Origin of the sequence: Ruegeria lacuscaerulensis (assembly GCF_013031245.1) — a bacterium.
Taxonomy (GTDB): Bacteria; Pseudomonadota; Alphaproteobacteria; order Rhodobacterales; family Rhodobacteraceae; genus Ruegeria; species Ruegeria lacuscaerulensis_C.
In genome coordinates this window covers 1-92,851 of sequence record NZ_WPZL01000017.1, presented here as the reverse complement: position 1 = coordinate 92,851, position 92,851 = coordinate 1, and the positions used below count along the sequence as shown (strand labels likewise).

Below are 92,851 nucleotides of genomic sequence, written 5' to 3'. Positions count from 1 at the left end.
CAATCGTGCCGATGTTGACGTGCGGCTTATTACGCTCAAACTTTTCCTTTGCCATTCCTCAGGCGCCCTTTTGCGTTTTGGGGGACCCTTGGTCCCGTGGTTACATCTGCGCGCGCGAGATATTTGGTTCAAAGGGGAAAATCAAGCACATCCTGCGTGAAAAGCCGGTTAAGACGCCGGATTTTGCGTAACCGTCCCGGAGCCGAGCGGTTGAATCAGATCAGGCCGCCGATCAAACCAACCATTGTCCTTGTGTTCTTCGGCTAACCACTCCTCGACCCGGTCGGCAACTTTCAGGGCTAGCCCACTCATCTGCTCTTCTTTTGTCCGCTCGTGGCCGGATCCCTTGAGAGCGCTGCCGCCGGTCGTATCCTCAAGAACCTGAAACTGCTTGCCTTTGACCAGGAACTCTTCGTTGCGTACATCGTAGACGTTGACCAAAACAATCGCGGTGCTCTTGGGGTTATAGATCACTGGAATACCCGGAGGTGCCAGCATGTACCCTTCCAGGCTGATGCCGATGTCATATTCCTGAGCACCCTCGTAACGGCCAAGTCGGATATCCACTGCGTTCTGGATGGCCTTGGTCCATTCGTCAGGCGTGGCATCCCGCGAAACTGGTCCCTGCACGGCCTTGTCAGCGAATGCATAGTTGACCCGCAACTTGAATTCGCCCAGGGATTCAGGTTCTTCATATACCTGTGTCTGAGTGCAGGCGGCCATCAGGGCCAGTCCGGTGATCAGGGTCAGAATGCGCAACATATGTCTCGTCTCGATAGGCCTGTTTTTCTTTGATCTAACGCACCAATACGGCCTGTGCCAAGCCGTATCAGCAGAAATCTACCCGCGGGCCCTGCAAGATCACGAGAATTTATAGTCACGCGGAAAGCCATAGGGCGGCTTTTTCCCGACACTGGCGCGTTTGGCGAGCCATTGCGACAAGTCAGACTCGTGCCGGGTTTTGTCGCCACCCATAGACCATTTCAAGCCCTCGTCCCACTTGAAGGTGGTCACATCTGACAGCCCACCATCCAATTCCAGCGTGCCCTGACGACCACGCGCCATATTGTATTTCTGCAGACGGACGCCCTTGCCGCGAGTCATCTCGGGCAGTTCGGACATGGGGAATACCAGGAACTTGCCGTTCTGAGACACCACCGCCACGTGATCGCCCTCAACAGGTTTACAGATCACCGCCGTCTCATCGCCTTTGACGTTCAGCACCTGTTTACCGTTGCGGGTCTGAGCCAGCACGTCATCCTCGGGCACCATGAATCCGTTGCCTGCATCCGAGGCCACCAGCAGCTTACGCCCCGGTTTGTGGATCAGGATATCGACGATCTGCGCCTCGTTCGGCAGATCGACCATCAGGCGCAGCGGCTCGCCCATTCCCCGCCCACCGGGCAGGTTGGCGGCGCTGATCGTGTAGAAACGTCCATTCGACGCAAACACCAACAGGCGATCGGTTGTCTCGGCATGGAAGATGAAACGTGGCCCGTCACCGTCCTTGAACTTCAACTCGCGCTTCAGGTCGATATGACCGGTCATGGCGCGAATCCAACCCATCTGAGAGCAGACGACCGTGATCGGTTCCTTGTCGATCATCGCCTCAAGCGGGACTTCTTCAACCTGCCCCGCCTCGGCGAACTGAGTGCGGCGCGCGCCACCTTCGTAGTCTTTGCCAAAGGTCTTCTTGGTCTCTTTCAACTGTTCGGCGATCTTGGCCCATTGCAGGCCATCATCCGCCAGGAGGTCCTCGAGGTTGGCGCGCTCTTCCATCAGCGCGTCGCGCTCGCGGACCAGTTCCATCTCTTCCAGACGACGCAAGCTGCGCAGGCGCATGTTGAGAATGGCGTCGACCTGAACCTCGGACAGCTCGCCCTCGCCCGGTTTGGGCGATACATAATCAGCCTCGCTGGTGGCGCGGACGTGGTCGATGCCCCAATCTTCGCGCATCAGCGCGGCCTTGGGATCGTCGTCATAGCGGATGATGTCGATCACACGGTCGAGGTTCAGGAAGGCGACGATAAAGCCCTCCAACACCTCCAACCGGTGGTCGATCTTCGCCATGCGGTGGCGCGAGCGACGCAGCAGAACCTCTTGCCGATGATCGAGGAAGGCGCGCAGCACCTCCTTCATCGAACAGACCTTGGGCGTCACCCCGTCGATCAGCACGTTCATGTTCAGACTGAACCGCACCTCAAGGTCCGAGTTGCGGTAGAGCATGCCCATCAGCACCTCGGGGTCCACGTTCTTGGAGCGCGGCTCAAGGATCAGGCGGATGTCGTCGGCGGATTCGTCGCGCACATCGGCGAGGATCGGAATCTTTTTGGTCTGGATCAGTTCCGCGATCTTTTCGATCAGTTTGGATTTCTGAACCTGGTAGGGGATCTCGGTGACGACGATCTGCCATTGGCCACGGCCCAGATCCTCGACCTCGAACTTGCAGCGCAGGCGGAACGAGCCGCGTCCGGTGCGATAGGCCTGCGCGATATTCTCGGGCGGCTCGACAATCACGCCGCCAGTGGGGAAGTCCGGGCCGGGCACATAGTTCAGCAGCGTGTCGTCGCGTGCATCGGGCGTCTTGATCAGATGCAGGCAGGCGTCGCACAGCTCGGCAATGTTATGCGGCGGGATATTTGTCGCCATTCCGACCGCGATACCGCTGGAGCCGTTGGCCAGTAGATTCGGGAACTGCGCGGGCAGCACGACAGGCTCAGTCAGCGTGCCGTCGTAGTTGTCACGAAAATCAACGGCGTCTTCGTTCAGACCCTCAAGCAGAGCCTCGGCGACGATGGTCATCCGCGCCTCGGTGTAGCGCGAGGCCGCCGGGTTGTCGCCGTCGATATTGCCGAAGTTCCCCTGCCCGTCGACCAGCGGGTAACGGACGTTGAAATCCTGCGCCAGACGCGCCATCGCATCATAGATCGCGGCATCGCCATGCGGGTGATAGTTGCCCATCACGTCGCCGGAAATCTTGGCCGACTTGCGGAACCCCCCCGTCGCGCTCAGCCGCAGTTCCCTCATCGCATAGAGGATTCGCCGGTGCACCGGCTTCAGCCCGTCCCGCGCATCGGGCAATGCGCGGTGCATGATGGTGGACAGCGCATAGGTCAGATAGCGTTCGCCAATCGCACGGCGCAGAGGTTCGGCTATCTCGCCCCCGTTTTCAGGGGCCTCCATGTTGGGGTCGTCGATCGTATCGTTCATATATGATGTGATACGCCGCAAGCGCGCCTTGGTAAAGCAAGCAACGCGTATTTTGCTGGGGACAAGTCGCGCTTTTTGCAACAGGGGGAGACAAGTCCCGGATTTCCCCCGGTTTTCGACTCGAACGGCAAATTATGGTAGGCTGTCTGCATTAATCTGCTGCCTATTTCTTGTTTCTTGCGATTACCGGGGGATGCGCCATGACGCGCCTTATTGTTATAACTTTCGCAGCACTCGGCTGGTGCTTTTACATAATGAGCGGCGGGCCGGATTTTGAACCGCGCGGCCTGCGTTCCGATCAACCTGCACGCGTTGCCGCAGTTCAAATACCGTCATCCATCGTACCCGCCCGGGCCGAAGAACTTGTGACCAACGTCGCGGTGCGAACGCCGCCTGCACGTATTCAGCCGGAATCCGCAGTCGAAGAAGTCGTTGAAATCGTCGCCGATACTGCCAGCCTTGCGACATTCTCAAGCCTTTCGGTTTTCGAAGATCAGGGGGCCAACATCACGCTCGCTTCGCTGGAGGACGGTGTGGCCGGGCTGCGGCAGATCACCGAAGATGTTCAGGATGAGGCGGTGGAAGCCCCGGCAATACCCGAACCGGAAAAAGACATCCGTGAAATCTCGGGGACCCGTGTCAACATGCGCGATGGTCCGGGCACGATCTATCCTATCATCGGCAAGGCGACCATAGGTCAGAAGGTCGAAGTGCTGAGCGAATCCGGTACCGGTTGGTTGCGCCTGCGCATGTTGCCGCAGCAACAGGTCGGCTGGATTTCGGCGTCACTGGTTCGAAAAATTCCGAACTGACGTCGAAGTGTCATTGTCCTGACCCGAACCTCGCCATAGCTTTAGCGCAGGTTCAGCTTCAGGAAGATCATGCAGAAAACCATTCTTATCACCGGCTGCTCATCCGGCATTGGCCTGGACGCCGCCCATGGCATGCGCGGGCGTGGCTGGCGGGTCTTTGCGTCCTGTCGCCAGCAGCGTGATTGCGACCGGCTACGGGCGCAGGGCTTTGAAAGTCCGCTCATTGACTATACCGACGACGACAGCATCACCGCTGGTTTGGCCGAGGTTCTTGCGGCCACGGGCGGCACACTGGACGCGTTGTTCAATAACGGCGCGCACGGCCTGCCCGGTGCAGTTGAAGATTTGCCGACCGTTGGCCTGCGCCAGATTTTCGAATCCAATTTTTTTGGCTGGCATGAACTGACCCGGCAGGTGATTCCGGTCATGCGGGCGCAGGGCCACGGGCGAATCGTCCAGAACTCATCCGTGCTGGGGCTGGTCGCTTTTCCGTGGCGCGGAGCCTATGTGGCCACAAAATACGCGGTCGAAGGATTGACGGACACGTTGCGCCTTGAACTCAGCGACACCGATATCCGGGTCATTCTGATCGAGCCTGGACCTATCACATCAAAAATCCGCGAAAATTCGATCCCCTTTTTCGAACGTTTCATCAACTGGCAGAACTCGGCCTTGCGCGCGAAGTATGAAGAAACCTTGTTGAAAAGACTGTACGAATCCTCTGGCCCGGATCGGTTCGAACTTCCAGCATCTGCCGTGACGGAAAAGCTGGCCCTTGCGGTCGAATCAAAGCGACCACGCGCCCGGTACTACGTCACAACACCTACCTATATTGCCGGATACCTGCGCCGCATACTGCCAACCCGCACCATCGACCGCATCCTGTCGGACGTCTGAGGCGAAATTACCCGTTCGCTTTTCAGACCCGTGAGGCTAGATGGTAGGCTAGGACAACAAGAAAAGCGGACGGTGTACTCATGGACCTTTTGATGGTCGTTTTGCTGTTGGCCATGGCGGCGGTTGTCGTCGTGCTGGCGATAGGCATCTCCAATTTCGGCAAGAGCGGCAGGAATGCCGCCCTGAAAAGCAACAAGATGATGCAGCTGCGCATCCTGTTCCAATTCATTGCTGTGGTGCTGATCGTGCTTTACGTCTGGCTGCGCGGACAAGGAGCTCAATAGATGGTCGTTCTGAACAAGATCTACACGCGCACCGGTGATGACGGCAAAACCGCACTGGGTAACGGCGAACGCGTTGCCAAATATTCCGGCCGTGTGGCAGCATATGGCACAGTTGACGAACTGAACTCATTTGTAGGTGTCGCCCGCACCGAAGCCGAAGGTGACGTCGAGGCCGCCCTGGCCCGCATTCAGAACGACCTTTTCGATCTGGGCGCGGACTTCTGCCGCCCTGACATGGAAAAAGACGCCGAGGCCGATTACACTCCGCTGCGCATCGTTCCCGCCCAGATCGACCGGCTTGAAGCCGAGATCGATGCCATGAACGAAACACTGGAACCGTTACGCAGCTTCATCCTGCCTGGCGGCACGCGACTGGCCGCTCATCTGCATGTCTGCCGGACCGTTTCGCGCCGGGCCGAACGACTTGCTGTCGAACTCACCAATATGGAACCCGTGAACGAAGTAGCGGTGAAATATCTCAACCGGCTGAGCGACTGGTTCTTTGTGGCCGCCCGTCGCGCCAACGAAAACGGCACCGCTGACGTGTTGTGGGTTCCGGGCGCGAACCGCTGAAGGCGTTGCTGCGCCCCGGTAAAGCTGCGGTGATTTAAATGGTTTTCCTGTTGAAACCGTAATCTGGCTGGCAGGGTCACGCCAGACGCGGCCCGGTTTCGCCAGGAAATTTCAGAACCAAAAACACCGTTTGCAGCCCATTGGCCGTGTAACTTTGTTGCGCCCCTTCGCCGCAAAAAACACAAAACGCGACGTCTCAAGCCCAAGACGTGACGATTTTGCTCTGTTGTCGCGCGAATTGAGACGCTATTCAGACCCTCGAGAGCATTGGTGGAGTCGCTACGCGGCTTACCGTTATTGTAAGGAGCAAGCGCATAATGAAGGTCCTGGTGCCTGTCAAACGCGTGATTGACTATAACGTGAAGGTTCGCGTCAAAGCGGACGGGAGCGGAGTTGATCTCGCCAATGTCAAAATGTCGATGAACCCGTTCGACGAGATTGCGGTGGAAGAGGCGATCCGACTGAAAGAGGCCGGTAAAGCGACAGAGGTTGTTGCCGTATCGATCGGTGTCAAGCAGTCGCAGGAAACGTTGCGCACTGCGCTGGCCATGGGTGCCGACCGGGCAATTCTGGTGGTCGCCGCTGATGACGTGCACACCGATATTGAACCGCTGGCGGTTGCCAAGATCCTGGCCAAGGTGGTCGAGGAAGAGCAGCCGGGCATCGTACTGGCGGGCAAGCAGGCGATCGACAACGACATGAACGCCACCGGTCAGATGCTGTCGGCCCTGCTGGGTTGGTCGCAAGGCACCTTCGCGTCCGAACTGGACATCGAAGGCGACAGCGCCAAGATCACCCGCGAGGTGGATGGCGGCCTGCAAACCATCAGCGTCAAGATGCCCACCATCGTCACCGTCGACCTGCGCCTGAACGAGCCGCGTTATGCATCGCTGCCCAACATCATGAAGGCGAAGAAAAAGCCGCTGGATGAGAAGACCGCCGCCGATTACGGCGTCGACGTCACCCCGCGTCTGGAAGTCGTCAAAACCGAAGAGCCGCCGGCACGCGCCGCAGGCATCATCGTGGGCTCGGTCGACGAACTGGTTTCGAAACTCAAAGAAGCGGGGGCTGTGTAATGGCTGTTCTTCTTCTCGCCGAAGTCAACAATGGTGAGCTGTCGCTGGACGCCACCGCCAAAGCCGTCAACGCCGCCAAGGCACTGGGTGACATCACCATTCTGGCCGCGGGTGGTTCTGCCGCTGCTGCCGGTGAAGCCGCCGCCAAGATCGACGGCGTGTCCAAGGTTCTGGTCGCCGAGGACGCCTCGCTGGGTCACCGCCTGGCGGAATCGACCGCGGCGCTGATCGTGGGGCTGGCTGAGGGCTACGAGCACATCGTTGCCCCTGCGACCACCGACGCCAAGAACGTGATGCCGCGCGTTGCGGCGCTGCTGGACGTGATGGTGATCTCGGATGCCTCCGGCGTGGTCGACGGCTCGACCTTCGAGCGTCCGATCTACGCGGGCAACGCTATTCAAACCGTGAAATCGAACGACGCCAAGAAGGTTGTCACCCTGCGGACCGCCAGCTTTGACGCGGCGGGCGAAGGCGGCTCGGCCCCGGTCGAGACCATCTCGGTCGGCGACAACCCGAGTCTGTCGTCGTGGGTCGAGGACAAGGTGGCCGAGAGTGACCGTCCGGAACTGACCTCGGCGGGCGTGGTTGTCTCGGGCGGCCGCGGTGTCGGCTCGGAAGAAGACTTCAAACTGATCGAGGGTCTGGCCGACAAGCTGGGCGCGGCTGTTGGTGCCTCGCGCGCCGCCGTTGACTCGGGCTATGCGCCGAACGACTGGCAGGTGGGCCAGACCGGTAAAGTCGTCGCCCCAGACCTGTACGTCGCCGTCGGCATCTCGGGTGCGATCCAGCACCTGGCGGGTATGAAGGACTCGAAAGTCATCGTGGCGATCAACAAGGACGAAGAAGCACCGATCTTCCAGGTTGCGGATTTCGGTCTGGTTGCGGACTTGTTCAACGCAGTGCCGGAACTGACCGAGAAACTGGGCTGATCGTAAGATCATGATTTTTTGACGTAAATTGAAAAGGCCCGCCATTCGGCGGGCCTTTTTCAGGTCAGATCACGAATGGCAGGTAAAAGCGCATCCGCAATCGCCCTGTGCGCCGCAGGACCAATCATGTGCTCCGCCATCGGTTGTTGAAGTGTTCCGAATAACATGTCTTCCAGCTCATCGGACTGCCCGGAAACATGGGCTGAAACCTCAACACTACCTGCACTGAGGGGACGTATGGCTTCGAACATTTTATCCGTGACCGTGAATGCGGCTGCTTCACTCTGTTTCCCACCGTCTGTCTGCCGCAGGATTTGGAGGCATAATAGAATGACCGGTGTTTCAACCTTGCGCAACAAACCACTGATCTGCCTAACCCAGTTTCTACGCAGTTCTTCGACCACTACTTCGACACGTGCGTCCGAGTGCTCCTGAAGGCGCGCCATCAAGTGGCACACGAAATGGACATCCGTGAAGTCGACCTCAGGGTAGAGGTCAATCAGAGCCTCAGTCGGAGCCAAAACCCTGTCGTTGCGCCGAGAATGAACGCGATAAAAGTGATTCGACTGACCCAGAAGGCTTGGTGCCTGCAGGATGCACAGTTCGGACCCGTTCAGCAGATCGAACAGCCCCTTGTCGCTGCATAACGCATCAACACCGCAAAACAAGCTGCCCAGGTTCAGGCAGCGCCGATCCAGCTTCTCTTCGAGAATCGCCGCGAAAGGTCTGTCCACAAATCGTCCAAAAGTTTCATCCCCGCCGGTACAAACCATATATGACGTGTCCAGCGACCGCTCTGGCCCTCGAAACCAGAGACGCGATCCACCGTATTGGCAAACGGCATGCTCGGCCTGCCCCGAGCCTGTTTGATGATAGCTCATAACACTCACCCATTTTTCACCCGATTGCCATCTTGCAGCCGCAGGCCTTGAGAAAATCCTAATGTGCGCATTTGAAGCAAATTCTAACGGTCGGATCCCCTTGCCGCCTGCATCAATCTGTCGATACTGTCGCCGTATCCTGTGGCACAGAGGCATCAGAACATGGACGTAAAATCAATCGGAGTGATTGGCGCAGGCCAGATGGGCAATGGTATCGCCCACGTCTTGGCCTTGGCGGAGTATGACGTTTTGCTAAACGATGTGAACCAGGACGCATTGAACAGCGCCATGGCGACGATCGAAGGCAATATGACTCGTCAGGCGTCGCGCGGGAAAATTACCGATGAGGAGATGCAGGTCGCGTTGAAGCGGATCACAACGACGCTTGAGTTGCCGGAACTGGGGCAAACGGATTTGGTGATCGAGGCCGCCACAGAACGCGAAGCGATCAAACAGGCGATTTTCGAAGACCTGCAGCCGCATTTGCAACCCCATACGATCCTGACCTCTAATACCTCATCCATCTCGATCACACGGTTGGCCAGCCGCACGGACCGGCCAGAGCGCTTTATGGGCTTTCACTTCATGAACCCTGTTCCGGTGATGCAGCTGGTAGAACTGATCCGAGGCATCGCCACGGACGAAGAAACCTTCAAAACCTGTAAAGCCGTGGTCGATCGCCTGGGCAAAACCGCCGCCAGCGCAGAGGATTTCCCCGCCTTTATCGTAAACCGCATCCTGATGCCGATGATCAACGAGGCGGTCTACACCCTGTACGAAGGCGTGGGCAGTGTGCAGTCCATCGATCAGTCAATGAAGCTGGGTGCGAACCATCCGATGGGGCCATTGGAGCTGGCAGATTTCATCGGATTGGACACGTGTCTGGCGATCATGAACGTGTTGCACGAAGGATTGGCGGACACGAAATACCGCCCCTGCCCCCTGCTGACCAAATATGTCGAAGCCGGGTGGCTGGGCCGCAAGACCGAGCGCGGGTTTTATGATTATCGCGGCGAAGTTCCAGTTCCTACGCGGTAGCTTAGGAAAAAGAGCCTGGATGAAGACGCCGATCAGGGTTTAAGCGAATGGCCCAATGCCATCGTGTGCTTTCTGAGCCAGGCCATGAACCCCCGAGGGTCGCGTTCAAGCAATTGCATGTCCTCGTCCGAAATAGGCTCACCGATCACAGGTGACTGCGGTTTGTTGCACGAACGGACGATCTCGTGCAGCAGCAGACCCTGCCGCAGGATCGCAGACAATTTGTTGGCAATCTGATACGCGCGCGAGTTTCTGCCCGGAAAGAAAATCGGCACAACGCGGGCACCCGAGCGTCGGATCATCTTCGCTGTGAACACATTCCATTCGCGTTCCAGTGCCGGGCCGAACCAATCGTCCGAGGACATGACGACGCCCGATGGGAACAAGGCTACGACACCGCCGGCCTTGAGATGGTCCATTGCTTTGCCGCGCATCTCCAGCATTTTGGTCTGGGCTTCTGGATCATGCGGGAACGGAACCGGAATCATGAAAGAAGTCGCGGCCTCGTCCAACCCTGTCAGAACCGAGCGGGTCAGGATCCGGTAATCGCTGCGCACTTGCCCGATCAGCTCAGCCAGAATCATGCCATCGACCATACCATGCGGATGGTTCGCCACGACAACCACGGGACCCTCTTTCGGGATGCGTGCGATCTGCTCCTGCGGCGTGGTCAGATCTATGCCCATCACTTCGAGAGCACCGCCCCAAAACCGTTGGCCGCGATAGTATTCGTTCTTTTTCTCGAACTTGTTGACCATGCGTAGAATAGTCAGCTTACCCGTACACCATTCGATGGCGCGAATAGCCGTAGATGTCCACACATCGTCGAACGAATTGGCGTATGTCAGGGTTCTACGATCGTAGATTTCGCCCTGATCCGCTGTCCCATCAACCACCGGGCCTGTCTTGGTCTCGTGCGTCGTTTCCGCCAATTCCTGGTCTTCCCGTTCTTCGTATCGCGACCGATTGAATCAGTACCCTTCCCCGAACTTGTCGTTCACCAGGGTTTCCAAAGCATCAGCCAACGCCTCAGCATCCGGTCCGGACGTCTCGACGTCAATAGTCGTTCCGCGAGAGGCTGCCAACATCAAAAGACCCATGATACTGTCCCCCGACGCAGAAAGTCCGTCTTTGGACACCTCTGCCTGTGCGTCAAAACCCTCGACCACCTCGACCAGCTTCGCCGAGGCACGGGCATGAAGACCTTTTTCGTTAACGATTTTCAAGCTCCGGATGGTCATTCTTAGTCAGTCCGATCTTCTTCCAACGTCACATTTCGCGCATTGATATACTTGCGTCCAGCCTCCATCGCCTGCCGAACCGCATCTCCAATCGGCAGGTGGCGAGATTTGGCCAGTTTTATAAGCATGGGTAGATTTGCGCCGTAAAGGATACGGCGGTCCTGCGGCGCGCAGGCACGCAGGCTCAGATTCGACGGGCTGCCGCCGAAAAGATCCGTTACAACGACGACACCGTCCCCGACATCTACATTGTCTGCAGCCGCGCAGATTTCAGCCTGTTTCGCGTCGCGATCATGGTCGGCCTCGATCGAGATCGCAGCCAGGCCAGGCTGCTTTCCGACCACATGCTGCATCGCGGCCAGATACTCCTGAGCCAGTCCCCCATGTGCAACGAGTACAATCCCGATCAATCCGGCCTCACATTCAACGATCGACGTTCTATTTCGCGGTGCCTAATTGCCACTTGCTGCCCCCCTTCTGCAAGGGCCTTTGCAACCGCCTCGGCCATGGCCACTGATCTGTGTTGCCCTCCTGTGCAGCCAAAGGCCACGGACAGGTGCGCTTTGCCTTCTGCCCGGAAGGCCGGCAGCAACAGGTTCAGCAGATCAACCACCCGGTCGAAAAACGGCGTGTAATTTCTATCCGACTGAACATAGGTCGCCACATCCGGGTTTCGACCATCTTCTGCCCGCAATTCCGGACGCCAGTAGGGGTTGACCAGAAACCGGCAGTCAAACACCATATCCAACCCGCGTGGAAGGCCACGCTTATACGAAAACGATTGGATAGACACGGCCAGATGCCTCTCTCCCTTGGGCGCAAACCAGCGCTCGACCTCCTCTCGCAACTGATGGACGTTCAGCGGGCTGGTGTCGATCAGCGTGTCGGCGATCTCACGTATCGGGGCCAACAGTTCCTTTTCCTGCCGCACGCCGGTTTCGGGACTGGCATCAGCCGCAACCGGGTGCCGCCTGCGGGTTTCCGAGAACCGTCTCAGCAGCATTTCGTCACTGCAATCGAGATAAAGCATTGTCAGATCGACCTGCTCCATGCGTCGCAACCTGACTGCCAGTTCAATAAAACCGTTTGTCGAGAAGTCGCGGTTGCGCGCGTCGATACCCAACGCCATTGGGCGATCGCTTTGCGGGCCTTCAAGCAAACGCATCAAAAGACCCATCGGCAGGTTGTCTATGGCTTCAAACCCCAGATCTTCGAGAACCCGGATCGCTGTGGAACGCCCTGCCCCCGAGGGGCCGGTCACCAGAACGATGCGTCGTTGCGTTGTCATGTGCTGGGCCATTCCGGGTCCACGCGTCCCATTTTCAGAAGTTGCATAAGGGCTGCCGCCAAATTGGGGACACCTGACGCCCGAAGCAAGGGAACAGTTTGCCTCAGCACCAGAGTCGTGATCGGATCCGGCAGACGCGCCTGTTCGGTCTGATCGAGGTCAACCACATAGTTGACCGGCACAGGCCCCGCAGGCTCTGCGCGCAAAAGTCCAATGCCGCGCGCCTCGATCAACCCACTGATATTCGGAGCGGCATCGGCAAGCGCCAATTTTTCAACCATGCGCAACGCCACTCTGTCGTCTGCAATCAAAACTGCCCCCAGCGCCATCATCTGCAAGGCCAGCGTTGACTTTCCTGTCCCTGATCGACCAACAATCAATGCCGAACGCCCGTCAACGCCCACACATGTGGCGTGGATAATGGCAGCGTCCTGATGTTGAATGTCTGAGAGCGTCTGACCACCCATGAGCTTAAACGGGCAGCCCCACTACAAAGCGCGCGCCCTGCGGGTCCGAAGTGATATCTGCCTCGGTCGGGCGGATATTCTCGGCCCAGATCACGCCGCCATGGGCCTCAACAATTTGTTTGGAAATCGCCAATCCAAGGCCGGAATTGTTTCCGAAATGCTCGGGCGGGCGTTCCGAATAGAACCGCGAGAACACCTTGGTCAAGGCCTGTTCCGGGATACCTGGGCCCGTATCCTCGACCACGACAAGAACACGGTTTTCCCGTCGCCGCACCCAAACACGAATTGCGTCACTTTCCTCGCAAAATGAAATTGCGTTGGTGATCAAGTTGACGAAGACCTGCGCCAGACGGGCCTCCAGCCCGTTTATGACAATCGGCTGGGGGGGCAGATCGGTGATGTAATCGATACCCTTGGCGCGGGCTTCTTCGCCAAGATACTGGCCCAAATTACCCAGCAGTTTCAACAGATCGAAGGGCTGCTCTTCTTCCTTGACCAATTCGGCGTCCAGGCGGGACGCGTTAGAGATATCGCTTACCAGACGATCCAGTCGGCGCACGTCATGCTCTATCACACCCAACAGTTTGTCGCGCTGATCCTCACGCTTGACCATCCGCAGAGTACCCACGGCAGATTGCAGGCTGGCCAAAGGGTTCTTGATCTCATGTGCAACGTCAGCGGCAAACTGTTCATTCGCGTCGATGCGGTTGTAAAGCGCGGTCACCATCCCTCGCAAAGCGCGGCTCAGACGTCCGATTTCATCCGGACGGGCACTGAGGTCGGGGATACGGATACGGCCCGGATTGACACCGGCGCCCCGATCCTTACCCATCTCAGCAGCGGCGGCCAGATCGGCCAGAGGGTTGGCTATGGTCGAAGCCAGCACAAGGCTCAGACCAATGGACACCAGCAAGGCGACCACAAACATTTGCAGGATACGCTCCTGCTCTTGCCGGGCCAGTGCGTCGATTTCACCGGCCGGGCCAGCCATTGCAACCGCGCCGACCGGTACTCCATCCTGCAGGATCGAAGCTGCCGCGACGATTACAGTCTGCCCCGCATCGTCTTTGACAGCCTGAACCTGCATCTGCCCCTGCAACGCATGCGGTATGATTTCCTGAACGCGCTGCGCGAGCGTCGGGGCTTCATCAGGGTCCGCACGCGTGAACACAGTAGACAGCCCGGTCCAAACAGCGTTCAGCGCATCACTGATCAAAGTGCTTCCGGTCTGAACCTCGGCTTCCGACCTAAACAGCGCGTGTATCTGCGAAGAGGTCGATGCCCCGCGCGTCCAGCCGATCAGCGTTCCACTTGAATCATAGACAAAAACCTCACCCCCGTCGGGAAGGCTGAGGCCCGCAAGCGTATCCCCGACGTCTGGCAGCCCATCATCCTGAGCCGACCCGGACGTGTCCTGGCGCAACTGGGTTTCAAACACGTTGCTGACCAGCTGCACGTTCCCAACCAAATTGCGCGCCGTCTGCTGGACCCGTTCCTTGCGGGAGTCGTCGAGATACAGCAACCCTGTGACCAGGATCACAAGAGCTATCAGGTTGAAAGTGATGATTTTTCGAGCAAGGGGTGAGCCGCGCAGCGAGAAAAGATTGCGGCGTCGGCGCGACGCCCGGAGCTCGGCCGACTCGGGATCCTGCGGGATGACCCAATCATCCCCCAGAACGACATCACCGTCCCGCAATTCGCTGGCTTGTTCTGTATCACGCACGAGACGCGGTCACCCCTTCAATGCGGTCACGCTTATTCTTCGTTATACCTGTATCCGATGCCGTACAGTGTTTCGATGGCAGAAAACTCAGGGTCTGCCGCGCGCATCTTCTTGCGCAGACGCTTGATGTGGCTGTCGATGGTGCGGTCGTCTACATAAACCTGATCATCATAAGCGACATCCATCAACTGATCCCGGCTTTTGACAAAGCCCGGACGCTGCGCCAGCGCCTGCAGCAACAGAAACTCGGTCACTGTCAGAGACACGTCCGTGCCCCTCCAACTGACCGCATGGCGCAGAGGGTCCATCCGCAGGTCGCCACGCTCCATCACTTTGGTGTCGCCGGTATTGGGGCTTGTTACATCGCCGGAAGTCGCCTCCTGACGGCGCAGCAACGCTCGGATACGCTCCACCAGCAAACGTTGAGAGAAAGGCTTTTTGACATAGTCGTCCGCGCCCATGCGCAGCCCCAGAACCTCGTCAATCTCATCGTCTTTCGACGTCAGAAAGATCACCGGCATCTGGGTTTTCTGCCGCAGCCTTTGCAACAGGTCCATTCCGTCCATGCGTGGCATCTTGATATCCAGCACGGCCATATCCGGCAATTTTTTGTTGAATGCATCCAGGGCAGCCTGCCCATCGTTGTAAGTTTCGACCTCGAATCCTTCGGCTTCGAGCGTCATGGACACAGACGTCAGAATGTTTCTGTCGTCATCCACCAGTGCAATCTTTGACATCGGGTTAACCCCTATTCCTGCTCACTCACGCAATATTTCGCTTTTTAGTAGGGCATTTTTGGCGTTTTTATGGCGGCGAATCAATCCGTATCTGCGAATCGTGCGATTGTTGTCACACAGCTGCGGCAAAAAAGCCGTTAATGGGCACGGAAAAGTGCCCTGTAATTCGGCAGAAAATCCTTGGTGGCGCTAAACTTGGACTTGGTTGCGCTAACTGCGCCAAACCGTCCTGTTCATGCCCTGAACGACCATGATAAGACCCGCCCAACCGCCGGTTATCCCCGGTATACTGCCCCAAGAGCGCACGTGGCTCCGACCGCCGCAGCGCCGTCACAGGAGAAGACACACATGACATCTGGACGGGTTAACCCGCAATTCCGCCTCGAAGATCAGGGCATCGAGGGTCTGGGAAATGTCTATTACAACTTCATGGAACCGGCGCTGATCGAAGAGGCACTCAAGCGGAACGAAGGCACGCTTGGCAATGGCGGCGCGTTTCTGGTGACAACCGGCAAGTTCACCGGTCGTTCGCCCAAGGACAAGCATGTTGTCAAAACAAAAAGTGTCGCAGACACGATCTGGTGGGAAAACAACGCCGAGATGAGCCCCGAAGGGTTCGACGCGCTCTATAACGATATGCTGGAGCATATGAAGGGCCGCGACTATTTCGTTCAGGATCTCGTCGGCGGGGCCGATCCGGCCTATGCCATCAATGTGCGCATGGTCACTGAACTGGCCTGGCACAACCTGTTCATCCGTCACCTGCTGCGCCGCCCGGATCGTGAGGACCTGGACGAGTTCACCGCAGACTTCACCATCATCAACTGCCCCAGCTTCCAGGCCGACCCGGCCAAGCATGGGTGCCGCAGCGAGACGGTGATCGCACTGAACTTTGACCGCAAGCTGATCCTGATCGGCGGCACCGAATATGCGGGTGAGAACAAGAAGTCCGTGTTCACCCTGCTGAACTACATGTTGCCCGAAAAAGGCGTGATGCCGATGCACTGCTCGGCCAACCACGCCGTTGGAAACCCGGTCGACACCGCGGTGTTCTTCGGTCTGTCCGGCACTGGCAAGACCACCCTGTCGGCTGACCCGTCGCGCACCCTGATCGGTGACGACGAACATGGCTGGTCGGATCGCGGCACCTTCAACTTCGAGGGCGGCTGCTATGCCAAGACCATCAATTTGAATGCCGAGGCCGAGCCCGAAATCTACGCGACCACCAGCAAGTTCGGCACCGTGATCGAGAACATGGTCTTCGATCCCGAGACCAAGGAACTGGATTTCGACGACGACTCGCTGACCGCGAACATGCGTTGCGCCTACCCGCTGGAATACATCTCGAACGCCTCCAGCAGCGCGCTGGGCGGGCATCCGAAAAACATCATCATGCTGACCTGCGATGCATTCGGCGTGCTGCCTCCGATCGCGCGACTGACCCCGGCGCAGGCGATGTATCACTTCCTGTCAGGCTTTACGTCCAAAGTTGCAGGGACCGAGCGCGGCGTTACCGAACCTCAGCCCACCTTCTCGACCTGCTTCGGCGCGCCGTTCATGCCGCGCCGCCCGGAAGAGTACGGCAACCTGCTACGCGACAAGATCGCCCAGCATGGCGCAACCTGCTGGTTGGTCAACACCGGCTGGACCGGTGGTGCCTATGGCGTTGGCAGCCGGATGCCGATCCGCGCCACCCGCGGGCTGCTGACCGCTGCGCTGGAAGGTTCTCTGCGCGATGCTGAATTCCGCAAGGACGCAAATTTCGGCTTTGACGTTCCAGTATCGGTGCCCGGCGTAGCCGAAGTTCTGCTGGACCCGCGCCGCACCTGGGACGATCAGGCTGCCTTCGACAAGCAGGCCGAGAAACTGGTGCAGATGTTTGCCGAAAACTTCGAGCAATACCTGCCCTTTATCGACGAAGACATCAAAGCCGTCGCAATCGGGTAATCAAATATGGAGGCGCTTTCGCCTCCATTTTCATTGGGATACCACTCCGCAACGTGATTGCCAAAAAGCTGCTAAATTCGCAGTTTTATTACAAATGCGTTGCTCGAAAAAGCGGTTTGGGGTATCTCAGCTTGACATTAACGTAAAAATGGCCCGGCGCCGAAACACCGGACCGTTAATAAAAAGGCTTTTGGGTGGCTCACGCAGACTCACACATCGACGATTTGAGCAACCTAATCAGATAACTAGTGTATTCCAAAGGGGATGGGTGTCAATATGAGACGTACTGAAAATCACTCAGATCGGTATGTCACGTTTCATCTCTGAACAGGGGTAACTGACACCAAAACGATGGGTAGAACATGACTGAAATTTCAAAACTGACCGAACTGCGCAAGCTGATGCAAAGCATGGAACGGACATTGGGTCTGGAACAGCTTTCTCCGGTTGAGCGCGACATTTATTACGCCGCCGAAGAATTGTCGAAGGCAGATCAGGAAGTCCGCACATTTGGTTTGATCGAACACACGCTTGTGCAAAGCGTCTCGCGCCCAACATTTTTTCGGGCGCTGAAGTCGTTGGTGCAAAAAGGGTATCTTTCGCAGAGCGGCAGTGCCAACCGGGGCCGGTATATCGTTCATGCCCCCAAGTGATGCCCCAGGCCTGCGCAGCGGTGGCTGATCATCGTGCGCAGATGGGCCTCTGACACGTTCTTTGCCTCATTGGCTTATGTGGTCGCATCGTTCCTCACGTTTGAGGTTCTGATGCCGCTGCAGAACGTTTTCTTTCCTGAATATCCAAGCCGGGCCAGCCTGTTGTTTCTGCCGCATGGCGTGCGCGTGCTATCAGCATGGCTACTTGGGTGGCGGGCTATCTTTGCGCTGCTACCAGGCGTCTTTCTTGTGTTCGCGTATCTGGGCGGCAGCGACGTCTTCCTGCCAAACCGTCTGCTGGCCATGACCATTGCAGTCACAACAGTTCCGGCGGTGTTTTACCTGAGTAAATGGGCGGGCTGGGACCTGTTTCCGCGACCAGATCGAAAACCCTGCTGGCTATGCGTCATGGGCGTAGGAATTGTCACCTCTTTTCTTGTTTCAGGGCTGACCAACATGGCCTTCGGCAGTGCGGGCGTGGAATATATCGCCTTTCTGATCGGCGATATCTCGGGCCTGTTTTTTCTGATGCTTGGGCTGTATTTCACACTTCGGATCGTGGACAATCGCAATTAACCCATCAGCCCTCGCCGCAGCAGGTTCAGCCCGGCAACCAGCAGAACCCACAGCGTCACCTTACGAAAAAGCGCCTGATCGATTCGGGGCTGCAGACGCAGCCCGCCCCACATCCCGGCCAGCGCGGGTGCGATCAGAACAGCAGAAAACGAAGCGGTTTCAGCCCGGAATATTCCCGACCCCAGATGGGCCAGCATCAGGGCCACCGCTCCCAGACCGTAGATCACGCCCTGCACGCGCATCTGAACGGCTTTCGGCGTGTTCAGCGCGGTCAGATAGGCGACGGTCGGCGGACCCCAGATACCAGACATCCCGCCGACAAAACCCGCAATCGCGCCCATGACCGCCTCGACGCGTACGGACGGAGAATTAAGGGTCAACTTTGCACCCAGTACCTGAATCAGCGCAAACACCGTAACCGGGAGACCGATCATCAATAGAAAGGTCGACTTGGGCACAAGGCTGACCACCTGAGCCCCCGCAAGCAAAAACATAAACCCGACGAGCAGAAATATGCGGAACTGCCTGACCGAAGACACAGCCGCTGGAACGCCTTCACGCAAGGCCTGAACACCGTTTGTTACCAGCGTGGGCAGAATCAGCCCTGCTAAAGCTAGGTTGGGCGGCAGGAAAATACTCAGACCTGACACCAGAACCATGGGCATGGCAAAACCGACCATACCCTTAACCCAGCCCGCCACAAAGGCGACGCCCAATGCCACCATCAACTCTTGCGGCGTCAGTATGGAAAACAATGCCATAGGCCCCTGATATCACCTCTTGCACGCGCTGCACCGCAAAATTGTCAAAGCAATTTTTGAACTTTTTCGCCGCATAATACGTATTTTTGTTGCGCTGCACGTGCAGCATGGTATGACCAGACGACCTTAGGAGAGACCGGAATTATGGCCCACGACGGACAGGATATGACCCAGATGACAACATCCGCGATTTTGCCCGACCTTCTGACACTGACCCGTGCGGCCGTACCCGCTGTCGAAGCAGTGTTTGAGCGTGCCCGCGAGTCGGTCCGTGGCATGGTCACCGCAGAGGGCCGGGTGTCCGGCGCATTGATCGAGGCGAACCAGACAGCGGCCCATGGCCTGTCCTGGCTGGCCACCTATCACCAGTCGCTGACGCAAATGCAACGCTGGGCCGAGGCGCTGGATGCGGACGGCAAGTTCGGTGAGGTTGAGCAGCTACTGCACCAGATCGCCTTTGGCGAATACCTGCATCAGGTCGCAGGCGGCATCCCCATGAATCAGGGTGAGGTCGTGCGCCTGCAGGATATGGGCCTGGGCTGGGACGCGCTCTCAGGCTTTCAAATCCCGGAGATACAGACCCTGATGGCGCAAGCCAACTCACAGGCCGCGCGCAGCCGTCTGGTCGAGCTGATGGAGGATCAGGCTGGTGCCACCATGTTTGGCGCCTCAGGTCTGGACGAAGAGCTTGAAATGATCCGCGACCAATTCCGCCGCTACGCGCAGGAAAAGGTCGAGCCTAACGCCCATGAGTGGCACCTGAAAGATGAGCTGATCCCGATGGAAATCATCGAGGAACTGGCCGAAATGGGTGTCTTCGGCCTTACCATCCCCGAGGAATTTGGCGGGTTCGGCCTCTCCAAAGCTTCGATGTGTGTGGTGTCCGAGGAATTGTCGCGCGGCTACATCGGTGTGGGCTCACTGGGCACCCGATCCGAAATCGCGGCCGAGCTGATCATCGCAGGTGGTACTGACGAGCAAAAAGCCAACTGGCTGCCGAAACTGGCCAGCGCCGAAATTCTGCCGACCGCCGTATTCACCGAGCCCAATACCGGGTCGGACCTTGGCAGCCTGCGCGCTCGCGCAGTGAAAGATGAGAACGGCGACTACCAGATCACCGGCAACAAGACATGGATCACCCACGCGGCCCGCACTCATGTGATGACATTGCTGGCACGAACCAATCCGGACACCACCGACCACCGTGGCCTGTCGATGTTCCTGGCGGAAAAAACGCCGGGTACGGACGAGAACCCCTTCCCCACCCACGGCATGACCGGTGGCGAGATCGAGGTTCTGGGCTATCGCGGCATGAAGGAATACGAGCTGGGCTTTGACGGGTTCAAGGTCAAGGGCGAGAACCTTCTTGGAGGAGAAGAAGGCAAAGGCTTCAAACAGCTCATGGAAACCTTTGAATCCGCCCGCATCCAGACTGCGGCCCGCGCCATCGGTGTGGCCCAAAGCGCCCTGGATATCGCCATGCAATATGCGCAGGAGCGGAAGCAATTCGGCAAGTCCCTGATCAGCTTCCCCCGGGTATCCGGAAAACTGGCGATGATGGCGGTCGAGATCATGATCGCGCGTCAGCTGACTTATTTCTCAGCCTGGGAAAAAGACCACGGCCAGCGCTGCGACCTTGAGGCCGGGATGGCCAAACTACTGGGCGCCCGTGTGGCCTGGGCCGCTGCCGACAACGGCTTGCAGATCCATGGCGGCAACGGCTTTGCTCTGGAGTACAAAATCAGCCGCGTCCTGTGCGACGCGCGCATTCTGAACATATTCGAAGGGGCTGCCGAAATTCAGGCACAGGTCATCGCGCGACGACTGCTTGGGTGACCAATTTCGGCAATCCTGTTTCCCCAACTGACCCGGCCTCTGTGCCGGGTCTTTTTCTTGGCCGGTCGATTTCGTACGCGCGGTAATCACCAGTTCGCGTGCGTTCCGGTCAGTCCTGATCCGCCGACACAGAAACTTCCCCCTTTGATTTCGCCTGTATCCCCGTTAGAGCATTTAACGATAACCAAAGCCCACACGAGCAGCCGGCACACACCAAATGACCCGATTGATATTTGCACTTTGGGCAACAATTGCAGCCTTCGTCCTCAGTGCCTGCGCGACTATGCAGCCAACCGGCAGCCAGAACGACATCGACGATCTGGCACAGGCTATCCAGAGCCTGAGCCCCCAAGTCGATCCGGCTGAGGCCCGGCAGGCCGCCACAATTTCCTATACCTATTCGCAGCAGCTGGCGCGGGAATGGGACGTCACCGGCCCGGCCATCGTCCACAACGCCAAGGTCGCCAACGGGTTTCGTGAACGGGGTCTTTGCAATGACTGGGCCCAGGCGATGACCACGCGCCTGCGGCAGGAAAACTTCCGAACGCTGGACCTGCATTGGGCCACCTCGCCTCCGACGGCATTCAGGATCATCCACCATTCGGCATTGATCAGTGCCAAGGGGGATTCGATGTATGACGGCATCATCCTTGATCCGTGGCGGAACAGCGGCGCGCTCTTCTGGGCGCCGGTGCGTGAGGACACCAAATACAACTGGCGGCCCCGTCTGGAAGTGCGCGAGGAATTACTGAGCGGCGAGAATCCCTACTGACCAGCAAGCCGCCCGTTTCATCGGCAACTGCAAAGGGTTAAGACACTGGTATGACGCGCCTGATCCTGACACTGCCCTTGGTGGCTCTGTTCCAATGCGACAAGGACGAATCCGTCGCCGCCTATGGCGCAGCGGATCAGACTTGGGCCTTGCAGGAGATTGATGGTCAACCCTATGTGGCCACCGCCCTGCTGCGCTTTCCCGAAGAGGGCAAGATCGAAGGCAACGCCCCCTGCAACAGCTACAGCGGCACCCTGAACGCACCCTATCCCTGGTTCGAAATACAGGACCTGACCGCCACCCGCGCGGCTTGTGCGGGGCTGGAGGCTGAAGGGTTTTATTTTGCCGCCCTCATGACCATGACCCAGTCCGAAGTGTCCGGCGGCGTGCTGATCCTGCGCAATGAGGACGGGCACGAAATGGTGTTCAAAGCCGTCGAGTAAACTGGTCCACAAACCGCGCCCGTGCCTCGGGCAAGGGATGATTGCCCAGCGAAGGGGCCAGATGATGTTCAAGGAAATAACCGGTGGTGTGCAAGCCCTTTGCGATCTCAGTATCCGGCGCAACCCCTTCACCGCGCAGACAGGGCGGCAGAGGCAAAAGCTTGTCCGCCCACTCCCCGGCCCCCTCGGCACTGACCGCACGACCGGTTTTGGGCGAGACAAAGACCAACCCCTCAGTCGCACCCGTCACCGCACAAGCGGACAGATCGAGGCCAAAGCCCAATTCCTCGAGAAGTGCCAGTTCCCAGCGCAGATAGGCCAGAGGCCAGATGTCATCCTGCCCAAGCAAGTCCATCAGTTGTTCAGTCTGTTTGTAAATGCTTGGATGTGGCTCCCGTTCCGGCAGGCAGAACGAGAGCAGAGCCACCACCGCATTCAGCCCGGCCAACGCCAACCGTCCTGAAAACGCCGCAGCTGCACGCGACCGCAACGGTTCAACCTGAAACGTCCCGATATGCTCTTCAAGCCGGGCACGCCAGAGCACATCCAACTGCGCACCGGGCTGCAGGATGGGCGCAACCTTGCGGCTGGCACCCCCTCGCACGACACCGGCATGGCGCCCGTGGCCTTCGGTGAAGACCTCGATGATAGCTGCCGTTTCACCGTGACGGCGAGAGGTCAGGAGTATGCCGTAATCGCGCCAGTCCATGGGTGCGCTTTCCACACAATTCAAACGATCTTAGCGGTTTCGGCACGTGTGGGTTGCATCGCAAATACCCGTGTGAATAACCTGCTGACGATCAAACTAGAGAACGAATACAGCCGTGGAAAGATTTAAGAAAATTTTTAGCTGGGTGTTGAAAGCCCTTGGATCGATTGTGCTTATATTTTTCCTCTTTATCGCGGGCATCCATTTTTTCAGCCGTCAGGAAAAGGCCCTGGCGAAAGAGTTTCTGCTGCTCGCAGGTGACAAAAATTACGAGGCTGCTTTCGAACTAACGTCTAACGATTTGAGGAAGATTTATCCCCTGCAAATGTTGAAATCACAATTCGAAACACTGCAGGCGTACACGGAGGTTTCCTTCAACACTGTCCATATCGGAAGTGGCAAAACGACCTTATTTGGCACGGCCACAACGGCGGGCAATTGCATCAGTTCAATCGCCTTCGTCGTAATAGATAACCATATCTCGACATTTCAGATAGACAATCCTTGTCTCGATGATCAGGTCGCTGCTTGATGAGAAACCGTATCCAGTCACAAACTAGCACGACGTGCTTAGGGTATAGGGGGCTTCAACCTCCTTCACTCCGGCAGATACCGCAAGATCGACAACTTGACAAAACGCCGTCAAAGCCCACTACTTAACATTATAGTTAAACAGGAGGCTTTGATGCGCGGAATCACCATCACCTACAGCTTTGACGGCGACGAGGCCGACTGGCAGACAACCACCGATGCCTTCATCGCGGCCATCGACGCCGATCCGAAGGCCGCCGGAAAATTCACCTATCAAGTCGCGGTCGCCGATGACGGGAAATCCCGGTTTCACTGGGGCCGGTGGGACAGCGCCGAAACACTGGCGCATGTACAGTCACAACCGTATTTTAAGGCCTTTGCGGCCAAAGTTCGGGAATTCGCGGACGGTGCGCCCAATGCCGTCGGGCATGACGTCAAAGCCAAAACGGGGGGATGGTAGGGCTAGTCCAACCCTTCTTCACCCAGCAGATGCCGCCCTTGCTGGTCCTCCACCTCAATCACCCAGAGGTCGGGGTCAAAGCTGCGCTGGCGTTGAATGGCGTCGTCTACGTCCCCCTCGGGACCGGAGGACAGCTCGACCCATTTGCGCTCACCGCTCATCAGGTCAAAGCTGCGTTGAAACGCCACCGCGTGTCCGTCAAGCGTGTTCAGTTTGACCAGCACTGCGCCTGCGGTGTCATCGCCATGGGTCACAACAAAGGCCGGAATGTCCTGAAACCGCAGCCGCGCCAGATAGGCGTGGACCCAAAAGTCAGCCGTCAGGCGGGTCATGCGTTGCCGTCTTTGAAATCCAGACCCATTTCCGAGTAACGCTCGGACTCCTCCAGCCAGTTGGGCCGGACTTTCACCTGCAGGAACAGGTGGATCTTGCGGTCGAGGAACTCTTCCAGCTCGGCCCGTGCCGCCTGGCTGACGGCTTTGATGGTCTCGCCGCGCTTGCCCAGCACGATGCCCTTGTGGCCGTCGCGCATGACATAGATGACCTGATCTATCTTGGCCGAGCCGTCCTTGCGCTCTTCCCAGTTCTCGGTCTCGACCGTCAGCTGGTAGGGCAGTTCCTGATGCAGGCGCAGGGTCAGTTTCTCGCGCGTCATCTCGGCTGCGATCATGCGCATCGGCAGATCGGCGATCTGATCTTCGGGGTACAGCCACGGTCCCTCGGGCAATTCCGAAGCCAGCCATTTGCGCAGGTCGTCGACGCCATAGCCGCGCTCGGCTGAGATCATGAAGGTTTCGGCAAACGGATAACGCGCGTTCAGGTCGCTGGTCAGCGCTAACAGCGCTTCAGAGGGCACCTTGTCGATCTTGTTGATAGCCAGCGCGATCTTGCGGCCCTGCCCGATCTCTTCCAAGCCTTCGAGGATGCGTTCGACCCCTTCGGTGATGCCGCGATGGGCCTCGACCATCAACACAACCACATCCGCATCTGCGGCCCCGCCCCACGCGGCGGCAACCATGGCGCGGTCCAGACGGCGGCGGGGTTTGAACAGGCCCGGCGTGTCGACAAACACCAGTTGCGCGTCGCCCTCCATCGCCACGCCGCGAATACGCGCGCGGGTGGTCTGCACCTTATGCGTCACGATCGAGACCTTGGCCCCAACCATGCGGTTCAGAAGGGTGGATTTGCCCGCATTGGGCTCTCCGATCAGAGCGATAAATCCGGCGCGTGTGGTCATGTGTCCTGCGATCCTGTTTGCAAGTGCGCACCCCTATAGCAGAAAGCCGTGGCGGGCCAGAGGGTTTTGTCGCATTGCAGCCATGCGTCCGAATTGGCAGAACCAAGGTACGCCACGCCGAACCCAGCCAGGCGATCAATCCTTCAATGAGGCAGACATGAAACGCCGTGAGTTTCTTTTGGGCAGCGGGGCCGCTGCAGGAGCGTTGGGATTGGGCAAATTCGGGCTGGCAGCAGGTTCTCAGGAACTGGTCATCCAGCCAGCCAGCTTTGCCCTGCGTGAACAGGTGACGACCGGCATGGTCAGTCTGACACCGGACGCACCTCCCCCGGTTCTATATGGCAAGCAGGGCGAAGTGATGCGCCTGCCGGTTCGCAATACCCTACCTGATTACACCGCAATGCACTGGCACGGACTTCGTATTCCGAACGACATGGATGGGGTGCCCTACCTGACCCAGATGCCGATGAGCGAGGGCGAGGTGTTCGACTATGAATTCACTCCGCCAGATGCGGGTACCTATTGGTATCACCCCCACTGCATGACGATGGAACAGATGGCCCACGGCCTGACCGGCGTGATGGTTATAGCCGAACCCGAAGGCCCCGGCTTCGACAGCGAACAGGTGGTCAACCTGCGTGACTTCCGGCTGGATGAGGACAGCGTTTTCCTGCCCTCCTACACCGCGCGTGGGGCGGCGCGGGCCGGGACGTTTGGCAATGTGCAGACGGCCAACTGGCTGGACGCACCGACCTATGACCATACCGCAGGCGGGCTGGTGCGGCTGCGGGTCGTCAATACCGACACCACCCGCATCTACAAACTGCATCTGGACGGTGCCGAGGCGCGGATCATCGCGTGGGACGGCCACCCAGTCGAGTTCGATATCCCGATGCCCAACGCAGAGGAGCCATTACTGGTTGGTCCCGGCCAACGCGTGGATTTTGCGGTGACGATGCCCGCAGGTGAAGGGCAAACGGTCGATTTGATGGCCAAATTTCCCGGCCAACCGCATCGGGCCATGGCGCAATTGCGGGCAACTGGTTCGTCAGCGGGGCGTGATCTGCGGGAGCTACACCCATTGTCGGTGAACCCGGTGGCCAGGCCCGATTTGACCAGCGCCGAGCTGCACGAGTTTGCCTTTGGCTGGACTCCCGAAGGCAATGAGCCGAACAACGGGTTCTGCGGCTCACTGGGATATAATTTCTGGTCGATCAACCGGACGCCATGGCCCGGTGATGCGGCACAAGGCGTTGGACCTCTGGCAACGCTGGAAATGGGCAAAAGCTATGTCCTGCGGCTGCGCAATAAATCCCCCAATCTGCATCCGATCCACCTGCATGGCCTGGCCTTCGTACCGCTGAAATCAAACCTGCGTGCCTTGCCGCCGTTGATGACGGACACGATGCTGTTGCTCAAGGACGAAGTGGTCGAGATAGCTCTGGTCGCGGACAATCCCGGCGACTGGGCGTTTCATTGCCATGTAATTGAGCATCAGAAAACCGGACTGACGGGTTTTATTCGGGTGGTTTGAAGCTCGAATCGGCTGAGTCGTTCAAACGAAGTAAAGAGGCGCGGCGCTGAGTTCGCCTGGCTATTTAGGCAGACGATCCAACAAAGCCTTTGCCGCCGCCTGCTCGGCCTGACGTTTTGATCCGGCGGTGGCCTGTGCTTCGGTTCCGTCCTGAAGGCGGGCCGCGATGGTGAAAACAGGGGCGTGGTCCGGGCCGCTGCGCTTGATTTCAACGTAGCTGGGCGGCTTTTGCCCCCGCGCCTGCGCCCATTCCTGCAGCGAGGTCTTGGCGTCGCGCGCGTCAGCCTCGACGGTATGGATGCGGTCGCCCCAGAGGGCGAGGATCACGTCGCGCGCTGCCTCGAACCCGGCGTCGCGGTAGATGGCGGCGATCACTGCTTCCATCGCGTCGCCCAGCAGGGCCTGTTTGCGGCGGCCCCCGGACAGCATCTCGGACCGCCCCAGTTTCAGAACTGCGCCCAAATCGATCTGGCGAGCGACATCGGCGCAGGCTTCCTTGCGAACAAGTGCATTGAAGCGCGGAGCAAGCTGACCTTCGGAAGCCTTACGGTCAGCCTCAAGCAGCGCGGTCGCCATGACGAGGCCCAGAACGCGGTCGCCCAGAAACTCCAGCCGCTGGTTGTCGGGCCGGGTTGGGGACGACACGGACCCGTGGGTCAATGCGCGCACCAGCAGCTCGGGGTTAGAGAACTCATACCCCAATCGCTGCTGAAACGCCTTTATGTCGGCCGAAAGCTTCAATTGACCGCCTTGAAGAAACGGTCGCTACGCCACGTCCAGAAGAACAGCATCGACCGTCCCGCGGAGGAGAACATGATGCGGTCCGCGCGGCCGATCAGGTTTTCGTAAGGCACGTAACCAACCCCACCGGCCGATTGCGGCAGGCGGCTGTCGCTGGAATTGTCGCGGTTGTCGCCCATGAAGAAATAGTGGCCTTCAGGCACGGTATAGATGCCGGTATTGTCCGACGCCTGATTGCCAATGTTCAGCACGTCATAGGAAACACCGTTCGGCAGGGTCTCGATCAGGCGAGACTTTTCGCAGACACCTCCGATCCCAACGGGCCCGTTTTCACAGCGCGGGCGCAGACGTTGTGGACCCTGCGGCGCAGCGACTTCGGTAAAGACGCCATCAGGCTGTTGCGGAACCGGAGTACCGTTCAGAACAATTTGCCCCTCACGGATCTGAATGCGGTCGCCCGGTAGGCCAATCAGGCGTTTGATATAATCGCGCCCTGTGACCGGGTGGCGAAACACGATGACGTCTCCGCGTTCCGGCTCACCACCCAGCAAACGCGAGTTATCGTCCCCCTGCATCCAGCCACATACATCCTCAGCATCAATGTTCAGGCCGACGCTGGGGATGATCAGGCTGGGGCATGAGGCGTAGGAATAGCCATAGGCCATCTTGTTGACGAACAGGAAGTCCCCGATCAGCAGGGTCTGCTTCATCGAACCGGACGGAATCCAGAATGGCTGAAAGAACAGGGTGCGGAATACGCCCGCTATCAGCAGGGCGTAAACGATGGTTTTGACCGTCTCCCAAAAGGCGTTACCTGTCTTGGCTTCCTCGGCCATACTGCTCTCCAGTCCTTGCGTTGTTGGGGTGCTACATGCGGGTCAGGTAGGGGCAAGTCAAGGCTGCGCGGTGCCTTCGTGAAGCGGGCGCGCTTCGATCACAACAAAGGCCTGCGCCCAGGGGTGATCATCGGTCAAAGTGACGTGGATGATCGCCTCATGACCTTCGGGCGTCATTTCATTCAGACGCTCGGCGGCCCAGCCGGTGACATGCATCACGGGCTGACCGGTGCGCAGATTGGTGACGGCCATGTCTTTCCAGGCAATACCCATACGCAACCCGGTGCCCAGTGCCTTGGAGCACGCCTCTTTCGCGGCCCAGCGCTTGGCATAGGTGCCGGCGGTGTCGTGGCGGCGTTCGGCCTTGCGTTGTTCGGTTTCGGTGAAGACACGGTTGCGGAACCGGTCGCCGAACCTGTCGAGGGTGCCCTGAATACGCTCGATATTCGCAAGGTCTGTGCCGATGCCGAGGATCATACTAGTTGCTCTCTAAGATGCACTTCGCGCCTGAAATACAGTGGTTTCCATCCACAGCCAGTAACGACAGATTCCGATGGATACTATCGCCCAAATCAGAAGGATTCCGTTCCCCTTCAAAATAGCTGAAATATCCAACTGTCCTCCGTGGGTCATCACGTAAATTAGAACCGAAATCTGAACAACCCACCACACAGCGACCGCTAAGCACACCATGTACGCAGCGTTGTACCACAATGCAAAGTCAGAAACGGGTTCAGGGTATCGCTTAAAAATCCGAGACGTCTCGAGAATGGTCGCCAAAGCAATCGGTAGAACAAATACCTTAACTGGAAAGAAGAAGGCTGCATCGAAACCAAATATTGTTGTGCCTTCTTTGGAAACCCAAAGAAACTGGAACATCACGAAGAAAGCCAAGAAGCGGAAGCGGTTGAACAACAAAGCCCGGTCGTATTTTTTAGACGTGTCAATCACTACAACCGCACCGTCAAAATCTTATAACTCGCCACCCCGAAGAACCCCGCAAAGGCCAGATCGAACCAGCGGCGGGCACATCTGTAGGCGCGGACCATGCGCTCTGACGAGAAAAGGAACGCGTAGCCGATGAAGATCAGCAGTGAGCCTGCATAGAGCATTGAAAAATAGCCGAGCAGCATCGCGAGGCTGGAATCATTTGGCGCGACGATCGCATAGATCGACCCCCAACTGAGGATTGCTTTGGGATTGGTCAGGTGAATGGCTGCACCCTTGGCGAAGATCGTGCCAAGCGAGCCTTTGACCGGTTTCCCTAACGCCACTACATCTGAGGTCATGGCCCGGCGCAGGGCTTTCAAGGCCAGCCAACCCAGATAAGCCACGCCGACATAGCGGATGACCTCGAACACCCAGACATTGGCAAGCATAATTGCGGACAATCCAAGCGCTGCGGCGATGCCCCAGGCAGCAGACCCCGCGCAGATACCCAGTGCAAAGGCAAGACCGGCAGTGCGGCCTTCGTTCATCGCGGTGCCGGCAATACCCATTGTCGCTGGTCCCGGAGAGCCCCCGGCCATCAACCAGGCGAACCAGATGGCGACAAAGCCGGGCGTGATCATGCTCGCGCCTCATCCATCAGGCGGCGCATCTCGGCAATTGCCGGGGTGAGCCCAAGGAAAATCGACTCGCCGATCAGGAAATGGCCAATGTTCAGCTCGCGCACTTCAGGGAAGGCGGCAACGGGTTTCACCGTGTCGTAGGTCAGGCCGTGGCCCGCGTGGACTTCCAGCCCCAGCGAATGGGCGAAGGCAGACATCTCGCGCAGAGATTCCAACTCGCTCGAGGCCTCGTCCATGCGACCTTCGGCATGGGCGTCGCAATAGGCACCGGTGTGCAATTCAATGACCTCAGCGCCGATGCGATGGGCGGCCTCGATCTGACGCTGGTCGGCGGCGATGAAGATGGACACGCGGCACCCTGCCTCACGCAGAGGGGCGATGTAATGGGCCAGCTTGTTTTCCTCGCGCGCCACTTCAAGACCGCCTTCCGTGGTGCGTTCCTCGCGCTTTTCCGGGACAATGCAAACGGCATGTGGCTTGTGGCGCAGTGCGATTTTCTGCATCTCGGGAGTTGCCGCCATTTCAAAGTTCAGCGGCACCGACAAGACCTCCATCAGCCCGTCGATATCAGCGTCCGAGATGTGGCGGCGGTCTTCGCGCAGGTGTGCGGTGATACCATCGGCACCGGCATCCTCGGCCAGTTTGGCGGCACGCAGCGGGTCGGGATAAGCTCCGCCACGAGCGTTGCGGACGGTGGCCACGTGATCGATATTCACGCCCAGACGCAGGAGTTTGTCAGACATCGCTAGATTCCTTTCCCGAATTTTGGCCCGAGCCTAGCGGGTTTGTCACAGGAACGGCAGTCTTGGTTTCGGCCAAACGCTTGATTTCCTCGAACTTCGCTTTGATCTTATCGCGGCGGCGTTGCTGATAGGTGCGGATCAGCGGCAGACTAAGGTAAAAGCAGACTATTCCGGCCAGAATACCGGGAAAGATGCCGCCGATCAGATAAGGGTAGAACACCTCGCGGTAGAAGATACCCAAACCGTGCCAATCAGCCACCCGGTCGGTAAACACAGCGATCAGGTTGTCCTTAAGATCCCCGATCGCATTTGCGAATTTGCCCATCAGACCATGCGTGTCGCCTTCCTGAAACTCGGTCCCCAGCAAATAATGCCCGGTCTGCAGGCAGACGACACCTATGGGTACATAGGTAAGAGGATTGCCGAAGAACGTCCCGCTAAGCGCGGCCAGAATATTGCCGTTGATCAGGCGGGCCAGCACTGCGGCGACCACGAAATGCAGCCCGTAGAACGGCGTGAACGCAGCAAAGACCCCCGCCCCGATCCCGCGCGCGATGCGTTCAGGGGAATCCGGCAGGCGACGGACGCGGTGTTTGACATAGTGAAAGGCCCGGGTCCATCCGCCACGGGGATAGACGAATTCCGAAGCGATCTGGACAGGCGAGCGTCGATCTCGGCGCTTGAATACCACTCCTGATCACCCCTTCTCAGCCAGCCGCAACGGCGGGTTTGGTCCTGTCTCTGAATCGTTCGACCGCGGCAACGTCGCTTTCGGCCTCAAGCATCAGCATCAGCGAATGCAGCTGCTCCAGATCGCGCAACTCGACACTGACCAGAAGACGGTAAAAATCCGGTTTGCGATCGACGAATTCCAGGTTCGAGATATTGGCCTTTTTCTCACCGATCAACGTGCAGATACGTCCCAGCACACCGGCATCGTTGCCAATGGTCACGTCCAGCGTCGCACCATAGACCGCAGGGTGCGTCCCCGAGTGCCAGTGCAGATCGACCCATCGGTCGGGTTCGCCTTCGTAATCGGACAGACGGTCACAATCGATGGCGTGCACGACCACGCCCTTGCCCCTATAGGTGATGCCTACGATGCGCTCACCCGGCAGCGGCTGACAGCAGGGCGCGCGTTCGAATTTCTGCCCCGGCTCAAGACCGATCACCGCGCGGCGCAGCGGTATCGCGTCGCCTTCGTCCTGTGTAAGTTCGGGGTAGACCGCGCTGACGACGTCGTGGGCGGTCAGTTCGGCGCTGCCGAGGCGCGCCAGCAGCTCGTGCCGGTCCTTCAGACGCAAATGCTTGGCGGCCGTGTCGAGGGCCTTATCGGTGGCCTTACGACCCACGTTTTCGAACCCGGACCGGGCCAGCTCTTTGCCCAGTTTGATAAAGCGTTCGCGGTCCACCTCGCGCAGGGCGCGGCGGATGGCGGTGCGGGCTTTGCCGGTAACGGCAATCTCAAGCCATGTGACCTGCGGTGTCTGACCATCGGCTGTTATGATATCCACCGATTGTCCGTTCTTGATCCGGGTCCATAGGGGCACGCGGATGCCATCCACCTTGGCGCCCACACAGGCATGGCCGATCCGGGTGTGGATCGCATAGGCAAAATCAATCGGCGTCGCTCCACGTGGCAGTTTTACCACGTCACCCTTGGGCGTGAAGCAGAACACCTGGTCGGAGTACATTTCCAGTTTGACGGCTTCGAGGAAGTCTTCGTGATCCTCCTCGCTGTCGAACTGCTCGGTCAGATTGGCAATCCACTTTGCCGGGTCAACGGCAAAGGGGTTTTCCGAGCGCACACCGTCGCGATAGGACCAGTGCGCCGCAACGCCGGTTTCGGCCACGTCATGCATCTGGCGGGTGCGAATCTGCACCTCGACCCGTTTGCCATCGCGACCCGAGACCGTGGTGTGGATTGAACGATATCCATTCGATTTCGGCTGACTTATATAGTCCTTGAACCGACCCGGCACAGCGCGCCAGCGCTGGTGGATCGCGCCAAGAGTGCGGTAACAGTCTTCTTCGGACTGGGTGATGATACGGAAGCCATAGATGTCGGACAGACGCGAGAAACCCTGATCCTTTTCCTGCATCTTGCGCCAGATCGAATAAGGTTTTTTGGCGCGGCCAAACACTTCGGCGTCAATTCCCGCTTTTTCGAGCTCATGCCGCATGTCACCGGTGATCCGGTGGATCACGTCGCCGGTTTCGCGTTGCAGAGTGATAAAGCGGCGAATGATCGACTGGCGGCCTTCGGGGTTGAGGACACGGAAAGCAAGATCCTCCAGTTCCTCACGCATCCATTGCATACCCATGCGACCTGCAAGCGGAGCGTAGATATCCATCGTCTCGCGCGCCTTAACGACCTGTTTCTCGGGCCGCATCGCCTTGATCGTGCGCATGTTGTGCAGGCGGTCCGCAAGTTTGACCAGAATGACCCGCAAGTCCTTGGACATGGCCATGAACAGCTTGCGGAAATTCTCGGCCTGCTTCGTTTCGCGGCTGGAAAGCTGCAGGTTGGTCAGCTTGGTGACGCCGTCGACCAGCTTGGCGACCTCTTCCCCGAACAACTCGGACACTTTGCTGTAATTGGCTTTGGTGTCCTCAATCGTGTCGTGCAGCAGCGCCGTGATAATGGTCGCATCATCCAAACGCTGTTCGGTCAGGATGGCGGCAACGGCAACGGGATGGGAAAAATAGGGTTCGCCGGAATGGCGGAACTGGCCTTCGTGCATCTGCTTGCCGAACTCGTAGGCACGGGCGATGCGCTCGGCATTTGTCTTGGGGTTGTAGTTGCGGACCAGCGCAATCAGGTCGTCAGCAGAAATCATCCGGTCCGCACCTTCATTTTCGGGGGTTACCCCTGGCCTTGAGCCTCCATCAGAGCGCGCAGCAGCTTCTCTTCGGACATATCGTCATCGGCTGGTTTGTCCGATTCAGCACCCATCAGCAGAGCCATCTGATCTTCTTCCGGCTCGTCCACCTCAATCTGAGTCTGGTTGGCCTCAATCAGGCGTTCGCGCAGCTCGTCAGCGCTTTGGGTTTCGTCGGCGATCTCGCGCAGCGACACGACGGGGTTTTTGTCGTTGTCACGGTCCACGGTGATCGGACCGCCGGCGGAAATCTCGCGCGCACGATGGGCGGCAAGCATCACCAGTTCGAACCGGTTCGGAACCTTGTCTACGCAATCTTCAACCGTCACGCGGGCCATGGGGCGCTCTCCGTTTCTGAATCCATGTCAGGAAGACGTTTATCTAAGGGCGAATCTCTGCCTTGACAAGCGAGAAATGCCGCAATCCGACCGATTACAACGGGGTGACTGCCGCGACGTCTTCGGCGGGCAGGTCCGAAAGCATTTCGGTAACTGTCCGACCCAGCACCGGATGGCGCCAGCCGGGGGTTACATCTGCCATCGGAACCAGAACAAAGGCCCGATCCTGAAGGCGCGGGTGCGGCAAGATCAACGTGTCCGGGGCCTGCTCTTTCTGTGCTTCAGGCGCCAATGTCAGCCACCTGTCAAATTCGGCGTGATCCGGCAGGACAAGATCACCATACAATACCAGATCAAGATCCAGGGTACGCATGCCCCATCTTTGCACCCGCTCACGACCAAATTCGCGCTCGACCTCATGCAGCAGGTTCAGCAGCTCGGCAGGGGACATTTCTGTCTCAATCAGGGCTGCCGCGTTCACATAGTCCGGACCGGCACCGGCGGGAAAACAAGGAGTCTCGTAGAAGCGACTGACTGCGCGAATCACCACTCCCTGACGCAAAATGGCGTCAATCGCCCTTTGAAGTGTCACCTTGGGCCCAGAGTCTCTCAAATTGAGATTTGCGCCCAGTGCAATGAGGGCTTCTGACGTCGATTTGCTCATTTTACTCCCAATATTCGGCGAATTGCATACTTGCGGTACATATTAAAAGCCCTAATTATAGGCATATCAGAGCGCCGTTTATTTCCTAACTCACTCACGTAACACCCGGCGCACTGGTTTGTACCGGAAGGATCTATTTATGTTTTATAAAGACGAACGGCTAGCGCTGTTCATCGATGGCTCGAATCTTTATGCGGCCGCAAAAGCACTGGGGTTTGATATCGACTACAAATTGCTGCGCCAAGAGTTCATGCGACGCGGCAAAATGCTCAGAGCTTTTTACTATACAGCGCTACTGGAAAACGACGAGTATTCGCCGATCCGCCCGCTGGTTGACTGGCTGCATTACAACGGCTTCACCATGGTGACAAAACCGGCCAAGGAATACACCGACAGCATGGGGCGCCGGAAGGTCAAAGGAAACATGGATATCGAGCTTACTGTCGATGCCATGGAACTTGCGCCGCGTGTTGATCATATTGTGCTATTCTCGGGCGATGGGGATTTCCGCCCGCTGATAGCCAGCCTGCAGCGACAGGGCGTGCGCGTTTCGGTGGTTTCGACCATCCGGAGCCAGCCGCCGATGATTTCGGACGAACTGCGTCGTCAGGCCGATAATTTCATCGAACTGGAAGACCTGCGCGACGTGATCGGGCGGCCTCCGCGCGAGATGCCTATGGAACCGCGCAGCGTCGCGGCGGCTGGCGGACAATAGGTCCCGGCCACTCACTACCGGGAAAAGAATGCGGCGCGGTCGGGATATCACATCCTGACCGCGCCTTTTTAACTAGGAACAGGTGCTCAAACACCTATTGGTTAGCACCGATTCTTGTCAGTGAAATGACAAGGACCTGTCTGGACCATGGCCACGAAAAGACTTACCTGTGGCCTATGGAGATCACGACATGACCAACCCGCCCCTGACCCTTTACCTAGCCGCCCCGCGCGGGTTTTGCGCCGGTGTCGACCGGGCGATCAAGATCGTCGAAATGGCGCTGCAGAAATGGGGGGCGCCGGTTTATGTGCGCCACGAAATCGTGCACAACAAATTTGTCGTCGACGGGCTGCGCGCCAAGGGTGCGGTTTTTGTCGAAGAATTGGACGAATGCCCCGATGACCGCCCGGTCATTTTTTCCGCCCATGGCGTACCGAAATCCGTCCCCGCAACGGCGGCGCAGCGCGAGATGATTTATGTGGACGCAACCTGTCCTCTCGTGTCCAAGGTGCATGTCGAAGCACAGCGTCATGCGGATGCCGGCTTGCAGATGATCATGATCGGCCACAAAGGCCACCCCGAGACCGTCGGCACCATGGGTCAACTGCCTGAAGGCGAGGTACTGCTGGTCGAGACCGTCGAAGATGTAGCCACTGTGCCGGTGCGCGATCCCGGCAAACTGGCCTTTGTCACCCAGACAACCCTGTCGGTGGACGACACCAAGGACATCGTAGCTGCACTCGAAGCGCGGTTCCCGGCTATTGTCGGCCCGCACAAGGAAGACATCTGCTACGCAACCACCAACCGGCAAGAGGCCGTCAAAGCGGTGGCCCCAATGTCAGACGCTCTGTTGGTCGTGGGCGCGCCAAACTCGTCCAACTCGCGCCGCCTCGTCGAAGTCGCCTCGCGCGCCGGATGCAATTATGCGCAGCTGGTGCAACGGGCTGTCGATATCGACTGGCGGGCGCTGGAGGGGATTTCATCCGTTGCCATCACGGCAGGCGCATCAGCGCCGGAGGTGCTGGTCAATGAGGTGATTGATGCCTTTCGTAATCATTTCGATGTCACGGTCGAGATGGTTGAGACTGCCGTCGAAAATGTTGAATTCAAAGTGCCGCGTGTGCTTAGAGAACCTGCATGAGCGGCGTACCAAGGGCGCCGTTCTTTCTGGGTCTGGCAGGTTTGATCCCTTTTGCCTGGGGCGCTTTGACCTACCTGAATGGTGATTTGAATGACTGGGGCAGACAGGCATTGGGACCGCGGTTCGTGGGACCATATGTGCAACTGTTCTACGGCTCGGTTATCCTAAGCTTCATGTCCGGCGTTCTGTGGGGGTTCGCCACCAAGACCTCGGGCAGCAAGGCGGCGACGTGCTATGCTATGTCCGTCCTGCCCGCATTGTGGGCGTTTTTGAAAACAGGTGGTGGACCGGTTAGTGCCGGAATCAACCTGATGTACGGCTTTGCCGGATTGCTGGTGCTGGATGCCATCTTTTCGTATTGGCGACTGACACCCACCTGGTGGCTGAAACTGCGACTACTGCTGACCGTCGTCGCCCTGCTATGCCTCGCTGTCGGAGTGTATCTGTGACCGATAAAAAAACGATCAACGCCTATACGACCCGTGTGGCCGAGTACCTGAGCATTCCCTTGCCCCCGGAACAGATCGAGGCCCGCATGGCATTTGCCGAGGCCATTGTTGAAGGCGGTTATGTTCTGGATCTGGGGGCGGGTCCCGGATCAGACAGCGCGTTCTTCCTGCGTGAAGGGCTGAAGGTACGCGCGCTGGATGCAACGCCGGCCTTTGTCGAATACGCACGTGAACACGGCGTGGATGCCCATCTGGCCACATTTGACGATGTGACCGAAGAGGCGGAATACGACGGCATCTATGCCAGCTTTTCGCTGCTGCACGCCCCGCGCAAGGATTTCCCGCGGTACCTTGCGGCCATTCACAAAGCACTGAAGCCCGGGGGCATATTCTTCCTTGGCCTGAAGCTGGGAACAGGTGAGCATCGCGACGATCTTGACCGGCACTATACCTATTTCTCCCAAACCGAAATCGAAGCTGCACTGGCCGAAGCGGGTTTCACAATAGACCGGATCTCCACCGGCATGGGTACGGGGTTGGCCGGGTCTTATGACAGTTTCATTCTGGTGCTCGCCCATGCCTGAGTTGTTTGCCTATACCGATGGTGCCTGTTCCGGCAATCCCGGCCCCGGTGGCTGGGGCGTGCTGCTGCGCGCGATGGACGGTGACAAAGTCCTGAAAGAACGTGAGCTGAACGGAGGTGAACCCGAGACCACTAACAACCGTATGGAACTGCTGGCGGCGATCAGCGCACTGGAAACGCTCGAGCGCGCATCGAAAATCACGGTTGTCACCGACAGTGCCTATGTGAAAAACGGCGTGACCGGGTGGATGTTCGGGTGGAAGCGGAACGGCTGGAAGACCTCACACAAGAAGCCTGTCAAGAATGTCGATCTGTGGCAGCGACTGGATGAGGCGCAGGCCCGCCATGATGTGACATGGGAATGGGTCAAGGGGCACGCGGGTCATCCCGAAAACGAAAAAGCTGACCAGCTTGCCCGAGAGGGCATGGCCCCGTTCAAACCAAAAAAGGCGCAGGCGTGAACGGACTTGCCCTGCTGGATTATGCCTCGGTTCTGATCTTTGCGCTGACGGGCGCACTGGTGGCCAGCCGGGCGCAACTGGATCTGGTGGGGTTCGGCTTTGTCGCCTGTTTGACTGCGGTGGGCGGTGGTACGATCCGCGACCTGTTGCTGAACCGCCATCCAGTGTTCTGGGTCGGGCAGCCCGATTACGTCCTGATTGCCGCGGGCGCGGCTGTTCTTGTGTTCTTTACAGCCCATCTGGTGGAAAGCCGTTACAATTGGCTGGTCTGGCTGGTTAGCTTTGCCCTGGCGACAGCAGTGGCAGCGGGCACGGGCGTGGCCTTGTCACTCGGACAATCCGGTACAATTGTTGTTTTGATGGGAATCACAACCGGCTGTCTGGGCGGGCTGATGCGCGACGTCGTCTGCAACGAAGTTCCGCTGGTCCTGAAACAGGGGGAGCTTTATGTGTCCTGCGCCTTTGCTGGCGCAATGGCCGCCGTGCTGGCTGCACGGTCTGGTTTTGATGAACTGGTCACGCTGGCGGCTTGCGCGCTTATCTGCTGGGCTCTGCGGGCCGGATCGCTGCTGTTTGGCTGGAAACTGCCCGTCTACAAAAGCCGCCCTCCTCGCCGGTAACCTGGCCCCGTGCTTTTGGAAATGCCGCGCCGTGTGGCAGGATGCCAATAACGGATTCGACGACCGCAGGGAGGCACCCATGAATATGGAAAAAATACTCAACGAGTTCGACGAAGCCTATAACAAGGCGTTCAACGCGGGGGATGCCAAAGCCTGTGCCGCGTTCTTCACGGAAGATGTCATGCTCCTACCCCCCGGAGAACCAATGACGCGCGGAAGAAAAGCATTCGAAGATACCTATCGGTCTCGAATAGACGAGAATACCGGCGGTACGCATACAAATGAACTGATCGACTACGGTGTCGAAGGTGACATGGCATACCAGGTCGGATCGTATGCCATCGAAGACACAGATCCGCCGGAAAAGGGCAAGTTTGTCAATATTCTAAAGCGTCAAAACGACGGCTCGTGGAAGGTCAAGGTATCCATCTTCAACAGCGACTTGCCCTGACCCGCCGCCGTGAATAACGTCAGCTCCGCAGGTAGGTCTGCCAGGTCCAGATCACGAGCAACGCCCCCAGAACCGCGCCGACAAAGCCTGATAGCCAGCCCATCACGGTCACCAGAGCACGCAACAAGAAACCGCCCATCAGGGCACCGACGATGCCGATCAGCATGGTCGTCGGAATATCAGCTTCGATCCGCATCAGACGGGTGGCCAGAAATCCGGCTGCGGCACCGATCACGATCAGGGCGATCACGGGCACGTCACTTCCTCCAATGGGTCGGCACAATAACCAGTGCGCCGATGGATGACACAATGGCATTCACGCCCGGGGACCCAAAGGCAAGGCTAAAGCCGAACATTCTGCCAAACATGATTTGCGCAAAGAAAAACAGAAACGCGCCGCCGATACAAATGATGATGGATTGTAGGTATCCGTTGCGGGTAAAGCCGGATTTTTCAGCGAGGCTCCCAACGGCGGCCGCGATGAGCACCGTTCCCATCAATGTCATATACAAATCAGTCGTTCCCTCTCAAATCCGGCTTCCCTTGGCCACCGGCCAGCCGAGCAAAAACACACTTGTATCCTGCGCACCTTTACCTGCCCGTTGCAGACGCAACAGGTCAATCGCCCCGTCCCCACAGGCCACGCGGAGTGTGTCATTCAAAACCTCTCCGGGCGCGCCCTGCCCCTCGGCAAGCCGCGAGGCCAGCAGCTTGACGCGGTCGCCTTCGATCTCGGTCCATGCCCCGGGAAAGGGTGAAAGGCCCCGAATCTGGCGGTCAATTTCTGTCGCTGGTCGGGCCCAGTCCACCCGTGCTTCGGCCTTGTCGATTTTCGAGGCGTAGGTCACACCGTTCTCGGGCTGCGGCTCGGGCGTCAGGTCGGGCAATCGGCTCAACGCCTCGACGATCAGCTCCGCGCCCATGGCAGACAGGCGGTCGTGAAGCCGTTCCGTGGTTTCCTCGGCCCCAATGTCGGTGGCCTTGCGCAGCAGAACAGGACCGGTATCCAGGCCGGCCTCCATTTGCATGATACAGATGCCGGTCTGCGCGTCGCCAGCCATGATCGCCCGATGGATCGGCGCCGCGCCGCGCCATCGGGGCAGCAGACTGGCGTGAATATTCAGACACCCATGTATGGGAGCGTCCAGAATAGGCTGCGGCAGCAGCAGCCCATATGCAACCACCACGGCCACGTCGGCGTTCAACGCGGCAAAAGCATCCTGTTCTTCGGCGGATTTCAGGGAAACCGGGTGACGGACAGTCAGACCAACGGCCTCGGCACGCGCATGAACCGGTGTCGGCCTGTCCTTTTTACCTCGTCCGGCTGGGCGCGGGGGCTGGCAATATACAGCTGCGATCTCATGCCCGGCCTCGACCAGCGCATCCAGCACTGGGACCGAGAATTCGGGCGTGCCCATAAAAATGACGCGCATCTCTACCCCTGTTTCCTGGCTTTGCGCAGCAGCATGTCGCGTTTGACCTTGCTGAGACGGTCGAAATACATCTTGCCGTTCAGATGGTCGATCTGGTGCTGAACGCTGGTGGCCTCAATCCCAACAAAGTCGCGACGGTCAACTATACCCTGTTCATTAAGGAACCTTACCGTCACGGCGCGAGGGCGTTTCACCTTGGCCGACACACCGGGCAAGTTCGGGCTGGCCTCATCATGTTCGCGCAGTTCAACCGAGCTGTGAAGGATTTCCGGGTTGGCCAGTTTTACCGCCCTGCCCCGCTCGGTCGAGCCATCCACCACGGCCAGCCGCAGCATGACCCCGATCTGAGGCCCGGCCAGGCCAACGCCGGGCATCGCCTCCATCGTGTCGATCATGTCGTCCCAGATCGCACGAACTTCGTCGGTGATCTCGGAAACATCTTCAGCCCTGGTCCGCAGGCGTTTGTCGGGCCAGGGAAGGCAAGTGCGGACGGTCATGCGCGAGCCCGTTCTCGTTTCAGCTTCTGCATCTTGCGGGTAATCATCTGGCGTTTCAGCGGCTTGAGGTAATCAATGAACAGCTTGCCGTTCAGGTGATCGATTTCATGCTGAACGCAGGTTGCCCAAAGGCCGTCAAACGTTTCCTGCCGCAAGTTGCCATCCCGGTCCATCCACGTGACGTCCACCACTTTGGGGCGGGTCACCTCGGCGAATTGCTCGGGGATCGACAGGCAGCCTTCCTCATATACATTTGTCTCATCAGAGGACGCGATGACCTCGGGGTTGAACATAACCAGTGGGCGCGGCGTCTCGCCCTCTTCCTTGACACAATCCAGCACGATCAGCCGTTCAAGGACACCAATCTGTGGTGCCGCAAGACCGATGCCGGGCGCGTCGTACATCGTCTCCAGCATGTCATCAGCCAGCTGGCGCAGCTCGTCCGACAGGTCAGCCACCGGCGCGCAGACCTTTTTCAGGCGGGGATCGGGATGGATCAGGATATTGCGTTTCATGAGGCTGATTTAGGCCATCATGCGTCCCGCCGCAACGCCCCCCTTGCACCTGCGGGATTTGTAGCTAGCTTTCGGCAGGACAGATGGAGAAGACATGACTTTCAACGACCTGATCGACCGCCGGGGAACCAACAGTTCCAAATGGGACAAGATGGAAAAGCTGTATGGTGTTTCGCCCGAGGACGGGCTGGCCATGTGGACAGCGGATTCCGATTACCCCACAGCGCCTCGTGTGATTGACGCAGTTCGTCAGGCGGCGGATCACGGGGCCTTTGGCTATTCCTGGACGCACCCGGACTATCTGGCTTCGGTCCAGTGGTGGATGAAAAACCGCCACAACTGGGAGATCGACACCGATTGGGTACTGACCTCGCAGGGGTTGGGCAATGCGATCGCTTTGTGCCTGGATGTCTGGACCGAACCGGGTGACGGCGTGGTCATCTTCACCCCCGTCTATCATGAGTTTGCCCACAAGGTGAACAAGTCAGGACGCCGGGTGGTCGAATGTCCGTTGGTGCGTCAGGGCGACACCTACGGTCTGGATCTGGAAGATGCACAGTCGCGGCTGGACGGGTCAGAAAAGCTGCTCTTGTGGTGCTCGCCGCAAAACCCTTCGGGTCGCGTCTGGACACCGGACGAACTGCGCGCAGCGGCCGCGTTCGCCGAGCGCAACGGGCTCATTCTGGTCTCGGATGAAATTCATCACGATCTGGTTTACCCCGGATACACCTTTGTGCCGATGGATGTCGCCGCACCCGATGCGCGGCCATGGACAGTTACACTGACAGCGGCGTCCAAAACGTTCAACATCGCCGGGCAGCGAACGGGCAACATGATCATCCCCGATCCTAAACTGCGCGCGGCCATGCGGCACCGGATACAAACGCTGGACTACGATCCCAGCGCGCTGGGCGTAGCGATGATCACTGCCGCCTATTCTCCGGAAGGGGCTGCATGGGTCGATGAGCAGATCGCGCACCTGTTGGGCAACCGCGAAGTTTTTGACGCCACCATCGCTGAAATCCCCGGTTTGTGGTCCATGCCTCTGCAGGCGACTTTTCTGGCCTGGGTCGATTTCTCGGGCACCGGAATGAACCACGACGAATTCGTCCGACGCCTGCGCGAGGATGCAAAAATCGCCACATCTTCCGGCCCCGGCTTTGGCACGGGCGGAGAGACTTTCGAGCGGTTTAACCTGGCCACGCAGCGCGCGCGGGTCGAGGACGCGTGCGAACGATTGAAACGCGCATTCGCCGATCTGCAGTAGAGCGTGCGGCGGCTCGCGCTCATATCTCTGGCAGTCGTTCTGGCTGGCACCGCGTGGAACGGTTGGCACCGTTTCGGTCCTCGACCGCCCGCCCCGCCCATGGCACCACAGGCTACGCAGATCGACCACATTCTGATCGAAAAATCCGCGCGCAGATTAACCGCTTCTCTGGACGGTGCCGTCGTCATGCAAGCGGACGTGGCGCTGGGGTTCGCACCTGAGGGCGACAAACAACAGGAAGAGGACGGAAAGACTCCGGTCGGGATTTTCAGGATCGATCGGCGTAATCCGCGGAGCGCCTTCCATCTTTCGCTAGGGATCGATTATCCCCTGCCGGAGGATATCGAACGCGGGCAAAGTCAGGGAATTGACCCCGGCGGGGACATCTTCATTCACGGCCAGCCGAATGGGGTCACAGGCATCACGCTGCCCGGTGACTGGACTGCTGGCTGCATCGCGCTTTCGAACTCCGAAATCGCGCAACTTTGGAGTCTGACCCCAAACGGTACCGTAGTGGAAATCCGCCCCTAGTCCTCGTGCCCAAGCAACGCAATTGGTGCGTCTGGATCGCGGTAGAAGTCCAACGGCGCCTTGTCCGCCGCAGCGGTGCTGCGCTTGAACTCATAGCGCATCTCACCGGCTTGATCTTCATCCGCGATGATCAGGCATTGATATAAATGGCGCGCACCATCGTAGATATCGACAAGACCGCGTAGTTGAGGCGTGGTTGCTGCCTCAACCGTGAATCCATCCTTCCACAATCTCAGTATCTTGAAGGTATTGTCGCCAAACTCAACACGAAGGCGGCTGGTCTTCTTCAGACCCGCGATTCGCGCCGCATCCAATTCAGCGCTAATTTCCTTTGAAACATAGGTCGTCATAATCAATTTCCTTCGGCAATGGACTCTATTGTGCCGGAACAACTGTAAAAATCCAGTGAAGCGGGTCCTGAGATGCGGGCCGAATTCAATCTGTTGCGCGGAAATCCTAACTGATCCTGTGCACAAACGCAGGCCCGGTGCGCGTTGTCTCGCATAGGAAGCCGCGTCGCGACTCCCTATGTTTGTTGAAATCGCTATGCGGAGGATTTGAGATGGGCCTGTTGGTCGACGGCAAATGGCGCGACACCTGGTATGACACGAAATCGACCGGCGGAGCGTTCAAACGCAGCGCCGCGCAATTTAGAAACTGGGTAACCGCAGATGGCAGCGCTGGCCCCTCTGGCAAGGGTGGGTTCAAAGCCGAGCCCGACCGCTATCATCTCTATGTCAGCTATGCGTGCCCGTGGGCGCATCGCACGCTGATCTTCCGCGAGTTAAAGGGGCTGAGCGAACTGGTTTCGGTGTCGGTTGTACACCCAGACATGCTGGACAAGGGCTGGACTTTTGAAACCGACGCACACGGCGCGACCGGAGACGACCTGAACGGGCTGGGTTACGCTCATCAGATTTACACCAAAGCCGACCCCAACTATTCGGGGCGCGTGACCGTGCCGATCCTTTGGGACAAGAAACAACAAACGATCGCCTCAAACGAAAGCTCCGAAATCATCCGCATGTTCAATTCGGCTTTCGACGGGATCACCGGAAACACCGACGATTACTGGCCCGAGGCGATGCGTGACGCGATCGAAGAGGTGAACGCGCGTATCTATTCCGACGTAAACAACGGCGTTTACAAAGCCGGCTTTGCCACCACACAAGAGGCCTATGACGCCGCAGTGCATCCCCTGTTCGAAACGCTGGATTGGCTCGAGGAACGTCTAAGCTCAAACCGTTATCTGATGGGTGACCGCGTGACCGAGGCCGACTGGCGGCTGTTCACCACTTTGATCCGGTTCGATCCGGTCTATCATCTGCATTTCAAATGCAACCGGCGGCGCCTGATCGATTACCCGAACCTCTGGGCTTACACTCGCGAGCTGTACCAATGGCCAGGTGTTGCGTCGACGGTGAACATGAACCACATAGTGCGCCATTATCACTTTAGCCACGACACCATTAACCCGAACCGGATCATACCGACGAACCCAATTCTGGATTACCTCGAGCCGCACGGGCGCGGTCAGCGGCCTGCCGCGTAATGCTCCACCATCGCCGCCAGATCCTCTGGCGGCGTCGCGCTCTGCACATAGGCGCAGGCATTCGGGCTATGGGCAAAGATCGAACCATCCGAGAAGAAGGTGGTATTGGTGACGAAGATCACCCGGGCCTCAGGCCGGCGGTAGCTTGCGAAATCGGCAACAGCCAGCGCGCTGCCTGTCTCCAGCACCAGATCCAGCACAATGATATCAAAATCCTGGCCATACAGCGCCAGGATCGCGGCCTCTTGCCCGGCGACAAGCGTAACCTCGGCGCCGTGCCTTTCCAGATGTCTTTTCCAGACCCGACCAAGATCGGGATTACTCTCAACAATCAAAACATTCATTTGCAACAACCTCGGCACTTAGTAGAGCATGTGGTGCCGACCCCCGTGGAATGTGATCACGCTTATTCCTTAACAAAATGTTAATGACCCCTGTCAGAGGCTCCGATCACGCGGAATTGCTTGTGCAAACGGCAAAAATCCGCTTGAAGCAGGCCGATACAGGCGATTCCGGCGAGAAATCCGATGGCAGGCCACGACGAAAAATTGAACCCCCGCGCCGCGCGCGACCATGGCGGAGGGCTGGACGGTGCCATCGCCACTTATGGCGGCGCGCGTGCTGACTGGCTGGACCTTTCCACCGGAATCAACCCGCATCCGTATGAGGTGTCGGGGCTGATCCCGTCGGACTGGGCTGAATTGCCCGACCACGGGGCGTTTGAACGCCTGGCGGATGCTGCGCGCAGGTTCTGGTCGGTGCCCGAGGGGGCGGCGATCCTGCCCGCGCCCGGCGCCTCGGCCGTTATTGCCCGCATACCGGGCCTGGCCGCGCAGGGCCGGGTCCAAATCACAACGCCGACCTATAACGAACACGCGGCCGCGTTTACCGCTCAAGGCTGGGCAGTTCAATCGGACGGCCCCGCCGAGGCCCGCGTAATCGTGCACCCGAACAACCCGGATGGACGGGTATGGAGCGAAGCAGATGCCAACGCCCCTTTGACCGTGATCGACGAAAGTTTTTGCGATGTCAGCCCCGAGGCCTCGCTGATCCATATGGCAGAGCGGCCCGGCGTGATTGTGCTTAAGAGCTTTGGCAAGTTCTGGGGGCTGGCCGGGCTGCGGCTGGGGTTTGCCATTGGCCAGCCGAATCTTATCGCCCAACTGAATGACCTGACCGGACCCTGGGCTGTTTCCGGACCGGCATTGCGAATTGGCGAGGTGGCGCTGAATGATACCTCTTGGGCCGATGCTACGCGCGCGCGCCTGATCGAAGACACAAAACGACTGGACCAGCTTGTCACCGCCAAGGGGGCGACCCTCGCCGGTGGCACCACTCTGTTCCGCCTGTATAACGTCGAGAACGCCGTTGACTGGCAGGCCCGTCTGGCCGCCGCCCAAATCTGGAGCCGCGTTTTCCCATATTCCCGAACCTACCTGCGACTTGGCCTGCCGCCCACTGATGGCTGGGACAGGCTGGAGGCCGCGCTGTGAGCACCTCTTTCCTGCTGATCTGCGCCATGTGTCTGGACGCGGCACTGGGGGAGCCGGACTGGCTGTGGTCGCGGATGCGTCATCCAGCAGTCATGATCGGCACGGTGATCGGCTGGTTGGATAAACGCCTGAACCAGGGCGCGCAGCGGCGATTGAAAGGCGTCGCCGTCGTGGTGTTGTTAGTCTTTGGAGCGTTGCTCCTTGGCCGAACACTCGCGCTGTTAGGGCCAGTGGTTGAGGTCATCCTCTGCGCCATCCTGCTGGCGCAGAAATCGCTGGTACACCACGTGCACGATGTAGGCGACGGGCTGCGCGCCTCGCTGCCTGAAGGTCGCGCCAAGGTCGCCATGATTGTCTCACGCGACACGCGCGACATGACAGAGGCTCAGGTGGCTCGTTCCGCAATCGAAAGCGCCGCAGAAAACCTGAGCGATGGGGTTATCGCACCCGCCTTCTGGTTTCTGATCGCCGGGCTGCCCGGCTTGCTGATCTATAAGACCGTCAACACAGCCGACAGCATGATCGGTTACCGCACCGAAAAATACCGCGAGTTTGGTTGGGCATCGGCCCGGCTTGACGACGCATTGAACCTGATCCCCGCCCGCCTGACCTGCGTGATGATCGTGGCCCTGTCCGGCCAATGGGCTCAATGGTCCGAGATGGTAGCGGATGCCCGCCGCCATATCTCACCCAATGCGGGCTGGCCCGAGGCCGCCATGGCGCGCGCCCTGAATGTGGCTCTTGCAGGCCCGCGCAGCTATGACGGAAAAGTCCGCGACCTGGCTTGGGTCAACGGCGACGCTCCACGCGAGATTGGAGCGCCGGAGGTTTTCCGCGCATGCGACATGCTGTGGAAGGTTTGGGGGCTTGCGCTTGGCCTCGTGTCAGTGTGGTTTGGGTTCAGCCATTTTTTCTGACGGACCTGCTCATGCGCTTTCTCTCCGGCTTTGTTGCCGCCGCCCTGCTTGCCTCGCCCGCGCTTGCCCAATGTGGCGGCGGGTTCAACTCTTTCGTGAAGGGGCTGAAGACTGAGGCCGTTCAACAAGGGTTTGATAAATCGACGGTAAACTCTTTCTTCGAGGGCGTGCAGCAGGACGGTGCCGTGCTGAAAGCCGACCGTGCGCAAGGCGTGTTCCAGAAACCATTCATTGATTTCTCCCGCCACCTGATCTCACAAAACCGGATCGAGCGTGGCCAGGCCATGTCGCGAAAACACGACGCGGTGTTTGACAGGATCGAGCGTGAATATGGCGTCTCGCGCGGGGTATTGCTGGCCTTCTGGGCGTTCGAGACCGATTACGGCGCGTTTCAGGGAGATTTCAATACCCGCAATGCACTGGTCACGCTGGCTCATGACTGCCGTCGGCCCGAACTGTTCCGCCCTCAGATCTTTGCGGCCATCGAGCTGCACCAACAAGGCAACTTCGACCCGGCCCGAACCACCGGTGCCTGGGCCGGAGAGATCGGCATGGTGCAGATGCTGCCACGCGACATTCTGGAAAACGGTGTCGATGGGGACGGTAATGGCAAGGTGTCTTTGAAAACTTCGGCGCCGGATGCGCTGATGTCAGGGGCCAAGATGTTGTCCCATCTTGGCTGGCAGCCAGGCCAGCCGTGGCTGCAGGAAGTGACAGTGCCCGCCCAGATGGACTGGTCACTGTCCGGCCCCGGCAAAGCCCGACCAGTGTCCGAATGGCAGGCATTGGGGGTGCAGCCGCGCAACGGGTCTTTAGCCAACCTGCCCGCCTCGCTGATCCTGCCGCAGGGGCACAAGGGGCCAGCCTTTCTGGCCTATCCGAATTTCGACGTCTATTTCGAATGGAACCAGAGCTTTGTCTACGTCCTGACCGCCGCCTATTTCGGCACCCGACTGGAAGGCGCGCGGATCTACGACGCGGGGAACCCGGCGCAAGGTCTGTCAGGAGCGCAGATGAAACAACTGCAGACCAAACTGCAGGCACGCGGATACAACGTGGGCAAAATCGACGGAATTCTCGGGGCCGGAACACGGGCGGCCGTTCAGGCCGAACAAGCGAGGCTGGGCCTGCCTGCGGATGCCTGGCCTACGGCGGATTTGCTGAGCCGCCTTTGAATCAACATCGGCTCTGAGCCCTTTGGCGCCATTGCAGAAGAACAAACATGTAAACATCGAAGATGCTAAGTGGGCGGGTTCAGCGGCGCGATAACATTTTCTATTCTCTACAAACTGTTAAGCACTCACCAAAGCAGCTTCGACCCCTAGCGCAATGCCAAGCAGATCAAGGTCAGCCTCCGGGCGCCCGTCAAGTTCCAACCCCACAGGTAGATGATCCCCTTCCAAAGCCTTCAGAGGAACCGAAATTCCCGGAGCGCCATACACGCCAGTTGCGGCAACATTTCGCATAAATACCTGCAATATTGGCACATATTCCCCGTTCAGGAAAAGGGCCTCATCAGATCCCTCAATTGGTGGTGCTTCGAGTGGTGCAGTCGGAAAGATCAGGGCATCGAGATTATGATCCTCAAACAGCCTTAGATAATTCCGTCTGATCTCATCGATCCTGGCGATTGCCTCACGATAAGTGGTCTCTGATGGCGCGCCGTCACCCAAAACCGAATTGACATAGGAGTCCTTAACGTCCTTGCTGGCGATTTTGGCGACCATGTCCTGCAATGTTGTGTTCGGCTGCGCTTGAGACAGGTATGCAGTCATCGCACTTTTCATCTCATAGAACCCAACGGAGAAACCCACTTCAAAGGATGCAGAGCTTATCGGTGATATGTCGACTTCGACAAAGGTAACGCCAGCCTGCTCGATCCTTGCGAAAGCGTCGCTGACAGCGCGAGACACATGGGGCGAAAGGTTCAACATGTAGTCTTTTACCAAACCCAGACGCACGCCACGCAGATCGCGAGGAGCGGGCATTGGTTGATGCGTCATAATTGAATTCAGATACGCAACATCCCCAACGTTTGTCGCCATGGGACCGGCAACGTCAAACGTGGGGACAGAAGGAACAATGCCTCTCATATTTATCAGCGCGGTCGAGGGGCGAAACCCTGCCACGCCTGTCAGTGCGGCGGGAACCCTTACTGAACCCGCGGTATCGGTTCCGAGCCCGCCTAAGACGATCCCGGACGCAATTGCTGCAGCGGTTCCACCTGACGACCCGCCCGGGATACGGGTAAGATCGGCCGGGTTTCGAACGGCGCCGAATGCTGCGTTATTGGACGTCACTCCAAACGCAAGTTCGTGCATGTTGGTCTTGCCAATTACAATTGCACCCTCGGATGTCAGGCGGGATACAATCGGGGCCGACTTCGATGCCATATAGTCGATGCCCGGGGTGCCGGCAGTGGTCCAAAACCCTTCGACATCGATATTGTCCTTGATTGCAAGCGGTACACCGGCCAATCGCCCTGCGTTGCCTCCAGAGGCAACCAGTCGATCAATCCTTCGCGCGTCTGCCAAGGCCTTGTCCCGGTCATATGAAATGAAGGCATTGATTTCACTGCTGGAAGCCATGTTTTCGAACGCTTGCTCAACCAGCAAGCGCGCCGAGAGGGTTCCGCTGCGAACCTGCCTTGCTTTTTCAACGACAGAGCCAGACATCTGCTGATTACCTACCAAAGTAATAAATGCGTCTGACGTTCATTTTGGTCGATATTCCGCTCAGCACCAAACTGTTTGGCGGAAATTCACCCGAGCGCGCCAATGCTTCATCGAATGCGCCAGATTTTTTGCTATAACTGCATAAAGCAGTTTTGCTCAAATCGTAGTTATTGACAAAAAACTTATTCCGGTCGAACCGGATAGCGATCACCATTCTTATCGATCAGGATCAACCTTTCGCCACTGCGGACATACAAGTCACAGCGACCGAAGCCGTTGCGATAGGCGATACAGACACTGCCATCCTCGGCAATGCTATAGGTGCCAAAGGCGGATTCTCCGCTTGCATAGGTATAGGAATAGGCCCCACCCGCCGAATATCTGGACTGGCCATCGTCATAGAAAGTCAGCGTACGCCCGGCCAGTGCGTCCAGTTCCTCGGGGCTGAGGGGGACGTCTCCGGGCTTGGTCGGCCATTCCGCAGCCGTTAACGGGCTTGCGACTAACACAGCGAGGATCAGAAAACGGATCATGCGCCCAGTTTACCCCAAGAAGGGATGAAACAGGCATGACATTGCGGTGATAGGTCACGCGACCATCTGTTCGGCCTTTTTCAGATCAACCGAAACCAGCTGGCTGACGCCCTGTTCCTGCATGGTCACACCAAACAGCCGATCCATCCGCGCCATGGTCACCGCGTGGTGCGTAATGATCAGGAAACGCGTGTCAGTCTGGCGGCACATCTCATCCAGAAGATCGCAAAAGCGCGTGACGTTGGCGTCATCCAGAGGCGCATCGACCTCATCCAGCACACAAATCGGTGCCGGATTGGCAAGGAACACGCCAAAGATCAGCGCCGTGGCGGTCAGCGTCTGTTCCCCACCCGACAGCAGGCTGAGGGTCGACAGTTTCTTGCCCGGTGGCTGGCACATGATTTCCAGCCCGGCATCCAGCGGGTCGTCGCTTTCCACCATGACCAGATTGGCCTCTCCACCGCCGAAAAGATGCTTGAACAACATGGCAAAATTCGAGTTCACCTGCTCAAACGCGGTCAACAGACGCTCGCGCCCCTCGCGGTTGAGGCTTGCGATGCCGCTTCGCAGGGCCTTGATCGCCTCTTCCAGATCGGCCTTTTCACTGTTCAGCGTGTCAAACTCTTCCTGAACATCCTTGGCATCCTCTTCGGCGCGCAGGTTTACCGCACCCATCGCATCACGCTGGCGTTTGTGACGGTTCACTTCGGCCTCCAGCGCGTCTGCAGCGGGCATTTGATCCGGGTTCACATCCAACTGGTTCAGCAACTGGTTCGGCGTCACTTGCTGATCCTCGGCAATGCGCTCCGCAGCAGCGACCACGCTTTCCTTGGCGGCATCACAGCGCGCCTCAGCCGCCGCGCGGGACTCGCGCGCCTCGGACGCCAGGCGCTCCGCCTCACGTTCCGCCAGCACAATTTCCCGCTGCTGGGTCTCGGCCCCGGCCAGCTTGTCGGCAGCCTCGGCGCGACGGGCCTCGGCGGCCTCGATCAAATCGTTGAGCTCTTCCCGCGCCTCGGCGATTTCACCTGGGGCGGCCATGGCCTCGGTCAACTCTTCTTCCGAACTTTCCTTGCGCTCTGCCAGTTCCGAAATCCGCTTCTCGGCACTGTCCAAACGATGCCGCCAGCCACTGAGGTCTTTCGTCACCTCTTGCGTCCGCCGGGTTCGTGCCTCGCCTTCACGGCGCAACTCGTCATGGGTGGAACGGTGAGTCAGCATGGTGATCCGCGCAGCCTCTACCGTCTGTTTAATATCCTCGACCTGCGCCCGGGCACTGTCCAGATCACCTAGACCGGTCAGCGCGCCCTCGGCCTCGCGCAATTGCGCACGAGCGGCCATGGCATCCTCTTTGTGGCGGTCCACGGCAAGCGCCAGCGTTTCCAACTTGCCCTGCGCCAGATTGCGGTCGGCTTCAGCCCGGCTCAGCTGACGCGCGGATTCAGCCATGCGTTGATCGGCGGCCCGGCGCGCCTCGCGGGCGCGGCGGTCAGCCTCGGTCACGTCAGCCAGCTGCTGCGACAGGGCCTCATGCGCGGCACGAGCGCCCTCGGCCTGCGCCTCGGTGCGGGTAAGTTCCTGTTTCAGCGCCTCCAGCTTGTTTAGCTGCTCCAGGCGCAGGGCCGCCGCGCTTGGAGCGTCTTCGGCCCAGGCACGGAATCCATCCCATCGCCACAGATCGCCGGATCGTGACACCAGCCGCTGCCCCGGCTTCAACGACGCTTGCACGCGCGCGCCCTGATCTGCATCCACCAACCCGATCTGCGCAATCCTGCGGCTCAGGCGATCCGGTCCCGAAACGTGTAAAGCCAGTGGTTCGACCCCATCGGGCAGTGGTTGATCAGCGTCGTAACCCGCAACCTGCACCCAGCCGGATGGCCCATCCCCTTCGACAAGCGGCGCGCGCAGATCGTCGGCCAAGGCGGCACCCAATGCCTTTTCATAACCCGGATCAACGCGCAGCAGATCCAGCACCTGACCGCCTTCGGCCGTGTCACGCTCGACCAGCTTGGCCAGCGCCGTGGTCTCGGCACGGATGGCACCCAGTTCGCCCTCGGCCTCGGAACGCTGGGCGCGGGCTTCAGCCTCGCGGGCCTGTGTTTCATTGCGCAACTCATCCGCGGCGGCCAGAGCCTCTTCCGCGGCCTCGGCGGCCTCACGAGCTTCCTCCTCACCTTCCTGCGCCGATTCAAAGGCTTCACTGGCACTGGTCAGCGCGCCCTTGGCCTCAGCCACAGCGGACCGGGCTTTTTCCTCTTCCGCCTCAGATCGGGTGAGCGTTTTGCGGCTGTCCTCAACCAACCGCTGCGCCGACTGGTGGCGGGCGACAAGGCGAGCCATGTCTTCGGTCTGCTGAGACAGATGTTCCTCGCGATCCTGCAGCACGGCGGCGGCGTCATGGGCGATCTCGGCTGCCTCGGCCAGCTTGTCTTCATGGCCTTCGGCGGCCTTGGCCAATTCACGTGCTTCCCATTCCAGACGCTCGATCATCTGACCCGCGTCGCGGTTCAGACCCGCTTCTCGCTCGATGTCGTTGCCCAGCTGTTGAATGCGATTGGTCAGGGTCTCGATGGTCTGGCGCGCGCGGGTTTCCTGATCGGCCAACGCATCGCGCTGCACTTGCTGGCGCTGCAGGACGGCAGCGGCAATGGCCTCTTCTTCGCGCAGCGGCGGCAGGGTTTCTTCGAGCTCGGCACGTTTGGCAGCAGCGGCACGGGCTTCGGCCTCGGCGCGGGAAGCCTCGGTAAGGCGGTCGCGCAGTTTCTCTTCTGCCTGCTGGCGGGCCATGTCAGCCTCTTTCCAGCGGCGATAGAGCAACATGCCCTCGGCCTGACGCAGCTGTTCACCGATCTCACGATACCGCGCGGCCTGACGGGCCTGGCGGGCCAGTTGCGCCAAATGTGTGCCCAGTTGTTCGAGCACGTCATCGACGCGGGTCAGGTTGGCCTCGGTACCTTTGAGCTTCAGCTCGGCCTCATGCCGACGCTGATAGAGGCCCGAGATACCCGCAGCTTCTTCCAGAATACGGCGACGGGCGCGGGGTTTGGCGTTGATCAGCTCGGCAATACGGTTCTGCCCGACCAACGCGGGTGAATGCGCCCCGGTCGAGGCGTCGGCGAACAGCATCTGCACGTCGCGGGCGCGCACGTCCTTGCCATTGGTTTTATAGGCGCTGCCCACATCGCGGGTGATACGGCGGACAATCTCAAGCTGATCACTGTCGTTGAACCCCGAAGGCGCCAACCGCTCGGAATTGTCCATGGTCAGGACAACTTCGGCAAAGTTCCGGGCCGGGCGAGTGGCGGCCCCTGCAAAAATCACGTCCTCCATCGCACCGCCGCGCATGGATTTGGGGCGGTTTTCGCCCATGACCCAGCGAAGTGCTTCGAGAAGATTGGACTTGCCGCAGCCGTTTGGACCCACCACACCGGTCAACCCGTCCGCGATGATCAGATCGGTCGGATCAACGAAGCTTTTGAAGCCGGTCAGTTTGAGTTTGCTGAAGCGCAAAGGCAATGGGTCCCATGATTCCTATGTCTGGAAGTCTGCGCAACTGATTGGGGATGAGTCAACGCAGTTACGCAGGATATGGGATTTCTATCCGACTTATCCACAATATCTTGCCGAAATGCGCAGGATTACGCGTATGTCAGTAGGGCGTGCACTCGAAGACCTGATAGCCGTAGTCCTTACCAATATCTTCGTAGAGGCCATAGTCTATGCATTCGTAATTCGGGGTTGAGACGGCGGTCAGCAGCAAGCGCTCCCCGGCCTCGCGGTCACAACCCAGAACGCCGACCGTTACGGCCGCGTCTCCCAGCACATCCAGAATTGGACAGCCCGAAACCTGCGCCATGGCCAATCCTGCCCGGTCGCGGATCGGACCCAGACGCGGCGCGTATTGTGTATTGATCCGCACAGCCTCGGCCAGGTCCCCGCGCACGCGCACGTCAAAGACGCTGCCGTTCACCGCCACGCGGGTGGCCGGCGCATCGCGAAAATAGGGTGTGCCGGCCGAACACGCGGCCAGCAGCAGGAGGGAAAGATACCGGATCATGCCCCAGTTTAGCGGCAAATTGGTTAACAGGACCTTTCCGGCGTTCAGGCCCGCAGAACTTCACCCAACCGACGGACGCCTTCGCGGATCGTTGCCTCATCCGAATTCGAAAAGCTCAGCCGGATCGTGTTGGCCCCCGTTTCGTCCGGAAAAAAAGCCCGACCGGGGACAAAAGCAACTTTGACGGTTTCCAGAGAACGCGCCAGCAGATCGGCTCCGTCCGTGCCTTTAGGCAACGTTACCCATACAAACATGCCGCCTTCGGGTTTGGTCCATTCTACACCCTCAGGCATATGCTCCTGCAATGCATCCAGCATGGCATCCCTACGGGCACCATAGACGCGCCGCAGCATCGGTATGTGCGTGTCGAAGCTGTTCCGCGCCACCTGATCAATTGCCATCTGGTTGATCGTCGCCGAATGCAGGTCCGCCGCCTGTTTCATCAACACCAATTGCGAGATCACCGGCTTTGCCGCAACGACCCAGCCAACCCGAAGGCCCGGCGACAAGGTTTTCGAGAAGCTGCCGCAATATATCGTCCGGCATTTTTCGATCGAGCCCTTGCGGGCCAGTTCCAGCGCCAGAACCGGTGGAATGGCGTCCCCGTCGTAACGCAACGCCTGATAGGCGCCGTCCTCGATCACCGCGCAGTTCAGGTCGTCCGCCAGATCCAGCAATGCCTCTCTGCCCCGCAGGTCCACTGTCTCGCCGGTCGGGTTGGCGAAATCCGGCGACAGATAAGCAAACTTGATTACCCCGTCACCTGCAGCCGCCCTGTATTCCTCAGCTCCCCGATTACTGTTGATGCTGAGACGGTCAAAGCGCGGTTCATAGGCATTGAAGGCCGCCAGCGCCCCCAGATAAGTCGGCCACCCGACCAGTGCCGTATCACCCGGCGACAGGTACAGTTTGCCCAGGTAATCCAGCGCCTGCTGCGAACCCGAGGTGATCAGGATGTTGTCGAGGGCGCATTCGATGCCGATCTGGCGCATATGCTCCACCTGCCACTCGCGCAGGGGCTCATAGCCTTCACTTACCGAATATTGCAGCGCCTGTGCCCGTCTGTCCGGCCCCAAAGCCATCTGAAACGCCGTCGAAAACCCTTCTGCGGGGAACAGGGCCGGATCTGGAATCCCTCCCGCAAATGAGATGATCCCCGGCTGATCCAATAGCTTGAGCAACTCGCGTATCTCGGACGCCTTCATCCGGGACGCCCGGGTGGCGAACAGGTCTTTCGTTGACATGAATCTCCTCCACTCTCACCTAAGGTCACCCTAGGTATTGCGCAGGTAATGTCAATAATTCTGACCTAATGTTTGAAGGTAGATAATCGGGTGTTCTTGAACCGACCCTGATTACGTGGTCATATGAATTGACCAATTCCAAGCCGATAGCCGCATGCCCTTTCAAAAAGTCCAAACCGAAAAGCTGTCCATCGCGGTGGTCAAACAGATCGAACTTCTCATTCTGCGCGGGATTTTGCGCCCCGGTGAACAACTTCCGGCCGAACGGGAACTGGCCCAGCGCATGGGGGTGTCGCGGCCATCTCTGCGCGAGGCGATTTCGGAACTTCAAGGACAGGGACTGCTGACCGCCAAGGCGGGTTCAGGCATCTACGTGGCCGAAGTTCTGGGTTCGGCCTTTTCCCCTGCTCTGGTCCGGCTGTTCAGCAGCCACGAGGAGGCAGTGTTCGACTACCTCTCTTTTCGGCGGGACATGGAGGCGCTGGCCGCCGAGCGCGCCGCGCGTTTGGGCTCGGACAGCGATCTGAAGGTCGTGCAGGCAATCTTCGATAAAATGGAGGCCGCGCATGCCAGAAATGCCTCCGAAGCCGAAGCGCAGCTGGACGCTGAGTTTCACATGGCCATCATCGAGGCCAGCCACAACGTGGTAATGCTGCATATGATGCGGTCCATGTACGATCTGCTGCAACAAGGCGTGTTCTATAACCGTCAGATGATGTTCCAGCAGCGCACCACGCGCGAGGCCATTCTGGACCAGCACCGCGCCATCAACGTCGCCCTGCAGGCCCGTGACCCAGAAGGCGCCAGCGATGCAGTCCAAGAGCACCTGAGCTTTGTTCGACGCTGCATGGAAGATCACCAGAAAGCCGTCCGGAATGAAGCCATCGCGCGGCAAAGGCTGGAACATGAGACAGGGCAGGCCTGATGTTCATCGGACATTTACCGGGCGCCTATCTGGTGTTTCGTGCCGCCACACCGGGCATTGGCAAACTGGTCTTTGCAGCCGCGCTGTTCGGTGCGGTCGCGCCGGATCTCGACATGCTTTGGTTCTACTTCGTCGACGATCGGGCGCATCACCACCACGCCTATCTGACACATCGTCCGATCCTTTGGGCGGGTATTGTGCTGGCGGGATTTCTTCTCGGCTTGCGCTGGTCCCATGCGGGCCGTGTTCTAAGCTTTTTTGGCGCAGGCGGGCTGGTGCATATGGGGCTGGATTCCATCGTCGGTGAAATCGCCTGGGCCTGGCCGCTTTCAGAATTCTCACATCCACTTGTGACCGTAGAAGCCACGCATTCGAATTGGATATTGTCGTTTCTTACTCACTGGACATTTACAGTCGAGATCGGGGTTACAGTACTGGCCGTGATTGTGTGGTTCCGACGCCAAAAAACCGCCAACCACAAGAGTCAAACCTAGACCGGCGTAGTCCTCGCCCAATTCGAACTAATTCTGGTATTAGAAACATTCAACCAATTCCAAAATAGCTCCGGACGCTGAATTCAAGTTGGATAGCCGTTGCCTCTCCGAAAGAAATTCGCCCGGTCTTCAGTAGCTCCACCAGCAGCAAGTAACATCGGAAATGTTCCTGGGTCATTGGTGTAGGTAAACCCGGCGGTACCCTGCACGTTGGAGAGCCCCAAAAAAGCAGACCCGGCAGAATTCCACCGGGTCACACAAAAGTCAGATTGCACAGGGGTTAGTGCAATTTTTCTCCGACGTCGGCAATAGCTGCGTCGATCAGCTTATTCGCCTGAGTCGCCGTCATCTGCTTGGCCAGAACCGCGTTGGCAGCCGAAACTGCCACGGTGATGGCCTGATCGCGGACTTCCTTGACGGCCGATGCCTCGGCCGATGCGATCTGATCCTGCGCCGCAGCCAAGCGGCGTGCGATGGATTTCTCCAGATCGGCCTTGGCCTGCTCGGCCGCCAGAACGGCATCCTCTTTCGCAGCCGCTACGATTGCGTCCGACTGGGTCTGCACCTCGCGCTGCTTGCGCTCGTATGAGGCCAACAGGCTGCGGGCTTCTTCGTGCAGGGCGCGGGCTTCGTCCAGTTCGGACTTGATGCCTTCGGCACGGTTGTCCAGCGCACCGCCGATCAAGCCCGGTACCTTGAAATAGAACAGGACTGCGATGAAGACGATGAAGCCCAGCAACACGACAAAGTCGGTATTGCCCAGCGAGAAGAACGGACCGCTTGCGGCCAGCGCGGGACTGGCGGCACCAATGGTCAGGATAAGGGCAAGAGTGTTCCGCATGTCACTTATCCTTTCATCTGCGCGTCAACGGCACCGTCGATGGCATTGGCATCTGCCTCGCCGCCAAGTGCGGTAACCAATTCAGCCGCCGTATCCTTGGCAACCACTTGAATGCTTTCCAGCGCACCGGCACGGATGTCGGCAATTGCCTTTTCCGATTCAGCCGCCTTTGCAGCGATTTCCGCGTCCGCCTTGGCAATCGCGTCGTCCAGATCAGACTGGATTTCAGCGCGTGCTTCGGCAGCGATACGCTGCGCTTCGGCACGGGCATCAGCCAGCGCCTTGTTATAGGCCTCTTCAGCCTCGACCGCTTTGGCCTTCAGATCTTCGGCCGCAGCCAGGTCATTTGTAATGGTCCCCTGACGTTCCGCCAGGATTGCCGCGATGCGCGGCAAGGCCACGCGGGACAGGACCAAAAAGATGACGACCAGCGTAATGACCAGCCAGAAAATCTGGTTGGGGAACCAATCGAAGCAGAGCTGCGGCATCCCGATGGCAGAGCCATGCGAGTCGACGCATGTGCCAACTACTTCTTCGCTAATGGGTTCAGTCGCCATGATGTCCTCCGTCGGAACGTTGTCTTTACAACAGGTGAGCCGCTATGGCTTGGACTCACCTGCGCGTAAGGATCAGGTTCCGCAGATTAGACGGCGAACATCAGCAGCAGCGAGACCAGGAATGCGAAGATCCCCAGGGCTTCTGCGAATGCGATACCGATGAACAGGGTCGCGGTCTGCGAAGCAGCCGCCGAAGGGTTGCGCAGGGCGCCGGCCAGGAAGTTGCCTGCAACGTTGCCCACCCCGATTGCGGCTGCGCCGGAACCGATTGCTGCCAGGCCTGCGCCGATGTGTGCGAGATCGCCTTCCATGATGTATCTCCTTACGAATTGGAAGTTTCGATGTTGGGGTATCAGACCTTAGTGCGACGGATGCAGCGCATCTTTCAGGTAAACACAGGTCAGAATGGTAAACACGTAGGCCTGAATGAAGGCCACCAGGACCTCGAGGCCATAAATTGCGGTGATCGCCAGAACGGACACGGGCGAGATCACGGCAACCGCGGCAAAGCCCGCGAACACCTTGATCACCGCATGGCCCGCCATGACGTTACCGGCAAGACGAATGGAGTGGCTGACCGGACGCACAAAGTACGAGATCAGCTCGATGATCGCCAGAATGGGGCGCAGCGCCAGCGGCGCGCTGGAGACCCAGAAGAGGCCCAGGAAACCGGCGCCGTTCTTGACGAAACCCAGAACGGTCACGGTCAGGAACACGGCCAGCGCCAGCGGGATGGTCACGGCAAAATGCGATGTGGTGGTGAACGAGGTCGGGATCAGGCCCAGGAAGTTCGCGGTGACGATGAACATGAACAGGGTCATGACATAGGGGAAGAACTTGACGCCTTCCTTGCCGCAGATGTCTTCCAGCATCTTGTAGATGAAACCGTAGGCCAGTTCCGCGATCGACTGCATGCGGGTCGGCACAATGGCGCGCTTTGAGGTGCTCAGAACCAGCAGGCCGATGATGGCCAGGATCGCGAAGAACAACCACAATGTCACGTTGGTCGGCGTGTACCATGCAATCGTGTCGCCGCCGAACAGCGGTTTGACGATGAACTGGTCCATCGGGTGGAACACCAGGCTGCTGCCTTCTGCTGCATGTTCCGCGCCTTCGGCGCCGTGTGCTGCGGTGGTCTCGCTTGCCACGTTCAGTCCCTCTCGTCTTTTTCGGTGGCCTGAGCCGCCGTTTGTTTCTCTTGAACCTCTTTGGCGCTGCGGAGCATAACCTTCACTCCGGCGACAAGGCCCAGCAATGTGAACAGCACCAGAAAAATCGGGATTGTCCCGAACAGGCTGTCCAGCCCGTATCCGATGCCAAATCCGATCCCCAGACCGGATACCATTTCGATGACCATCCTCCAGGCAAGCTCGCCTCCGGACGCGTCAGCATCCGCACGAGGCTTTGGCTCTTTCGCCTTTTTCGCCGCCTCGATCTTCGCCCCCAGCTGCGCCATACGCTGCTTTTGGTCGTCATCGGTCACGGGCGTTTTCCTCGCACAATCTTGGGCATGGTGCTAAGGTGCGGCGCCCACAGAGTCAACGGCGTTGAACGCCCGAATTGCCGCATGTTAAGGCATTGTTTTTGTGAGATTTAATCAAGTGGCCAAGGCGCGCAGAAACCGCCACTATCCGGCAGCCTGTCAAAATACCCCTGAATTCGCATATTCAACCAAGAGGTTGAGTTTGTGATCCCGGCGGGGTTAAACTTTCGTCAAAGTTACCGGTCAGACACGCCGTATAGATTTTCAAGATACTCAGTATGACCAACAACATTAAGTTTCAGGCGTTACTACTGGCAATCCTCTTCAGCCTATCAATGATGACCTACACCAAGCTTGGCGAAACCATTGCTCTGGTCGCGGCGATCAGCATGATCGGTCTTCCCATCACATTACTTTTGTTCGCTCTGCCCACAATTTCAGCCGCGATCGCTGCCCTAATAATAACGCAGGCGTTGGGTCGTTTGGTCGGACTTTCGTCCGGCTGGGTATTTGGCGCTCCGTTATGCGTCGGCTTCTGCCATTTACCCGAATATGTCTTTCGTCCTGCCGCTGAAACAGAGGCTGCCGCTATGCTGGCGCAAGATACAGGCTGGGATGGTCGATTCACCCCGATGCGCATTGCCTTGCTGGATGCCCGCCCCGGAGGATGCTATGCAAGGTGTCGCGATTTGCTTGCGGAAGGGGCAGAGGCCGTATTTATCCCGGCCCAAAAGACAGAGCCCTGGCAGCAGAAGCCAATCACTGGCGATATGCCCAGCCTGTCTTTCACGATGCGCACCGAAGGGAATTGCGACCCAGTCTTGGATGCGTTTCGACGCGCACAATCGGGCGTCAAAATCTCTCGCTTTGATCGGGATGAGTGCTTTCAGAAACGTGCTGCTGTTTTGGACGAAATGGAGATGGCAATATGGGATGGGAACATTCACCGTCCTTCCGGGACACACTGGGTCGAAGCGCTCCGCCGTGCCAGAATGTTCCGCCGTGCCGCTAATGGCTGGCAAGTGGAAGAACAGGTCAGCCAAGTGACCTATCGCAGCGTGACCAATGCCATTCTAACCCGTTGGGGTGGCTACGGGATGGAAATTAAGTTTGAGCCTGAGTTCAACTGGAAGAGGATCACGATCGGTCAGCGCATAAAGCCCGAGGTCTATTAATCTACCTATTGACCCGATCGGGATATCCGGTGACATAAAACCCATGTCCAACGACCTCGACACCGTTTTTGCCGCCCTTGCGGACCCCACCCGCCGCGCCATTCTGGCGATGCTGCTTGAGGACGACATGGCTGTAACCGATGTGGCCGAACCGTTCGAGATGTCGCTGGCCGCGATCTCGAAACACCTGGTCATTCTGACCAAGGCCGGGTTGATCAGTCAAGAAAAACGCGGGCGGGTGAAATGGTGCAAGCTGGAACCCGACGCCATGCGAGCAGCGTCGGTTTGGATGCAGGGGTTCGGGCAGTTCGAACCGGTCAATCTGGACGCGTTCGAACGGTTTCTGGAGATCGAACTGCCCGCGACAGAAGACTAAAGCCGCTTACCTGACGACGAAAACGGAAATCTTGGCATGTTTCGCAAGATAACCAGCATGGCTTGAGAAAATATAATCCATGATCCGGGGCGCATGCGTACCTACAACAATCAGGTCCGCACCGATCTCTTCAGCCGCGCGGGTAAGATCACTGTCCACTTCGGCGCCGACGTCAACCGAATGGATATTGCGGTACGCGACTTCGGTACCGCTGTCCTTGGCCAGTTGATCGGAAAATTCCTGCAGTTTCTGATTGATCGCCTCGTCCGTCTGCGCAGTTTCACCCAGCTGCGTTCCGGTCACGCTGACGACCGTGATTTTGGCACCCTGCCACTGTGCGACCTGCGCCGCAACATCGGCCGCTTTGCGGACTTCGGGCGGCAAATGAAGATCGACGGGGAACATGATATGATTGAACATGAGACAACCTCCTAACCCCGCAGAATAGAGAAATTCGCATGTGTGCGCCTTGACCTGCCTCAAGGACCGGCATCACCCGAGTTTGCGCCTGGACGAGCCGCAGCCGCTGTACCAAGCTGATCATCCGGCCTCAACAGCATCAGAAGCGCCACACAAGTTAAAACCACGCCCACGAGGATCAGGGCGACCGGGCCCCCATTGCCCAGCGCGATCTCCCACAGAATGACCCAGCTGGGGGTCAGATAGGTATAGGCCATAACTTTGGCCGAGGGCAGACGCAGAGCGGCGAACTGCACCAGAACAAAGCTGGCCGCCGTGGCAAAGATCGAAACGTAAAGCAGCCCGACCCAGACGATCAGCGGCAAATTGGCCCAGTCGGTCGCGCGGATGTCGGACCAGCCATACAGGGTCAGCAACACGCAGCCCGCCACCAGAGTGCCAAAGGTGAACACGACCGCCGGTTCGCCACGGTTCAGCTTGCGCACCATGGGCGTATAGATCGCGTGGGCCACGCAGCCCCAGAAATAAATGATCTCTCCGCCACCGATTTCGAAAGCCGCTGCGGCCTGCCAGTCGGCGCGAAAAATGACCCAGAGCGCGCCGACGGCACCAACCGTCAGCGCCAGGGCCATCCGGGGCGTTGTGACCTGCCGCAGCAGCACCCACCCGGCCACCGCTGATAAAACCGGGGTCAGCGTAAACACGGCCGCCGCACTGACCGGCGGCGCAGTCTTCAATCCGTAAAACATCAGAACGAAATAGGTGGCGAACAGCCCGCCCAGCACTAAATAGCGCCACGGCGCCTGTGCGGCGCTGCGCGGCAGGCCGGTGGTCACCAGCGCCGCCACTCCGATGACGACCGAGGCGATCAGGAAGCGCGCTGCCGTTATGGCCTCGGGCGCGATCTTGTTTGCAATCAGCGAGCCCAGCGAAAAGCTGCCTGCAACCAGAGCCGAAAACACCAGCATGGCCAGATGGCCACGGGCTTGCGCGCTCATGTCAGCCAGCTTTTGGACTGTTCCTTCAGGAAAGTCAGAAAAGCCTGCACCTTGGTTGTGCGGTGCAGATCCACATGGGTGACCAGCCACAGTTTGCCGTACCACTCAGGTAGCGGCTCGATAACCTCGACCAGATCCGGGTCAAGGGTCGCCTCCCACCGGGCCATGAAACCAATCCCCGCACCGGACAGAACAGCCTCGCGGATGCAGAAATTGTTGGTGCAGCGGAAGGTGATGTTTTCGGCAGGTACCGTCGCGCGAAGCCAGCGGGAAAACGGGGCGCGGCTGTTTTCGTCATCGGTGCTAACAAAGAAATGGTTGCCGAAATCTGCGACACCCGAGGGCGTGCCGTGACGCTCAATATAGGCCGAACTGGCATAGAGGCCGACCTCTTGATTGATAAACGGCTGTACCACGTTGTCCGGCTGATCAGGGGCCGAGCCCGCACGGATGGCCACGTGCGCCTCGCCGTATTCAAGGCGGAACAGACGATCTCCGGTCAGATACCGCACGATCAGACCCGGATGCAGGCGCTGAAACTCGTTGAGCACCGGAACCACAAGTGGCGCCAACGAGGATAGCGACGTCACAACCAGCTCACCCGAGACGTCATCGCCCCGACCTTTCATCCGGCCGACAAGCTGGTTGAACTGGTCCTCGGTAGCCTGAGCCACACGCAACAGGTCTTCTCCGGCTTCCGTGGGCGTGTATCCGCGGGCATGTCGCTGGAAGAGTTTGACCGTCAACCGCGCCTCAATTGCGTCAATGTGGCGGATAACGGTGGCGTGGTGTACGCCCAGAACCTCGGCAGCGCCGCTGACGGTTCCCATTCGGGCCACTTGGTAGGCAGTTCTGACTTCGTCCCAGTTGTCCATTGCATCTTTTCCACTGTGCAAATTTTAACACTCGATGTTGACTTATCAGAGTTTTGTTCACGCAAGCAACATTCATATTGGGGCCAGACGCGAAAACTACACCCAAAGGACACCCTGACATGACCAGAACCATCCTGCATATCGACGCCTCTGCCCGCCGCGAAGGCTCTGCCACCCGTGACCTGTCGAACCGGATCGTCAAACACCTGAACGCCGGGCGCATCATCCGCCGCGATCTGGCTACTCCTCTGCCCCTGCTGACCGAAGATTGGATCAACGCCAACTTCACCCCCGCGGATCAGCGCGATGAAGTTCAGCGTGGTCACCTGTCCCTGTCGGATGAACTGGTACAGGAACTGCAGCAAGCTGATACTATTGTCATTGGCCTGCCGATCTATAACTTCTCCGTCCCGGCTGCTTTCAAAGCCTGGGTTGACCTGGTTGCGCGTGCCGGGTTGACATTCGCGTATACCGAAAACGGCCCCAAAGGCCTGCTGGAAGGCAAACGCGCGATCCTGGCCATCGCGTCGGGCGGCACGGCGGTCGGGTCCGAGATCGACTTTGCCACCAATTATGCCAAGCACGTGCTGGGCTTTGTCGGCATTCATGAAGTCGACGTGGTCGCCGCCGACCAGCTGGCTCTGGACGCCGAAACCTCAATGAACAATGCCCATAAGGCGGTTTCGGAACTCGCAGCCTGATTGACCACTGGCTTTTGCCACTTGAAACGTCCAGTCTGCGCCTGAACGGGATTTGGCAGACTGGGCATTTTCATGAAAAAGATCGGAATTCTGGGCGGTGTAGGCTGGGCCTCAACAGTGGATTACTACCGGGCCACTGCCAAAGGCGCGGGCAAGTATTTTGCCGAACGCGGATATGGGTCGCCACTTCCAATCCCGCCGATGACCATAGAATCCGTTACTCAGGCCAAGACCAGGGCCCTGCGCGGCGTTGCTGGGGACGAGGCCAGCTGGACCGGGTTCGACGCTGTGTTCCGCGAAGCCCTGCTGACACTGGAACGCGCGGGCTGCGATTTTGGCATAATCGCATCGAACACCCCACATGCCCGGTTGCACGCAATCCGACAGGGCGTTTCGATGCCCATTCTCAGCATTTTCGATGCAACCGCCGAAGTCACTGCCGCGACTGGTGCGGCCAAGGCTCTGGTTCTGGGCACAGCCGTTACGATGGAAGCCACCAACTACGCCGACCGCCTTGCCGACGCAGCCATCAAAGCAAACAGCCGCCTGCCCGCGCCAGAGATCGCCGAAATGCAGGCCATGATCGACAGCGACTTCTACGGTGGCGCATCCGCGGTCGCCCGCGACCGGTTAATGGCCTTTTGCAACAAGCACGCAGCGCCCGGAACTGCCATCCTGTTGGCCTGTACCGAGTTGCCGCTGGCCTTTCCGGATCATCTGGACGACCCGGTTTTCGAAGCTGAGGGGCATCTTTTCATCAACCCGTCGGCCGCCCATGTTGCCGCCGCCTTGAAAGAAGCGCTGGAAGGCTGATCAGGGCAACCAGTTTACGTCACATCCAACCCGGTCAAAGAATGCCATCAGGTCGGTACGGGGCATGGCGACGGTCCGGTCATTGACCAGCGGGTGCATATTGATGACATCCGCCTGCTGCGCCGCCCCGTCCATGAAGAACCGCACATTGTGTTCCACGCCGTTTATCATGGCCAAGGGGCTGACTGCACCCGGCCGGATTCCCAGATTTTGCAACAGTCGGTCCGCCGAGCCAAAGGACAGGTTCCCCACGCCCAACTCTGCCCCCAGCGCCTTGAGGTCAATCTCGCGGCTCTGCTCCAGCGTCACCAGATAGTTCCGCTTTTTCTTGTCACGCAGATACAGGTTCTTGAGCCGCAGGACGTTTTCACCCGGCACCATGAACTGATCCTCGACTCCCTTGGCGTCTTCGACGGTGCGCAATGGGATGTGGGTGTGAAGACGATAGGTCAGCCCCCAATCGTCCAGTTGCACCAGCAGCGCGTCGGAACTGAGCGGCAATGTGTCCTGAAAGGTGGATGATGCGTCCATGGGAACCTCCTGTCAGACGCGCTCATCGCCTAACGCGGGTGTAATTTCAAGCCGGGACAGACCTCAAAATCAGTGCTAGCGTGCCGCCATGAAAGTGACGCGCAATACACAGAACCAACTGATCCTTGCCAAAACCCCGTGGTTCATCGGCATAATGCTGGTTTTCTTCATCCTCGCCTTTGTCGGTCCCGGCATTCTGTTGATGAGCGCCGGGGGCGAGAACATCTGGTTCGGCCTGATCTTTGCCTTGGGAGGCGGCGGACTGGGATTCGGCGCGTTTTGTGTCTTTGTGCGACGGGTACAGGTTGTTCTGGATCGTAACAGGGACAGTATTCTGATCCGTCGCCAGTCAATCTTTGGCTATGACGTGGTTGAACATGTGTTGTCGAATCTGTCCCACGCCGAACTGGAAAGCACCACTTCAACGCGTGAGGGGCGCACTTCGACATTGTATCGCCCGGTTCTGGTTCTGGACGAAGGCATGAGCGCCGGCCGCCATCCGATAGTAGAAGCATTCTCAAACGGGCCGGGGTCGGACCGGCTCGTTGATGCGGTCAATGACTGGCTGCCCGCGCGCAAGGTTGACTCGGACAGCCAATCGGCCTAAAGCCCCGTTCAAACATCCGGAAGCGTCTGATCTTCCGGTCCCTTGAGTCGTTCAGGGATCGCCCCCCACCAGCGAGTTTCGCCCGTGGGGGCAATTGTGCATTTAACCGGTGTTTCTTATCTAAGAGGCGCCACGAGATAACCGGCTAAGGAGGCCGAAGGCATGTTTGAAAATCTATCCGAACGCCTTTCCGGCGTCTTTGACCGGCTGACCAAACAGGGCGCCCTGTCCGAAGAAGACGTCAAAACCGCCCTGCGCGAGGTTCGGGTTGCCCTGCTTGAGGCAGACGTTTCGCTGCCGGTTGCCCGTGAATTCGTCAAGAAGGTTCAAAGCCAAGCCACCGGTCAGGCGGTCACCAAGTCGATCACCCCCGGTCAGCAGGTCGTCAAGATCGTGCATGACGCGCTGGTCGATACTCTGCGCGGTGAGGATGACCCCGGTGCGCTGAAGATCGACAACCCGCCTGCCCCGATCCTGATGGTCGGTCTGCAGGGTTCGGGTAAGACGACCACCACCGGTAAACTCGCCAAGCGCCTGAAAGAGAAAGAGGGCAAGAAGGTCCTTATGGCCTCGCTGGACGTCTATCGCCCGGCGGCGATGGATCAGCTGGCCGTTCTGGGCACACAGGTCGGCGTCGATACCCTGCCGATCGTCCCTGGCCAAAAACCGGTCGACATTGCCAAGCGCGCCAAGCAACAGGCGACGCTGGGTGGCTACGACGTCTACATGCTCGACACCGCGGGCCGTCTGCATATCGACGAAGTCCTGATGGACGAGGTTGAACAGGTCCGCAATGTGGTTGACCCGCGCGAGACCCTGCTGGTTGTCGACGGCCTGACCGGTCAGGTCGCCGTCGAAGTGGCCGAGGAATTCGACGCCAAGGTCGGCATCTCGGGCGTGGTACTGACCCGGATGGATGGTGACGGACGTGGCGGTGCGGCGCTGTCGATGCGCGCGGTCACCGGCAAGCCGATCCGCTTTGTCGGTCTGGGCGAAAAGATGGACGCGCTCGAAACCTTCGAGCCGGACCGGATTGCCGGTCGTATTCTGGGCATGGGCGACATCGTGGCCCTGGTCGAAAAGGCCCAGGAAACGATGGAGATGGAACAGACCGAGCGCATGATGAAGCGCATGGTCAAAGGTCAGTTCAACATGAACGACCTGAAGATGCAGCTGGAACAGATGATCCAGATGGGCGGTATGCAGGGCATGATGGGCATGATGCCGGGCATGGGCAAGATGGCCAAGCAGATGGATCAGGCCGGTCTGGACGACAAGATCCTGCGCCAGCAGATCGCCATGATCCAATCCATGACCAAGCGTGAACGTGCCAACCCGCAACTGCTGCAGGCCAGCCGCAAAAAGCGGATCGCGGCGGGTTCGGGGATGGAGGTCAGCGACCTCAACAAACTGCTCAAAATGCACCGGCAGATGTCGGACATGATGAAGAAAATGGGCAAGATGGGTAAAGGCAAGATGCTGAAACAGGCCATGAAGGGCATGTTCGGTAAAGGCGGCCCCTCACCCGAGGACATGGCCGCAGGCATGGACCCCAAGGCGCTGGAACAGGCGGCCAAGGCGATGGGCGGCAAGATGCCCGGTATGCCCGGAATGGGCGGCGGCATGGGCCTGCCTCCAGGCCTCAGCGGGTTCGGGAAAAAGAAGTAAATGAACGCCCCTTCGGCATATCCCTGGGAGGCTCCGGCCACCGGCACCGCAGCCGCGCTGTCTGCGCGGCTGGGTGCTTTGGTGCCGCGCATCGAGACCGCACGTCTGGTCCTACGCGCGCCGGAGCTGCGGGATTTCGAATGCTATGCCGAAATCCTGATGTCCGACCGCGCGCGTTATTTGGACGGCCCGTTCGACCGAGAAGGCGCCTGGCAAGACTTCACCCAATATGTTGCAGGATGGATGCTGCGTGGCGCAGGCGTATGGACGGTCGAAGACCGTACGGACGGTGTAGTTATGGGCTTCGTCTCGGTTGCCATGGAGTTTGGCGATCAGGAATACGAACTGGGCTATATGCTGACCGCCGCAGCCGAGGGCAGAGGCATCGCAACCGAGGCCGTCACCGCCGCACGCAGCTTTGCGCTGGATACCCACGACCTGCCTTCTCTGGTCAGCTATGTCGACCCCGACAATGCACGGTCTGCCAAAGTAGCTCAGCGTGCCGGGGCAAGGCGGGATGAGCAGGCCGAAAGCGCCTTTGACAAACCGGTTCACGTCTACCGTCATTTCCCATCGGATAGCGATGGTGGGATGGAGGCTTACGCATGACCTTCGATTTCATTCCCGTCGTCGAAACGGATCGGCTGATCCTGCGGGCTCCGTCCGAGGTTGATCTTGAGGCTGAGGCAGATTTCTTTGCCAGCGATGCCTCACGGTTTGTCGGCGGCCCCCTGCGCCGGGATGAAACATGGCGTTCAATCGCCATGTTGCTGGGGCACTGGATGCTGCGCGGCTATGGTTTCTGGGGGGTCGAGGAAAAAGAAACCGGCACCTATGTCGGTCGGGTCGGCCTGTGGTTCCCCGAAGGATGGCCTGAGCCCGAGGTCGGCTGGACCCTGATGAACAACGCCACGGGCAAAGGCTATGCAACCGAAGCCGCTCTGGCCGCGCGCACCTATGCCTATGACGTGCTGGGCTGGGAGACGGCGATTTCGTTGATCGACCCGGAAAACCATGCCAGCAAGGCCGTCGCCAAGCGGCTGGGCGCGAAGTTCGACTACAACTACCAACATCCCAAATTCGGTACTTCCGAAATCTGGCGCCATCCTACTCATGCCGATTTGGTGGATGGCGGTTTACGCATGACCCACACCGCCTTGACCCCCGAAAGGACCGGCCAATGACCAACCCCGTGACACAGGCTGCCACGCTGTTGAAAGAGCATCGCGAAAGCATCGACAGGCTGGACGCGATCCTTGTCTATACGCTGGGCGAGCGGTTCAAGCACACGCAGGCCGTTGGCAAGCTCAAGGCCGAGCACGACCTTCCCCCGTCCGATCCCTCGCGCGAGGCAGCGCAGATCGCTCGGTTAGAAGACCTGGCGAAACAGGCCGATCTGGACCCTGACTTCGCCAAGGCTTTCCTGAACTTCATCATTCAGGAAGTCATCCGACACCACAAGAAACACCAGAACTAACCGGAGCTGCTCCGGTAAACGCCATCCAAAGGAGAAACCACCATGGCAATGAAAATTCGTCTCGCCCGCGGCGGCTCGAAAAAACGTCCCTTCTACCGCATAGTGGCCGCTGATAGCCGCATGCCGCGCGACGGTCGTTTCATCGAAAAGCTGGGCACCTATAACCCGCTGCTGCCGAAAGACAGCGAAGAGCGCGTGAAAATGAACGTGGAGCGTGTTCAGTACTGGCTGGATCAGGGCGCACAGCCCACCGACCGTATCGCGCGCATGCTGGAAGCTGCCGGCACCCGTGAGAAGGCTGAGCGTAACAACCCCAACAAAGGCACTCCGGGCAAGAAAGCTCAGGAGCGCGCTGAAGAGAAAGCTGCCAAGGCCGCTGAAGCTGCTGCACCGGCTGAAGAAGAAGCTGCAGAAGAATAAGCAGGCGGGCGCGTGCAGGATCAGGCTTTCACCGACGATTTTCGCACGCAGCTTGATCTGTTGATGCGGCTCCGGCGCGATGTGCGCCGGTTCCGCACCGATCCCGTGGACGAGGCAGTGCTGACGCGCTGCCTCGACGCGTTTCGTCTGGCCCCCTCTGTGGGGCTGAGCGAACCCTGGCGCTTGATCCGCGTTGAAAGCGCCGCGGCGCGCGCCGCAGCGCTTGAAAATTTCCAGGCTGCGAATGCCGAAGCCCTTGCAGGTTATTCCGGCGAAAAAGCCAAGCTATATAGCGGTCTTAAACTGTCCGGGATGCAGGAAGCCCCAGTGCAACTGGCCGTGTTCTGTGACGATGCCACCGACAAGGGGCAAGGTTTAGGCGCAGGCACTATGCCCGAGATGCGGCGCTATTCTGTTGTTTCGGCCATCACATTGTTCTGGCTGGTCTTGAGGGTCGAAGGGCTGGGGTTGGGCTGGGTTTCCATTCTGGACCCCGAACAGATGGCCTACGACCTAAACATCCCGAACAATTGGCGCCTGATCGGCTATTTCTGCGTTGGCTGGCCCGAGGAACTGTCTGACACGCCCGAACTGGAGCGCGTCGGCTGGGAATGCCGTGACGACAGCTTGCCCGTAGAGGCGCGATAGACAGATGTTCGGGCTGATACGACTTCCCATCCTGTTGGCGATCGCATTTATTGTAGGCGTGTTCTTTGAACGCAGCAATCAACGCGAGGCCTGTGCCCAGCGCGGCGAATGGCTGGATGGTCTATGTGTGAAAACGGAAGAGCCAAATGAGTGATCTGATCTGCGTAGGCACCATTGCAGGTTCTTACGGAGTGCGCGGAGAAGTGCGCCTGAAAAGCTATTGCGCGGTCCCCGAGGATATCGAAGCCTATTCACCCCTGACCGACGAGAGCGGCGCAGAGCGCTACCCTCTGGTACTGACCCGAACGATCAAGAACGGCTTTGCCGCACGGCTGGGCGGGGTTGAGTCCAAAGAAGAGGCTGATGCCCTCAAGGGTCTGCGTTTGTTTGCGCGGCGCGATCAGCTGCCGTCGCTGCCTGATGACGAGTTCTACCACACCGACCTGATCGGGCTGGAGGTCTACGACACCGGCGGCACCCTGCTGGGACGCGTCAAATCCGTGCAGAACCACGGTGCGGCAGACCTGCTGGAATTGCACGGACCCGGCCTGAAATCGACCGTTTTGCTGCCCTTCACGCTTGAAGCAGTGCCAACAGTTGATCTGGATAAGGGCCGCATCATCGCCGACCCGCCGGAGGGTCTGATCTGATGCGGCGGGTTCTGCTGCATCTCGGCCTGCACAAAACCGGCACAACTGCGGCGCAGTCATTCCTTTATGATAACCGCGATCTTATATGGCCGCATTTCGCGCTGGTCCTGCCCTACAGAACCAGAAAAGCTGGGCTGTCGCGCGCGGCCACCAACCATTCCATCTATGGTACAGTTGGAACACTGTCCGAATTTGGCTCACTGATACGTGACTTTCTGGACACGCTCGATTTCGGCGAGAAGCGCGGGCTGATCGTCAGTGAGGAGAATTTCGCGGGCCTGCGCCCCAGTCGCAATATCGAACAGGGCTATGCGGCGGCGCCGGAACTTGCGGCTTGTCTTGTCGATGCGATCCATCACCGTTTTGCCGGTCAGGAGATTGAAATCACGATCTACCTGTCCTTGCGCCAGCGTGGCGGCTGGCTGCGCAGCCTCTGGGCACATGATTTGAAACGCACGCGTCAGGTGCAGGACTTCGAAACCTTCCGGTCGAATATGGACCACTTGCCGTCCCTTCAGGACACGGTGAACCAGATCAGGGAACGGCTGCCATCCATCAATGTTGCCGTGGAATGGCTTGAAGAATTGCAGTTGCGGCGCTTTGGCCCAGGCACACCGTTTGCCGAATACATTGACCTGCCCGGGAACAAGGCCAACCTTCTGGTGCCGCCCTCCAAAGTCAATAACCGTTTGCCCGAGGACATTTTGGCCGAGTTGCTGGACCTGAACCGTTCCCGGCTGGACGAGGCCGCCCTGATCGAACAAAAGACCGCGATTATTGACCGCGCCAAAGACGCGCTGATCGGTACAACATGACAGAAAAGCCCGGTAAATCCCACGGCCGCAAGGCGATCCGACCGACTCTGAAGCCGCGCGAGTTGCTCACGCCCACGCCTGATCTGCACGGCGTGTGGAAGGCCAAGATCATCACCCTGTTCCCCTCGGCCTTTCCCGGCGTGTTGGGCGAAAGCCTGACTGGCAAAGCGCTGCAGGAGGGGCTGTGGCAGTTGGAGACGGTTGATCTACGCCAATTCGGTGTGGGCAAGCACCGCAATGTGGACGATACACCTGCGGGTGGCGGCGCGGGCATGGTGCTGCGCGCAGACGTACTGGGCGATGCGATCGAGCATACTATGGCTGGCGTACAGGGTAACTGGCCGCTAATCTACCTCAGCCCACGTGGTCGCCGGATGGACCAGCGCATGATGCAGAATTTCGCGCGCTGCGACGGCATGACCCTGCTATGTGGTCGGTTCGAGGGTGTTGATGAACGGGTGCTTGAACATTATGGCGTTCAGGAGGTTTCGCTGGGCGATTTCGTGATGACCGGCGGCGAGATCGCGGCGCAAGCCCTGATAGACGCAACCGTGCGACTGATCCCGGGCGTGCTCGGCAACCAGGCCTCGGCTGAAGAAGAGAGCTTTTCTTCGGGCCTGCTGGAGCATCCGCAATACACCCGGCCTGCCGACTGGAAGGGCCGCCAGATCCCGGACATCCTGATGTCCGGTCATCACGGCCGTATCGCAGAATGGCGCCACGATATGTCAGAGCGGATTACTCGCGAACGGCGGTCGGATCTGTGGGAGACTTATCTGAATGCGCGCAAAGATCGTCAGGAGTGAGTCACCGGACTGTGGCCTTTTGGGCGCAGTCCAAGGACTTCGCGGCGGCCCACTTGAAGTTGATTTTTGCACACAATAATCAACCTTTAATAACCTATAACCACGCAATTTTGCGTTCAATACAGGCTGCATTGATGAAAGTAGTTTTGCTAGTCGCCGTTCTGGCCGTTTCCGCCTGCGCTGTAAAGCCTTTGAACGGATCTATCCCAACCCAGCAAGGTCACACTCTGGCATCCGCGCGCAATGCGGTACTTGATTGCACCGGAGAGGCGGACGAAGGTGGCAATAGCGCGGTCATTGGCGGTTACACGACCAACGTCCTTCTTTTCGGGATCATTCTAGGCCCGCTCGTCACTGTTCCGATGCAGGACGAACTGCGGACGCAGGGCGAATATGATCAGGTTGACCGGTGTCTTGCTGAGCGCGGGTTCGAGCGGCGCGAACTGACGGGCAATGAGTCCGCGTGGTTAAACAACGCTTCCAAGCATGAGCGTGTGCGTCGCCTGGATCATCTGGTCGGTGGCGGCACGGTCGAATCCTATAGCTTCGCCAACGTTCAGTAGTTCCCCGCCTTCCAGCGTGCCCAGATATCCGGGTGGCCGTTGAATGTGTTGATATCCACCTTACCCTGAACACCGGGCACCAGCCCGGTGCCGGTATATTGCCAGAACCGCCAAACCGCTTTGGGGTAAACGTTGCGCGGATGCCCGGCGACTGAGCGCAGCCAGAACTCAGTTTTAGGCAGGCGCCCGATATTCGTGTCGCCATAGAAATCCACAGTCGTATATACGATCGGTCGGCGGCCATAATGGCGTTCGAGGATGTCGAGAAACCGCTGCGCCTCGGCCCGAACGGTGGCACCATCCGGCCTGAGAGTGCAGGTCTTGGAATGGGGTGTCCATTCCATATCCAGCACATGCGGAAGGTCAGCCCCTTTTGGTACGTTTTTTATGAACCACCGGGCCTGTTCATGGGCAGGGCGGCAGAAATAGTAGTAGTGATATGCCCCCCACGGCACACCCGCGCCCTGCGCTCCGCGTCGATGGTCGTCAAACATCGGATCTGCCACGTCACCGCCCTCGGTCGCCTTGATAAACACAAAGCTGACACCGGACGCCCTAGCCCTGCGCCAGTCTATCGGTCCTTGCCAGCGCGATACGTCCAGCCCGTGAACCGGGTAATGCCCCGGGTGCCGCCCTTCCCACTCATGTGGGTCGGCATCTCCAAAGGCCGGGAAAATCACTGATGGCGAGGTTGTGTCCAGAAAAGCTTTTGCCTCGACCTCTTGTGGCCGGGGACTGTTGCGACCGCAGGACATGATCGCAAGGGCCATTACGGCCAGCATCAATGCTATGCGCATGATCCATTCCTGTTTTAAATTTCTGCTCGTATAATTGAGTCCAGAATGCCTGATCGCAGCCGCAAGGCAACGGCGTAGTTTTCAAGCGGCGAAAACCCACCGTCCAATGCCACAAATTATGGCAATTTTGGCTTGATCCCTGCCCGCAAAGCCCGTAAAGCAGCGCAATCCGGTGCCGCGACTTGCGACTCCGGTGTTTTGGTCTGCACCATGACGTGACGCCCGGCTTTCTTCAGCCAAGGCGCGGCAGGGCGGACCGAACCAAAAGGAACATTCGATCTGACCTCTGGCGGGCTGTACGCAGGACCCGGTGAAGACCAAGAGCTCTCAGGCCGTGCCCAAACTTCGTGGACCAACCACGAGCAGATAGGAGAAACTGCGATGGACCTGATCGCACAGCTTGAGGCGGAACAGATTGCCGCCCTGGGGAAAGATATCCCCGATTTCAAAGCCGGTGACACCATTCGTGTCGGCTTTAAAGTGACCGAAGGCTCGCGCACCCGTGTGCAGAACTACGAAGGCGTCTGCATCTCGCGCAAGAACGGCAATGGCATTGCCGGTTCCTTCACCGTCCGCAAGATTTCGTTCGGCGAAGGCGTGGAGCGTGTGTTCCCGCTGCATTCGACCAACATCGACAGCATCACCGTTGTCCGCCGTGGCCGCGTCCGTCGCGCCAAACTGTACTATCTGCGTACCCGTCGCGGTAAATCCGCGCGTATCGCAGAAGTTACCAACTACAAGCCCAAGGCTGGCGCCGAGGCGTAAGGAGCGGAAAGATGAAAAAAGACATCCATCCCGATTACCACTTCATCGACGTCAAAATGACCGATGGCACCGTGGTTCAGATGAAATCCACCTGGGGTAGCGAAGGCGACCAGCTGGCTCTGGAAATCGACCCCTCCTCGCACCCCGCGTGGACCGGTGGCTCGTCACGTCTGATGGACGCCGGCGGCCGTGTGTCGAAGTTCAAGAAGAAATACGAAGGTCTGGGCTTCTGAGCCTGACCCGTTTCGAATGCGAAAGGCCGTCCTTAGGGGCGGCCTTTTTTTCTGGCTTGAAAGGAATGGATTGGTCAGCTTCGAGCCCTTGTTGACCTTGGTATGACTGCTGTGTGAACTGAAAAAATGCAATAATACTCCCGAAAGCGACCGCTATGAACGAAGCTGAGTTCTCCAAGTCGATTGACTGTGCCTTTCCCTACGCCAACCGTGAAAAAGTTATAGAACTGGTTGATGTCGCTCTTTCAATATCCACTAATGCTGTGTTTATGGTCCTCGAAGAGATATGCCGCCCGCCCCAAAGCACCGGTGTGGCAAAAGAAACGCTTTCGGATCTGATAGATGTGTGGAGTGAGAGAGTAGATCACCCTTTAGCCCGATCCGTTGTTCCCATTGCGCGCCTGATGCTGGAAGGCACTCATTTGTCAGTTTATGAGGCCGAAAAAGCAGTGAGGAAAATTGCACCTTTCGAAGGTCAGTACAGTGCACTCAATATCGCTTACTTTTCCTGCGATGATACCGATGGAAGTGTGGAAACTGTAATCCACGAAGTTCGCGGAAGATGGGAGCATTCTTAATGGCAACTTTGTCCGCAAACTTGACCTTAGGCGCACCCAATGGAAATTGGGTCTTGGCCAATTTTGCCGGGCGTTCCGACATGGCCACGCAAGCTACATTATTTATTCCGAGTCAGTTCCACCGCACAGTGCACTGGCGGCACCGGTCCCCGCAACAATATCAGCGCCAGCGCCATCCCAATCAGCGCGCCAATCGCAGCAACCAGCATGGCGCTGTCAAAGGCGTTGTCCTGCAAGTCCCGCAGGGCTTTGGCCAAAGTGGTCCCGGCCGTAGGGTCCATCCCTGCGATCAGCTGCTGGATTTGACCAGGCGTGCCGTGGGCCAGGGCATGGGCCAAATCCTCGCGTTCGGTTGAACCGGCGGGAAGGGCTTTGATCACCTCAGACAAGCCCCGGCGGATTGTGATCGCCTCGGCCAGCCCCCCGACCACAGCGCCAAGGGTGGCCCCAAAATAGAGGAAGGCGTTGATGACGCCCGACCCCTGCCCCATATGTTCTTCGGGCAGCAGGCGCAGGCCGAGACGCGGCAGCAGGGAAAAACAGATGCCCATCCCAATCCCGACGATCAAAAGTTTCCACCAGATCTCGGCGTATTGCGTCGTGTTCGTTGTTGTCATCAGCAACAAAAATCCACAGGCCATCGCACCCAGACCAATCGCTACGGGCCATTGAAAACTGTAGGGCGCGAGAAACCGCGGTGCCGTGACCGAGACAACAAACATGCTGAGGCTGAGGGGCATGATCGCCAGTCCTGCGCCGATCGAGGAATAACCGAAGGCATCCGGCGACTGGACGAAGGTGTTGAAATACACGAAGAAGCAGAACAGCGTAAAACCGGTAAAGAACATCCCCGCAGCAGCCATGAAGTAACGCGGATGCCGAAAATAGCGCAGTTCGACCAGCGGATCATCACTTCGGCGCGAGGCGTAGACCAGACCAAGTGTCGCCACCGCCGCCACGCCCAGCGGCACAAGGGTCAACGGTGTGCCCCAGCCGTTGCTCTCACCGTTGCTAAGCGCAAAGGACAAGGGTCCGAGAAAAAGGAGTATCGCCAAGGCGCCCGGATAATCGAATTCGGCCCCAGCCAGACGTGTATCCGGCACGTATTTACCTCTGCTGACGCGTAGCCCGATCACAAAGGCAGCGGCAAGCAAAAGCAGATCGGTCGCAAATACCGCCCTCCAGCTGATATAATGGCCAAATGCGCCGCCGACGATCGGGCCGACACCAATTGCAAGTCCAACAATAGCCCCCCACGCGCCCGTTACGCTGGCGCGTTGGTCTTCGGGCGTGGCGGCGGTCAGCAATGACAAGGACGTGCCGAACAGAGCCGCCGCCCCTGCGCCCTGCGCGCCGCGGCCGAACAGCAGCATGGCGGTGTCCTGTGAGAACAAAACCGAGGCGGACCCGATGGCGAAGACGATCATGCCAATGAAAAACACACCCATCTTGCCGGTGATATCGCCCAGGCGGCTGACGATTGTGACAAGCGTCGCACTGGTCACGGTGTAGATTGCCATCACCCATTGCAACCCGGACGGTGTCAGATCAAACTCGGCTTTCAGGTTGGGAAGAATAGTTGCCACGGCTGTGGTATTGAAACCGACAACCATCATGCAGATCGCAGTCATCGCCAACACAACGCGGGCGCGCTTCTTTTGGACTTCTTCCTGAGAGTTCTCGTCGCTCATGAACTTGCCCCAAATCTTTGGTTCTTTAATGCAATTAATCAGCAGTTTAGCGATTTTTGCCGCTGCGCATAGGGCGCAAGTCAGATCCAGTACGAGAGGGCAATGGGCAGAACAATGATCGTGCTCAGCGTCGAGACCAAGATGAACCCCGCCACGTCCGGCCCGAATTCTGGCACGTGCTGGTCTATGAACAGATAGGTCGCCACCGATGACGGCATCAGGCAGCACAGGATCACCGCGCCGCGTTCTGCCCCCGTAAACCCGAATGCCCAGACCAGCCCGCTGGCGATCACCACTGCCATAACCAGATGCAAAGCCGTTAGCACCACTGCGCGACTGAGGCTTTTGATCTGCAAAGTCTCCAACGTGTATCCCAGCGTCAGCAACATCAGCGGGATCGAAAGACCGCCGAGAATATCAAAGGACTTGGCGACCGGCTGGGGCAGCTCAAATCCTGTGGCCATCAGTGTCAGGGATATGATCACCGCGTAGATTATCGGGGACGTGACGAGTTTCTTTAGTGAAAACTCTCCGGCCGGGATCCACATGCCGACGGTGAAGATGCTGATCAGTACAACGACGACAAACCCCATCGTATAGGCCATTCCTGTATCGCCCAATGCCAACAGGGTGATCGGCAGGCCGATATTGCCGACATTACCATGCATCAGCGGCGTCAGGAACGCGCGCGCCGGCAGGCGCATGGCTTTGAGTGCGACAAACCCAAATGCTCCGAAACCGGCGATAGCCAATGCGGCAGCAGCCATCACGTCAAGGAAGGTGCCGACAGCGATTTTGGTGGTGGACAGATGAGAAATGATCAGCGTCGGGTAGCCCACTCGAGACACGATCCCACCGATGACCTTATTGTCGAACGGCGCCTTGATCAGAGCCAAACTGTATCCGATACCGGCGCAGATCAGTACAGGCAGAACTACGTTCAGAACGTTCAGAAACAGATGCTCCAACGGCTGCCCCTATCGCAATTTTGCTGATCCGGACAGTGAAACAGGGCGCTGAATTTGACAAGCACTCACCCTAACCTGCCTACCTTTCGTAGTTTTCCAAATTAGAGTCTGTAATTGCACCGCAACAACGCTTGGGGTTCTTCCATTCGCGCCTCACACAACATATAGTGGCCTACAACAACGTGTGGGTAAGCACGGCGGGACATGGGAATACAGGCATGGCACATATCATCGTAGTGGGGAACGAGAAGGGCGGCGCAGGCAAATCGACCGTATCGATGCATGTGGCCACGGCGTTGGCCCGGCTGGGCCACAAGGTCAGCACCCTGGATCTGGACCTACGGCAGCGCAGCCTCGGGCGCTATTTCGAAAACCGCGGGAATTTCCTGAACGGCTCAGAAGCGCCCCTGCCGACGCCTCGCCACCACGACCTGCCCGAGATTGACGCGTCCACGCTCAAGCCGGGTGAAAACATCTATGATCACCGCCTGTCCGCCGCCGTGTCCGAGTTGGAGAGCGACAGCGACTTTATTCTCATCGACTGCCCCGGCTCGCACACCCGCCTCAGCCAAGTGGCGCATTCTCTGGCCGATACATTGATCACGCCGCTGAACGACAGTTTCATCGACTTTGACCTGCTGGCCCGGATCGATTCGAAGGGTGAAAAAATTCTTGGGCCATCCGTCTATTCCGAGATGGTCTGGAACGCGCGGCAACTGCGGGCGCAGGCCGGGCTGAAACCCATCGACTGGGTCGTCGTACGCAACCGCGTCGGCACGCAGCGCATGGTCAACAAGGAAAAGATGCAGCGTGCGATCGAATTGCTGTCGCAGCGCATCGGTTTCCGCGTCGCCTCGGGATTTTCCGAGCGGGTTATTTTCCGAGAACTGTTCCCACGGGGGCTGACCCTGCTGGACCTCAAGGATATCGGCGTCAAACAACTAAACATCTCGAACATCGCCGCGCGGCAGGAGTTGCGCGACATGATGAAAGAACTCAACCTACCCGGCGTTGAGATCGATTTCTGAGCATTGAGTGCCGGTCGGCAGGGTTGCTCAGGACACAAAAGCCGATTGCGACGAGCATTTCGACAACATCTTACTTTCCGGCGGCCATTCGTCTACGCGCATTTATTGCTCGACCATCGCGAATGTTCAGCCCCATCAGTGTTAGATTGGTCGCGCCCGCAATCAATTCGATGACCTGCACGGTGTAAAAGCTCGTGTCGAATGCGTCGGCGTTTGCTTTCGTGCTCAGATAGATTGCTGCAGGGACAAGAACCAGCAGACCATTAGCAGCTATGAACGGCATACGTTTTTTCTTGGCTATCGCCGGGTCATCCTTGCGTCGTCGACCTATGGACATGCCGGTCGCGCCCACAATCGCCATCGCAGGGATGAGGACAAAAAGACCGTTCAGGATCATGGATTTGACGGTGACAACAGTCGCGTAGGTTCCAAATAGCTCGCTGTAGACTGTGGAAGTCCAGAATATCAGGATCGTCAGAAAAGCGACGCCTCCGGCAAGTGGGTGAATTGTTCGCAACATCAGGCTACTCCCTTCAAAGTGCTACGCTACGCAGTGGTTATCGACCGCAAGTTTTCGAAACAGGTGCGGCCGCGCCACGGCGCTGTCCGGGTAATCTGAAATGCGGCGCTGGAATTCGGGATGGGTGAACGCCTCACAGAAGCTTTTGACATCCAGCCAGATGGCATAGTTCACAAACGTCGAACTGCCGGCGATGCCCTTGTGAAGCTGGGTCGAGATATACCCCGGCTGTGATTTCATGAAGTCTGCGTCATGCGCCCATGCCTTAAGCAAGGCGGCTTCATCCTTGGCATCAACCGTAAACAGGTTGATCAGTACGACCGGACCTTCATCCGTCTGCATTTGATCGGCCAGGGTGGAAATTCGATCCAGTTCTTCGATGCGAGCCATTGCGTTTCCTTTCGTTTTAAATTTACATAGCACACTATGTAATATTGCATAGCATGCTATTCAAGTGTAAATTTCATGCATGGATTTTAAGAAAGAAAACTCGGCCGGATATCTGGTCAATCACATGGCGAGACTGTTCGCAAAGGAGCTGCAGCAACGTATTATGCCACTTGGTATTGTTGTTGGGCAGTTCCCAATTCTGCTGGAGCTTTGGTTAAGGGATGGTGTTTCACAAAAGGACCTGTTGAAGAAAATCGATGTTGAACAAGCCACGCTGGCGAACACACTCAACCGAATGGAACGGGATGGCTTGATAAAGCGGACAAAGAACCCTACTGACGCAAGGGCCCAATTGATCTGGCTAACGGACAAAGCCAAGGCACTTCGAGACAGAGCATATGATGCGGCGCAGAATGTGAATGCCGAAGCACTTCGTGTTCTGAATGAACCAGAGCAAGCGCAATTCATGGAGTACATGCGTAAGATAATCGACGGATTGCGCTCGGGTTAAGTAAGGTCAACTTACACGCAAATTAGAACACCGAACCGGACGATTGTTATTTAGGCGAGTCGTAAACCGTAAACAGCTCTTTCGGTTCTGCCACACCCCGCAACATGTAGCGCCCCACCGAAATCAGGTCCTGGGCGCAGGGTTGCGCAGCACGGGCCACGTCATCCGAGATCAGGATTCGCTGACCAAGCGACCGATGCATCCCCGCAATTCTGGCTGTCTGGTTCACAGCCGGACCGATGACGGTAAAGTCCAGACGGGTTTCCGCGCCGATATTGCCGTATAGAATCTCGCCTGCATGAAGGGCCAGCGTATAGTTGGATACGGGCAAACCATCAGCTGTGCGCCGCGTGTTCAAGTCGGCCATCCGCTTTTGCAGCTCGACCACCGCACCCAGCGCCGCACGGGCGTCTGCATCGATCTCACCGACATCGAACATGGCCATCAGCCCGTCGCCCATGAACTTGAGGATACTGCCATCACATTTGTGGACAACGTCGACCGCCACGGCCAGATAGTCGTTCAGCATCTCGATGATCTCGTTGCCCGGCAGTTCTTCGGACAGGCTGGTGAAACCCTCAAGATCAAAGTTCCAGATCACAGCATCGATCTGCTGTAACGAGCCCCGCCGGATCTCACCCGACAAAACACGACGCCCGGCGTCGCGGCCCAGGTATACCCGCATCAGATCCTTTGAAACCCGTGCGTTTGACGCTGATTTCAACGCCAGCCCCAGATGCGGCAGTGCCGTATTGATCAGAGACAGGTCGCTATCCTGAAACCCTTCGGGCGCGTCGGATGTCCACGACAACAGCACTCCGTCTACGGCCTTTTTGGCATCTTTCGGTGCGTTGTGGGTTGGAACGTCAAAACTTACGCCGGTTGCATAATAGTCCGTTGCGCCGATCTCGCGCAGGTCATTCAACAAGGGAAACCGGCTGGGTTCGTTCTGATCGACCAGACGTTCGTGAATCGCATCCACTTCATTGTTCAGGATCGCAAACAGCGGGCTTTGCTGCCACTGTTCGCTTGGCTGTTCCGAGTATTCAAAGGTCTGGTACTCTCCACCCTGCCCGTGATACCAACTATAGCCGGTTCCGCCGTAAACCGGGTGCAGCGCCGACTGAGCAGCGTGAAATCGCATCAGCGGAACTCCCAGGTCAACCAACCTGTTGCAATAACCCTCCAGCAGTTCTTCCTTGTCTGCACCTTCAAGGCCGCGCGTCACCAGCCAATTGATCAGATCGATTGATTTCGCCGCGTCGGGGTCCGGGGCCGTCATGTCATAATCCTGTGTCCACTCAGGGTTTAATCTGTGTGCGCTGGCGTTTGATTACCAGTGTTCACCCTATATCGGCCAGCCGTCGCAGCATTTTGCGCAACACGGCAGTCTCCTCAGCGCTGAACATTGCCGCAAGTTTCGCATCGTATTGCTGCGCTATGCCGCGCAATTCGCGATAGACCGACAGGCCAATGGGAGTAAGTGTCAGTTGCTCGACCCTGCGGTCGGCTTCGCTTCGCGCGCGGGCCAGAAACCTTCGGGCCTCCAGTTTGTTCACAGCGCGACTGACTTTGGTTTTGTGAATTTTGGCTCGTTCACCGATCTCTGTCGCGGTCAGCTCGCCGTAGATGCCCAGATGGAACAACACCCGCCATTCCGTGCGCAGCATTCCATATCGGTCATTATAAACATTCTGAAACTCCAATGAACTTTCCTCGGCCGCCCGGTTCAGCAGGTAGGGCAGGAAATCAAGCAAATCAAAGTCATCTTTTTTTGTATAATCGTCTTGAGTCATTCTTGTTAGTTACAAAATCAACTATTAAGCGGCAAGCAGCAAATGGAGGAACACCGGATGAACCGTCCAACTGATCCGCATAAACTGACACAGGCCAGCACCCCTGTTGGCACGCATGAAGGCTATATGCCCGGCTTTGGCAATGACTTCGAAACCGAGGCGCTGCCTGGGGCTCTGCCGCAGGGTATGAACAGCCCACAACGGTGCAATTATGGCTTGTATGGCGAACAGTTGAGTGGTACCGCCTTTACCGCAAACCCGCCCGAGCGGACATGGTGTTACCGAATCCGCCCTTCGGTAAAGCACTCGCATCGTTACGAAAAAATCGACGTCCCCCATTGGAAATCAGCGCCATGCGTCGATCCGGATGTGGTCAGCCTGGGCCAGTACCGTTGGGACGCCGTGCCTCATTCCGATGAGGGCACGACCTGGCTAACCGGTATGCGCACGATGACCACGGCGGGGGATGTGAACACTCAGGTGGGCATGGCCAGCCACATCTATCTGGTCACTGAATCGATGGTGGATGACTACTTCTACTCGGCCGATTCCGAGTTGCTGGTTGTCCCGCAGGAGGGCCGTCTGCGCTTTGCGACCGAATTGGGAATCATCGATCTGGAACCTAAGGAAATCGCCATCATCCCGCGCGGCCTGGTGTACCGGGTTGAGGTACTGGAAGGCCCTGCACGCGGATTTGTTTGCGAGAATTACGGCCAGAAATTCGAATTGCCGGGCCGTGGTCCGATCGGTGCCAACTGCATGGCCAACCCGCGCGATTTCAAAGCCCCGGTAGCAGCGTTTGAAGACCGCGAAGTGCCCTCGACTGTAACCGTAAAATGGTGCGGGCAATTCCATACCACGAAGATCGGTCAAAGCCCGCTCGACGTGGTTGCGTGGCACGGGAACTATGCGCCATACAAATACGACCTGCGCACCTATTGCCCGGTCGGCGCGATCCTGTTCGACCATCCCGATCCATCGATCTTTACCGTGCTGACCGCGCCGTCTGGTGACCCGGGCACAGCCAATATCGACTTTGTCCTGTTCCGCGAACGCTGGATGGTGATGGAAGACACGTTCCGCCCGCCCTGGTACCACAAAAACATCATGTCCGAGTTGATGGGCAACATTTACGGCCAGTACGACGCCAAACCGCAGGGCTTTGTTCCGGGCGGTATGAGCCTGCACAACATGATGCTGCCGCATGGGCCGGACAAGGAAGCATTTGAGAAAGCCTCGAATGCAAATCTTGGGCCGGACAAGCTGGACAACACGATGTCCTTCATGTTCGAAACGCGCTTTCCACAACATCTGACACCCTTTGCCGCCAACGAGGCGCCAATGCAAGACGATTACATTGACTGCTGGACGTCGCTAGAGAAAAAATTTGACGGAACACCGGGTAAGAAGTGACACCCGATAAAGGTCTGGAGACAAAATGCCTTTGATGAATTCCTGGGTGGCCTCGGCCAATGATGCCGAGCACCCGTTCCCGCTGAACAACCTGCCTTATGGCGTGTTCTCGACGGAAGGGTCTGACCCGCGCTGCGGCGTGGCGATTGGCGACATGGTTTTGGACGTCACAGCCGCAGAGACTGAGGGCCTGATCGAGCTGAGCGACGAACCTCTTTTCGACCTTCCGTTCTGGAACCCACTTATGGAAGAAGGGCCCGCCGTCTGGGCTGCTCTGCGCAACCGGCTGACAGAGCTGCTGGCCGAGGGATCCGCTGAACAGGCAAAGGTCGAACCTCTGCTGGTCAATCAAAGCGAAGCCGAATTGCACATGCCCTTCGCTGTCAGCGAATACACCGACTTCTATGCAGGTCGTCACCACGCGCAAAACGTCGGCACCATGTTCCGCGGTCCGGAAAACGCGCTGCCGCCGAACTGGTTGCATATCCCGATTGGCTATAACGGCCGGGCCTCTTCGGTCGTTGTTTCGGGTACCGATATCCGCCGCCCCTGGGGTCAGTTGAAATCGCCGGATCAGGATCGGCCTGCATTCCTGCCCAGCCGCCGCTTTGACATCGAACTTGAGATGGGCGCAATCGTCGGCACACCTTCGGACGGGCCGATTTCCGTGCAGGAGGCAGACGACAACATCTTCGGTTACGTTCTGCTAAACGACTGGTCGGCTCGCGACATTCAGGCGTGGGAATACCAGCCTCTTGGCCCGTTTCAGGCCAAAGCGACCGCGACCTCGATCAGCCCGTGGATCGTGACCAAAGCTGCGCTGGAACCTTTCCGATGTGACACGCCCGAACGTGAATTCGAATTGCTGGATCACCTGAAGGACTGCGGACCGATGCTCTATGACATCGATCTGGAAGTCACGATGGCCCCCGGGGGCAAGGATGCCACCACCATCGCGCGGACAAACTACAAGGAAATGTACTACTCCGCCGCTCAGCAACTGGCCCATCATTCAACATCGGGCTGTCCGATGAACACGGGCGACCTGCTGGGATCAGGCACAATTTCCGGTCCGACCAAGCCCGAGCGCGGCTCGCTGCTGGAACTCAGCTGGGGCGGGAAGGAACCGCTGACGCTGGACACAGGCGACACCCGCAGTTTCATCGAAGACGGTGATACACTGACCCTAAAGGGGGCCGCCAGGGGCAACGGCTATACAATCGGTTTCGGCGATTGCGTGGGCGCTGTTCTGCCTGCTCTCGAAAACCCCTACGCACGATAAGGAGCCCATCATGGCAAAGGCATTCGCGTCCCAGGGGGACATGTCAGAAAAGAAAATCTCGTTCACCGAGGTTGGCGAGGGTCTTTACGCGTTCACCGCCGAGGGTGATCCAAACTCGGGCGTCATCATCGGTGATGACAGCGTGATGATTGTCGAGGCACAGGCAACCCCGCGTCTGGCAAACAAGGTGATCGAATGTGTGAGGTCCGTCACCGACAAGCCGATCACCCATGTTGCTCTGACCCATTACCACGCGGTCCGCGTGCTTGGCGCCAGCGCCTTCGGTGCGCAGCAAGTCCTGATGTCGGACATGGCCCGCGCCATGGTCGTCGAACGCGGGAAAGAGGACTGGGACAGCGAGTTTCAACGCTTCCCCCGGCTGTTCGAAGGGCATGAGAGCATCCCGGGCCTGACCTGGCCCACAACCACGTTCAGCGACACGATGACCGTTTATCTGGGCAATCGTCGCGTGGATCTTATGCATCTCGGCCGCGCCCATACGGCTGGCGATATCGTCATCCATGTACCAGATCAGAACGTGATGTTTACCGGCGACATCGTCGAATACCACTCGGCCTGCTACTGCGGCGACGGACATTTCAGCGACTGGGGCGACACGCTGGACGAGATCAAATGGTTCGACGTCGACGCCATCGCTCCGGGACGGGGTGATGCGCTCGTTGGCAAGGACATGGTGAATGCCGCCATCGAGAACACACGCGATTTCGTCGAAAGCACCTACCGCCCGGCGGCCAAAGTGGCGGCTCGTGGTGGGACGCTGAAAGATGCATGGGACGCGGTGCGCGCAGAATGCGACCCGAAATTCGCCGATTACGCGATCTACGAACACTGTCTGCCATTCAACGTCGCCCGCGCCTATGACGAGGCCCGCGGTATCGACACCCCGCGCATCTGGACCGCCCAGCGCGATCTCGAGATGTGGGAAGCACTGCAGGGCTGAAGAAATGGGCAAAACTTGATCCAGATCGTTTTGCCCCGGGAAAATCGATGAGACCATTGGTCAAAGCCTCCGGCATCGCCATGTCGGAGGACCGATCCTTGTGCGCCGTCGGCGCCAGAGCACCGGGGGAGAGCCCATGAACAAGATTTTCGAAGTTCCACTCTACGCCTACGAACGCAGTCCGGACCAGGATACAGCAACGCCAGTGCGTCACAAGGTAATCGTGATTGGCGCGGGGCCGATCGGATTGGCCACCGCAATCGATCTGGCCCAACAGGGGGTCGAGGTCGTTGTGCTGGATGACAACGACAAGGTCAGCTTTGGTAGTCGGGCGATCTGCTTTTCGCAACGCACACTGGACATCGCTGACCGTCTCGGCGCGGGCCGTCAGATGTTGGACAAAGGCGTGCTGTGGAATGTCGGCAAAGTCTATTTCGATAAGCGCGAAGTTTATGAGTTCAACTTGCAGCCTGACGAAGGCTATGCCAACCCCGCATTCATCAACTTGCAGCAATACTACTTCGAAAAAGCCTTTGTTGACCGCGTGAGGGAATTGCAGGCCGAAGGCGCATCCATCGAAATCCGCGGTCGCAACAAGGTCGAAGCCATCGGCACCCATGACGATCACGTCAAGCTTGAGGTCGAAACGCCCGAAGGCCCCTATAACATCGAAGCCGACTGGCTGATCGCCTGCGACGGTGCCAATTCGCCAACCCGCCGCATGTTGGGGCTGGATTTCGAAGGGCGCGTGTTCGAGGACAACTTCCTTATTGCCGACGTTGTGATGGAGGCAGATTTCCCAAGCGAGCGTTGGTTCTGGTTCGACCCGCCCTTCAACCGCGGCCAATCCGCGTTGCTGCACAAACAGCCCGACAATGTCTGGCGCATCGACCTGCAGCTGGGCTGGGACATCGACAAAGAACGCGAGCAACAACCCGAGAACGTCATCCCGCGACTGAAGGCGATGTTGGGTGATGACGTCAAATTCGAACTGGAATGGGTGTCGATTTACACATTCCAGTGCCGCCGGATGGAACGGTTCCGCTATGGTCGGGTGCTGTTCGCAGGCGACAGCGCCCATCAGGTCAGCCCGTTTGGCGCCCGCGGAGCCAATTCCGGTCTGCAAGACGCAGATAACCTCTGCTGGAAGCTGAAGATGGTGATCGATGGAAAATCGCCCGAGCTTCTTTTGGACAGTTACAACCGCGAGCGCGTGCAGGCCGCTGATGAGAATATCCGCATGTCCACGCGCTCGACAGATTTCATCACACCAAAATCCGATATGTCCCGTTTATTGCGGGACGCAGTGCTGGACCTCAGTGAGCAATATGAATTCGCGCGTCCTCTGGTCAATTCCGGGCGGTTGAGCACGCCCTGCACTTATGTAGGGTCTTCTCTGAGCTCAGCCGATGCCCTGAACGGGCCGGACATAACACAACCGGGGTCGGCCTGCCCGGATGCACCGCTGGGGAATGATTTCCTGTTACCGAAACTTGCGGGCAAATTCACCCTGCTGACCATCGACGCCGATGCCCCTGAGCAGATCGAAGAAGACGGGGTCGAGGCCACGCGTCTGGCCTTGTCTGTCAAGGATGATCCGACGCTGGAACTCAAACGCCGATACCTGGGCAATGCGACCAGTGCCGTGTACCTGATCCGGCCGGATCAGCACGTGGCGGCACGGCGCGACAGCTTCGAAGACAACGCTTTCCGGCAGGCAATCCGCCGGGCAATCGGCAAGGAGTAAGCGAGATGGCCGATCTAATCCTCACCCCGAATATCGAAAATGCCGATGATTTTTACGCCGGGTTGCTGGCCGCCCATGACGGGCTGGAAAAAGCTGACAGCGATGCGCTGAATGCGCGACTGGTCCTTGTACTGGCCAACCACATCGGGGATAGCAACGTGTTGGCGCAAGCTCTGGACGCTGCTGTACTCAAGGATACCTGACCCGGTGCGCAAAGGGATTCTTTAGAATTACCAGCGGTCATCGAGAATTTGGATCAAATGTGCGGTTTGGGCCTGTTCCTGGTCCAAACCACTGCACAGGGGTTGTGTACGCATATGGCTGGGAACAGTCGCCGAATACGCTTACGTTCTTCCTAGCGGCTGAAGGAGGTCCATATGCCCGAAATCACCGGCTATCACGCCCATGTATATTTTGACGCGGACACGCAGGACATCGCACAGCAAGTCTGCGAAGAGGCCGCTCGTCGGTTTGCCGTTCAGATGGGCCGGATGCATACCCGAAATGTAGGACCCCATCCGCGCTGGAGCTGCCAATTGGGCTTTGCACCGGACGCGTTCGATCATGTTATTCCGTGGCTGATGCTGAACCGGCAAGGGCTGACTGTCTTCTCCCATCCGGAAACCGGTGATCATCTGAAGGATCACCGCGACCGGACCATCTGGATGGGTGAAATGCTCGAACTCGACCTGTCGATCTTTGAAGAAACGGGCGCCTAGTTCAGCGCCCGCGCCTGATCCCGCAGTTTGAACTTCTGGATCTTGCCCGTCGATGTCTTGGGCAAAGGTCCGAACACGACCGTCTTGGGGGATTTGAAATGGGCCATATTGTCCCGGCAGAATGCAATGATGTCCGCTTCGGTTGCCTGCGCATCAGGCTTGAGTTCCACAAAGGCGCAGGGCGTCTCGCCCCATTTTTCGTCCGGGCGCGCAACAACTGCAGCCTCCATCACAGCGGGGTGTTTGTAGAGGATATCCTCCACCTCGACCGATGAGATATTTTCACCACCCGAAATGATGATGTCCTTCGACCGGTCCTTGAGCGCGATATAGCCGTCCGGATGCATCACGCCCAGATCACCCGAGGCGAACCAGCCACCACGGAATGCCTTGTCCGTAGCCGAAGCGTTTTTAAGGTAGCCTTTCATGACAACGTTGCCCTGCATGAAAATCTCACCCATGGTTTCACCATCGGCTGGCACAGGTTCCAATGTCTCCGGGTCAGCCACCATAAGCCCCGACAAGGCTGTATACCGTACGCCCTGCCGGACCTTGAGCGTGGCGCGTTCTTCGGCCCCTTTGCTGTCCCACTCGTCTTTCCAGGCACACACGACTGACGGGCCATAAGTCTCCGTCAGGCCGTAAACATGGGTCACTTCGATACCCATATTCTCCATATTTGAGATCACGGCCGCAGGCGGCGGCGCACCTGCCGTCATCACCTTGATCTGGTGGTCGAAATCCTTGAGGTGATCGGGCGCGTTGGCCAGCATATTCAGAACAATCGGCGCACCGCAGAAATGGGTGACCTTTTCCTCTCGGAACGCAGCATATATGGGTTCCGCCCGTACCGCCCGCAGACAAACCGAAACACCCGCGTTGGCGGCCATTGCCCAGGGGAAACACCAGCCATTGCAATGGAACATCGGCAGGGTCCAGAGATAGACCGAGTGTTTCGGCATATCCCAGTCCAGCAAATCCGACTGCGCATTCAGTGCGGCCCCACGATGGTGGTACACCACGCCCTTAGGGTCGCCCGTGGTGCCTGAGGTATAGTTCAACGTGATCGCGTCCCACTCGTCCTGAGGCAAGGACCAGTCGAACTCCGGGTCGCCTTCGTCCAACAGCATCCTGTAAGTCAGGTTGCCCAGCTTTTCACCGCCATCAAAGCTCGTGTCTTCGATATCAATCACCAATAGGTCGTGATCGACCTGCTTCAATGCCTCTTTGACCACGCCAGAAAACTCTGGATCGACCAGCAGCACCCTGGCCTCAGCATGGTTCAGGATGAAAGCAATGATAGGGGCGTCCAAACGTGTATTGATTGCGTTCAGAACGGCACCCGTCATCGGCACGCCAAAATGCGCCTCATACATCTCGGGAATGTTGGCGGCGATGATCGACACCGTGTCGCCTGCCCCGATACCGCGCATCGAGAGGGCCCCGGCCAATCGCCGACAACGCGCATAGGTTTCAGCCCAAGAATATCGACGTTCTCCGTATACTACCGATGGGTAATCCGGATAGATCTGCGCCGTCCGCTCAATGAAACTCAGCGGGGTTAGCGGTGTGTAATTAGCCCGGCATTTGTCCAAATGACGCTCGTAGATATTTGTGGCAGTCATCTGCGGATCCTCCCAAATCGCAAGTGGCGCGAATTGAACATAAAGTTGGCCGCGAGACAAATCCGTAGAAATACGGCGCAGGCAGATTGAAATACGGCACGCCGACGGACTGGCGATACGAACCCGGTCAATCTGGCCCTATCCAATGCTGGCCTTTCACGTTGATCTGAAGCATGAAAACGTGACCAGGACATGGTGTTCCTGGGTCTCGCGCAGCGTTATTGAATGAAAGGACATGTCATGGACGGCACGTTCAACGAAAACGATCTTTCCCGCGTAGTCGAGGCTGACCGCGCCCATATCTGGCATCATCTGATCCAGCATAAACCCTTTGAAACCAATGATCCCCGCATCATCGTCGAAGGCAAAGGTATGCGCGTCTGGGATCAGAAAGGTAAAGAGCACTTGGATGCCGTATCCGGTGGCGTTTGGACGGTAAACGTAGGCTATGGCCGCGAATCGATCTGCAAGGCGGTCTACGACCAGCTGATGAAGCTGTGCTATTTCGCCAACTCCGCGGGCTCGATTCCCGGATCGATCTTTGCTGAGAAACTGATCAGCAAAATGCCGGGCATGAGCCGCGTCTACTACACCAACTCGGGCTCTGAGGCGAACGAGAAGGCGTTCAAGATGGTTCGCCAGATCGCGCATAAGCGCTATGGCGGCAAAAAGACCAAAATCCTGTATCGCGAACGCGACTATCACGGCTCGACTTTGGCGACGATGTCGGCCGGTGGTCAGGACGAACGCAACGCGCAATACGGTCCCTTTGCGCCCGATTTCGTGCGCGTGCCGCATTGCATGGAATATCGCAAGCACGAGCTGGACGGCGCGCCCGAAGAGAACTTCGGCGAATGGGCCGCGGATCAGATCGAAGAGGTCATCCTGCGCGAAGGCCCCGAGACCGTCGGTGCACTGTGTCTTGAGCCCGTCACCGCCGGTGGTGGCGTGATCGAAGCACCCGAGGGCTATTGGCAGCGCGTGCAGGAGATCTGCAAAAAATACGACATCCTGCTGCACATTGACGAGGTCGTCTGTGGCGTGGGCCGTACCGGCACCTGGTTCGGCTATCAGCAATACGGTATCAAGCCCGATTTCGTGACAATGGCCAAAGGTGTTGCCTCGGGCTATGCGGCGATTGCCTGTCTGGTGACCACCGAAGACGTCTTTGACATGTTCAAAGACGATGCCGCAGACCCGCTGAACTATTTCCGCGACATCTCGACCTTTGGCGGCTGCACCGCCGGTCCGGCAGCGGCGATCGAAAACATGCGGATCATCGAGGATGAAAATCTGCTGCAAAACTGCACCGACATGGGCGATCGCATGACTGCCAACCTGCAGGCGCTGATGGAAAAGCACAAGGTCATCGGCGATGTTCGTGGCAAGGGCCTGTTCCTGGGCGCAGAACTGGTGGCGGATCGCTCGACCCGCGACCCGGTGGATGAGAAACTGGCGCAGGCCGTCGTGGCCGACTGTATGGCCCAGGGCGTGATCATCGGCGTCACCAACCGCTCGGTTCCCGGCAAGAACAACACGCTGTGCTTCTCGCCCGCGCTGATCGCAACACCGGATGACATCGACCAGATCACTGACGCTGTCGATGGCGCGCTTGGGCGTGTGTTCGGGTGATTTGACCGGGCCGTAGCGGCTCAACAATGACCATGAAAACCGGTGCGACCTGCGCCGGTTTTTTTGTTCAGATACGCAACGGTTTGCCTAAATCCTGATCTCGGATAGCCTGTGACCATTCATTTTAGGAGATCGACCGATGATACTCAATTTCGTTCGTAGCTTTGCAATCGTTCTAGCACTTTCTCTCGCCAGCCCGGCCAGTGCCGAGCAAGGCAGCGGTTTCCCCCAGATCGTCGGCACCTGGACCGGCACCTATCTGGTGGCTTTCGCCAAATCGAACCCGAACCACGAAAAAGGTCTGCTGAAGACCGAGATGGAATTGGAGATCACCAAGCTTGACGGCAACCTGATCACCGCCACCAACCGCTGGCGTCGGATAGGTGACAGCGAGTGGATCGTTGAAGAAGCAATGGGCACCTTCAGCCTGGACGACCCAACCCGCTTTGTGCTGGCCGAGGCCGGTATATCAGGCGAGGATGTCTCCGCAGGGATCTTCAACGGTGTCTATCTGGATGACGTGATCATGATCACCTATGCCGGTCCGGGCACCGGAGTCGCCTTTGCGGCGCAGCTGGTCAAGAATGACGGGGACAAGTAAACCCACCCCAATCGTGATAGCAGGTGACAACGGCCAACCACCGACGCAACCGGCGTTGCACTGGGGCGTGGCGTTCCGTGAGATGTCCAATTCAGGAAGCCTGTTGCTAGGCTACTTACCAAGTCTGTACTTTTTGGATGATGTCACTTGTTTATGTTGTCGGCTCTGCGGGTGTGGTTTCAACGGATCGACGCAACACAGGCATCAAATTTCTCTGCTGGTGTTAG

General features: G+C 58.3%; 113 protein-coding genes. 60 read left to right on the top strand and 53 right to left on the bottom strand.

Annotated elements, in window-relative coordinates:
* The coding region (locus GOX66_RS25635) for a hypothetical protein (RefSeq protein WP_214652680.1) at nucleotides 1-191 on the top strand (191 nt) is incomplete at its 5' end.
* On the opposite strand, the gene GOX66_RS17550 is transcribed toward GOX66_RS25635, so the two are convergent.
* Nucleotides 169-762 carry a hypothetical protein gene (locus GOX66_RS17550; RefSeq protein ID WP_170764042.1) on the bottom strand — a complete coding sequence of 198 codons (594 nt, stop codon included), beginning with the start codon at nucleotides 760-762 and terminating at the stop codon, nucleotides 169-171. The two genes, GOX66_RS25635 and GOX66_RS17550, sit on opposite strands and share 23 nt — an antisense overlap.
* Before the next feature lie 99 nt (nucleotides 763-861).
* Nucleotides 862-3,210 carry a DNA topoisomerase IV subunit A gene (locus GOX66_RS17545; RefSeq protein WP_170764041.1) on the bottom strand — a complete coding sequence of 783 codons (2,349 nt, stop codon included), beginning with the start codon at nucleotides 3,208-3,210 and terminating at the stop codon, nucleotides 862-864.
* Between the two features lie 200 nt (nucleotides 3,211-3,410).
* Here GOX66_RS17545 and GOX66_RS17540 point away from each other — a divergent pair, with 200 nt between their 5' ends.
* The 6 genes from GOX66_RS17540 (at nucleotide 3,411) to GOX66_RS17515 (ending at nucleotide 7,781) form a co-directional block, all read left to right on the top strand.
* Nucleotides 3,411-4,022 carry an SH3 domain-containing protein gene (locus GOX66_RS17540; protein WP_237212657.1) on the top strand — a complete coding sequence of 204 codons (612 nt, stop codon included), beginning with the start codon at nucleotides 3,411-3,413 and terminating at the stop codon, nucleotides 4,020-4,022.
* A gap of 69 nt (nucleotides 4,023-4,091) precedes the next feature.
* A complete protein-coding gene (locus tag GOX66_RS17535) occupies nucleotides 4,092-4,919 on the top strand; it encodes an SDR family NAD(P)-dependent oxidoreductase (protein ID WP_170764040.1) in 828 nt (275 codons plus the stop codon).
* An 80-nt stretch (nucleotides 4,920-4,999) separates the two neighbouring features.
* The gene (locus GOX66_RS17530) at nucleotides 5,000-5,203 is read left to right on the top strand and encodes a twin transmembrane helix small protein (protein WP_170764039.1); all 204 of its coding nucleotides are present in this window, start codon (nucleotides 5,000-5,002) and stop codon (nucleotides 5,201-5,203) included.
* On the top strand, nucleotides 5,204-5,776 hold the full coding sequence (locus GOX66_RS17525) for a cob(I)yrinic acid a,c-diamide adenosyltransferase (RefSeq protein ID WP_170764038.1): 573 nt from the start codon (nucleotides 5,204-5,206) through the stop codon (nucleotides 5,774-5,776).
* Nucleotides 5,777-6,093: 317 nt separating this feature from the next.
* A complete protein-coding gene (locus tag GOX66_RS17520; RefSeq protein ID WP_170764037.1) occupies nucleotides 6,094-6,852 on the top strand; it encodes an electron transfer flavoprotein subunit beta/FixA family protein in 759 nt (252 codons plus the stop codon).
* On the top strand, nucleotides 6,852-7,781 hold the full coding sequence (locus GOX66_RS17515) for an electron transfer flavoprotein subunit alpha/FixB family protein (RefSeq protein ID WP_170764036.1): 930 nt from the start codon (nucleotides 6,852-6,854) through the stop codon (nucleotides 7,779-7,781). The genes GOX66_RS17520 and GOX66_RS17515 overlap by 1 nt, the downstream gene beginning before the upstream one ends.
* A 59-nt stretch (nucleotides 7,782-7,840) precedes the next feature.
* On the opposite strand, the gene GOX66_RS17510 is transcribed toward GOX66_RS17515, so the two are convergent.
* Nucleotides 7,841-8,662, bottom strand: coding sequence for a DUF6473 family protein (locus GOX66_RS17510; protein ID WP_237212656.1), 822 nt, complete (start codon nucleotides 8,660-8,662; stop codon nucleotides 7,841-7,843).
* A 162-nt stretch (nucleotides 8,663-8,824) separates the two neighbouring features.
* Here GOX66_RS17510 and GOX66_RS17505 point away from each other — a divergent pair, with 162 nt between their 5' ends.
* Nucleotides 8,825-9,700 carry a 3-hydroxybutyryl-CoA dehydrogenase gene (locus GOX66_RS17505; RefSeq protein ID WP_170764035.1) on the top strand — a complete coding sequence of 292 codons (876 nt, stop codon included), beginning with the start codon at nucleotides 8,825-8,827 and terminating at the stop codon, nucleotides 9,698-9,700.
* Between the two features lie 32 nt (nucleotides 9,701-9,732).
* Here GOX66_RS17505 and GOX66_RS17500 read toward each other — a convergent pair whose 3' ends face one another.
* Genes GOX66_RS17500 through GOX66_RS17470 form a run of 7 tightly spaced genes read right to left on the bottom strand, consistent with a single transcriptional unit; the run spans nucleotide 9,733 to nucleotide 15,156 of the window.
* Complete coding sequence (locus GOX66_RS17500; protein WP_170764034.1) at nucleotides 9,733-10,632, bottom strand: lysophospholipid acyltransferase family protein; 900 nt, start codon at nucleotides 10,630-10,632, stop codon at nucleotides 9,733-9,735.
* A 39-nt stretch (nucleotides 10,633-10,671) separates the two neighbouring features.
* Entirely contained in the window at nucleotides 10,672-10,941 is a 270-nt protein-coding gene (locus GOX66_RS17495) for an HPr family phosphocarrier protein (protein WP_170764033.1), read from the bottom strand.
* Nucleotides 10,942-10,943: 2 nt separating this feature from the next.
* Entirely contained in the window at nucleotides 10,944-11,351 is a 408-nt protein-coding gene (locus GOX66_RS17490; protein ID WP_170764032.1) for a PTS sugar transporter subunit IIA, read from the bottom strand.
* Nucleotides 11,348-12,229 (bottom strand): RNase adapter RapZ, encoded by an 882-nt coding sequence (gene rapZ, locus GOX66_RS17485; RefSeq protein ID WP_237212655.1) that lies wholly within the window; start codon nucleotides 12,227-12,229, stop codon nucleotides 11,348-11,350. Before rapZ ends, GOX66_RS17490 begins: the two co-directional genes overlap by 4 nt.
* Nucleotides 12,226-12,696, bottom strand: a complete 471-nt coding sequence (locus GOX66_RS17480) for an HPr kinase/phosphorylase (protein WP_170764030.1) — start codon at nucleotides 12,694-12,696, stop codon at nucleotides 12,226-12,228. Before GOX66_RS17480 ends, rapZ begins: the two co-directional genes overlap by 4 nt.
* 4 nt (nucleotides 12,697-12,700) lie before the next feature.
* Nucleotides 12,701-14,419, bottom strand: coding sequence for an ATP-binding protein (locus GOX66_RS17475; RefSeq protein WP_170764029.1), 1,719 nt, complete (start codon nucleotides 14,417-14,419; stop codon nucleotides 12,701-12,703).
* A 32-nt stretch (nucleotides 14,420-14,451) separates the two neighbouring features.
* Complete coding sequence (locus GOX66_RS17470) at nucleotides 14,452-15,156, bottom strand: response regulator transcription factor (protein ID WP_170764028.1); 705 nt, start codon at nucleotides 15,154-15,156, stop codon at nucleotides 14,452-14,454.
* A gap of 348 nt (nucleotides 15,157-15,504) precedes the next feature.
* Between GOX66_RS17470 and GOX66_RS17465 the strand changes: the two genes are divergently transcribed.
* The 3 genes from GOX66_RS17465 (at nucleotide 15,505) to GOX66_RS17455 (ending at nucleotide 18,332) form a co-directional block, all read left to right on the top strand.
* Complete coding sequence (locus GOX66_RS17465; RefSeq protein ID WP_170764027.1) at nucleotides 15,505-17,103, top strand: phosphoenolpyruvate carboxykinase; 1,599 nt, start codon at nucleotides 15,505-15,507, stop codon at nucleotides 17,101-17,103.
* Nucleotides 17,104-17,465: 362 nt separating this feature from the next.
* Nucleotides 17,466-17,756 carry a hypothetical protein gene (locus tag GOX66_RS17460; RefSeq protein WP_170764026.1) on the top strand — a complete coding sequence of 97 codons (291 nt, stop codon included), beginning with the start codon at nucleotides 17,466-17,468 and terminating at the stop codon, nucleotides 17,754-17,756.
* 33 nt (nucleotides 17,757-17,789) lie between these two features.
* Nucleotides 17,790-18,332, top strand: a complete 543-nt coding sequence (locus GOX66_RS17455) for a hypothetical protein (protein ID WP_336509498.1) — start codon at nucleotides 17,790-17,792, stop codon at nucleotides 18,330-18,332.
* Here GOX66_RS17455 and GOX66_RS17450 read toward each other — a convergent pair.
* Entirely contained in the window at nucleotides 18,329-19,093 is a 765-nt protein-coding gene (locus GOX66_RS17450) for a sulfite exporter TauE/SafE family protein (protein ID WP_170764025.1), read from the bottom strand. The genes GOX66_RS17455 and GOX66_RS17450 overlap by 4 nt on opposite strands.
* A gap of 144 nt (nucleotides 19,094-19,237) precedes the next feature.
* Between GOX66_RS17450 and GOX66_RS17445 the strand changes: the two genes are divergently transcribed.
* The 3 genes from GOX66_RS17445 to GOX66_RS17435 all read left to right on the top strand — a co-directional run bounded on the left by GOX66_RS17445 (nucleotide 19,238) and on the right by GOX66_RS17435 (nucleotide 22,144).
* Nucleotides 19,238-20,929: an acyl-CoA dehydrogenase family protein gene (locus GOX66_RS17445; protein WP_170764024.1), complete on the top strand. Its 1,692-nt coding sequence runs from the start codon at nucleotides 19,238-19,240 to the stop codon at nucleotides 20,927-20,929.
* 217 nt (nucleotides 20,930-21,146) lie between these two features.
* Nucleotides 21,147-21,701, top strand: coding sequence for a hypothetical protein (locus GOX66_RS17440; protein ID WP_170764023.1), 555 nt, complete (start codon nucleotides 21,147-21,149; stop codon nucleotides 21,699-21,701).
* Between the two features lie 50 nt (nucleotides 21,702-21,751).
* Nucleotides 21,752-22,144, top strand: a complete 393-nt coding sequence (locus GOX66_RS17435; RefSeq protein WP_170764022.1) for an META domain-containing protein — start codon at nucleotides 21,752-21,754, stop codon at nucleotides 22,142-22,144.
* On the opposite strand, the gene recO is transcribed toward GOX66_RS17435, so the two are convergent.
* Nucleotides 22,128-22,853 (bottom strand): DNA repair protein RecO, encoded by a 726-nt coding sequence (gene recO, locus GOX66_RS17430; protein ID WP_170764021.1) that lies wholly within the window; start codon nucleotides 22,851-22,853, stop codon nucleotides 22,128-22,130. The genes GOX66_RS17435 and recO overlap by 17 nt on opposite strands.
* Nucleotides 22,854-22,968: 115 nt before the next feature.
* Between recO and GOX66_RS17425 the strand changes: the two genes are divergently transcribed.
* Both GOX66_RS17425 and GOX66_RS17420 read left to right on the top strand, forming a co-directional pair.
* Nucleotides 22,969-23,385 carry a hypothetical protein gene (locus GOX66_RS17425; protein WP_170764020.1) on the top strand — a complete coding sequence of 139 codons (417 nt, stop codon included), beginning with the start codon at nucleotides 22,969-22,971 and terminating at the stop codon, nucleotides 23,383-23,385.
* Between the two features lie 153 nt (nucleotides 23,386-23,538).
* On the top strand, nucleotides 23,539-23,844 hold the full coding sequence (locus tag GOX66_RS17420) for a hypothetical protein (protein WP_170764019.1): 306 nt from the start codon (nucleotides 23,539-23,541) through the stop codon (nucleotides 23,842-23,844).
* Nucleotides 23,845-23,846: 2 nt separating this feature from the next.
* Here the strand turns inward: GOX66_RS17420 and GOX66_RS17415 are convergent, their stop codons facing one another.
* Both GOX66_RS17415 and era read right to left on the bottom strand, forming a co-directional pair.
* Entirely contained in the window at nucleotides 23,847-24,176 is a 330-nt protein-coding gene (locus GOX66_RS17415; protein WP_170764018.1) for a DUF1491 family protein, read from the bottom strand.
* On the bottom strand, nucleotides 24,173-25,081 hold the full coding sequence (gene era, locus GOX66_RS17410; protein ID WP_170764017.1) for a GTPase Era: 909 nt from the start codon (nucleotides 25,079-25,081) through the stop codon (nucleotides 24,173-24,175). The genes GOX66_RS17415 and era overlap by 4 nt, the downstream gene beginning before the upstream one ends.
* Nucleotides 25,082-25,238: 157 nt before the next feature.
* Between era and GOX66_RS17405 the strand changes: the two genes are divergently transcribed.
* Nucleotides 25,239-26,615: a multicopper oxidase family protein gene (locus GOX66_RS17405; RefSeq protein ID WP_170764016.1), complete on the top strand. Its 1,377-nt coding sequence runs from the start codon at nucleotides 25,239-25,241 to the stop codon at nucleotides 26,613-26,615.
* A 60-nt stretch (nucleotides 26,616-26,675) separates the two neighbouring features.
* Here GOX66_RS17405 and rnc read toward each other — a convergent pair whose 3' ends face one another.
* The 10 genes from rnc to folK form a co-directional block, all read right to left on the bottom strand.
* Nucleotides 26,676-27,356: a ribonuclease III gene (rnc, locus tag GOX66_RS17400; protein ID WP_170764015.1), complete on the bottom strand. Its 681-nt coding sequence runs from the start codon at nucleotides 27,354-27,356 to the stop codon at nucleotides 26,676-26,678.
* Complete coding sequence (gene lepB, locus GOX66_RS17395; protein WP_170764014.1) at nucleotides 27,353-28,192, bottom strand: signal peptidase I; 840 nt, start codon at nucleotides 28,190-28,192, stop codon at nucleotides 27,353-27,355. The genes rnc and lepB overlap by 4 nt, the downstream gene beginning before the upstream one ends.
* 57 nt (nucleotides 28,193-28,249) lie before the next feature.
* A complete protein-coding gene (acpS, locus tag GOX66_RS17390) occupies nucleotides 28,250-28,669 on the bottom strand; it encodes a holo-ACP synthase (RefSeq protein WP_170764013.1) in 420 nt (139 codons plus the stop codon).
* A 12-nt stretch (nucleotides 28,670-28,681) separates the two neighbouring features.
* On the bottom strand, nucleotides 28,682-29,143 hold the full coding sequence (locus GOX66_RS17385) for a hypothetical protein (RefSeq protein ID WP_170764012.1): 462 nt from the start codon (nucleotides 29,141-29,143) through the stop codon (nucleotides 28,682-28,684).
* Complete coding sequence (locus GOX66_RS17380) at nucleotides 29,143-29,763, bottom strand: LysE family translocator (protein WP_170764011.1); 621 nt, start codon at nucleotides 29,761-29,763, stop codon at nucleotides 29,143-29,145. Before GOX66_RS17380 ends, GOX66_RS17385 begins: the two co-directional genes overlap by 1 nt.
* Nucleotides 29,760-30,506, bottom strand: coding sequence for a pyridoxine 5'-phosphate synthase (locus GOX66_RS17375; RefSeq protein WP_170764010.1), 747 nt, complete (start codon nucleotides 30,504-30,506; stop codon nucleotides 29,760-29,762). The genes GOX66_RS17380 and GOX66_RS17375 overlap by 4 nt, the downstream gene beginning before the upstream one ends.
* The gene (locus tag GOX66_RS17370) at nucleotides 30,499-31,197 is read right to left on the bottom strand and encodes a DUF2062 domain-containing protein (RefSeq protein ID WP_170764009.1); all 699 of its coding nucleotides are present in this window, start codon (nucleotides 31,195-31,197) and stop codon (nucleotides 30,499-30,501) included. Before GOX66_RS17370 ends, GOX66_RS17375 begins: the two co-directional genes overlap by 8 nt.
* Nucleotides 31,198-31,213: 16 nt before the next feature.
* Entirely contained in the window at nucleotides 31,214-33,346 is a 2,133-nt protein-coding gene (locus GOX66_RS17365; protein ID WP_170764008.1) for a RelA/SpoT family protein, read from the bottom strand.
* A gap of 26 nt (nucleotides 33,347-33,372) precedes the next feature.
* Nucleotides 33,373-33,726 (bottom strand): DNA-directed RNA polymerase subunit omega, encoded by a 354-nt coding sequence (gene rpoZ / locus GOX66_RS17360; RefSeq protein ID WP_010437681.1) that lies wholly within the window; start codon nucleotides 33,724-33,726, stop codon nucleotides 33,373-33,375.
* 94 nt (nucleotides 33,727-33,820) lie between these two features.
* On the bottom strand, nucleotides 33,821-34,390 hold the full coding sequence (gene folK / locus GOX66_RS17355; protein ID WP_170764007.1) for a 2-amino-4-hydroxy-6-hydroxymethyldihydropteridine diphosphokinase: 570 nt from the start codon (nucleotides 34,388-34,390) through the stop codon (nucleotides 33,821-33,823).
* Nucleotides 34,391-34,529: 139 nt separating this feature from the next.
* Between folK and GOX66_RS17350 the strand changes: the two genes are divergently transcribed.
* The 7 genes from GOX66_RS17350 to GOX66_RS17320 all read left to right on the top strand — a co-directional run bounded on the left by GOX66_RS17350 (nucleotide 34,530) and on the right by GOX66_RS17320 (nucleotide 38,810).
* Nucleotides 34,530-35,105: a LabA-like NYN domain-containing protein gene (locus GOX66_RS17350; RefSeq protein ID WP_058283597.1), complete on the top strand. Its 576-nt coding sequence runs from the start codon at nucleotides 34,530-34,532 to the stop codon at nucleotides 35,103-35,105.
* Nucleotides 35,106-35,295: 190 nt separating this feature from the next.
* Complete coding sequence (gene ispH / locus GOX66_RS17345; RefSeq protein ID WP_170764006.1) at nucleotides 35,296-36,246, top strand: 4-hydroxy-3-methylbut-2-enyl diphosphate reductase; 951 nt, start codon at nucleotides 35,296-35,298, stop codon at nucleotides 36,244-36,246.
* A complete protein-coding gene (locus tag GOX66_RS17340) occupies nucleotides 36,243-36,695 on the top strand; it encodes a DUF3429 domain-containing protein (protein ID WP_170764005.1) in 453 nt (150 codons plus the stop codon). The genes ispH and GOX66_RS17340 overlap by 4 nt, the downstream gene beginning before the upstream one ends.
* Nucleotides 36,692-37,279 (top strand): class I SAM-dependent methyltransferase, encoded by a 588-nt coding sequence (locus GOX66_RS17335; protein ID WP_336509497.1) that lies wholly within the window; start codon nucleotides 36,692-36,694, stop codon nucleotides 37,277-37,279. Before GOX66_RS17340 ends, GOX66_RS17335 begins: the two co-directional genes overlap by 4 nt.
* Complete coding sequence (gene rnhA, locus GOX66_RS17330) at nucleotides 37,272-37,739, top strand: ribonuclease HI (RefSeq protein ID WP_170764003.1); 468 nt, start codon at nucleotides 37,272-37,274, stop codon at nucleotides 37,737-37,739. Before GOX66_RS17335 ends, rnhA begins: the two co-directional genes overlap by 8 nt.
* Nucleotides 37,736-38,359, top strand: coding sequence for a TRIC cation channel family protein (locus GOX66_RS17325; RefSeq protein ID WP_170764002.1), 624 nt, complete (start codon nucleotides 37,736-37,738; stop codon nucleotides 38,357-38,359). The genes rnhA and GOX66_RS17325 overlap by 4 nt, the downstream gene beginning before the upstream one ends.
* A gap of 79 nt (nucleotides 38,360-38,438) precedes the next feature.
* Nucleotides 38,439-38,810 (top strand): YybH family protein, encoded by a 372-nt coding sequence (locus tag GOX66_RS17320; protein ID WP_170764001.1) that lies wholly within the window; start codon nucleotides 38,439-38,441, stop codon nucleotides 38,808-38,810.
* Between the two features lie 19 nt (nucleotides 38,811-38,829).
* Here the strand turns inward: GOX66_RS17320 and GOX66_RS25870 are convergent, their stop codons facing one another.
* The 5 genes from GOX66_RS25870 to def (GOX66_RS17295) are packed head-to-tail and all read right to left on the bottom strand — an operon-like array spanning nucleotide 38,830 to nucleotide 41,255.
* Complete coding sequence (locus GOX66_RS25870; RefSeq protein WP_170764000.1) at nucleotides 38,830-39,066, bottom strand: GlsB/YeaQ/YmgE family stress response membrane protein; 237 nt, start codon at nucleotides 39,064-39,066, stop codon at nucleotides 38,830-38,832.
* A gap of 1 nt (nucleotide 39,067) precedes the next feature.
* Complete coding sequence (locus GOX66_RS17310) at nucleotides 39,068-39,322, bottom strand: hypothetical protein (RefSeq protein ID WP_170763999.1); 255 nt, start codon at nucleotides 39,320-39,322, stop codon at nucleotides 39,068-39,070.
* A gap of 15 nt (nucleotides 39,323-39,337) precedes the next feature.
* Nucleotides 39,338-40,243, bottom strand: a complete 906-nt coding sequence (gene fmt, locus GOX66_RS17305; protein ID WP_170763998.1) for a methionyl-tRNA formyltransferase — start codon at nucleotides 40,241-40,243, stop codon at nucleotides 39,338-39,340.
* Nucleotides 40,244-40,245: 2 nt separating this feature from the next.
* Nucleotides 40,246-40,740 carry a peptide deformylase gene (gene def / locus GOX66_RS17300; RefSeq protein ID WP_170763997.1) on the bottom strand — a complete coding sequence of 165 codons (495 nt, stop codon included), beginning with the start codon at nucleotides 40,738-40,740 and terminating at the stop codon, nucleotides 40,246-40,248.
* Nucleotides 40,737-41,255: a peptide deformylase gene (gene def, locus GOX66_RS17295; RefSeq protein ID WP_170763996.1), complete on the bottom strand. Its 519-nt coding sequence runs from the start codon at nucleotides 41,253-41,255 to the stop codon at nucleotides 40,737-40,739. Before def (GOX66_RS17295) ends, def (GOX66_RS17300) begins: the two co-directional genes overlap by 4 nt.
* Before the next feature lie 94 nt (nucleotides 41,256-41,349).
* Here def (GOX66_RS17295) and GOX66_RS17290 point away from each other — a divergent pair, with 94 nt between their 5' ends.
* Entirely contained in the window at nucleotides 41,350-42,522 is a 1,173-nt protein-coding gene (locus GOX66_RS17290) for a MalY/PatB family protein (RefSeq protein ID WP_170763995.1), read from the top strand.
* A gap of 99 nt (nucleotides 42,523-42,621) precedes the next feature.
* On the top strand, nucleotides 42,622-43,053 hold the full coding sequence (locus tag GOX66_RS17285; RefSeq protein WP_170763994.1) for a L,D-transpeptidase family protein: 432 nt from the start codon (nucleotides 42,622-42,624) through the stop codon (nucleotides 43,051-43,053).
* Here the strand turns inward: GOX66_RS17285 and GOX66_RS17280 are convergent.
* Nucleotides 43,050-43,403, bottom strand: a complete 354-nt coding sequence (locus GOX66_RS17280; RefSeq protein ID WP_170763993.1) for a hypothetical protein — start codon at nucleotides 43,401-43,403, stop codon at nucleotides 43,050-43,052. The genes GOX66_RS17285 and GOX66_RS17280 overlap by 4 nt on opposite strands.
* A 212-nt stretch (nucleotides 43,404-43,615) precedes the next feature.
* Between GOX66_RS17280 and GOX66_RS17275 the strand changes: the two genes are divergently transcribed.
* Entirely contained in the window at nucleotides 43,616-44,605 is a 990-nt protein-coding gene (locus GOX66_RS17275; protein ID WP_170763992.1) for a glutathione S-transferase family protein, read from the top strand.
* Here GOX66_RS17275 and GOX66_RS17270 read toward each other — a convergent pair.
* A complete protein-coding gene (locus GOX66_RS17270) occupies nucleotides 44,587-44,949 on the bottom strand; it encodes a response regulator transcription factor (RefSeq protein ID WP_170763991.1) in 363 nt (120 codons plus the stop codon). The two genes, GOX66_RS17275 and GOX66_RS17270, sit on opposite strands and share 19 nt — an antisense overlap.
* A gap of 183 nt (nucleotides 44,950-45,132) precedes the next feature.
* Here GOX66_RS17270 and GOX66_RS17265 point away from each other — a divergent pair, with 183 nt between their 5' ends.
* Genes GOX66_RS17265 through GOX66_RS17255 form a run of 3 tightly spaced genes read left to right on the top strand, consistent with a single transcriptional unit; the run spans nucleotide 45,133 to nucleotide 48,190 of the window.
* Complete coding sequence (locus tag GOX66_RS17265) at nucleotides 45,133-46,098, top strand: threonine-phosphate decarboxylase (protein ID WP_170763990.1); 966 nt, start codon at nucleotides 45,133-45,135, stop codon at nucleotides 46,096-46,098.
* On the top strand, nucleotides 46,095-47,015 hold the full coding sequence (gene cbiB / locus GOX66_RS17260; RefSeq protein ID WP_170763989.1) for an adenosylcobinamide-phosphate synthase CbiB: 921 nt from the start codon (nucleotides 46,095-46,097) through the stop codon (nucleotides 47,013-47,015). The genes GOX66_RS17265 and cbiB overlap by 4 nt, the downstream gene beginning before the upstream one ends.
* Nucleotides 47,016-47,026: 11 nt before the next feature.
* A complete protein-coding gene (locus GOX66_RS17255) occupies nucleotides 47,027-48,190 on the top strand; it encodes a lytic murein transglycosylase (protein ID WP_170763988.1) in 1,164 nt (387 codons plus the stop codon).
* A 117-nt stretch (nucleotides 48,191-48,307) separates the two neighbouring features.
* Here GOX66_RS17255 and GOX66_RS17250 read toward each other — a convergent pair whose 3' ends face one another.
* The 5 genes from GOX66_RS17250 to GOX66_RS17230 all read right to left on the bottom strand — a co-directional run bounded on the left by GOX66_RS17250 (nucleotide 48,308) and on the right by GOX66_RS17230 (nucleotide 55,524).
* Nucleotides 48,308-49,690, bottom strand: coding sequence for an amidase family protein (locus GOX66_RS17250; protein WP_170763987.1), 1,383 nt, complete (start codon nucleotides 49,688-49,690; stop codon nucleotides 48,308-48,310).
* A gap of 182 nt (nucleotides 49,691-49,872) precedes the next feature.
* Complete coding sequence (locus GOX66_RS17245) at nucleotides 49,873-50,223, bottom strand: hypothetical protein (protein WP_170763986.1); 351 nt, start codon at nucleotides 50,221-50,223, stop codon at nucleotides 49,873-49,875.
* Nucleotides 50,224-50,277: 54 nt separating this feature from the next.
* The gene (locus GOX66_RS17240) at nucleotides 50,278-53,733 is read right to left on the bottom strand and encodes a chromosome segregation SMC family protein (protein ID WP_170763985.1); all 3,456 of its coding nucleotides are present in this window, start codon (nucleotides 53,731-53,733) and stop codon (nucleotides 50,278-50,280) included.
* A gap of 139 nt (nucleotides 53,734-53,872) precedes the next feature.
* On the bottom strand, nucleotides 53,873-54,280 hold the full coding sequence (locus tag GOX66_RS17235; RefSeq protein WP_170763984.1) for a hypothetical protein: 408 nt from the start codon (nucleotides 54,278-54,280) through the stop codon (nucleotides 53,873-53,875).
* Nucleotides 54,281-54,324: 44 nt separating this feature from the next.
* The gene (locus GOX66_RS17230) at nucleotides 54,325-55,524 is read right to left on the bottom strand and encodes an aminotransferase-like domain-containing protein (RefSeq protein WP_170763983.1); all 1,200 of its coding nucleotides are present in this window, start codon (nucleotides 55,522-55,524) and stop codon (nucleotides 54,325-54,327) included.
* 154 nt (nucleotides 55,525-55,678) lie between these two features.
* Between GOX66_RS17230 and GOX66_RS17225 the strand changes: the two genes are divergently transcribed.
* Both GOX66_RS17225 and GOX66_RS17220 read left to right on the top strand, forming a co-directional pair.
* On the top strand, nucleotides 55,679-56,449 hold the full coding sequence (locus GOX66_RS17225; protein WP_170763982.1) for an FCD domain-containing protein: 771 nt from the start codon (nucleotides 55,679-55,681) through the stop codon (nucleotides 56,447-56,449).
* Nucleotides 56,449-56,943 (top strand): metal-dependent hydrolase, encoded by a 495-nt coding sequence (locus GOX66_RS17220; RefSeq protein WP_170763981.1) that lies wholly within the window; start codon nucleotides 56,449-56,451, stop codon nucleotides 56,941-56,943. The genes GOX66_RS17225 and GOX66_RS17220 overlap by 1 nt, the downstream gene beginning before the upstream one ends.
* A gap of 280 nt (nucleotides 56,944-57,223) precedes the next feature.
* Here the strand turns inward: GOX66_RS17220 and GOX66_RS17215 are convergent, their stop codons facing one another.
* The 5 genes from GOX66_RS17215 to GOX66_RS17195 all read right to left on the bottom strand — a co-directional run bounded on the left by GOX66_RS17215 (nucleotide 57,224) and on the right by GOX66_RS17195 (nucleotide 59,824).
* On the bottom strand, nucleotides 57,224-57,784 hold the full coding sequence (locus GOX66_RS17215; protein ID WP_170763980.1) for a F0F1 ATP synthase subunit B: 561 nt from the start codon (nucleotides 57,782-57,784) through the stop codon (nucleotides 57,224-57,226).
* A 5-nt stretch (nucleotides 57,785-57,789) separates the two neighbouring features.
* Nucleotides 57,790-58,341: a F0F1 ATP synthase subunit B' gene (locus GOX66_RS17210; RefSeq protein WP_170763979.1), complete on the bottom strand. Its 552-nt coding sequence runs from the start codon at nucleotides 58,339-58,341 to the stop codon at nucleotides 57,790-57,792.
* An 86-nt stretch (nucleotides 58,342-58,427) separates the two neighbouring features.
* On the bottom strand, nucleotides 58,428-58,652 hold the full coding sequence (locus GOX66_RS17205; RefSeq protein ID WP_005981269.1) for a F0F1 ATP synthase subunit C: 225 nt from the start codon (nucleotides 58,650-58,652) through the stop codon (nucleotides 58,428-58,430).
* Nucleotides 58,653-58,700: 48 nt separating this feature from the next.
* Nucleotides 58,701-59,489, bottom strand: a complete 789-nt coding sequence (locus tag GOX66_RS17200; RefSeq protein WP_170763978.1) for a F0F1 ATP synthase subunit A — start codon at nucleotides 59,487-59,489, stop codon at nucleotides 58,701-58,703.
* A gap of 2 nt (nucleotides 59,490-59,491) precedes the next feature.
* Nucleotides 59,492-59,824 carry an AtpZ/AtpI family protein gene (locus GOX66_RS17195; protein ID WP_170763977.1) on the bottom strand — a complete coding sequence of 111 codons (333 nt, stop codon included), beginning with the start codon at nucleotides 59,822-59,824 and terminating at the stop codon, nucleotides 59,492-59,494.
* Between the two features lie 278 nt (nucleotides 59,825-60,102).
* Between GOX66_RS17195 and GOX66_RS17190 the strand changes: the two genes are divergently transcribed.
* Complete coding sequence (locus GOX66_RS17190) at nucleotides 60,103-60,999, top strand: hypothetical protein (protein WP_170763976.1); 897 nt, start codon at nucleotides 60,103-60,105, stop codon at nucleotides 60,997-60,999.
* Between the two features lie 43 nt (nucleotides 61,000-61,042).
* Entirely contained in the window at nucleotides 61,043-61,375 is a 333-nt protein-coding gene (locus GOX66_RS17185; protein WP_170763975.1) for an ArsR/SmtB family transcription factor, read from the top strand.
* A gap of 6 nt (nucleotides 61,376-61,381) precedes the next feature.
* Here the strand turns inward: GOX66_RS17185 and GOX66_RS17180 are convergent, their stop codons facing one another.
* From GOX66_RS17180 to GOX66_RS17170, 3 genes are read right to left on the bottom strand one after another with little or no spacing between them, the layout of a single operon-like run.
* Nucleotides 61,382-61,795: a universal stress protein gene (locus GOX66_RS17180; protein ID WP_170763974.1), complete on the bottom strand. Its 414-nt coding sequence runs from the start codon at nucleotides 61,793-61,795 to the stop codon at nucleotides 61,382-61,384.
* Nucleotides 61,796-61,854: 59 nt separating this feature from the next.
* Nucleotides 61,855-62,793: a DMT family transporter gene (locus GOX66_RS17175; RefSeq protein WP_170763973.1), complete on the bottom strand. Its 939-nt coding sequence runs from the start codon at nucleotides 62,791-62,793 to the stop codon at nucleotides 61,855-61,857.
* Nucleotides 62,790-63,668: a LysR family transcriptional regulator gene (locus tag GOX66_RS17170; RefSeq protein ID WP_170763972.1), complete on the bottom strand. Its 879-nt coding sequence runs from the start codon at nucleotides 63,666-63,668 to the stop codon at nucleotides 62,790-62,792. Before GOX66_RS17170 ends, GOX66_RS17175 begins: the two co-directional genes overlap by 4 nt.
* Before the next feature lie 119 nt (nucleotides 63,669-63,787).
* Here GOX66_RS17170 and GOX66_RS17165 point away from each other — a divergent pair, with 119 nt between their 5' ends.
* Nucleotides 63,788-64,369 carry an FMN-dependent NADH-azoreductase gene (locus tag GOX66_RS17165; protein ID WP_170763971.1) on the top strand — a complete coding sequence of 194 codons (582 nt, stop codon included), beginning with the start codon at nucleotides 63,788-63,790 and terminating at the stop codon, nucleotides 64,367-64,369.
* A 72-nt stretch (nucleotides 64,370-64,441) separates the two neighbouring features.
* Nucleotides 64,442-65,182, top strand: a complete 741-nt coding sequence (locus GOX66_RS17160) for an aspartate/glutamate racemase family protein (RefSeq protein ID WP_170763970.1) — start codon at nucleotides 64,442-64,444, stop codon at nucleotides 65,180-65,182.
* Here GOX66_RS17160 and GOX66_RS17155 read toward each other — a convergent pair whose 3' ends face one another.
* Nucleotides 65,183-65,713, bottom strand: a complete 531-nt coding sequence (locus GOX66_RS17155; protein ID WP_170763969.1) for a prolyl-tRNA synthetase associated domain-containing protein — start codon at nucleotides 65,711-65,713, stop codon at nucleotides 65,183-65,185.
* Nucleotides 65,714-65,801: 88 nt separating this feature from the next.
* On the opposite strand from GOX66_RS17155, the gene GOX66_RS17150 reads away from it, so the two are divergent.
* The 11 genes from GOX66_RS17150 (at nucleotide 65,802) to GOX66_RS17100 (ending at nucleotide 73,367) form a co-directional block, all read left to right on the top strand.
* A complete protein-coding gene (locus GOX66_RS17150) occupies nucleotides 65,802-66,320 on the top strand; it encodes a hypothetical protein (RefSeq protein ID WP_170763968.1) in 519 nt (172 codons plus the stop codon).
* A gap of 162 nt (nucleotides 66,321-66,482) precedes the next feature.
* On the top strand, nucleotides 66,483-67,988 hold the full coding sequence (gene ffh / locus GOX66_RS17145) for a signal recognition particle protein (protein ID WP_170763967.1): 1,506 nt from the start codon (nucleotides 66,483-66,485) through the stop codon (nucleotides 67,986-67,988).
* Nucleotides 67,989-68,597 carry a GNAT family N-acetyltransferase gene (locus GOX66_RS17140; RefSeq protein WP_170763966.1) on the top strand — a complete coding sequence of 203 codons (609 nt, stop codon included), beginning with the start codon at nucleotides 67,989-67,991 and terminating at the stop codon, nucleotides 68,595-68,597.
* Nucleotides 68,594-69,172, top strand: coding sequence for a GNAT family N-acetyltransferase (locus GOX66_RS17135; RefSeq protein ID WP_170763965.1), 579 nt, complete (start codon nucleotides 68,594-68,596; stop codon nucleotides 69,170-69,172). Before GOX66_RS17140 ends, GOX66_RS17135 begins: the two co-directional genes overlap by 4 nt.
* Nucleotides 69,169-69,465, top strand: a complete 297-nt coding sequence (locus GOX66_RS17130) for a chorismate mutase (RefSeq protein ID WP_170763964.1) — start codon at nucleotides 69,169-69,171, stop codon at nucleotides 69,463-69,465. The genes GOX66_RS17135 and GOX66_RS17130 overlap by 4 nt, the downstream gene beginning before the upstream one ends.
* 42 nt (nucleotides 69,466-69,507) lie before the next feature.
* Complete coding sequence (gene rpsP, locus GOX66_RS17125) at nucleotides 69,508-69,885, top strand: 30S ribosomal protein S16 (RefSeq protein WP_170763963.1); 378 nt, start codon at nucleotides 69,508-69,510, stop codon at nucleotides 69,883-69,885.
* Nucleotides 69,886-69,897: 12 nt separating this feature from the next.
* Entirely contained in the window at nucleotides 69,898-70,533 is a 636-nt protein-coding gene (gene bluB, locus GOX66_RS17120; RefSeq protein ID WP_170763962.1) for a 5,6-dimethylbenzimidazole synthase, read from the top strand.
* A 146-nt stretch (nucleotides 70,534-70,679) separates the two neighbouring features.
* On the top strand, nucleotides 70,680-71,183 hold the full coding sequence (gene rimM, locus GOX66_RS17115; protein ID WP_170763961.1) for a ribosome maturation factor RimM: 504 nt from the start codon (nucleotides 70,680-70,682) through the stop codon (nucleotides 71,181-71,183).
* Nucleotides 71,183-71,998 carry a hypothetical protein gene (locus GOX66_RS17110; protein WP_170763960.1) on the top strand — a complete coding sequence of 272 codons (816 nt, stop codon included), beginning with the start codon at nucleotides 71,183-71,185 and terminating at the stop codon, nucleotides 71,996-71,998. Before rimM ends, GOX66_RS17110 begins: the two co-directional genes overlap by 1 nt.
* A complete protein-coding gene (gene trmD, locus GOX66_RS17105) occupies nucleotides 71,995-72,804 on the top strand; it encodes a tRNA (guanosine(37)-N1)-methyltransferase TrmD (protein ID WP_170763959.1) in 810 nt (269 codons plus the stop codon). The genes GOX66_RS17110 and trmD overlap by 4 nt, the downstream gene beginning before the upstream one ends.
* A gap of 134 nt (nucleotides 72,805-72,938) precedes the next feature.
* A complete protein-coding gene (locus GOX66_RS17100) occupies nucleotides 72,939-73,367 on the top strand; it encodes a hypothetical protein (RefSeq protein WP_170763958.1) in 429 nt (142 codons plus the stop codon).
* Here GOX66_RS17100 and GOX66_RS17095 read toward each other — a convergent pair.
* The gene (locus GOX66_RS17095; RefSeq protein ID WP_170763957.1) at nucleotides 73,361-74,164 is read right to left on the bottom strand and encodes a glycoside hydrolase family 25 protein; all 804 of its coding nucleotides are present in this window, start codon (nucleotides 74,162-74,164) and stop codon (nucleotides 73,361-73,363) included. The two genes, GOX66_RS17100 and GOX66_RS17095, sit on opposite strands and share 7 nt — an antisense overlap.
* Nucleotides 74,165-74,545: 381 nt before the next feature.
* Here GOX66_RS17095 and rplS point away from each other — a divergent pair, with 381 nt between their 5' ends.
* From rplS to GOX66_RS17080, 3 genes are all read left to right on the top strand, one after another.
* Nucleotides 74,546-74,929: a 50S ribosomal protein L19 gene (gene rplS, locus GOX66_RS17090; protein WP_170763956.1), complete on the top strand. Its 384-nt coding sequence runs from the start codon at nucleotides 74,546-74,548 to the stop codon at nucleotides 74,927-74,929.
* Nucleotides 74,930-74,940: 11 nt separating this feature from the next.
* Nucleotides 74,941-75,162 (top strand): 50S ribosomal protein L31, encoded by a 222-nt coding sequence (gene rpmE / locus GOX66_RS17085; RefSeq protein ID WP_170763955.1) that lies wholly within the window; start codon nucleotides 74,941-74,943, stop codon nucleotides 75,160-75,162.
* 155 nt (nucleotides 75,163-75,317) lie between these two features.
* Nucleotides 75,318-75,740 carry a hypothetical protein gene (locus tag GOX66_RS17080; RefSeq protein WP_170763954.1) on the top strand — a complete coding sequence of 141 codons (423 nt, stop codon included), beginning with the start codon at nucleotides 75,318-75,320 and terminating at the stop codon, nucleotides 75,738-75,740.
* Nucleotides 75,741-75,838: 98 nt separating this feature from the next.
* Here GOX66_RS17080 and GOX66_RS17075 read toward each other — a convergent pair whose 3' ends face one another.
* Both GOX66_RS17075 and GOX66_RS17070 read right to left on the bottom strand, forming a co-directional pair.
* Complete coding sequence (locus GOX66_RS17075; protein WP_170763953.1) at nucleotides 75,839-77,431, bottom strand: MFS transporter; 1,593 nt, start codon at nucleotides 77,429-77,431, stop codon at nucleotides 75,839-75,841.
* Nucleotides 77,432-77,511: 80 nt separating this feature from the next.
* Nucleotides 77,512-78,399: an AEC family transporter gene (locus GOX66_RS17070; protein ID WP_170763952.1), complete on the bottom strand. Its 888-nt coding sequence runs from the start codon at nucleotides 78,397-78,399 to the stop codon at nucleotides 77,512-77,514.
* A gap of 218 nt (nucleotides 78,400-78,617) precedes the next feature.
* Between GOX66_RS17070 and GOX66_RS17065 the strand changes: the two genes are divergently transcribed.
* A complete protein-coding gene (locus GOX66_RS17065) occupies nucleotides 78,618-79,427 on the top strand; it encodes a division plane positioning ATPase MipZ (RefSeq protein WP_170763951.1) in 810 nt (269 codons plus the stop codon).
* Between the two features lie 70 nt (nucleotides 79,428-79,497).
* Here GOX66_RS17065 and GOX66_RS17060 read toward each other — a convergent pair whose 3' ends face one another.
* Complete coding sequence (locus tag GOX66_RS17060) at nucleotides 79,498-79,947, bottom strand: hypothetical protein (RefSeq protein WP_170763950.1); 450 nt, start codon at nucleotides 79,945-79,947, stop codon at nucleotides 79,498-79,500.
* Between the two features lie 21 nt (nucleotides 79,948-79,968).
* Complete coding sequence (locus GOX66_RS17055) at nucleotides 79,969-80,337, bottom strand: antibiotic biosynthesis monooxygenase family protein (RefSeq protein WP_170763949.1); 369 nt, start codon at nucleotides 80,335-80,337, stop codon at nucleotides 79,969-79,971.
* Nucleotides 80,338-80,416: 79 nt separating this feature from the next.
* Here GOX66_RS17055 and GOX66_RS17050 point away from each other — a divergent pair, with 79 nt between their 5' ends.
* The gene (locus GOX66_RS17050) at nucleotides 80,417-80,848 is read left to right on the top strand and encodes a MarR family winged helix-turn-helix transcriptional regulator (protein ID WP_170763948.1); all 432 of its coding nucleotides are present in this window, start codon (nucleotides 80,417-80,419) and stop codon (nucleotides 80,846-80,848) included.
* A gap of 46 nt (nucleotides 80,849-80,894) precedes the next feature.
* On the opposite strand, the gene GOX66_RS17045 is transcribed toward GOX66_RS17050, so the two are convergent.
* Both GOX66_RS17045 and GOX66_RS17040 read right to left on the bottom strand, forming a co-directional pair.
* A complete protein-coding gene (locus GOX66_RS17045) occupies nucleotides 80,895-82,130 on the bottom strand; it encodes an adenylate/guanylate cyclase domain-containing protein (RefSeq protein ID WP_170763947.1) in 1,236 nt (411 codons plus the stop codon).
* A gap of 61 nt (nucleotides 82,131-82,191) precedes the next feature.
* Entirely contained in the window at nucleotides 82,192-82,644 is a 453-nt protein-coding gene (locus GOX66_RS17040; protein ID WP_170763946.1) for a MarR family winged helix-turn-helix transcriptional regulator, read from the bottom strand.
* Between the two features lie 57 nt (nucleotides 82,645-82,701).
* Here GOX66_RS17040 and hmgA point away from each other — a divergent pair, with 57 nt between their 5' ends.
* From hmgA to GOX66_RS17010, 6 genes are all read left to right on the top strand, one after another.
* Nucleotides 82,702-84,057 (top strand): homogentisate 1,2-dioxygenase, encoded by a 1,356-nt coding sequence (gene hmgA / locus GOX66_RS17035; protein WP_170763945.1) that lies wholly within the window; start codon nucleotides 82,702-82,704, stop codon nucleotides 84,055-84,057.
* Nucleotides 84,058-84,082: 25 nt separating this feature from the next.
* Complete coding sequence (gene fahA / locus GOX66_RS17030) at nucleotides 84,083-85,339, top strand: fumarylacetoacetase (RefSeq protein ID WP_170763944.1); 1,257 nt, start codon at nucleotides 84,083-84,085, stop codon at nucleotides 85,337-85,339.
* 10 nt (nucleotides 85,340-85,349) lie between these two features.
* The gene (locus tag GOX66_RS17025) at nucleotides 85,350-86,300 is read left to right on the top strand and encodes an MBL fold metallo-hydrolase (protein WP_170763943.1); all 951 of its coding nucleotides are present in this window, start codon (nucleotides 85,350-85,352) and stop codon (nucleotides 86,298-86,300) included.
* A gap of 136 nt (nucleotides 86,301-86,436) precedes the next feature.
* A complete protein-coding gene (locus tag GOX66_RS17020; protein WP_170763942.1) occupies nucleotides 86,437-88,047 on the top strand; it encodes an FAD-dependent oxidoreductase in 1,611 nt (536 codons plus the stop codon).
* A gap of 5 nt (nucleotides 88,048-88,052) precedes the next feature.
* Complete coding sequence (locus tag GOX66_RS17015; protein WP_170763941.1) at nucleotides 88,053-88,250, top strand: DUF2783 domain-containing protein; 198 nt, start codon at nucleotides 88,053-88,055, stop codon at nucleotides 88,248-88,250.
* Nucleotides 88,251-88,424: 174 nt separating this feature from the next.
* A complete protein-coding gene (locus GOX66_RS17010) occupies nucleotides 88,425-88,766 on the top strand; it encodes a DOPA 4,5-dioxygenase family protein (protein ID WP_170763940.1) in 342 nt (113 codons plus the stop codon).
* Here GOX66_RS17010 and GOX66_RS17005 read toward each other — a convergent pair.
* The gene (locus GOX66_RS17005; RefSeq protein WP_170763939.1) at nucleotides 88,763-90,391 is read right to left on the bottom strand and encodes an acyl-CoA synthetase; all 1,629 of its coding nucleotides are present in this window, start codon (nucleotides 90,389-90,391) and stop codon (nucleotides 88,763-88,765) included. The two genes, GOX66_RS17010 and GOX66_RS17005, sit on opposite strands and share 4 nt — an antisense overlap.
* A gap of 240 nt (nucleotides 90,392-90,631) precedes the next feature.
* Here GOX66_RS17005 and GOX66_RS17000 point away from each other — a divergent pair, with 240 nt between their 5' ends.
* Nucleotides 90,632-92,023 carry an aminotransferase family protein gene (locus GOX66_RS17000; protein WP_170764043.1) on the top strand — a complete coding sequence of 464 codons (1,392 nt, stop codon included), beginning with the start codon at nucleotides 90,632-90,634 and terminating at the stop codon, nucleotides 92,021-92,023.
* A 139-nt stretch (nucleotides 92,024-92,162) separates the two neighbouring features.
* The gene (locus tag GOX66_RS16995; RefSeq protein ID WP_170763938.1) at nucleotides 92,163-92,624 is read left to right on the top strand and encodes a hypothetical protein; all 462 of its coding nucleotides are present in this window, start codon (nucleotides 92,163-92,165) and stop codon (nucleotides 92,622-92,624) included.
* The last annotated feature ends 227 nt before the right edge of the window (nucleotides 92,625-92,851 follow it).

Excerpts from the sequence above, each read along its gene's own strand:
- GOX66_RS17460 (WP_170764026.1), top strand. The coding sequence starts at position 17,466 with ATGACTGAAATTTCAAAACTGACCGAACTGCGCAAGCTGATGCAAAGC.
- GOX66_RS17100 (WP_170763958.1), top strand. The coding sequence starts at position 72,939 with ATGAAAGTAGTTTTGCTAGTCGCCGTTCTGGCCGTTTCCGCCTGCGCT.
- GOX66_RS17025 (WP_170763943.1), top strand. The coding sequence starts at position 85,350 with ATGGCAAAGGCATTCGCGTCCCAGGGGGACATGTCAGAAAAGAAAATC.
- acpS (WP_170764013.1), bottom strand. The coding sequence starts at position 28,669 with ATGATCCTCGGCATCGGCACAGACCTTGCGAATATCGAGCGTATTCAG.
- def (WP_170763997.1), bottom strand. The coding sequence starts at position 40,740 with ATGACCGTCCGCACTTGCCTTCCCTGGCCCGACAAACGCCTGCGGACC.
- era (WP_170764017.1), bottom strand. The coding sequence starts at position 25,081 with ATGACCACACGCGCCGGATTTATCGCTCTGATCGGAGAGCCCAATGCG.
- trmD (WP_170763959.1), top strand. The coding sequence starts at position 71,995 with ATGACAGAAAAGCCCGGTAAATCCCACGGCCGCAAGGCGATCCGACCG.
- GOX66_RS17075 (WP_170763953.1), bottom strand. The coding sequence starts at position 77,431 with ATGAGCGACGAGAACTCTCAGGAAGAAGTCCAAAAGAAGCGCGCCCGC.
- GOX66_RS17365 (WP_170764008.1), bottom strand. The coding sequence starts at position 33,346 with ATGATTTCTGCTGACGACCTGATTGCGCTGGTCCGCAACTACAACCCC.
- recO (WP_170764021.1), bottom strand. The coding sequence starts at position 22,853 with ATGGACTGGCGCGATTACGGCATACTCCTGACCTCTCGCCGTCACGGT.
- GOX66_RS17020 (WP_170763942.1), top strand. The coding sequence starts at position 86,437 with ATGAACAAGATTTTCGAAGTTCCACTCTACGCCTACGAACGCAGTCCG.
- GOX66_RS17520 (WP_170764037.1), top strand. The coding sequence starts at position 6,094 with ATGAAGGTCCTGGTGCCTGTCAAACGCGTGATTGACTATAACGTGAAG.
- GOX66_RS17270 (WP_170763991.1), bottom strand. The coding sequence starts at position 44,949 with ATGAATGTTTTGATTGTTGAGAGTAATCCCGATCTTGGTCGGGTCTGG.
- GOX66_RS17265 (WP_170763990.1), top strand. The coding sequence starts at position 45,133 with ATGGCAGGCCACGACGAAAAATTGAACCCCCGCGCCGCGCGCGACCAT.
- rnhA (WP_170764003.1), top strand. The coding sequence starts at position 37,272 with ATGCCTGAGTTGTTTGCCTATACCGATGGTGCCTGTTCCGGCAATCCC.
- GOX66_RS17245 (WP_170763986.1), bottom strand. The coding sequence starts at position 50,223 with ATGATCCGTTTTCTGATCCTCGCTGTGTTAGTCGCAAGCCCGTTAACG.
- GOX66_RS16995 (WP_170763938.1), top strand. The coding sequence starts at position 92,163 with ATGATACTCAATTTCGTTCGTAGCTTTGCAATCGTTCTAGCACTTTCT.
- GOX66_RS17235 (WP_170763984.1), bottom strand. The coding sequence starts at position 54,280 with ATGATCCGGTATCTTTCCCTCCTGCTGCTGGCCGCGTGTTCGGCCGGC.
- GOX66_RS17420 (WP_170764019.1), top strand. The coding sequence starts at position 23,539 with ATGCGCGGAATCACCATCACCTACAGCTTTGACGGCGACGAGGCCGAC.
- rpmE (WP_170763955.1), top strand. The coding sequence starts at position 74,941 with ATGAAAAAAGACATCCATCCCGATTACCACTTCATCGACGTCAAAATG.
- GOX66_RS17510 (WP_237212656.1), bottom strand. The coding sequence starts at position 8,662 with ATGAGCTATCATCAAACAGGCTCGGGGCAGGCCGAGCATGCCGTTTGC.
- GOX66_RS17445 (WP_170764024.1), top strand. The coding sequence starts at position 19,238 with ATGGCCCACGACGGACAGGATATGACCCAGATGACAACATCCGCGATT.
- GOX66_RS17170 (WP_170763972.1), bottom strand. The coding sequence starts at position 63,668 with ATGGACAACTGGGACGAAGTCAGAACTGCCTACCAAGTGGCCCGAATG.
- GOX66_RS17540 (WP_237212657.1), top strand. The coding sequence starts at position 3,411 with ATGACGCGCCTTATTGTTATAACTTTCGCAGCACTCGGCTGGTGCTTT.
- GOX66_RS17405 (WP_170764016.1), top strand. The coding sequence starts at position 25,239 with ATGAAACGCCGTGAGTTTCTTTTGGGCAGCGGGGCCGCTGCAGGAGCG.
- GOX66_RS17505 (WP_170764035.1), top strand. The coding sequence starts at position 8,825 with ATGGACGTAAAATCAATCGGAGTGATTGGCGCAGGCCAGATGGGCAAT.
- GOX66_RS17350 (WP_058283597.1), top strand. The coding sequence starts at position 34,530 with ATGTTTTATAAAGACGAACGGCTAGCGCTGTTCATCGATGGCTCGAAT.
- GOX66_RS17080 (WP_170763954.1), top strand. The coding sequence starts at position 75,318 with ATGAACGAAGCTGAGTTCTCCAAGTCGATTGACTGTGCCTTTCCCTAC.
- GOX66_RS17255 (WP_170763988.1), top strand. The coding sequence starts at position 47,027 with ATGCGCTTTCTCTCCGGCTTTGTTGCCGCCGCCCTGCTTGCCTCGCCC.
- GOX66_RS17060 (WP_170763950.1), bottom strand. The coding sequence starts at position 79,947 with ATGTTGCGAACAATTCACCCACTTGCCGGAGGCGTCGCTTTTCTGACG.
- GOX66_RS17285 (WP_170763994.1), top strand. The coding sequence starts at position 42,622 with ATGGCACCACAGGCTACGCAGATCGACCACATTCTGATCGAAAAATCC.
- GOX66_RS17220 (WP_170763981.1), top strand. The coding sequence starts at position 56,449 with ATGTTCATCGGACATTTACCGGGCGCCTATCTGGTGTTTCGTGCCGCC.
- rpoZ (WP_010437681.1), bottom strand. The coding sequence starts at position 33,726 with ATGGCCCGCGTGACGGTTGAAGATTGCGTAGACAAGGTTCCGAACCGG.
- GOX66_RS17435 (WP_170764022.1), top strand. The coding sequence starts at position 21,752 with ATGACGCGCCTGATCCTGACACTGCCCTTGGTGGCTCTGTTCCAATGC.
- GOX66_RS17135 (WP_170763965.1), top strand. The coding sequence starts at position 68,594 with ATGACCTTCGATTTCATTCCCGTCGTCGAAACGGATCGGCTGATCCTG.
- rimM (WP_170763961.1), top strand. The coding sequence starts at position 70,680 with ATGAGTGATCTGATCTGCGTAGGCACCATTGCAGGTTCTTACGGAGTG.
- GOX66_RS17275 (WP_170763992.1), top strand. The coding sequence starts at position 43,616 with ATGGGCCTGTTGGTCGACGGCAAATGGCGCGACACCTGGTATGACACG.
- GOX66_RS17550 (WP_170764042.1), bottom strand. The coding sequence starts at position 762 with ATGTTGCGCATTCTGACCCTGATCACCGGACTGGCCCTGATGGCCGCC.
- GOX66_RS17530 (WP_170764039.1), top strand. The coding sequence starts at position 5,000 with ATGGACCTTTTGATGGTCGTTTTGCTGTTGGCCATGGCGGCGGTTGTC.
- GOX66_RS17525 (WP_170764038.1), top strand. The coding sequence starts at position 5,204 with ATGGTCGTTCTGAACAAGATCTACACGCGCACCGGTGATGACGGCAAA.
- GOX66_RS17140 (WP_170763966.1), top strand. The coding sequence starts at position 67,989 with ATGAACGCCCCTTCGGCATATCCCTGGGAGGCTCCGGCCACCGGCACC.
- GOX66_RS17065 (WP_170763951.1), top strand. The coding sequence starts at position 78,618 with ATGGCACATATCATCGTAGTGGGGAACGAGAAGGGCGGCGCAGGCAAA.
- lepB (WP_170764014.1), bottom strand. The coding sequence starts at position 28,192 with ATGGCCGAGGAAGCCAAGACAGGTAACGCCTTTTGGGAGACGGTCAAA.
- fmt (WP_170763998.1), bottom strand. The coding sequence starts at position 40,243 with ATGCGCGTCATTTTTATGGGCACGCCCGAATTCTCGGTCCCAGTGCTG.
- rpsP (WP_170763963.1), top strand. The coding sequence starts at position 69,508 with ATGGCAATGAAAATTCGTCTCGCCCGCGGCGGCTCGAAAAAACGTCCC.
- ispH (WP_170764006.1), top strand. The coding sequence starts at position 35,296 with ATGACCAACCCGCCCCTGACCCTTTACCTAGCCGCCCCGCGCGGGTTT.
- GOX66_RS17340 (WP_170764005.1), top strand. The coding sequence starts at position 36,243 with ATGAGCGGCGTACCAAGGGCGCCGTTCTTTCTGGGTCTGGCAGGTTTG.
- GOX66_RS17015 (WP_170763941.1), top strand. The coding sequence starts at position 88,053 with ATGGCCGATCTAATCCTCACCCCGAATATCGAAAATGCCGATGATTTT.
- GOX66_RS17450 (WP_170764025.1), bottom strand. The coding sequence starts at position 19,093 with ATGGCATTGTTTTCCATACTGACGCCGCAAGAGTTGATGGTGGCATTG.
- folK (WP_170764007.1), bottom strand. The coding sequence starts at position 34,390 with ATGAGCAAATCGACGTCAGAAGCCCTCATTGCACTGGGCGCAAATCTC.
- GOX66_RS17095 (WP_170763957.1), bottom strand. The coding sequence starts at position 74,164 with ATGCGCATAGCATTGATGCTGGCCGTAATGGCCCTTGCGATCATGTCC.
- GOX66_RS17535 (WP_170764040.1), top strand. The coding sequence starts at position 4,092 with ATGCAGAAAACCATTCTTATCACCGGCTGCTCATCCGGCATTGGCCTG.
- GOX66_RS17055 (WP_170763949.1), bottom strand. The coding sequence starts at position 80,337 with ATGGCTCGCATCGAAGAACTGGATCGAATTTCCACCCTGGCCGATCAA.
- rapZ (WP_237212655.1), bottom strand. The coding sequence starts at position 12,229 with ATGACAACGCAACGACGCATCGTTCTGGTGACCGGCCCCTCGGGGGCA.
- GOX66_RS17210 (WP_170763979.1), bottom strand. The coding sequence starts at position 58,341 with ATGGCGACTGAACCCATTAGCGAAGAAGTAGTTGGCACATGCGTCGAC.
- GOX66_RS17380 (WP_170764011.1), bottom strand. The coding sequence starts at position 29,763 with ATGATCACGCCCGGCTTTGTCGCCATCTGGTTCGCCTGGTTGATGGCC.
- GOX66_RS17480 (WP_170764030.1), bottom strand. The coding sequence starts at position 12,696 with ATGGGTGGTCAGACGCTCTCAGACATTCAACATCAGGACGCTGCCATT.
- GOX66_RS17005 (WP_170763939.1), bottom strand. The coding sequence starts at position 90,391 with ATGACTGCCACAAATATCTACGAGCGTCATTTGGACAAATGCCGGGCT.
- GOX66_RS17230 (WP_170763983.1), bottom strand. The coding sequence starts at position 55,524 with ATGTCAACGAAAGACCTGTTCGCCACCCGGGCGTCCCGGATGAAGGCG.
- GOX66_RS17215 (WP_170763980.1), bottom strand. The coding sequence starts at position 57,784 with ATGCGGAACACTCTTGCCCTTATCCTGACCATTGGTGCCGCCAGTCCC.
- def (WP_170763996.1), bottom strand. The coding sequence starts at position 41,255 with ATGAAACGCAATATCCTGATCCATCCCGATCCCCGCCTGAAAAAGGTC.
- GOX66_RS17470 (WP_170764028.1), bottom strand. The coding sequence starts at position 15,156 with ATGTCAAAGATTGCACTGGTGGATGACGACAGAAACATTCTGACGTCT.
- GOX66_RS17180 (WP_170763974.1), bottom strand. The coding sequence starts at position 61,795 with ATGTTCAATCATATCATGTTCCCCGTCGATCTTCATTTGCCGCCCGAA.
- GOX66_RS17375 (WP_170764010.1), bottom strand. The coding sequence starts at position 30,506 with ATGTCTGACAAACTCCTGCGTCTGGGCGTGAATATCGATCACGTGGCC.
- GOX66_RS17010 (WP_170763940.1), top strand. The coding sequence starts at position 88,425 with ATGCCCGAAATCACCGGCTATCACGCCCATGTATATTTTGACGCGGAC.
- GOX66_RS17290 (WP_170763995.1), top strand. The coding sequence starts at position 41,350 with ATGACTTTCAACGACCTGATCGACCGCCGGGGAACCAACAGTTCCAAA.
- GOX66_RS17225 (WP_170763982.1), top strand. The coding sequence starts at position 55,679 with ATGCCCTTTCAAAAAGTCCAAACCGAAAAGCTGTCCATCGCGGTGGTC.
- GOX66_RS17545 (WP_170764041.1), bottom strand. The coding sequence starts at position 3,210 with ATGAACGATACGATCGACGACCCCAACATGGAGGCCCCTGAAAACGGG.
- GOX66_RS17175 (WP_170763973.1), bottom strand. The coding sequence starts at position 62,793 with ATGAGCGCGCAAGCCCGTGGCCATCTGGCCATGCTGGTGTTTTCGGCT.
- GOX66_RS17415 (WP_170764018.1), bottom strand. The coding sequence starts at position 24,176 with ATGACCCGCCTGACGGCTGACTTTTGGGTCCACGCCTATCTGGCGCGG.
- rplS (WP_170763956.1), top strand. The coding sequence starts at position 74,546 with ATGGACCTGATCGCACAGCTTGAGGCGGAACAGATTGCCGCCCTGGGG.
- GOX66_RS17150 (WP_170763968.1), top strand. The coding sequence starts at position 65,802 with ATGAAAGTGACGCGCAATACACAGAACCAACTGATCCTTGCCAAAACC.
- GOX66_RS17000 (WP_170764043.1), top strand. The coding sequence starts at position 90,632 with ATGGACGGCACGTTCAACGAAAACGATCTTTCCCGCGTAGTCGAGGCT.
- GOX66_RS17320 (WP_170764001.1), top strand. The coding sequence starts at position 38,439 with ATGAATATGGAAAAAATACTCAACGAGTTCGACGAAGCCTATAACAAG.
- GOX66_RS17040 (WP_170763946.1), bottom strand. The coding sequence starts at position 82,644 with ATGACTCAAGACGATTATACAAAAAAAGATGACTTTGATTTGCTTGAT.
- GOX66_RS17440 (WP_170764023.1), top strand. The coding sequence starts at position 21,147 with ATGACCCGATTGATATTTGCACTTTGGGCAACAATTGCAGCCTTCGTC.
- GOX66_RS17280 (WP_170763993.1), bottom strand. The coding sequence starts at position 43,403 with ATGACGACCTATGTTTCAAAGGAAATTAGCGCTGAATTGGATGCGGCG.
- GOX66_RS17515 (WP_170764036.1), top strand. The coding sequence starts at position 6,852 with ATGGCTGTTCTTCTTCTCGCCGAAGTCAACAATGGTGAGCTGTCGCTG.
- GOX66_RS17190 (WP_170763976.1), top strand. The coding sequence starts at position 60,103 with ATGACCAACAACATTAAGTTTCAGGCGTTACTACTGGCAATCCTCTTC.
- GOX66_RS17250 (WP_170763987.1), bottom strand. The coding sequence starts at position 49,690 with ATGTCTGGCTCTGTCGTTGAAAAAGCAAGGCAGGTTCGCAGCGGAACC.
- GOX66_RS17185 (WP_170763975.1), top strand. The coding sequence starts at position 61,043 with ATGTCCAACGACCTCGACACCGTTTTTGCCGCCCTTGCGGACCCCACC.
- GOX66_RS17050 (WP_170763948.1), top strand. The coding sequence starts at position 80,417 with ATGGATTTTAAGAAAGAAAACTCGGCCGGATATCTGGTCAATCACATG.
- GOX66_RS17130 (WP_170763964.1), top strand. The coding sequence starts at position 69,169 with ATGACCAACCCCGTGACACAGGCTGCCACGCTGTTGAAAGAGCATCGC.
- GOX66_RS17495 (WP_170764033.1), bottom strand. The coding sequence starts at position 10,941 with ATGACCATCCGGAGCTTGAAAATCGTTAACGAAAAAGGTCTTCATGCC.
- GOX66_RS17155 (WP_170763969.1), bottom strand. The coding sequence starts at position 65,713 with ATGGACGCATCATCCACCTTTCAGGACACATTGCCGCTCAGTTCCGAC.
- GOX66_RS17205 (WP_005981269.1), bottom strand. The coding sequence starts at position 58,652 with ATGGAAGGCGATCTCGCACACATCGGCGCAGGCCTGGCAGCAATCGGT.
- fahA (WP_170763944.1), top strand. The coding sequence starts at position 84,083 with ATGCCTTTGATGAATTCCTGGGTGGCCTCGGCCAATGATGCCGAGCAC.
- GOX66_RS17045 (WP_170763947.1), bottom strand. The coding sequence starts at position 82,130 with ATGACGGCCCCGGACCCCGACGCGGCGAAATCAATCGATCTGATCAAT.
- ffh (WP_170763967.1), top strand. The coding sequence starts at position 66,483 with ATGTTTGAAAATCTATCCGAACGCCTTTCCGGCGTCTTTGACCGGCTG.
- GOX66_RS17110 (WP_170763960.1), top strand. The coding sequence starts at position 71,183 with ATGCGGCGGGTTCTGCTGCATCTCGGCCTGCACAAAACCGGCACAACT.
- GOX66_RS17465 (WP_170764027.1), top strand. The coding sequence starts at position 15,505 with ATGACATCTGGACGGGTTAACCCGCAATTCCGCCTCGAAGATCAGGGC.
- hmgA (WP_170763945.1), top strand. The coding sequence starts at position 82,702 with ATGAACCGTCCAACTGATCCGCATAAACTGACACAGGCCAGCACCCCT.
- GOX66_RS17160 (WP_170763970.1), top strand. The coding sequence starts at position 64,442 with ATGAAAAAGATCGGAATTCTGGGCGGTGTAGGCTGGGCCTCAACAGTG.
- GOX66_RS17165 (WP_170763971.1), top strand. The coding sequence starts at position 63,788 with ATGACCAGAACCATCCTGCATATCGACGCCTCTGCCCGCCGCGAAGGC.